This window comes from Klebsiella sp. GW_Kp182 (genome assembly GCF_040062275.1).
Classification (GTDB): Bacteria; Pseudomonadota; Gammaproteobacteria; order Enterobacterales; family Enterobacteriaceae; genus Klebsiella; species Klebsiella michiganensis.
In genome coordinates this window covers 1-115,343 of record NZ_JBEAFQ010000003.1, presented here as the reverse complement: position 1 = coordinate 115,343, position 115,343 = coordinate 1, and the positions used below count along the sequence as shown (strand labels likewise).

General features: G+C 57.0%; 96 protein-coding genes, 1 tRNA gene and 2 pseudogenes (1 of these 99 running past the window's edge). 51 read left to right on the top strand and 48 right to left on the bottom strand.

The features are described from left to right. Both ABLU88_RS04940 and yfaU read left to right on the top strand, forming a co-directional pair. Window positions 1-133: the end of an MFS transporter gene (locus tag ABLU88_RS04940; RefSeq protein ID WP_004852770.1), read on the top strand. Its footprint begins 1,157 nt before the window's first position; only the last 133 of its 1,290 coding nucleotides appear in the window; its start codon lies off the left edge, out of view; it ends in the stop codon at window positions 131-133. A gap of 14 nt (window positions 134-147) precedes the next feature. Next, window positions 148-951: a 2-keto-3-deoxy-L-rhamnonate aldolase gene (yfaU, locus tag ABLU88_RS04935; protein ID WP_014839099.1), complete on the top strand. Its 804-nt coding sequence runs from the start codon at window positions 148-150 to the stop codon at window positions 949-951. A 22-nt stretch (window positions 952-973) separates the two neighbouring features. Here the strand turns inward: yfaU and glpC are convergent, their stop codons facing one another. From glpC to glpA, 3 genes are read right to left on the bottom strand one after another with little or no spacing between them, the layout of a single operon-like run. Next, the gene (gene glpC, locus ABLU88_RS04930) at window positions 974-2,152 is read right to left on the bottom strand and encodes an anaerobic glycerol-3-phosphate dehydrogenase subunit GlpC (RefSeq protein ID WP_014230225.1); all 1,179 of its coding nucleotides are present in this window, start codon (window positions 2,150-2,152) and stop codon (window positions 974-976) included. Continuing rightward, entirely contained in the window at window positions 2,149-3,408 is a 1,260-nt protein-coding gene (gene glpB / locus ABLU88_RS04925) for a glycerol-3-phosphate dehydrogenase subunit GlpB (protein ID WP_038424727.1), read from the bottom strand. Before glpB ends, glpC begins: the two co-directional genes overlap by 4 nt. Next, window positions 3,398-5,020, bottom strand: coding sequence for an anaerobic glycerol-3-phosphate dehydrogenase subunit A (gene glpA, locus ABLU88_RS04920; RefSeq protein WP_265810430.1), 1,623 nt, complete (start codon window positions 5,018-5,020; stop codon window positions 3,398-3,400). Before glpA ends, glpB begins: the two co-directional genes overlap by 11 nt. 271 nt (window positions 5,021-5,291) lie before the next feature. Between glpA and glpT the strand changes: the two genes are divergently transcribed. Further along, window positions 5,292-6,638, top strand: a complete 1,347-nt coding sequence (glpT, locus tag ABLU88_RS04915; RefSeq protein ID WP_004852762.1) for a glycerol-3-phosphate transporter — start codon at window positions 5,292-5,294, stop codon at window positions 6,636-6,638. A 9-nt stretch (window positions 6,639-6,647) separates the two neighbouring features. Next, window positions 6,648-7,715, top strand: a complete 1,068-nt coding sequence (gene glpQ, locus ABLU88_RS04910) for a glycerophosphodiester phosphodiesterase (RefSeq protein ID WP_064374516.1) — start codon at window positions 6,648-6,650, stop codon at window positions 7,713-7,715. Window positions 7,716-7,746: 31 nt separating this feature from the next. Here the strand turns inward: glpQ and ABLU88_RS04905 are convergent, their stop codons facing one another. From ABLU88_RS04905 to ubiG, 6 genes are all read right to left on the bottom strand, one after another. Further along, window positions 7,747-8,676, bottom strand: a complete 930-nt coding sequence (locus ABLU88_RS04905) for a LysR substrate-binding domain-containing protein (RefSeq protein ID WP_348836192.1) — start codon at window positions 8,674-8,676, stop codon at window positions 7,747-7,749. 44 nt (window positions 8,677-8,720) lie between these two features. Further along, a complete protein-coding gene (locus ABLU88_RS04900) occupies window positions 8,721-10,265 on the bottom strand; it encodes a GMC family oxidoreductase N-terminal domain-containing protein (RefSeq protein WP_025106704.1) in 1,545 nt (514 codons plus the stop codon). A gap of 192 nt (window positions 10,266-10,457) precedes the next feature. Further along, on the bottom strand, window positions 10,458-10,712 hold the full coding sequence (gene yfaE / locus ABLU88_RS04895) for a class I ribonucleotide reductase maintenance protein YfaE (protein ID WP_004104002.1): 255 nt from the start codon (window positions 10,710-10,712) through the stop codon (window positions 10,458-10,460). Then, window positions 10,712-11,842: a class Ia ribonucleoside-diphosphate reductase subunit beta gene (nrdB, locus tag ABLU88_RS04890; protein WP_004852757.1), complete on the bottom strand. Its 1,131-nt coding sequence runs from the start codon at window positions 11,840-11,842 to the stop codon at window positions 10,712-10,714. Before nrdB ends, yfaE begins: the two co-directional genes overlap by 1 nt. 103 nt (window positions 11,843-11,945) lie before the next feature. After that, entirely contained in the window at window positions 11,946-14,231 is a 2,286-nt protein-coding gene (nrdA, locus tag ABLU88_RS04885; protein ID WP_004852755.1) for a class 1a ribonucleoside-diphosphate reductase subunit alpha, read from the bottom strand. A gap of 344 nt (window positions 14,232-14,575) precedes the next feature. Further along, window positions 14,576-15,304 (bottom strand): bifunctional 2-polyprenyl-6-hydroxyphenol methylase/3-demethylubiquinol 3-O-methyltransferase UbiG, encoded by a 729-nt coding sequence (gene ubiG, locus ABLU88_RS04880; protein ID WP_014230217.1) that lies wholly within the window; start codon window positions 15,302-15,304, stop codon window positions 14,576-14,578. 185 nt (window positions 15,305-15,489) lie between these two features. Between ubiG and gyrA the strand changes: the two genes are divergently transcribed. Together gyrA and rcsC are read left to right on the top strand one after the other, a co-directional pair. Continuing rightward, entirely contained in the window at window positions 15,490-18,123 is a 2,634-nt protein-coding gene (gene gyrA / locus ABLU88_RS04875) for a DNA topoisomerase (ATP-hydrolyzing) subunit A (protein WP_004852752.1), read from the top strand. Window positions 18,124-18,253: 130 nt separating this feature from the next. Continuing rightward, a complete protein-coding gene (gene rcsC / locus ABLU88_RS04870; protein ID WP_064374518.1) occupies window positions 18,254-21,100 on the top strand; it encodes a two-component system sensor histidine kinase RcsC in 2,847 nt (948 codons plus the stop codon). Between the two features lie 44 nt (window positions 21,101-21,144). Here rcsC and rcsB read toward each other — a convergent pair whose 3' ends face one another. Both rcsB and rcsD read right to left on the bottom strand, forming a co-directional pair. Further along, the gene (gene rcsB, locus ABLU88_RS04865; RefSeq protein ID WP_004103995.1) at window positions 21,145-21,795 is read right to left on the bottom strand and encodes a response regulator transcription factor RcsB; all 651 of its coding nucleotides are present in this window, start codon (window positions 21,793-21,795) and stop codon (window positions 21,145-21,147) included. Window positions 21,796-21,811: 16 nt separating this feature from the next. Continuing rightward, window positions 21,812-24,472 carry a phosphotransferase RcsD gene (gene rcsD / locus ABLU88_RS04860; RefSeq protein ID WP_348836191.1) on the bottom strand — a complete coding sequence of 887 codons (2,661 nt, stop codon included), beginning with the start codon at window positions 24,470-24,472 and terminating at the stop codon, window positions 21,812-21,814. 771 nt (window positions 24,473-25,243) lie between these two features. Here rcsD and ABLU88_RS04855 point away from each other — a divergent pair. From ABLU88_RS04855 to mgtE, 6 genes are all read left to right on the top strand, one after another. Then, window positions 25,244-26,344 carry a porin OmpC gene (locus ABLU88_RS04855; protein ID WP_025106708.1) on the top strand — a complete coding sequence of 367 codons (1,101 nt, stop codon included), beginning with the start codon at window positions 25,244-25,246 and terminating at the stop codon, window positions 26,342-26,344. Between the two features lie 102 nt (window positions 26,345-26,446). Beyond that, window positions 26,447-27,499 carry an FAD:protein FMN transferase ApbE gene (gene apbE / locus ABLU88_RS04850; protein ID WP_025106709.1) on the top strand — a complete coding sequence of 351 codons (1,053 nt, stop codon included), beginning with the start codon at window positions 26,447-26,449 and terminating at the stop codon, window positions 27,497-27,499. 72 nt (window positions 27,500-27,571) lie between these two features. Continuing rightward, entirely contained in the window at window positions 27,572-28,636 is a 1,065-nt protein-coding gene (ada, locus tag ABLU88_RS04845) for a bifunctional DNA-binding transcriptional regulator/O6-methylguanine-DNA methyltransferase Ada (RefSeq protein WP_032750686.1), read from the top strand. Next, window positions 28,636-29,286 carry a DNA oxidative demethylase AlkB gene (alkB, locus tag ABLU88_RS04840; RefSeq protein WP_200914083.1) on the top strand — a complete coding sequence of 217 codons (651 nt, stop codon included), beginning with the start codon at window positions 28,636-28,638 and terminating at the stop codon, window positions 29,284-29,286. Before ada ends, alkB begins: the two co-directional genes overlap by 1 nt. A gap of 76 nt (window positions 29,287-29,362) precedes the next feature. Then, the gene (locus ABLU88_RS04835; protein ID WP_025106712.1) at window positions 29,363-31,006 is read left to right on the top strand and encodes a multidrug ABC transporter permease/ATP-binding protein; all 1,644 of its coding nucleotides are present in this window, start codon (window positions 29,363-29,365) and stop codon (window positions 31,004-31,006) included. 168 nt (window positions 31,007-31,174) lie between these two features. After that, complete coding sequence (mgtE, locus tag ABLU88_RS04830) at window positions 31,175-32,611, top strand: magnesium transporter (protein ID WP_014230209.1); 1,437 nt, start codon at window positions 31,175-31,177, stop codon at window positions 32,609-32,611. On the opposite strand, the gene ABLU88_RS04825 is transcribed toward mgtE, so the two are convergent. Next, window positions 32,574-33,821, bottom strand: coding sequence for a SulP family inorganic anion transporter (locus ABLU88_RS04825; protein WP_348836190.1), 1,248 nt, complete (start codon window positions 33,819-33,821; stop codon window positions 32,574-32,576). The two genes, mgtE and ABLU88_RS04825, sit on opposite strands and share 38 nt — an antisense overlap. 279 nt (window positions 33,822-34,100) lie before the next feature. Here ABLU88_RS04825 and mqo point away from each other — a divergent pair, with 279 nt between their 5' ends. After that, entirely contained in the window at window positions 34,101-35,735 is a 1,635-nt protein-coding gene (mqo, locus tag ABLU88_RS04820) for a malate dehydrogenase (quinone) (RefSeq protein ID WP_025106713.1), read from the top strand. Between the two features lie 44 nt (window positions 35,736-35,779). Here mqo and eco read toward each other — a convergent pair whose 3' ends face one another. From eco to ABLU88_RS04795, 5 genes are all read right to left on the bottom strand, one after another. Next, entirely contained in the window at window positions 35,780-36,271 is a 492-nt protein-coding gene (gene eco, locus ABLU88_RS04815; protein WP_049082187.1) for a serine protease inhibitor ecotin, read from the bottom strand. Window positions 36,272-36,543: 272 nt separating this feature from the next. Further along, window positions 36,544-37,650 (bottom strand): AI-2E family transporter, encoded by a 1,107-nt coding sequence (locus tag ABLU88_RS04810; protein ID WP_348836189.1) that lies wholly within the window; start codon window positions 37,648-37,650, stop codon window positions 36,544-36,546. A gap of 178 nt (window positions 37,651-37,828) precedes the next feature. Beyond that, window positions 37,829-37,905: transfer RNA gene (locus ABLU88_RS04805), tRNA-Pro, on the bottom strand. A gap of 77 nt (window positions 37,906-37,982) precedes the next feature. Continuing rightward, complete coding sequence (yejM, locus tag ABLU88_RS04800) at window positions 37,983-39,743, bottom strand: LPS biosynthesis-modulating metalloenzyme YejM (protein WP_014230182.1); 1,761 nt, start codon at window positions 39,741-39,743, stop codon at window positions 37,983-37,985. A gap of 19 nt (window positions 39,744-39,762) precedes the next feature. After that, entirely contained in the window at window positions 39,763-39,990 is a 228-nt protein-coding gene (locus ABLU88_RS04795; RefSeq protein ID WP_004133900.1) for a YejL family protein, read from the bottom strand. Between the two features lie 178 nt (window positions 39,991-40,168). On the opposite strand from ABLU88_RS04795, the gene yejK reads away from it, so the two are divergent. Then, window positions 40,169-41,176: a nucleoid-associated protein YejK gene (yejK, locus tag ABLU88_RS04790; RefSeq protein WP_004122954.1), complete on the top strand. Its 1,008-nt coding sequence runs from the start codon at window positions 40,169-40,171 to the stop codon at window positions 41,174-41,176. Window positions 41,177-41,225: 49 nt separating this feature from the next. Here yejK and ABLU88_RS04785 read toward each other — a convergent pair whose 3' ends face one another. Beyond that, window positions 41,226-41,984, bottom strand: coding sequence for a DeoR/GlpR family DNA-binding transcription regulator (locus ABLU88_RS04785; RefSeq protein ID WP_009653992.1), 759 nt, complete (start codon window positions 41,982-41,984; stop codon window positions 41,226-41,228). A gap of 80 nt (window positions 41,985-42,064) precedes the next feature. Here ABLU88_RS04785 and ABLU88_RS04780 point away from each other — a divergent pair, with 80 nt between their 5' ends. Then, on the top strand, window positions 42,065-42,658 hold the full coding sequence (locus tag ABLU88_RS04780; RefSeq protein ID WP_348836188.1) for an NUDIX domain-containing protein: 594 nt from the start codon (window positions 42,065-42,067) through the stop codon (window positions 42,656-42,658). 61 nt (window positions 42,659-42,719) lie between these two features. On the opposite strand, the gene rplY is transcribed toward ABLU88_RS04780, so the two are convergent. Continuing rightward, window positions 42,720-43,004 (bottom strand): 50S ribosomal protein L25, encoded by a 285-nt coding sequence (gene rplY / locus ABLU88_RS04775; RefSeq protein ID WP_004103955.1) that lies wholly within the window; start codon window positions 43,002-43,004, stop codon window positions 42,720-42,722. 137 nt (window positions 43,005-43,141) lie between these two features. Further along, a complete protein-coding gene (locus tag ABLU88_RS04770; RefSeq protein WP_348836187.1) occupies window positions 43,142-44,899 on the bottom strand; it encodes a DEAD/DEAH box helicase in 1,758 nt (585 codons plus the stop codon). A 148-nt stretch (window positions 44,900-45,047) separates the two neighbouring features. Here ABLU88_RS04770 and rsuA point away from each other — a divergent pair, with 148 nt between their 5' ends. The 3 genes from rsuA to ABLU88_RS04755 all read left to right on the top strand — a co-directional run bounded on the left by rsuA (window position 45,048) and on the right by ABLU88_RS04755 (window position 47,635). Continuing rightward, window positions 45,048-45,767 (top strand): 16S rRNA pseudouridine(516) synthase RsuA, encoded by a 720-nt coding sequence (rsuA, locus tag ABLU88_RS04765; RefSeq protein ID WP_014230178.1) that lies wholly within the window; start codon window positions 45,048-45,050, stop codon window positions 45,765-45,767. Next, window positions 45,764-46,960, top strand: coding sequence for a Bcr/CflA family multidrug efflux MFS transporter (locus ABLU88_RS04760; RefSeq protein ID WP_014230177.1), 1,197 nt, complete (start codon window positions 45,764-45,766; stop codon window positions 46,958-46,960). Before rsuA ends, ABLU88_RS04760 begins: the two co-directional genes overlap by 4 nt. Before the next feature lie 330 nt (window positions 46,961-47,290). Next, window positions 47,291-47,635, top strand: coding sequence for a YejG family protein (locus ABLU88_RS04755; RefSeq protein WP_004122937.1), 345 nt, complete (start codon window positions 47,291-47,293; stop codon window positions 47,633-47,635). Window positions 47,636-47,638: 3 nt separating this feature from the next. Here ABLU88_RS04755 and yejF read toward each other — a convergent pair whose 3' ends face one another. From yejF to yeiP, 10 genes are all read right to left on the bottom strand, one after another. Continuing rightward, window positions 47,639-49,228 carry a microcin C ABC transporter ATP-binding protein YejF gene (yejF, locus tag ABLU88_RS04750; RefSeq protein ID WP_049083596.1) on the bottom strand — a complete coding sequence of 530 codons (1,590 nt, stop codon included), beginning with the start codon at window positions 49,226-49,228 and terminating at the stop codon, window positions 47,639-47,641. Window position 49,229: 1 nt separating this feature from the next. Beyond that, window positions 49,230-50,255, bottom strand: a complete 1,026-nt coding sequence (locus ABLU88_RS04745) for an ABC transporter permease (protein WP_004852714.1) — start codon at window positions 50,253-50,255, stop codon at window positions 49,230-49,232. Next, window positions 50,255-51,349 (bottom strand): microcin C ABC transporter permease YejB, encoded by a 1,095-nt coding sequence (locus ABLU88_RS04740; protein ID WP_004122930.1) that lies wholly within the window; start codon window positions 51,347-51,349, stop codon window positions 50,255-50,257. Before ABLU88_RS04740 ends, ABLU88_RS04745 begins: the two co-directional genes overlap by 1 nt. A gap of 9 nt (window positions 51,350-51,358) precedes the next feature. Continuing rightward, window positions 51,359-53,164 (bottom strand): extracellular solute-binding protein, encoded by a 1,806-nt coding sequence (locus tag ABLU88_RS04735; RefSeq protein ID WP_025106741.1) that lies wholly within the window; start codon window positions 53,162-53,164, stop codon window positions 51,359-51,361. A gap of 70 nt (window positions 53,165-53,234) precedes the next feature. Continuing rightward, window positions 53,235-54,797: a cyclic di-GMP phosphodiesterase gene (locus tag ABLU88_RS04730; protein WP_064404469.1), complete on the bottom strand. Its 1,563-nt coding sequence runs from the start codon at window positions 54,795-54,797 to the stop codon at window positions 53,235-53,237. A gap of 189 nt (window positions 54,798-54,986) precedes the next feature. Further along, window positions 54,987-55,556 (bottom strand): bifunctional murein DD-endopeptidase/murein LD-carboxypeptidase, encoded by a 570-nt coding sequence (mepS, locus tag ABLU88_RS04725; RefSeq protein WP_004122922.1) that lies wholly within the window; start codon window positions 55,554-55,556, stop codon window positions 54,987-54,989. Window positions 55,557-55,982: 426 nt separating this feature from the next. Further along, entirely contained in the window at window positions 55,983-56,696 is a 714-nt protein-coding gene (locus ABLU88_RS04720) for a phosphatase PAP2 family protein (protein ID WP_025106743.1), read from the bottom strand. Window positions 56,697-56,731: 35 nt separating this feature from the next. Next, a complete protein-coding gene (locus tag ABLU88_RS04715) occupies window positions 56,732-57,709 on the bottom strand; it encodes a GTP-binding protein (protein WP_182242833.1) in 978 nt (325 codons plus the stop codon). 118 nt (window positions 57,710-57,827) lie between these two features. Beyond that, window positions 57,828-59,294 (bottom strand): fructuronate reductase, encoded by a 1,467-nt coding sequence (locus ABLU88_RS04710; RefSeq protein WP_032750635.1) that lies wholly within the window; start codon window positions 59,292-59,294, stop codon window positions 57,828-57,830. Window positions 59,295-59,576: 282 nt separating this feature from the next. Next, window positions 59,577-60,149 (bottom strand): elongation factor P-like protein YeiP, encoded by a 573-nt coding sequence (yeiP, locus tag ABLU88_RS04705; RefSeq protein ID WP_004122911.1) that lies wholly within the window; start codon window positions 60,147-60,149, stop codon window positions 59,577-59,579. 148 nt (window positions 60,150-60,297) lie between these two features. On the opposite strand from yeiP, the gene ABLU88_RS04700 reads away from it, so the two are divergent. Next, window positions 60,298-60,549 carry a YkgJ family cysteine cluster protein gene (locus tag ABLU88_RS04700; protein ID WP_014230170.1) on the top strand — a complete coding sequence of 84 codons (252 nt, stop codon included), beginning with the start codon at window positions 60,298-60,300 and terminating at the stop codon, window positions 60,547-60,549. Between the two features lie 25 nt (window positions 60,550-60,574). Here the strand turns inward: ABLU88_RS04700 and setB are convergent, their stop codons facing one another. Further along, window positions 60,575-61,756 carry a sugar efflux transporter SetB gene (gene setB, locus ABLU88_RS04695; RefSeq protein ID WP_224225900.1) on the bottom strand — a complete coding sequence of 394 codons (1,182 nt, stop codon included), beginning with the start codon at window positions 61,754-61,756 and terminating at the stop codon, window positions 60,575-60,577. 331 nt (window positions 61,757-62,087) lie between these two features. On the opposite strand from setB, the gene fruB reads away from it, so the two are divergent. From fruB to ABLU88_RS04665, 6 genes are all read left to right on the top strand, one after another. Continuing rightward, on the top strand, window positions 62,088-63,218 hold the full coding sequence (gene fruB / locus ABLU88_RS04690; protein ID WP_004852698.1) for a fused PTS fructose transporter subunit IIA/HPr protein: 1,131 nt from the start codon (window positions 62,088-62,090) through the stop codon (window positions 63,216-63,218). Then, window positions 63,219-64,157: a 1-phosphofructokinase gene (gene fruK / locus ABLU88_RS04685; protein WP_004103928.1), complete on the top strand. Its 939-nt coding sequence runs from the start codon at window positions 63,219-63,221 to the stop codon at window positions 64,155-64,157. 16 nt (window positions 64,158-64,173) lie between these two features. Continuing rightward, window positions 64,174-65,862: a PTS fructose transporter subunit IIBC gene (fruA, locus tag ABLU88_RS04680; RefSeq protein ID WP_014230167.1), complete on the top strand. Its 1,689-nt coding sequence runs from the start codon at window positions 64,174-64,176 to the stop codon at window positions 65,860-65,862. 325 nt (window positions 65,863-66,187) lie between these two features. Then, window positions 66,188-67,123 (top strand): pseudouridine kinase, encoded by a 936-nt coding sequence (locus tag ABLU88_RS04675; protein WP_254539906.1) that lies wholly within the window; start codon window positions 66,188-66,190, stop codon window positions 67,121-67,123. Beyond that, on the top strand, window positions 67,116-68,051 hold the full coding sequence (locus ABLU88_RS04670) for a pseudouridine-5'-phosphate glycosidase (protein ID WP_004852691.1): 936 nt from the start codon (window positions 67,116-67,118) through the stop codon (window positions 68,049-68,051). The genes ABLU88_RS04675 and ABLU88_RS04670 overlap by 8 nt, the downstream gene beginning before the upstream one ends. Before the next feature lie 95 nt (window positions 68,052-68,146). Further along, the gene (locus tag ABLU88_RS04665; RefSeq protein WP_014230164.1) at window positions 68,147-69,397 is read left to right on the top strand and encodes a NupC/NupG family nucleoside CNT transporter; all 1,251 of its coding nucleotides are present in this window, start codon (window positions 68,147-68,149) and stop codon (window positions 69,395-69,397) included. A 31-nt stretch (window positions 69,398-69,428) separates the two neighbouring features. Here ABLU88_RS04665 and ABLU88_RS04660 read toward each other — a convergent pair whose 3' ends face one another. The 3 genes from ABLU88_RS04660 to ABLU88_RS04650 form a co-directional block, all read right to left on the bottom strand. Next, window positions 69,429-70,520 (bottom strand): sugar kinase, encoded by a 1,092-nt coding sequence (locus ABLU88_RS04660; RefSeq protein WP_014839060.1) that lies wholly within the window; start codon window positions 70,518-70,520, stop codon window positions 69,429-69,431. A 1-nt stretch (window position 70,521) separates the two neighbouring features. Continuing rightward, on the bottom strand, window positions 70,522-71,379 hold the full coding sequence (nfo, locus tag ABLU88_RS04655) for a deoxyribonuclease IV (RefSeq protein WP_014230162.1): 858 nt from the start codon (window positions 71,377-71,379) through the stop codon (window positions 70,522-70,524). Window positions 71,380-71,475: 96 nt separating this feature from the next. Next, window positions 71,476-72,525 (bottom strand): YeiH family protein, encoded by a 1,050-nt coding sequence (locus ABLU88_RS04650; protein ID WP_014230161.1) that lies wholly within the window; start codon window positions 72,523-72,525, stop codon window positions 71,476-71,478. A gap of 173 nt (window positions 72,526-72,698) precedes the next feature. Between ABLU88_RS04650 and yieE the strand changes: the two genes are divergently transcribed. From yieE to cirA, 3 genes are all read left to right on the top strand, one after another. Then, a complete protein-coding gene (gene yieE / locus ABLU88_RS04645; RefSeq protein ID WP_014839059.1) occupies window positions 72,699-73,565 on the top strand; it encodes a DNA-binding transcriptional regulator YeiE in 867 nt (288 codons plus the stop codon). 159 nt (window positions 73,566-73,724) lie between these two features. Further along, entirely contained in the window at window positions 73,725-75,194 is a 1,470-nt protein-coding gene (locus ABLU88_RS04640; RefSeq protein WP_004852681.1) for an amino acid permease, read from the top strand. A gap of 303 nt (window positions 75,195-75,497) precedes the next feature. Then, window positions 75,498-77,471 (top strand): catecholate siderophore receptor CirA, encoded by a 1,974-nt coding sequence (gene cirA / locus ABLU88_RS04635; protein ID WP_014230158.1) that lies wholly within the window; start codon window positions 75,498-75,500, stop codon window positions 77,469-77,471. 110 nt (window positions 77,472-77,581) lie between these two features. Here the strand turns inward: cirA and ABLU88_RS04630 are convergent, their stop codons facing one another. The 3 genes and pseudogenes from ABLU88_RS04630 to fghA all read right to left on the bottom strand — a co-directional run bounded on the left by ABLU88_RS04630 (window position 77,582) and on the right by fghA (window position 78,867). Next, a complete protein-coding gene (locus ABLU88_RS04630) occupies window positions 77,582-77,692 on the bottom strand; it encodes a DUF5431 family protein (RefSeq protein ID WP_305955786.1) in 111 nt (36 codons plus the stop codon). Continuing rightward, window positions 77,641-77,793: pseudogene (locus ABLU88_RS04625) on the bottom strand (Hok/Gef family protein); the annotation flags it as partial. The gene ABLU88_RS04630 and the pseudogene ABLU88_RS04625, both read right to left, overlap by 52 nt. A gap of 237 nt (window positions 77,794-78,030) precedes the next feature. Further along, window positions 78,031-78,867, bottom strand: coding sequence for an S-formylglutathione hydrolase (gene fghA, locus ABLU88_RS04620; protein ID WP_032719903.1), 837 nt, complete (start codon window positions 78,865-78,867; stop codon window positions 78,031-78,033). Between the two features lie 368 nt (window positions 78,868-79,235). Here fghA and folE point away from each other — a divergent pair, with 368 nt between their 5' ends. The 6 genes from folE (at window position 79,236) to mglC (ending at window position 86,209) form a co-directional block, all read left to right on the top strand. Continuing rightward, window positions 79,236-79,904, top strand: a complete 669-nt coding sequence (gene folE / locus ABLU88_RS04615) for a GTP cyclohydrolase I FolE (protein WP_004103895.1) — start codon at window positions 79,236-79,238, stop codon at window positions 79,902-79,904. 15 nt (window positions 79,905-79,919) lie between these two features. After that, window positions 79,920-81,077, top strand: a complete 1,158-nt coding sequence (yeiB, locus tag ABLU88_RS04610; RefSeq protein WP_032719902.1) for a DUF418 domain-containing protein YeiB — start codon at window positions 79,920-79,922, stop codon at window positions 81,075-81,077. Between the two features lie 155 nt (window positions 81,078-81,232). Next, window positions 81,233-82,255 carry an HTH-type transcriptional regulator GalS gene (galS, locus tag ABLU88_RS04605; RefSeq protein WP_014230155.1) on the top strand — a complete coding sequence of 341 codons (1,023 nt, stop codon included), beginning with the start codon at window positions 81,233-81,235 and terminating at the stop codon, window positions 82,253-82,255. A 289-nt stretch (window positions 82,256-82,544) separates the two neighbouring features. After that, window positions 82,545-83,543 (top strand): galactose/glucose ABC transporter substrate-binding protein MglB, encoded by a 999-nt coding sequence (mglB, locus tag ABLU88_RS04600; protein WP_014230154.1) that lies wholly within the window; start codon window positions 82,545-82,547, stop codon window positions 83,541-83,543. A gap of 119 nt (window positions 83,544-83,662) precedes the next feature. Further along, the gene (mglA, locus tag ABLU88_RS04595; protein WP_014230153.1) at window positions 83,663-85,183 is read left to right on the top strand and encodes a galactose/methyl galactoside ABC transporter ATP-binding protein MglA; all 1,521 of its coding nucleotides are present in this window, start codon (window positions 83,663-83,665) and stop codon (window positions 85,181-85,183) included. A gap of 15 nt (window positions 85,184-85,198) precedes the next feature. Next, complete coding sequence (gene mglC / locus ABLU88_RS04590; RefSeq protein ID WP_004122861.1) at window positions 85,199-86,209, top strand: galactose/methyl galactoside ABC transporter permease MglC; 1,011 nt, start codon at window positions 85,199-85,201, stop codon at window positions 86,207-86,209. A 191-nt stretch (window positions 86,210-86,400) separates the two neighbouring features. Here the strand turns inward: mglC and sanA are convergent, their stop codons facing one another. From sanA to ABLU88_RS04565, 5 genes are all read right to left on the bottom strand, one after another. After that, on the bottom strand, window positions 86,401-87,117 hold the full coding sequence (gene sanA, locus ABLU88_RS04585) for an outer membrane permeability protein SanA (protein ID WP_004852661.1): 717 nt from the start codon (window positions 87,115-87,117) through the stop codon (window positions 86,401-86,403). Between the two features lie 124 nt (window positions 87,118-87,241). Beyond that, the gene (gene cdd, locus ABLU88_RS04580; RefSeq protein WP_014839055.1) at window positions 87,242-88,126 is read right to left on the bottom strand and encodes a cytidine deaminase; all 885 of its coding nucleotides are present in this window, start codon (window positions 88,124-88,126) and stop codon (window positions 87,242-87,244) included. 127 nt (window positions 88,127-88,253) lie between these two features. Next, window positions 88,254-88,949 carry a CidB/LrgB family autolysis modulator gene (locus ABLU88_RS04575; RefSeq protein ID WP_025106754.1) on the bottom strand — a complete coding sequence of 232 codons (696 nt, stop codon included), beginning with the start codon at window positions 88,947-88,949 and terminating at the stop codon, window positions 88,254-88,256. Next, complete coding sequence (locus ABLU88_RS04570; protein WP_049102837.1) at window positions 88,946-89,344, bottom strand: CidA/LrgA family protein; 399 nt, start codon at window positions 89,342-89,344, stop codon at window positions 88,946-88,948. The genes ABLU88_RS04575 and ABLU88_RS04570 overlap by 4 nt, the downstream gene beginning before the upstream one ends. Window positions 89,345-89,465: 121 nt before the next feature. Further along, entirely contained in the window at window positions 89,466-90,383 is a 918-nt protein-coding gene (locus ABLU88_RS04565) for a LysR family transcriptional regulator (protein ID WP_049085467.1), read from the bottom strand. Between the two features lie 126 nt (window positions 90,384-90,509). Between ABLU88_RS04565 and ABLU88_RS04560 the strand changes: the two genes are divergently transcribed. The 9 genes and pseudogenes from ABLU88_RS04560 (at window position 90,510) to ascB (ending at window position 101,029) form a co-directional block, all read left to right on the top strand. Beyond that, window positions 90,510-91,868, top strand: coding sequence for an aromatic acid/H+ symport family MFS transporter (locus tag ABLU88_RS04560; protein WP_004852652.1), 1,359 nt, complete (start codon window positions 90,510-90,512; stop codon window positions 91,866-91,868). An 11-nt stretch (window positions 91,869-91,879) separates the two neighbouring features. Beyond that, complete coding sequence (gene gtdA, locus ABLU88_RS04555; protein ID WP_014230149.1) at window positions 91,880-92,917, top strand: gentisate 1,2-dioxygenase; 1,038 nt, start codon at window positions 91,880-91,882, stop codon at window positions 92,915-92,917. Window positions 92,918-92,940: 23 nt separating this feature from the next. After that, window positions 92,941-93,639: a fumarylacetoacetate hydrolase family protein gene (locus tag ABLU88_RS04550; RefSeq protein ID WP_014230148.1), complete on the top strand. Its 699-nt coding sequence runs from the start codon at window positions 92,941-92,943 to the stop codon at window positions 93,637-93,639. Window positions 93,640-93,647: 8 nt separating this feature from the next. Beyond that, the gene (gene maiA / locus ABLU88_RS04545; protein WP_046877139.1) at window positions 93,648-94,292 is read left to right on the top strand and encodes a maleylacetoacetate isomerase; all 645 of its coding nucleotides are present in this window, start codon (window positions 93,648-93,650) and stop codon (window positions 94,290-94,292) included. Window positions 94,293-94,300: 8 nt separating this feature from the next. Next, on the top strand, window positions 94,301-95,494 hold the full coding sequence (locus tag ABLU88_RS04540) for a 3-hydroxybenzoate 6-monooxygenase (RefSeq protein ID WP_348836186.1): 1,194 nt from the start codon (window positions 94,301-94,303) through the stop codon (window positions 95,492-95,494). Between the two features lie 173 nt (window positions 95,495-95,667). After that, window positions 95,668-96,606, top strand: coding sequence for a tRNA dihydrouridine(16) synthase DusC (gene dusC, locus ABLU88_RS04535; RefSeq protein WP_014230145.1), 939 nt, complete (start codon window positions 95,668-95,670; stop codon window positions 96,604-96,606). Window positions 96,607-96,758: 152 nt separating this feature from the next. Continuing rightward, window positions 96,759-97,592 (top strand): transcriptional antiterminator BglG, encoded by an 834-nt coding sequence (bglG, locus tag ABLU88_RS04530; protein WP_014230144.1) that lies wholly within the window; start codon window positions 96,759-96,761, stop codon window positions 97,590-97,592. A gap of 53 nt (window positions 97,593-97,645) precedes the next feature. Further along, window positions 97,646-99,617, top strand: a pseudogene (bglF, locus tag ABLU88_RS04525) (PTS beta-glucoside transporter subunit IIABC). A 17-nt stretch (window positions 99,618-99,634) separates the two neighbouring features. After that, window positions 99,635-101,029, top strand: coding sequence for a 6-phospho-beta-glucosidase (gene ascB / locus ABLU88_RS04520; RefSeq protein ID WP_014230142.1), 1,395 nt, complete (start codon window positions 99,635-99,637; stop codon window positions 101,027-101,029). 63 nt (window positions 101,030-101,092) lie between these two features. On the opposite strand, the gene ABLU88_RS04515 is transcribed toward ascB, so the two are convergent. Further along, on the bottom strand, window positions 101,093-101,827 hold the full coding sequence (locus ABLU88_RS04515; protein WP_348836185.1) for a class I SAM-dependent methyltransferase: 735 nt from the start codon (window positions 101,825-101,827) through the stop codon (window positions 101,093-101,095). A gap of 119 nt (window positions 101,828-101,946) precedes the next feature. Between ABLU88_RS04515 and mdtQ the strand changes: the two genes are divergently transcribed. After that, window positions 101,947-103,386 (top strand): multidrug resistance outer membrane protein MdtQ, encoded by a 1,440-nt coding sequence (gene mdtQ, locus ABLU88_RS04510; RefSeq protein WP_032750600.1) that lies wholly within the window; start codon window positions 101,947-101,949, stop codon window positions 103,384-103,386. Window positions 103,387-103,492: 106 nt separating this feature from the next. Here the strand turns inward: mdtQ and ABLU88_RS04505 are convergent, their stop codons facing one another. Continuing rightward, window positions 103,493-104,062: a DedA family protein gene (locus tag ABLU88_RS04505; RefSeq protein WP_014230139.1), complete on the bottom strand. Its 570-nt coding sequence runs from the start codon at window positions 104,060-104,062 to the stop codon at window positions 103,493-103,495. Between the two features lie 155 nt (window positions 104,063-104,217). On the opposite strand from ABLU88_RS04505, the gene ABLU88_RS04500 reads away from it, so the two are divergent. Then, window positions 104,218-104,805, top strand: a complete 588-nt coding sequence (locus ABLU88_RS04500; RefSeq protein WP_004122818.1) for a Yip1 family protein — start codon at window positions 104,218-104,220, stop codon at window positions 104,803-104,805. Window positions 104,806-104,981: 176 nt separating this feature from the next. Beyond that, entirely contained in the window at window positions 104,982-105,929 is a 948-nt protein-coding gene (pbpG, locus tag ABLU88_RS04495; RefSeq protein WP_064374531.1) for a D-alanyl-D-alanine endopeptidase, read from the top strand. Between the two features lie 94 nt (window positions 105,930-106,023). On the opposite strand, the gene ABLU88_RS04490 is transcribed toward pbpG, so the two are convergent. Then, a complete protein-coding gene (locus ABLU88_RS04490; RefSeq protein ID WP_014230137.1) occupies window positions 106,024-106,578 on the bottom strand; it encodes a GNAT family N-acetyltransferase in 555 nt (184 codons plus the stop codon). Between the two features lie 97 nt (window positions 106,579-106,675). Then, window positions 106,676-108,418, bottom strand: a complete 1,743-nt coding sequence (gene dld / locus ABLU88_RS04485; protein WP_064374532.1) for a D-lactate dehydrogenase — start codon at window positions 108,416-108,418, stop codon at window positions 106,676-106,678. Window positions 108,419-108,612: 194 nt separating this feature from the next. Here dld and bglX point away from each other — a divergent pair, with 194 nt between their 5' ends. From bglX to ABLU88_RS04460, 5 genes are all read left to right on the top strand, one after another. After that, window positions 108,613-110,910, top strand: coding sequence for a beta-glucosidase BglX (bglX, locus tag ABLU88_RS04480; RefSeq protein WP_071846086.1), 2,298 nt, complete (start codon window positions 108,613-108,615; stop codon window positions 110,908-110,910). A gap of 166 nt (window positions 110,911-111,076) precedes the next feature. Then, window positions 111,077-111,994 carry an ABC transporter substrate-binding protein gene (locus ABLU88_RS04475; protein ID WP_032693700.1) on the top strand — a complete coding sequence of 306 codons (918 nt, stop codon included), beginning with the start codon at window positions 111,077-111,079 and terminating at the stop codon, window positions 111,992-111,994. Between the two features lie 7 nt (window positions 111,995-112,001). Then, window positions 112,002-113,159, top strand: coding sequence for an ABC transporter permease (locus tag ABLU88_RS04470; RefSeq protein ID WP_049082271.1), 1,158 nt, complete (start codon window positions 112,002-112,004; stop codon window positions 113,157-113,159). Then, window positions 113,152-114,099 carry an ABC transporter ATP-binding protein gene (locus ABLU88_RS04465; RefSeq protein WP_049082270.1) on the top strand — a complete coding sequence of 316 codons (948 nt, stop codon included), beginning with the start codon at window positions 113,152-113,154 and terminating at the stop codon, window positions 114,097-114,099. The genes ABLU88_RS04470 and ABLU88_RS04465 overlap by 8 nt, the downstream gene beginning before the upstream one ends. Further along, the gene (locus ABLU88_RS04460; protein ID WP_046877134.1) at window positions 114,083-114,820 is read left to right on the top strand and encodes an ABC transporter permease; all 738 of its coding nucleotides are present in this window, start codon (window positions 114,083-114,085) and stop codon (window positions 114,818-114,820) included. The genes ABLU88_RS04465 and ABLU88_RS04460 overlap by 17 nt, the downstream gene beginning before the upstream one ends. Here ABLU88_RS04460 and ABLU88_RS04455 read toward each other — a convergent pair. Both ABLU88_RS04455 and ABLU88_RS04450 read right to left on the bottom strand, forming a co-directional pair. Continuing rightward, entirely contained in the window at window positions 114,795-114,908 is a 114-nt protein-coding gene (locus tag ABLU88_RS04455) for a protein YohO (protein WP_004103838.1), read from the bottom strand. The genes ABLU88_RS04460 and ABLU88_RS04455 overlap by 26 nt on opposite strands. A 236-nt stretch (window positions 114,909-115,144) precedes the next feature. Beyond that, window positions 115,145-115,343, bottom strand: a 199-nt coding sequence (locus ABLU88_RS04450) for a hypothetical protein (RefSeq protein WP_348836184.1), incomplete at its 5' end; no start/stop codon positions are given.

The following is a 115,343-nucleotide window of genomic DNA, read 5'->3' as shown; positions in this document are numbered from 1 at the left end:
GGCTGAAACCATGTTCGCCAGTGATTCTGCCGGATTAGTGACGCTCGCCTGCGTGGCGATTGTCGGGGTGGTTATTATCTTTTCACTGCGCGTGAACCGCGCCGTGCCGCAGGCTGGCAGCGTACAGCATTAATGTAAGGGAGAACTATGAACGCAATTTTATCGAACCCATTTAAAGCGGGATTATTACAAGGGGAAGCGCAAATTGGCCTGTGGCTGAGCTCGACCTCTTCTTATATGGCTGAGATTGCCGCCACCTCGGGTTACGACTGGCTGCTGATTGACGGCGAACATGCGCCCAATACCATCCAGGATCTTTATCATCAGCTGCAGGCCATTGCGCCCTACGCCAGCCAGCCGGTCATTCGCCCGGTAGAGGGCAATCGCAGCCTGATTAAACAGGTGCTGGATATCGGCGCCAGAACGCTGCTGATTCCCATGGTCGATACCGCCGAACAGGCGCGGGAGATTGTCTCGGCTACCCGCTACCCGCCGCTGGGTACCCGCGGGGTGGGGGCCGGAGTGGCCCGCGCCGCGCGCTGGGGACGGGTCGAAAACTATATGGCGCAGGCCAACGATGAGCTGTGCCTGTTGATTCAGGTAGAGAGTAAAACGGCTCTCGATAATCTGGATGCGATCCTTGAAGTGGAGGGCATTGACGGCGTGTTTATCGGCCCGGCGGACCTGTCAGCCTCGCTGGGCTACCCGGATAACGCCGGTCATCCTGAAGTGCAGCGGGTTATTGAACAGAGCATCCGCCGCATTCGTGCGGCGGGTAAGGCGGCCGGATTCCTTGCCGTCGATCCGGAGATGGCGCACAAAGCGCTGGCGTGGGGGGCGAATTTTGTTGCCGTTGGCGTCGATACCAACCTTTACACCAGCGCGCTGGATAAACGGCTGGCGATGTTCAAACCGGTAGCCGAACAGGCGGAGGGAAAGGGGAGCTACTAGCCCCCCGGTGCAGGCGCTGGCGTCAGGCCAGCGCCTGTGCCAGCAGGGTGATGGGATGTTCGCAGCGTTTGCTGGTGGACATCTCTATCTGCCATTTGCAGGTTTCACAGTCGGTCACCACCAGATCCGCGCCGCTCTCCTCAATTTGCCGGAACAGCGGCGCGCCCATCGCCTGCGATGAGTCGTAGTTCTCCGCCTTGAAGCCGTATGTGCCGGCAATACCGCAGCATTGCGAGTCGAGTACCTCCAGCTGCAAGCCGGGGATCAGCCGCAATAGCTCAAGGGTATACAGCGACCAGCCCATTTTTTCCATATGGCAGGGCGTGTGATAGACCACCTTCAGCGGCAGCGTTTTTAGCTTCAGAGGCCGCCCATTATCCAGCTGGCGCCAGAGCCAGCGGGTCGCCAGCTCAATCCGGTCGCGGATATCGTGATTATCGATATCAAGGAGATGCGGATATTCATCGCGCAGCGTAAAGGTGCAGGTCGATGAAGTCGCAATAATGGGCAGACTATTTTCCCGCATCGCGATGACGTTGCTCAGCGCCTGCTTGCGCGCTTTCGCAAAAAAACCGTTGGCAATCAGCGGTACGCCGCAGCATTTCTCTTTGCTCAATAACTGCACCCCGATGCCCATGGCGTTGAACACGCGGATAAGATCTTTGCCCAGCTGCGGATTGTTGTAGTTCACATAGCAGCCGTGAAAAAACGCCACCTGCTCGGCGTACTGCCCCTGCCGGGCGGCCAGCTGACGATACGCGCGGCGAAAGGTACCAAAGCCATATTTCGGCAGCGTGCGGCGGTGATCGATTTTAAGCGCGGCATCAAGGATTTGGCGTACCGGCCTCAGCCCGGTGGCGGCGTTGACCAGCGGGGCAAACGGCGTGGAGAGGGTGCCCATCAGGTCGGTATGGCTGAGGATCGCATCGCGCAGCGTGGGCTTTTGCCGACCGTGCTCCATGCGTGCTCGCTGGATAATATCGCCAATTTTGACGTCCGAAGGGCAGGCAACTTCGCAGCGTTTACAGTTGATGCAGTATTTCAATGCCTCGTCGTAGAGCGCGCCGTCTTTCAGGCGTAGGCGTTCGCCGTCCGGCCCGGCCTGTTTTGGCCCCGGATAGCGCGGATTAACCCGGCTGACCGGGCAGGCGGTGGTGCAAACGGTGCATTTTATACAGTGTTCAAAGCGCGTGTCGTTCATGATTCACCTCCGGCAAGCTCGCCGATTAACCCAGCGGCATGCAGCGCGGTCACCGCGCAAACGCCGCCGCCGCATCCCAGCGCGATGGCGTCAAAACCACCGAGGATCGCGCCTACGGCGAACAGATTTTCCAGCGTCTGCCCCTGAAGCTGCGGGCGCAGATCCGCATCGGTTTTCAGGCCGAAACGCTGCCAGGGCTGAGAGGCAAAAAAGTCCTGCTGATACCAGCGCTCGCGCGGCAGCGTCTGCTGCAGGTCAAGGCCGAGGATCGGCTCGCGCACGCCGCTGCGCTCGGCGACCAGCCCGTTGCTGAAAAAGCTGCCGCTGGCCAGCACCGCGAAGCGCGGGCGCAGCGGGATATCGCCGTGATTGCGCGTCCAGATCGCGTTAACGCTACCGTTGCGGTGGCTGATATCGATGACTTCATCCCCGGTCAGCCAGGTCCCGCCGCTGCGGATAAATTGCCGCTGCAGCTGGGCGTGCAGGCGCATCCCCGGCACCGACGGCGGCAGCGTAGGCAGCAGGCGCAGCGGGCAGGGCAGGCGCTGCTGCAGCCACTGGTACAGGCGATCGTTGGCGAGGCCAAAGCAGGCGGGCATAATCAGTAAATTATGCCGCTGCGCCAGCGGGCGCAGCGCCGCCAGCAGGGCCGGCCAGTGCGCTTCATCGTCCAGCCGGCGGGCAATATTGGCGGCACGAAATTCGGATGGGCTATCGCGCAGCACATCGAGGAGAGGTAAATCTATCTCATGGGCTTCGGCGGTCACGCCGTGCTGGTTCAGAGAGGCGGCGGCAAGATGCGGCTGGAAGTCGCCGAATCCGCTGATGCCGACCACGCCGACGCCGCTGGCGGGCAGCGGCGCGGTGGCGATTTCCTGCGGAGATAGCCAGGCCGCGCGTAAGGTTCCCAGCGGCGTCACGCGCAGATGCGGCTGGCTGGCGTCGCCCTGCATGGCGATACCGCAGTCGGCAAACAGCGCCTGACTCTGGCGGGCGTAATCCATCACCCGTTCGGCGCCGAGCCTGGCATAGGGATGTTCGGGAAGCTGGCGGGCCAGCTGGCCGATGCCGTGAGCGACATCGGTGACGGTGTCGCCATTCGGCAGCGTGGTAAGCAAATCCAGCGAGGCGGAAGAGAAGTGCAGGGCGCTTTGGCCGCGGCTGATAATCACGCTGCGCAGGCCGCGCTGGTTGAGCGCCAGCCCGCAGAGCAGTCCGGCGAGGCCGCCGCCGATGATGGCGCAATCAAACTTCATCCTGATGCTCCTTTTGTAATCCGCACAGGCCGAGATAGACCCAGCGGGTGAACTCGCTTTCGCGCAGCGCGTCCCCCCAGGCCACCGGCTGGACGCCTTTCCAGCGTTCGTTCAAAAATTGAGACAGCTGGGTAAGGGATCGAGCGGAAGTGGTGACGTTAAAACGCGCGAGCAGCCCGGCGGCGCGGCAGGCGCACAGTTCGCCCTGACAGGTTCCCATGCCGACGCGGGTGCGGCGGCGCAGGTCGAGCAGGTTTTTCACCGCCAGGTTTTCGACCGCGTACTGAACCTCGCCGGCGGTCACCGCCTCGCATTCGCAGACCAGGCTGCGGTGCTGGCGGCTATCGCCAAGCCAGGCCGGGGTGCGATCGCCGTGGCGATAGATGGCCGACCCGCGCAGCGACGCAGGTAAAGAGATGATTTTGCGTAGCGTGGCTTCCGCCGGCTCCTGCGAGCCCGGCAGCGGCGTATCGGCGGTCGTACAGGGGACGGTATTTCCGAGCTTGCTGCAGAGCGCATCCGTGGCCCACTCCGCCATCAGACGATAGGTCATCAGCTTACCGCCGGTGATGGTGATAAAGCCTTCCAGGCCGTCGCGCCGGGCGTGGTCGAGCAGCACAATACCGCGACTGACGCTGCGCCCGCTGGGATCGTCATCGCTGGCGACCAGCGGACGTATGCCGGAGTAGGCGCGCAGTACCCGCGTCCGCCCCATGATCGGCGCCAGCTTTTCCCCTTCGCGCAGCAGCGTTTCGACCTCCTCGGCCGTTACCCGGTTGTCGTCAATTTCGTCATAGGGAATATGCATCGAAGTAGTGCCAATCAGCGAAATAGTATCGCCGGGCACCAGGATATCGGCGTCAGCCGGTTTGCGGCAGCGGTTGATAACCTGACGGTTAATGCGGTGGTCGAGGATTAACAGCGATCCTTTTGCCGGAAACATCGAGATGCGCAGGTCGGCATACTCTGCGATGCGCTGCCCCCAGATCCCGGCGGCGTTGACCACCACCTGCGCGCGCAGCGTGCGCGATTCACGGAGCTGATGGTTGTAGATCGTGACGCCATGGACGCGATCGCCCTGACGCAGCAGGCCGGTGACTTCGCAGCCGGTGAGGATAGCGGCGCCATGTTCGCGGGCATCGAGCATATTTGCGGCGGTGAGGCGGAAAGGATCGACGGTGCCGTCGGGGACCTGCACCGCGCCGAGCAGCGCCGGGTTAACCGCAGGCTCAATGCGCAGCGCCTCGGCGGGCGTCAGAGGCTGGGCCTCAATACCCGCCTGCTGGCAGGCGGTGATAAAGGTGTGCTGATACGCCGGATCGTCTTCCGGCAAGGTAATAAACAGGCCGCTGGTGGGCTCAATGCAGTGCCGGGCGATGCGGCGTAAGATGCGGTTTTCGCTGATACACTCCCGCGCCGATTCGCTATCGGTTACCGCATAGCGCGCGCCGCTGTGCAGCAGGCCGTGGTTACGGCCGGTCGCCCCGGTGGCGATATCGTAGCGCTCAACCAGCGCCGCCTTCAGCCCGCGCAGCGCGCAGTCGCGCGCGATCCCGGCGCCGGTGGCGCCGCCGCCAATAATAATGACGTCATATTCACGACTATCGGCCATCTCCCTGTCCTCTGTGTTCGTTTTACATCATTTAGCCATATCGACCGCGTTTAATGTTTGATTTCGAGCATATTTGCGCGTAATTCGAGCGTTTGTTGTGACTTTATGCGCATATTGGAAAGTTCTGTCATATTTCTGTAACAAAGTGTGCGACATTTCACAGTATTAGATTTACGCTTTGCCTACTATCGCGACCAAATCAGAAGTCAGTGAATAAATTACGTTTTTTTGCGACGACGTCAGAAGAACAGCAATGGCCACGGAGGCTGATATGTTAAGTATATTTAAACCCGCAGCGCATAAAGCGCGTTTGCCAACGGCGGAAATCGATCCGCTATATCGTCGATTACGCTGGCAGATCTTTATCGGTATCTTCTTCGGATATGCCGCTTACTATTTGGTTCGTAAGAACTTTGCTTTGGCGATGCCCTATCTTATCGAGCAGGGGTTCTCCCGCGGCGATCTCGGCTTTGCGCTTTCCGGTATCTCTATCGCCTACGGATTTTCGAAATTCATCATGGGCTCGGTTTCTGACCGTTCGAATCCGCGCATTTTTTTACCGGCAGGCCTGATCCTTGCCGCGCTGGTGATGCTGGTGATGGGCTTCGTCCCCTGGGCGACCTCCAGCATTATGGTGATGTTCGTCCTGCTGTTCCTGTGCGGCTGGTTCCAGGGAATGGGCTGGCCGCCGTGCGGACGTACGATGGTGCACTGGTGGTCGCAGAAAGAGCGCGGCGGTATTGTTTCGGTATGGAACTGCGCGCACAACGTCGGCGGCGGGATCCCGCCGCTGCTGTTTCTGCTGGGTATGGCGTGGTTTAACGACTGGCACGCGGCGCTGTATATGCCGGCTTTCGGCGCGATCCTGCTGGCGATTTTCGCCTTCGCGATGATGCGCGATACTCCGCAGTCCTGCGGCCTGCCGCCGATCGAAGAGTACAAAAACGATTATCCTGACGACTACAGCGAGAAGCACGAAGAAGAGCTGACCGCAAAGCAGATCTTTATGCAGTACATCCTGCCGAACAAGCTGCTGTGGTACATCGCCGTCGCCAACGTGTTTGTTTATCTGCTGCGCTACGGCATTCTTGACTGGTCGCCGACCTACCTGAAAGAGGTTAAGCACTTCGCGCTGGATAAATCGTCCTGGGCCTACTTTCTTTATGAATACGCGGGGATCCCGGGCACCCTGCTGTGCGGCTGGATGTCGGATAAAGTGTTTAAAGGCAACCGCGGCGCGACCGGCGTCTTCTTTATGACCCTGGTCACCATCGCCACCGTCGTCTACTGGCTGAACCCGCCGGGTAACCCGGGCGTGGATATGGCCTGTATGATCATCATCGGCTTCCTGATTTACGGTCCGGTGATGCTGATTGGCCTGCATGCGCTGGAGCTGGCGCCGAAAAAAGCCGCCGGCACCGCCGCGGGCTTCACCGGCCTGTTTGGCTATCTCGGCGGCTCCGTGGCCGCGAGCGCCATCGTTGGCTATACCGTCGATTTCTTCGGCTGGGACGGCGGCTTTATGGTGATGATCGGCGGCAGCGTGCTGGCGGTTCTGCTGCTGATTATCGTGATGCTGGGTGAACGACGCCATCACCAACAGATGAAACAAGCTTAAGGAGCGGCGATGAAAAGCACATTAACCACCCTGATGAGCGGAATGCTGCTGGCCGCGACGGCGCTCTCTTTCAGCGCCGTCGCGGGGGATAAAATCGTTATCGCCCACCGCGGCGCCAGCGGCTATCTGCCGGAACATACCCTGCCGGCGAAAGCGATGGCCTACGCGCAGGGGGCGGACTACCTCGAGCAAGACCTGGTGATGACGAAAGACGACCGGCTGGTGGTGCTGCATGACCACTATCTGGATCGGGTGACCGACGTGGCCCAGCGCTTCCCGCAGCGGGCGCGTCAAGATGGCCGCTTCTACGCCATCGACTTTACCCTCGCCGAGATAAAGTCGCTGAAGTTTACCGAAGGGTTTGAGCCGAAAGATGGCAAGAACGTGCAAACTTATCCGGGCCGTTTCCCGATGGGTAAATCTGATTTCCGTATTCATACCTTTGAAGAGGAGATTGAGTTTGTGCAGGGGCTGAACCATTCGACCGGCAAAAACATCGGCATCTATCCGGAGATCAAAGCGCCGTGGTTCCACCATCAGGAAGGCAAGGATATTGCCGCCAGCACGCTGAACGTGCTGAAGAAATATGGCTATACCGGCAAGCAGGATAAGGTTTATCTGCAGTGCTTTGACGCCAACGAGCTCAAGCGCATCAAGCAGGAGCTGGAGCCGAAAATGGGGATGGATCTCAATCTGGTGCAGCTTATCGCCTATACCGACTGGAATGAGACCCAGCAGAGGCAGGCCGACGGCAAGTGGGTGAACTACAGCTATGACTGGATGTTCAAACCGGGGGCGATGGCGCAGATCGCGCAGTATGCTGACGGCATTGGCCCGGACTACCATATGCTGGTGGCGGAAGGCTCGACGCCGGGTCACGTGAAGCTGACGGCGATGGTGAAAGAAGCCCATGCCAGCGGCATGCAGGTACATCCGTATACGGTCCGCGCGGATCAGCTGCCTGCGTATGCAGCGGACGTGAATCAGCTTTACGACGTTCTGTATAACCAGGCGGACGTGGACGGGTTGTTTACGGATTTCCCGGATAAGGCGGTGAAGTTCCTCAATAAAAACTAAGCCATTAATCAGGGGCGCTTGCGCCCCTGATTCAGAGGGGCAGCAGCCCGGCCAGTCGTAACTGTTTTTCCCACTCTGGCTCTGGCCCCAGCTTTTCCGCTACCTCGTTGACCAGCGCCTGAATCACTGGCGAAGCGCGACGCGTCTGGCGATACAGCGCCACAATGTTGCCACCCTCCGGCTGCCAGTCGGGTAAAACAATTTTTAGCTCTCCCCGCATTATCGCTTCAGCGCCTAAAAATAGCGGCATGACCACAATCCCAAGCCCCATTCTGGCGGCCTCCAGCAGGCTGAAGGCGTTATCCGAACGCAGACGATTTTTGACCCGCCAGGTCTGACGCTGCCCGTTATGCAGCAACTGCCAGCAGCCGCCCGGCGCGCGATGGGTATATAGCAGCCCGTCGTGCTGCTCCAGTTCAACAGGATGCAAAGGAGTGCCCCGTTGCGACAGATAGTTCGGGCTGGCGCAGAGCCAGGTCAGGTTGCGCGCCAGCGTTCGGGCGATGAGCGTTGAGTCCGGGACGAGACCGAGGCGGATGGCGATATCAAAGTCGGGCTGGTGCATATTGATCTGCCGATCCTCCGTCGCGATATCGAGAGACAACCCCGGATGGTCGCGGATAAAACCGGCCAGAATCGTCGATAAATGAGTGGTCATAAACGTATGCGAGGTGGCAATCCGCAGCCCGCCCCGAAGCTCGCTGCGTGACGGGGCCACCGCCTCTTCTGCCAGCGTGACTTCGTCAAGCAGCCGCACGCACTCCTGATAAAATAGCAGGCCCGCCTCCGTGAGGCTAAGCCGTGGCCCGCGCTCCAGTAAGCTGGCGCCAAGCCGTTTCTCCAGCATCTTGACGCGCTGGCTGACTACCGATTTTGATGTCCCCAATTTTGCCGCCGCGCCGACAAAGCTCAGAGACTCAACAACCGAAACAAACGTGCTCATCTCCACGAACTTGTTCACACAGGCGCTCCTTTTTCGGGTCTTGCGGTTGACTATGCCTCGTTCTATGCGCCAGAAAAACGGCTGGCGAGATATTCTGCCGCCATGATCGCATCCGGATTGGTCGCCTGAGAGGGAACGTCCGGGAACAGCGAGGCATCGACGACAAACAGCCCGGCAATACCGAAAACTTTCCCGCAGGCGTCCACGACGGCGATGGGATCGCTTTCGTTCCCCATCGGCGCGGTCGCGCTGAGGTGCAGGTTACTTTTCACCGTCTTACGCTGTTCTTCTGCTATCTGCTGGTCAGTTTCTGCCAGTGTACCGCCTTTTACCATCGGGACTTCGCCAATCACCAGCGCCTGTAGCGGACCTTCCTGCACCAGCGCCCGGGATAATTTCACCGCTTCGACCATTCGCGTGACGTCGCGCTCGTCGCCCAGTAAATTGAGATCGATACGGGGGCCGAGCAGCGGGTTGCGGCTCGCCAAAGTCAGACGCCCGCGGGCAAAGGGGCGCGCCACGGTGAAAAAGAGCTGGAAACCCGCACCATGTGGAAATAGTTCAGGATCTACGAAGTGGTTATTGCTGATATAGAGATCCAGTTCGTTGGCTGCCGCCAGCGAAGATTGCGTCCAGAGCGTTGTGCCTATAGGGGGATAACTGGCATGCTCAGCGGACGTTGCCAGCATGATCCCGTTCACGGGTTGTTCCTGCAAGTTGCGCCCAACGGGGAGATCCTGTTTCACCGTGATCTCGAGATGGCGTAAATCGTCCGCAGGGCCAATGCCGGAGCGCAACAGAATCGCTGGCGTACCGGCCGCGCCGGCGCACAGGAATACGTTGTCGGTAGCGATCTGTGTTCCGTCCGCCAGCTGTACGCCGTTCACGCGCGAACCTTCAATCAACGCTTTATCCACGACCGTCATGCCGACAATCGACAGATTCTTGCGCGCGCGAACGTCTGCCGTCAGGTAGACCATGGCGGTATTTTGCCGGATGCCGTTGACAACATTGACCGGGTAGACCGCGACGCCGTGCTGCTGCGCGCCGTTGATATCGTCAACGGCGGCGAAGCCGTGAGCGCGGCAAGCATGATAAAACGCCTGGCTTGCCGGGCTGAGCGTTTCCAGCGCCGGTAACCGCACCGGAACCGGGCCGTGGCGACCATGCCAGCGATCGTCGCCATAGTCGGCGTTTTCAAGTCGTTTGAACCAGGGTAAGACCTTATCGAACGACCAGTCGCTCAGGCCGCGCTTGACCCAACGGTCAAAATCAGATTTGGGGGCGCGAACAAACGCGCCGGCATTGATCGTTGACCCGCCGCCAAGTACTTTTGCCCGCAGGTGACCGGCCGTGTGATCGGTTCCCGTTGCTACCCCGCGCTCCCAGACGTAATCGCCGCCACCAACAGAGTGGCTTTGCGCCAGCTCGTCCGGCCAGGCATCAGGGGCAAAAACGGGGCCGCCTTCCAGCAGCGCTACCTGGCAATCGGGGTTCTCGCTCAGACGTGCGGCGAGTACTGCACCCGCAGAACCCCCGCCGACCACGATGACGTCGTATGCTTTTTTCAGTCCGTTGGCGCAGTTTTCCTGTTTGACGGAAGCCATTTTTTCTCTCCTCATGAATGTCGTGACGCAGAGCATCAGTCAGCGTTGCTGCGACCATTGCTGATGGCCTTATCCGGTGGCTTATACAGGTAGAGTAGGCGGAGTGGGGGGAGGTGAACAGGGAAAGGAAGACGAACCCAGGGTTCGTAAAAAACGAACCCTGTAAAGAATGGGAATGCGTTTCAGACTGGCTTACATCTCAATTTCGATATCGCCTTTTGCCCGGCAGCAGCAGGGCAGAATCTCTCCCGGCTGGACAAACGCCAGCGGTTCGGTGAGCCAGTCAACCTGGCCCGAAACCAGCCGTAGACGGCAGGAACCGCAGTAGCCTTCGCGGCACTGATACTCCACGTCGATATTGTGCGATTCCAGAGCCGCCAGCAGGGAGGGATGTTCATCCTGACACTCAAGGCGAGTGTCAGAAATCTTCAAAAAAATGCGTTTCATCAGAGCTGGAAGTTGCTCAGATCGTCGGCGTCGACTTCGGAATCGATCTGTCCGACGAGGTAAGAACTGACTTCCACTTCCTGCGGCGCGACCTGCACGTTATCGGACACCAGCCAGGTGTTGATCCACGGGATCGGGTTGGAGCGGGTCTGGAACGGCAGATCGAGACCTACCGCCTGCATGCGGATGTTGGTAATGTACTCAACGTACTGGCAGAGAATATCTTTGTTCAGGCCGATCATCGAACCGTCGCGGAACAGATAATCCGCCCACTCTTTTTCCTGCTGCGCCGCCTGCACGAACAGGTCGTAGCACGCCTGTTTGCACTCTTCGGCGATTGAAGCCATCTCCGGATCGTCGACGCCGGAACGCAGCAGGTTCAGCATGTGCTGAGTGCCGGTCAGGTGCAGCGCTTCGTCGCGAGCGATCAGACGGATAATCTTGGCGTTACCTTCCATCAGCTTGCGCTCGGCAAAGGCGAAAGAGCAGGCGAAGCTGACGTAAAAACGGATGGCTTCCAGCGCGTTCACGCTCATCAGGCACAGGTAGAGTTTCTTTTTCAGCTCGCGCAGGTTCACGGTAATGGTTTTACCGTTCACGCTGTGGGTGCCTTCGCCCAGCAGATGCCAGTAGCTGGTCAGCTCAATCAATTCATCGTAATAGCTGGAAATGCCTTCCGCGCGTTTCTGAATCTGCTCGTTGGTGACGATATCGTCAAACACCATCGCCGGATCGTTAACGATATTGCGGATGATATGGGTGTAGGAGCGCGAATGGATGGTCTCCGAGAACGCCCAGGTTTCCACCCAGGTTTCCAGCTCCGGAATTGAAATCAGCGGCAGCAGGGCGACGTTCGGGCTGCGGCCCTGGATGGAGTCCAGCAGCGTCTGATATTTCAGGTTGCTGATAAAAATGTGTTTTTCGTGTTCCGGCAGCGCCTGATAGTCGATACGGTCGCGGGAAACGTCAACTTCTTCCGGACGCCAGAAGAAGGAGAGCTGTTTTTCAATCAGCTTTTCGAAGATGTCATATTTTTGCTGATCGTAGCGGGCGACGTTCACCGGCTGACCGAAGAACATCGGCTCTTTGAGCTGGTCATTTTTCGTCTGTGAAAAGGTGGTGTATGCCATGAGTGGGGATCCTGTCCTGGAATTATACGCCGGGCGGCGCTTCGCTAGCCCGACCTACATTAGACCGTAGGCCCGGCAGGCAACGCGCCGCCGGGCAATATTATCAAATCTTACATGCGCCGCTTTCGCAGCCGTCGTCCTGGATGGACGGCGCCAGGTCATCCTGGGCATCTTCCGCGCCATCGCGCGTGTTGTGATAGTACAGCGTTTTAACGCCGAACTTATAGGCATTGAGCAAGTCTTTCAGCAGCTGCTGCATCGGCACTTTGCCAGACGGGAAGCGCGTCGGATCGTAGTTGGTGTTAGCGGAAATCGACTGGTCGATAAACTTCTGCATAATACCGACCAACTGCAAGTAACCGTCGTTGTTCGGCATTTCCCACAGCAGCTCGTAGCCGTTCTGCAGTTTTTCGTAATCCGGCACCACCTGGCGCAGGATACCGTCTTTTGACGCTTTGATGCTGACGTGACCGCGCGGCGGCTCAATGCCGTTGGTGGCGTTGGAGATCTGCGAAGAGGTCTCGGACGGCATCAGCGCGGAGAGCGTGGAGTTACGCAGACCGTGCGTTTTGATCGACTCGCGAAGCTGCTCCCAGTCGTAATGCAGGGATTCGCTGACGATAGCGTCCAGGTCTTTTTTGTAGGTATCGATCGGCAGAATGCCTTTCGCATAGGTGGTTTCGTTAAACCACGGGCACGCGCCTTGCTCGATAGCCAGCTCATTAGAGGCTTTCAGCAGGTAGTACTGAATCGCTTCGAACGTTTTATGCGTCAGGTTGTTAGCGCTGCCGTCAGAGTAGCGTTTACCGTGCTTCGCCAGATAGTAGGCAAAGTTAATCACCCCAATACCCAGCGTACGACGGCCCATCGCGCCGCGTTTGGCCGCCGGGATCGGGTAGTCCTGGTAATCCAGCAGGGCATCCAGCGCGCGAACGGCCAGCACCGCCAGCTCTTCCAGCTCATCAAGGCTATCGATAACGCCGAGGTTGAAAGCGGACAGGGTACACAGCGCAATTTCACCGTTTTCGTCGTTTACATCTTCCAGCGGCTTGGTCGGCAGGGCGATTTCCAGGCACAGGTTGGACTGGCGCACCGGCGCGACAACCGGGTCAAACGGGCTGTGGGTGTTGCAGTGGTCCACGTTCTGGATGTAGATACGGCCGGTGGAGGCGCGCTCCTGCATCATCAGCGAGAACAGTTCTACCGCTTTAATGCGCTGCTTGCGGATGCTGTCGTCCTGCTCGTATTGGGTGTACAGGCGCTCAAACTCGTCCTGGTCGGCGAAGAACGCATCGTACAGGCCCGGGACGTCGGACGGGCTGAACAGGGTGATATCGCCGCCTTTCAGCAGACGGGTGTACATCAGCTTGTTGATCTGTACGCCGTAGTCCATGTGACGAACGCGGTTGGCGTCGGTACCGCGGTTGTTTTTCAGCACCAGCAGGCTTTCGACTTCCAGATGCCACATCGGGTAGAAGAGGGTCGCCGCACCGCCGCGGACGCCGCCCTGGGAGCAGGATTTCACCGCCGTCTGGAAGTGCTTATAGAACGGGATACAGCCGGTATGGAAAGCTTCACCGCCGCGAATCGGGCTACCCAGCGCGCGGATGCGGCCGGCGTTGATGCCGATACCGGCGCGCTGAGAGACGTATTTCACAATCGCGCTGGAGGTGGCGTTAATAGAGTCCAGGCTGTCGCCGCACTCGATCAGCACGCAGGAGCTGAACTGACGGGTCGGGGTACGCACGCCGGACATAATCGGCGTCGGCAGCGAGATTTTGAACGTCGACACCGCGTCATAGAAACGCTTGATGTAGTCCAGACGCGTCTCGCGCGGGTAGTTGGAGAACAGGCAGGCGGCAACCAGAATGTACAGGAACTGGGCGCTTTCATAGATCTCACCGGTGACGCGGTTCTGCACCAGATATTTGCCTTCGAGCTGCTTAACCGCAGCGTAGGAGAAGGTCATATCGCGATCGTGCTCGATGAACGAGTCCATCTGCTTGAACTCTTCTTCCGTGTAGTCTTCCAGCAGATGAGTATCGTATTTGCCGTTTTTCACCATTTTCGACACGTGGTCGAACAGCGCTGGCGGCTCAAACTGGCCGTAGGCTTTTTTACGCAGGTGGAAAATCGCCAGACGGGCGGCGAGATACTGGTAATCCGGCGCCTCGCGGGAGATAAGGTCCGCGGCGGCTTTGATAATGGTTTCGTGAATGTCGGCGGTTTTGATGCCGTCATAGAACTGAATGTGGGAACGCAGTTCTACCTGGGAGATGGATACGTTATTCAGCCCTTCTGCCGCCCAATCCAGCACGCGGTGGATTTTATCGAGATTGATGCGCTCGGTGCTACCGTCACGCTTTGTCACCAGCAGACTCTGATTCATGTGGATTATACCTGTCCGTGAAAGAAAATATCCCCCACTTATCCACAGAACGCCGTTGTGACTAACTCTGTGGATAAATACTATATGTAGGGGGTGGTCGATAAAAGAAACGCTATATGGTGAGTATTCTAGTAAGGATTCTTTTGAGTACAAGAGTTGATTTTGACGTTAAATTGAGGTTGCGGAAGGGTAATAATAGCCAAGTCCACGCCACATAAGGCCTGGAGAAGATGTCAATAAATCAGAAAAAAAAATGAAAATTTGATCGAGTGCTGATTTCTTCATCGGAAGAAAAAATCACGCGGCTTGATGCCGCGCAATCATCATAGGAAATACAGCTGACGTTATGCTTTTTTCGCCGTTGTATGCAACATATAGTTAACATCCACCCCTGGCGCCAGCTTGAAGGTATTGGTCAACGGATTGTAATGAAGACCGGTAATATGCTGCTCTTTCAGAATTGTCTCATCTACCCAGCCGATCAGCTCCGCGGGCTTGATGAATTTCTTCACGTCGTGGGTTCCCTTCGGCACCATTTTCATGATGTATTCGGCGCCGACGACCGCCATCAGCCACGCTTTACCGTTGCGGTTAATGGTTGAGAAGAACACCTGACCGCCAGGTTTGACCAGCCGCGCGCAGGCGTGGACGACCGACTGCGGATCCGGGACGTGCTCCAGCATCTCCATGCAGGTAACGACGTCGTACTCTCCGGCATGCTTCGCCGCGTGCTCTTCAACGGTTTCCTGGACATATTCGACCTGAATCCCGCTCTCCAGGGCGTGCAGTTTCGCCACCTGTAGCGGTTCGAAGCCCATATCCAGACCGGTCACCGCTGCACCTTCCCGGGCCATGCTTTCCGCCAGGATGCCGCCGCCGCAGCCGACATCAAGTACTTTTTTGCCAAACAGGCCGCCGGAGCGCTCCGCGATATAGCCGAGGCGTAGAGGATTGATGCGATGTAACGGCTTGAATTCGCCCTCTAAATCCCACCAGCGCGAGGCGACGGCTTCAAATTTAGCGATTTCATTATGATCAACATTGTGGGCCACCGACGGTTTTTCGGCATTCATGGGCGCTTTTACTCCTGTTCAGTTCAGACCCGCGAGTATATCAGGCCTCAGGGATGAATAAACCGTCTATCCCTGTCGCCTTTCGCCGCGCGAAAATCATTGGGTATAGGTTTACCCGTATCACCGCGGCTGTGTTATAATTTGCGACCTTTGAATCCGGGATACAGTAGAGGGATAGCGGTTAGATGAGCGACCTTGCGAGAGAAATTACACCGGTCAACATTGAGGAAGAGCTGAAGAGCTCCTATCTGGATTATGCGATGTCGGTCATTGTTGGCCGTGCGCTGCCGGATGTCCGAGATGGCCTGAAGCCGGTACACCGTCGCGTACTATACGCCATGAACGTATTGGGCAATGACTGGAACAAAGCCTATAAAAAATCTGCCCGTGTCGTTGGTGACGTAATCGGTAAATACCACCCTCATGGTGATACTGCCGTGTACGACACCATTGTACGTATGGCGCAGCCATTCTCCCTGCGCTATATGCTGGTAGATGGCCAGGGTAACTTTGGTTCGGTCGACGGCGACTCCGCCGCAGCGATGCGTTATACGGAAATCCGTATGTCGAAGATCGCCCATGAGCTGATGGCCGACCTCGAAAAAGAGACGGTGGATTTCGTCGATAACTATGACGGCACGGAAAAGATCCCTGACGTTATGCCGACCAAAATCCCGAACCTGTTAGTCAACGGTTCGTCAGGTATCGCGGTAGGTATGGCGACGAATATTCCGCCGCACAACCTCACCGAAGTGATCAACGGCTGTCTGGCCTACGTTGAAAATGAAGACATCAGCATTGAAGGGCTGATGGAACACATCCCAGGTCCGGACTTCCCGACCGCCGCGATCATCAACGGTCGCCGCGGCATTGAAGAGGCCTATCGTACCGGTCGCGGTAAAGTGTACATTCGCGCCCGCGCGGAAGTGGAAGCTGACGCGAAAACCGGCCGCGAAACCATCATCGTGCATGAAATTCCGTATCAGGTGAACAAAGCGCGCCTGATTGAGAAAATCGCCGAGCTGGTCAAAGACAAACGCGTCGAAGGCATCAGCGCGCTGCGCGACGAGTCCGATAAAGACGGTATGCGCATCGTGATTGAAGTGAAGCGCGATGCGGTGGGTGAGGTGGTGCTGAACAACCTCTATTCGCAGACCCAGCTCCAGGTCTCCTTCGGTATCAACATGGTTGCCCTGCACCATGGTCAGCCGAAGATCATGAACCTGAAAGAAATTATTGCCGCGTTCGTGCGCCATCGCCGCGAAGTGGTGACCCGTCGTACGATTTTTGAACTGCGTAAAGCCCGCGATCGCGCGCACATCCTCGAAGCGCTGGCGATTGCCCTGGCCAACATCGATCCGATTATCGAACTGATTCGCCGCGCGCCGACCCCGGCGGAAGCGAAGGCCGCCTTAATCGCCCGTTCATGGGATCTGGGCAACGTTTCCGCGATGCTGGAACGCGCAGGCGATGACGCCGCCCGTCCGGAATGGCTGGAGCCCGAGTTCGGCGTACGCGACGGCCAGTACTACCTGACCGAACAGCAGGCGCAGGCGATTCTGGATCTGCGTTTGCAGAAGCTGACCGGCCTTGAGCATGAAAAACTGCTCGATGAATACAAAGAGCTGCTGGAACAGATCGCGGAGCTGCTGCACATTCTGGGCAGCGCCGATCGCCTGATGGAAGTTATCCGCGAAGAGCTGGAGCTGGTCCGTGAACAGTTCGGCGACGCGCGTCGTACCGAGATCACCGCGAACAGCGCGGATATCAACATTGAAGACCTGATCAACCAGGAAGATGTTGTCGTGACCCTTTCGCATCAGGGCTACGTGAAGTATCAGCCGTTGACCGACTACGAAGCCCAGCGTCGTGGCGGTAAAGGTAAATCTGCGGCGCGTATCAAAGAAGAAGACTTTATCGACCGCCTGCTGGTGGCCAACACCCACGATACGATCCTCTGCTTCTCCAGCCGCGGTCGTCTCTACTGGATGAAGGTTTATCAGCTGCCGGAAGCGAGCCGCGGCGCGCGCGGTCGTCCGATCGTCAACCTGCTGCCGCTGGAAGCCAACGAGCGTATTACCGCGATCCTGCCGGTCCGCGAATACGAAGAGGGCGTGAACGTCTTTATGGCGACCGCCAGCGGTACCGTGAAGAAAACGGCGCTGACTGAATTCAGCCGTCCGCGTTCCGCCGGTATTATCGCGGTTAACCTCAACGAAGGCGACGAGCTGATTGGCGTCGATCTGACCTCCGGTCAGGACGAAGTCATGCTGTTCTCCGCCGCCGGTAAAGTGGTGCGCTTTAAAGAGGACGCCGTCCGCGCGATGGGCCGTACCGCCACAGGCGTGCGCGGCATCAAGCTGGCCGGCGAGGACAAAGTGGTTTCTCTGATCGTTCCGCGCGGTGAAGGCGCCATCCTGACCGTCACGCAGAATGGCTACGGTAAACGTACCGCAGCTGAAGAGTATCCCACTAAGTCGCGTGCGACCCAGGGCGTTATCTCAATCAAAGTGACCGAACGCAACGGTTCCGTTGTGGGCGCGGTGCAGGTTGATGACTGCGACCAGATTATGATGATCACCGACGCGGGCACGCTGGTACGAACCCGCGTATCTGAAGTGAGCATTGTCGGTCGTAACACTCAGGGCGTGATCCTGATTCGTACTGCGGAAGATGAAAACGTGGTCGGCCTGCAGCGCGTGGCTGAGCCGGTTGATGACGAAGAGCTGGATGCCATCGACGGCAGCGCGGCGGAAGGCGACGAAGATATCGCGCCGGAAGCGGATACTGACGATGACATCGCCGAAGACGAAGAGTAATTCTCTGCGGTAATTGTCTGAAAGGGTCGGGGCTCTCCCCGGCCCTTTTTGTTTTCCCGTTGCGGGACCGTTGTTTTATCGTTACCTTAACGCCATTCTGTTGAGCCCCTGACGGCCGAGCATCGCCACATTGAAATATCTAGCTTCTTTCCATAACACGTTAAAGGTTTCACGCTATCTGTTCAGAGCGCTGGCGATACTGCTGTGGGTGCTGGTCGCTTTTGTTTCGGTGTTTTACATCGTCAATGCGTTGCACGATCGCGAATCGGAAATTCGCCAGGAATTTAACCTCAATGCCGATCAGGCGCAGCGCTACATACAGCGTACGGCCGATGTGATCAAAGAGCTGAAATACGTTGCCGGCAACCGGCCGATGGACGGCAGCGAAGGCGGCGATACGCCGGTGCAGCGCGGCGATATTACGATCCCTAATTTTGAACCGCTCTACCCGGATTCCGACTGCGCGCTGATGAGTACGACCTGGCGTAACTCGCTGCAGTCACTGGCGTGGTTTATGCGCTACTGGCGCGACAATTTCTCAACGGCCTACGACCTCAATCGTATTTTTATGATTGGCAGCGACAATCTGTGTATGGCCAACTTCGGCCTGCGCGATATTCCGCTGGAGCGGGACCAGGCGTTAAAAGTGCTGCATCAGCGCATTGAGCAGTATCGCGACGCGCCGCAAAACGAGCGCGGTAACAATCTGTTCTGGATAAGCCAGGGCGTGCGCCCGGGCGTTGGCTATTTCTATGCGCTGACCCCAATCTATGTGGCGAACCGCCTGCAGGCCATGCTCGGCGTAGAGCAAACCATCCGCATGGAAAGCTTCTTTACCCCAGGCAGTCTGCCGATGAACGTGACGATTCTCGACGATAACGGACAGACGCTGATCTCGCTTGCCGGGTCGGACAGCAATATTAAACCGGATGCGAAGTGGATGCAGGAGCGTCTGTGGTTCGGCTATACCGCCGGTTTTCGCGAGCTGGCGATGAAAAAAAGCCTGCCGCCGTCATCGTTGAGCATTGTCTATTCGGTGCCGGTGGATCAGGTGCTGGAACGCATCCGGATGCTGATACTGAACGCCGTGGTGCTCAATCTGCTTACCGGCGGGCTCCTTTTTGCGCTTGCCCGCATGTATGAACGGCGGATTTTTATTCCGGCTGAAAATGACGCCCAGCGCCTCGAAGAGCACGAGCAGTTCAACCGAAAAATCGTTGCCTCCGCGCCGGTGGGGATCTGTATTTTACGTACGATCGACGGCACCAATATCCTGAGTAACGAGCTGGCGCATAACTATCTCAATATGCTAACCCATGAGGATCGGCAGCGGCTGACGCAAATTATCTGCGGCCAGCAGGTGAACTTTGTCGATGTGCTGACCAGCAACAATACCAATCTGCAAATCAGCTTTGTCCACTCGCGCTACCGTAACGAGAACGTGGCGATTTGCGTGCTGGTGGATGTCTCGGCGCGCGTCAAAATGGAGGAGTCGCTGCAGGAGATGGCCCAGGCCGCCGAGCAGGCCAGCCAGTCGAAATCGATGTTCCTTGCCACCGTCAGCCACGAACTGCGAACGCCGCTGTATGGGATTATCGGTAACCTCGATTTATTGCAGACCAAAGAGCTACCGAAGGGCGTCGATCGTCTGGTGACGGCGATGAACAACTCTTCCAGCCTGCTGCTGAAAATTATTAGCGACATCCTCGATTTCTCGAAAATTGAGTCCGAACAGCTCAAAATTGAGCCGCGGGAGTTTTCGCCGCGCGAGGTCATGAACCATATTTCCGCCAACTATCTGCCGCTGGTGGTGCGGAAACATCTCGGGCTGTACTGCTTTATTGAACCTGACGTACCGCAGCTGATGTCCGGCGATCCGATGCGCCTGCAGCAGGTTATTTCAAACCTGCTGAGTAACGCGATTAAGTTTACCGATACCGGCTGCATTATCCTGCACGTAGAGCGGGCGGAGGATTATCTGCGCATCAGCGTGCGCGATACCGGGGAAGGGATCCCGGCGAAAGAGGTCGTACGCCTGTTTGACCCGTTCTTCCAGGTGGGGACCGGCGTGCAGCGCAATTTCCAGGGGACCGGACTCGGTCTGGCGATTTGTGAAAAGCTTATCAGCATGATGGATGGCGATATTGCCGTTGAAACCGAGCCAGGTATGGGCAGCCGCTTCACTATTCGTATCCCGCTTTATGGCGTACAAAATATGCCGTCGCCGAATATTGATGGCCTGGCGGAAAAATGCTGCTGGCTGGCGATTGATAACAGCTCGCTGGCGCTGTTCGTCGAGCAGTTGCTGAAATACCACGGTATTCCGGTCCGTCATTTTGACGGGCAAGCGCCGGACGCGGAGGATATTCTGTTGACCGATAGCGAGACGCATGACGCCTGGGACGGCGGCGCGATGGTGATCTTCTCTCGTCGGCATATCGGTATTCCACAGGAGCGGGCGCCCGGCGAGTGGCTGCATAGCGTGGCCACGCCGCACGAGCTGCTGCCGCTGCTGGCCCGCATCTTCCATATTGCCATGGCCAGTACGGAAAACGGCCCTGCGCTATCCGCGGCGGATGCGCAAACCGCCAGCAATGATGACATGATGATCCTGGTGGTGGACGATCATCCGATTAACCGACGTCTGCTGGCCGATCAGCTGGGATCGCTGGGCTATCAGTGCGTGACGGCAAATGACGGGGTCGATGCGCTGAATGTCCTGAGCAAGCAGCATATTGATATCGTGCTCAGCGACGTCAACATGCCGAATATGGATGGTTATCGCCTGACCCAGCGCATTCGCCAGCTAGGGCTTACGCTGCCGGTTATTGGGGTGACCGCCAACGCGCTGGCGGAGGAGAAGCAGCGCTGCCTGGAGTCCGGTATGGACAGCTGCCTTTCAAAACCGGTCACTCTGGATATTATCAAGCAGACGCTGACGGTCTACGCCGCGCGGGTACGTAAGGGCAGGGAATAAAAGACGTTTCCCGGATAGCGCCGCGCTATCCGGGAAGAGAGACGTTAGTCTTTGTCCGTTGAGCTCAGGGAAACGGAAGAGAGGTAGTTGAGCAGGGCGATATCGTTTTCCACGCCGAGCTTCATCATCGCCGATTTTTTCTGGCTACTGATGGTTTTGATACTGCGGTTGAGCTTTTTGGCTATCTCGGTGACCAGGAAGCCTTCGGCGAACAGACGCAGCACTTCACTCTCTTTGGGCGACAAACGTTTGTCACCGTAACCGCCGGCGCTGATTTTTTCCAGCAGGCGCGAAACGCTTTCCGGGGTGAATTTTTTGCCTTTTTGCAGCGCGGCGAGCGCCTTAGGCAGATCGGTCGGCGCACCCTGTTTCAGGACGATCCCTTCGATGTCCAGATCCAGAACCGCGCTCAGGATCGCCGGGTTGTTGTTCATTGTCAGTACAATGATTGACAGGTCCGGGAAATGACGCTTGATGTATTTAATAAGCGTAATGCCATCGCCGTATTTATCACCGGGCATCGATAAATCGGTAATCAGGACGTGTGCGTCCAGTTTAGGCAGATTGTTGATTAATGCGGTGGAGTCTTCAAACTCGCCAACAACGTTCACCCACTCAATTTGTTCAAGTGACTTACGAATACCGAACAGTACGATCGGATGGTCATCGGCAATAATTACGTTCATATTGTTCATGTATTAGGCTACCTTGCTACAGCAAGCTCTTGACGTAAACGTCAATGTCGCTGATATATTTTTCTATGCCTTGCGCATCTTTTTCACGAATCAGATGCTCAAGCGTTTCACATAACTGCTTGCCGGGTACCAGATTTAGCATAGCAAATGCCCCTTTGAGGCGGTGGGCGGTTTGCGCCAGCGCGGCGAAATCGCCCGTCGCCAGTTCATTATACAGCCTCTTAACATCATCTGGTACCGTGTCAGCAAACAGCGTGTAATAGCCGCTGGCATGCAGTTCGGCGTTACTTTCGTTCCCGGGAGAGGATGGCTGCTCCTCTTCCTCAGCAAGCTGCTGCTCAATCAATTGCAGGATAGCTTCCTGCAGCGCAGCGCTGATATTAAAGTTTACGCGGAGCTGACCAGGACCAATCTTATGAACCCGGGCTTCATCATCGCTTAAAAGCAAGCCCGAAGCAGTAAGATTAGACGGATTATCCGTTAAAAAGAGATCATATTGTTGACTTGTGATTCTGTCATCCGGAGTGATGCAGGTGGCTCCCCAGCTCTCCAGCTGACGGGTCACGATACGGCGGACTTCATTGGCGGTCACATCAAGCATGATCACCACTTCATCAAGCAGATGTTCACCCGAATCACTCTCCTCCGCGCTGGCGGCCATTTTTAGATGCAGGGAGTAGCGGGTACCCAGCGATTCGCGCGCTTTGATATTGAGCTGTCCGCCGAGCTTGCGCGTCAGGCGATCGCAGAGCCAGAAGGTGAGGGCGTTGGCTTTGCCGTAAAGGTCTGCCTGCGTATCGTTGAGGAACGGGAAGTGCATATTGTCGATTTCGTTCGCCGAAACGCCGTTGCCGGTATCCAGAATACGGAAGGTCAGACGATCGTCCGCGGATTCATCTTTACTGACTTCCAGGGTTATTTTGCCAATAGGCGTGGTGGTCACCGAGTACTGAATCAGCAGTAAAAGGGTGCGGCGCAGGGCGTCGCGATCGCCGTAGCGCTGCTCATTGGCCGGTAGCGAGTTGTTAATCAGCAGCTGCAGACCTTTGCGTTTGATGATGGGCAGGACTTCAGGTACCACTTCATCGATCAATTCCTGAATTGAGAACAGGTCCTGAACGCTCTTCCAGCTATCGCTCTCCAGCAGATTTGCCAGCTCTATTTCATCAACCAGCTGTACCAGTTCATCGGCATGCTGGGCCAGCCTGCGGCTTTCGGCCATGCCGAGCGCCGCGGCTTCTTCCGCCAGCGTTTGCGCCGGCTGTTTCAGCGCCGTGCCGATATGCTGCATAAACGCCGTACGGCCCTGCTGGTTTTTCTCATACAGGCGCTGGGCCTGCTTGAGTTTCTTATTCACCAGCACCTCGCGGTCCTGATCGCGAATAATAAAGATTTGCGTGCGCGGCGACACCTGGCTGCGGAACTGACGGATTTCGTACAGTTCATTGTTCACCGTCGCCTGAATCACGCCCTGGTGCTGATCGGCCATGTTGATGATGTTTTGCAGATTCAGATGCGGCAGCAGATGATCGGCAATCGGATTGCTGATCACCGTCCGGTTAGCGTCCTGATCGTGCACCAGCAGCCCCAGCGGCAGCAGAGAAACAATCTCTTCATGAATGGCGCGCTGGGCGCGTAATTCACTATTGGCGGCCGAGGAAACGGCCGTCCCTACGATGCTTTTGCGGCCGCTGTAGTGACGGAAGGTGGTAAATCCGAACAGCGCCAGCGCCAGCAGGCCAATGTTCAGCAGCAGCGGCAGTAAAATACTCTGCAAGGACTCCAGAATCAGCTCGCTAAAGGGCACCATCCAGACCAGGCGCATACCGGTGGTATTAATTGTGGTGATAATTTCAATCTGCGGGCCGTTAAAGTTAATGCTGACGATGTCGGCGGTTTCTTTATCCGGATTGGCGCTGACGTTCTGCGACGGATCGGGCTCCAGGCGGAAACTCTCCAGCGACATACTGGGAGGGATGAGATCGTTAATGGGCAGATCGAAGGCCACAACGGTCGCCAGGTGGCCGGGCTGGTTAAAGGTGGTGCGTAAGGTGAAGTAGTAGCCGTTTTGCCAGGCGAGGTGGCGCAGCGACGAAAACGTCTCGCGTTCATCTAACGTGTTGGCCTGCAGCAGCATTTCTGCCCGCCGTGATTCAACGACGCTGCTGATGGTCGACTCTTTGAAGCTGGAGGAGAGATCTTTTAACGGCAGCGTTGAAACCAGAATCAGGCTGTTATCCAGGCCGTTAAGGTAATACATCGACCAGGGAATGGTCTCGGCGCCCCACAGGATATCGAGATAGTTGGAGATTTTTTGCGTCATTTCCAGCGTTGAGCTGTCATGAGAGCCAAAAATCAGCGCTTCAGTTTTGCGCCGGGGTTTCTCAAGGTAGTAAACGTCCTGCTTTAAACGCGTCTCTTGTAACCCTGTTTCTGCGGCTGAACTGGAGGAGGTCGCGGCAATGTTGTCATAGATTTGCCAGGTGGCGTAGCGCCAGGTATCAATGCGTTTATGTAAGTCGTAGCTGACATCGACAACCTGGTAGCTTTTATCTTTTAGCCAGGTGTTAACGGCGCTTTGGATCATGACCCCCATCGTCGCCAGCAGGACGATGACCATGAGAATAAAGAAGCGGGTAATGTTGCCGGGTATCAGGGAAAATTTTTTCGGGGTCATCGTGTGAGAGTACGACTCATCAGTATGTGTAAACGGACTGTTGCACCAAGTTAACCGGGGGCAGCGCAGATGCTATGAACAGTATAAAGGTTAACGCCCAAAATCCATACATCTGAATACCATACAACGACTTTTTTGCCTTGAGATTTATCCCAAACCCGCGCGGCGAGCAAAGATGTACGGCCCGAGTGATTTTGTACAATTATTTACGGATTGACTAACGGAAATAGCACTAAATAACAAGAAATTATATAAACAGCTTTGAGTTTATTCGCAAGTTGTTTGATTAATAACCGTTATTTTTTTCGCCGGTAGCATGGAATAATTAAAGATGTGTAAAGAAGGGTAAAAAAAACCGGATGCGAGGCATCCGGTTGAAATAGGGGTAAACAGACATTCAGAACTGAATGACGGTAATAAATAAAGTTAATGATGATAGCGAGGGTAATTTTAGTCGCAGACGAGAATTTTGTTTTACCATTCAGTGCTATAGATATGTAACCGTGTAACTCATTGACAGGGATTAAAAATTTTTATTTTTTGATTATTAGTGCTTATTTCGCTACCCATTTAGGGCCGAAAAAAAGTTCCCTCATATTTACAAATTGAAACATCTTGTGGGTATTTTGAAACATCTTAGAAGTTTTAGTATCATATTCTTGTTGGATTATTCCGCGTTTTGCAGCACAATGAAATAGCCGACTGATTAGAAGGGTAATCAGTAAGCAGTGGCAATAATAAAAGGCATATAACAAACAGAGGGTTAATAACATGAAAGTTAAAGTACTGTCCCTCCTGGTACCGGCACTGCTGGTAGCAGGCGCAGCGAATGCGGCTGAAGTCTATAACAAAGATGGCAACAAATTAGACCTGTACGGTAAAATCGACGGTCTGCACTATTTCTCTGACGACAAATCTTCCGATGGCGACCAGACCTACATGCGTCTGGGCATCAAAGGCGAAACTCAGATCAACGACCAGCTGACCGGTTACGGCCAGTGGGAATACAACGTTCAGGCAAACAACACCGAGAGCTCCAGCGATCAGGCGTGGACTCGTCTGGCATTTGCTGGTCTGAAATTCGGCGACGCGGGTTCTTTCGACTACGGTCGTAACTACGGCGTTGTCTACGACGTAACTTCCTGGACTGACGTTCTGCCGGAATTCGGCGGCGACACCTACGGTTCTGACAACTTCCTGCAGTCTCGCGCTAACGGCGTGGCAACCTACCGTAACTCTGACTTCTTCGGTCTGGTTGACGGCCTGAACTTTGCTCTGCAGTATCAGGGTAAAAACGGCAGCGTAAGCGGCGAAGGTACTTCCCCGACCAACAACGGTCGTGGCCCTCTGAAACAGAACGGCGACGGTTACGGCACCTCCCTGACCTATGATATCTACGACGGTATCAGCGCTGGTTTCGCGTACTCTCACTCCAAACGTAATGGCGATCAGAACAGCCAGCTGGCTCTGGGCCGCGGCGATAACGCTGAAACCTACACCGGTGGTCTGAAATATGACGCCAACAACATCTACCTGGCGACTCAGTACACCCAGACCTACAACGCAACTCGCGCCGGTTCCCTGGGCTTTGCTAACAAAGCGCAGAACTTCGAAGTGGTTGCTCAGTACCAGTTCGACTTCGGTCTGCGTCCGTCCGTGGCTTACCTGCAGTCCAAAGGTAAGGATCTGGAAGGCTACGGCGACCAGGATATCCTGAAATATGTTGATGTAGGCGCTACCTACTACTTCAACAAAAACATGTCCACCTACGTTGACTACAAAATCAACCTGCTGGACGACAACAGCTTCACTCGTAACGCCGGTGTTTCTACCGACGACATCGTTGCTCTGGGCCTGGTTTACCAGTTCTAAGCAAGCTGAAGTTTGAAAAAAGGCGCCGATGGCGCCTTTTTTTATGCCCGGTTTAACCTTGCTGGTGTACTCTTTGCGCCTTAGCCAGAGGAAGCCAATTTTATGGATATCACTTTTTTCCGCGCCGCCCTGTTCGGCGCCTGCGTATTACTTTCAGGCTGTGATTCAGCCACCACTCCCCAGACGCCAAAATCTGCCGCCACCGTGCTGGAAGGTAAAACCATGGGCACATTCTGGCGGGTTAGCGTCATCAACGTTGATGAGGCGAAGGCCGAGGCGCTGCGCCAGAAAGTTCAGGCTCAGCTGGATGCCGACGATCGTCTGCTTTCCACCTGGAAGAACGATTCAGCGTTGATGCGCTTTAACCATTCGCCGGGCACCTCGCCGTGGCCGGTCAGCGAGGCGATGGCGGATATCGTGACGATGTCGCTGCGCATTGGCGCAAAAACCCATGGCGCCATGGATATCACCGTCGGGCCGCTGGTCAATTTATGGGGCTTTGGCCCGGATAAACAGCCGGTCAAAACGCCGGATGCGCAGCAGATTGCCGCGGCGAAAGCGCGCAGCGGATTACAGCATCTGACGGTGATCAACCAGGCCGGCAAGCAGTTTCTGCAAAAAGATATTCCGGATCTGTTTGTCGATCTCTCTACCGTGGGTGAAGGCTACGCCGCCGATCATCTGGCGCGCCTGATGGAGCAGGAGGGGATCTCGCGCTACCTGGTCTCGGTGGGCGGCGCGCTGGCGAGCCGGGGGATGAATGCGGAAGGGCAGCCGTGGCGGGTGGCGATCCAGAAGCCAACCGATCGCGAAAACGCGGTACAGGCGATCGTTGATATCAACGGCCACGGCATCAGCACCTCCGGCAGCTATCGCAACTACTATGAGCTGGACGGTAAGCGCATCTCGCACGTTATCGATCCGCAAACCGGGCGGCCTATCGATCATAAACTGGTTTCGGTGACCGTTATCGCCCCGACGGCGCTGGAAGCCGACGGCTGGGATACCGGGCTGATGGTGCTGGGGCCGGAAAAAGCGCGTGACGTGGTACGCGAACAGGGGCTGGCGGTCTATATGATTATCAAAGAGGGGGACGGGTTTAAAACCTGGATGTCGCCGCAGTTCCGCACTTTCCTCGTTGGCGAGAAAAATTAAAGCGCAAGATTTCGGGTTTTTGATGACGGACTTCGGCCCACACTGAAGATACACTTACAGCAGGAGTCCGTGATGAAAACGATAATGATTGATACCGATGAGCGCCGCTGGCAGGCGGTATGCGAACGCGATGCCAGCGCCGATGGTCAGTTTGTTTTTGCCGTGCTGACCACCGGCGTCTGCTGCCGCCCCTCCTGCCGCTCGCGCCGCGCGCTGCGGGAAAATGTTCGCTTTTATCCTGATGTGGCAAGCGCGCAGGCGGAAGGCTTTCGTCCGTGCAAACGTTGCCAGCCGGAAAAAACCGATCCGCAGCAGCAGAAGGTAGAGAAAGTGGCTGCCGCGTGCCGTCTGCTGGAGCAGGAGACGCCGATAACGCTGGAAGCACTGGCACGCCAGCTTGCGGTCAGCCCCTTTCATTTTCACCGCCTCTTTAAATCCGTCACCGGAATGACCCCTAAAGCCTGGCAACAGGCGTGGCGCGCTCGCCGTTTACGCGAAGCGCTGGGGCAGGGGGAGAAAATTACCGATGCGGCGCTCTCTGCCGGTTTTCCGGATAGTAGCAGCTACTACCAGCAGGCTGACGCCGCGCTGGGAATGACCGGCCGCCAGTTTCGCCGCGGCGGGGGGGATATCGATATTACCTGGGTATGCGGCGACGGTCCGCTGGGACGCTGTCTGGTGGCTGAGAGTGAGCGGGGCGTGTGCGCCGTGCTGCCCGGAGAGGACGACGCCTTGCTCTATGCGGAATTAGCCAGCCTGTTCCCCAATGCGCGGCTGCATCCGGGCGACGAGATTTTTCGTCAGCGGGTGGCGCAGGTATTTTCCCATCTTGATGACCACCGGCAGCCGTTTTCCCTGCCGTTGGATCTGCGCGGCACGGCGTTTCAGCTTCAGGTCTGGCAGGCGCTGCGTCAGATCCCGGCGGGGGAGACCCGCAGCTATCGCCAGGTGGCGCAAAGTATTGGTCGCCCCCGCGCGGTGAGGGCGGTGGCAAGCGCCTGCGCTGCGAATAAACTGGCGCTGGTTATTCCCTGTCATCGGGTCGTTCGCGAGGATGGGGCGCTATCCGGCTATCGTTGGGGGACGGCGCGCAAGGCGCTGCTGCTGGCGCGAGAAGCGTCATCCGAGGAGAAATAATGCTCGATCTTTTTGCCGATACGCCGCCCTGGCAGGAGCCGCTGGCTCCGGGGGCGATAATTTTGCGCCGCTACGCCCGAGCGCGCGCGCCGGCGCTTTTGCAGGCAATCAGCGAGATTGCCTGCAGTTCGCCTTTTCGCCAGATGGTCACCCCCGGCGGCTATACGATGTCGGTGGCGATGACCAACTGCGGCGAGCTGGGCTGGACCACCAACCAGCACGGCTATCTTTATGCTGCCGACGATCCGCTGACGGGCAAGCGCTGGCCGCAGATGCCGCCGCTTTTCCGCGAACTGGCCGCAGAAGCGGCGGCGGCGAGCGGCTATGCGCGCTTTACCCCGGATGCGTGTCTTATCAACCGCTATCAGCCGGGAACGAAGCTGTCGCTGCATCAGGATAAAGACGAGCAAAACCTGCGAGCGCCGATTGTTTCCGTCTCTCTGGGGCTTCCGGCGATATTTCAGTTTGGCGGCCTGCGGCGTAACGATCCGCTGCAGCGGGTGCTGCTGGAGCACGGCGACGTGGTGGTCTGGGGCGGCGAATCGCGGCTGTTTTACCACGGTATTCAACCGCTGAAAGAGGGCATCCATCCGGCTACCGGCGGCTGTCGTTACAATCTCACTTTCCGCCTGGCGGGTAATAAAGAATAAAAATAAGAATTATTCTTGCTGTCATCGTCGAGCAGTTTAAACTGCTGGCTGTTTTTGCTTGCCCGGATTACGCGTTATGGAACTTCTTCTTCTTGTCTGGCGCCAGTATCGCTGGCCGTTTATCTCCGTCATTGCCCTGAGCCTGCTGAGCGCGGCGCTGGGTATTGGGCTTATCGCCTTCATTAACCTGCGCCTGATAACCCTTGTCGATACCTCCCTGACGGTCCTGCCGGAGTTTCTCGGGCTGTTATTGCTGTTGATGGCGGTCACCCTCGGCTCGCAGCTGGCGCTGACCACGCTCGGCCACCATTTCGTTTACCGCCTGCGCGGCGAATTTATTAAGCGCATTCTGGATACGCAAATCGAGAAGATCGAGAAAATCGGCAGCGCGTCGCTGCTGGCCGGGCTAACCAGCGATATCCGCAATATCACCATTGCCTTCGTACGCCTGCCGGAGCTGGTGCAGGGGATTATTCTGACCTTTGGCTCCGCCGCTTATCTGGCCTGGCTGTCAGGAAAAATGATGCTGGTTACCGCCCTGTGGCTGGCGTTGACCATCTGGGGCGGATTTATGCTGGTATCGCGGGTTTATAAGCATATGGCGTCGCTGCGCGAAAGCGAAGATAAGCTGTATCACGACTACCAGACGGTGCTCGAAGGTCGCAAAGAGCTCACTCTCAACCGCGAGCGCGCCGAATATGTGTTTAATCAGCTCTATCTGCCGGATGCGCGAGAATACCGGCACCATATTGTTCGCGCCGATACCTTTCATCTGAGCGCGGTCAACTGGTCGAATATTATGATGCTGGGCGCGATTGGCCTGGTCTTCTGGATGGCCAACAGCCTGGGCTGGGCCGATACGGCGGTGGCGGCGACCTACTCGTTGACCCTATTATTCCTGCGCACGCCGCTGCTCTCGGCGGTAGGCGCGCTGCCCACTCTGCTCAGCGCGCAGGTGGCATTCAACAAGCTGAATAAGTTTTCGCTCGCGCCGTACCGCGCTGAGTTCCCGCAGCCGCAGGCGCATCCCCACTGGCAGACGCTCGAGCTGCGCGACATCACCTTCCATTATCCTGACAACAGCTTTGCGGTCGGGCCGATCAACATGACCCTCAAGCGCGGCGAACTGGTCTTTCTGATCGGCGGTAACGGTAGCGGGAAATCGACGCTGGCTATGCTGTTGACCGGTTTGTACCAGCCCCTTTCCGGGCAGATCCTGGTCGACGGGCAGCCGATGGCGGCGGATAAGCCGGAAGATTATCGCAAGCTGTTCTCGGCGGTGTTTACCGACGTCTGGCTGTTTGACAGACTGCTGGGGCCGGAAGGGAAGGCGGCTGACCCGGCGCTGGTGGAGAAGTGGCTGGGTTATCTGCAGATGAACCATAAGCTACGGCTCGACGATGGCAAAATCCTCGACCTGAAGCTGTCAAAAGGGCAGAAAAAGCGCGTGGCGCTGCTGCTGGCGTTAGCGGAAGATAGAGATATCATCATGCTGGATGAATGGGCGGCGGATCAGGACCCCCATTTCCGCCGTGAGTTCTATCAGGTGCTGCTGCCGTTGATGAAGGAGATGGGTAAAACTCTCTTTGCTATAAGCCATGACGATCACTACTTTCAGCACGCCGACAGGCTGCTGGAAATGCGCGGCGGCCAGCTGTCTGAGCTGACCGGAAATGAGCGCGAGCTGGCGACCCGCGACGCGGTTGCCCGTACCGCCTGATCGCTTTACGCCGTCCCGGAGGCGTCAGCCGACCTCCGGGCTTCCCGCAGGCTGCTGTTTTTTCCGTCGACTGAATTCATAGCGGTTATTATTTCCGCCTCCTCGCGCTATGCTTAAGGCTTCCGGCCTGCTGGTCTGACAGATATTTTTACAAGGATTGCCTGACCGATGTCCGTTTTGCATAAAAAAAGCGCCAGATTGCGTGACGAAGAGCGCGCCCGCCTCATTTGGCTCCTGAGCACTGATAAAGCCGTCACATCCTCGCTGCTGGGTAAATTAACCCTCGCTGAACGTTACGATGACAGCACGCTTGCCGACGATCTGGCGGAAGTGGAGATGCTGGTTTCCCACCTGCCGCCTCCGGACCTTGCCGATGCGCTCGAAGCGCTGCCTTACGATGCGCGCAACGCGCTCTGGCGGCTGGTCGCTGACGATAAGCGCGGTGAAGTGCTGCTGGAGGCATCGGAAAGCGTCTGGGGCGACCTCATCGAGGAGATGAGCGATCACGACCTGCTGTTCGCGCTGCAAAATCTCGATATTGATGAACAGGTCTACCTGCTGCAGCACCTGCCGCGCGATCTGACCGGACGTTTGCTGGCCACGCTGCCCGCGGATAAACGCGCCCGTATTCGCCAGATGATGCGCTACGCCGACAATACCGTCGGCGCGATCATGGAGTTCGAGGTCATTACCGTTCGTCCGGAAGCCACTCTCGCGGCGGTACAGCGCTATCTGCGGCGACTAGGGAAAATGCCGGAGAACACCGACAAACTGTTTGTGACCACCCGCAATAAGCTGCTGCTCGGCGAACTCGAGCTGCAAACCATTCTGCTCAACGATGCGCAGAAGCGGGTGGGGGAAGTGATGGAAGGCGATCCGGTGACCTTCCAGCCGCACGAGGACGCGGAAAAAGTCGCGCGTACCTTTGAACGTGATGACTTACTCAGCGCGGCGGTGATTGATGCCGACGGCAAGCTGATGGGGCGTTTAACCATCGATGAGATCGTTGACGTGGTCTATGAGGAGACGGATAACGATCTACGCCGAATGGGCGGCCTGAGCAACGATGACGATGTGTTTGCCCCGGTGAGCAAAGCGGTGAAGACCCGCTGGGCCTGGCTGGCGGTCAATCTGTGCACCGCCTTTATCGCCTCCCGCGTTATCGATGGTTTCGAGCACACCATTTCGCAACTGGTGGCGCTGGCCTCGCTGATGCCGATTGTCGCCGGAATCGGCGGTAACACCGGCAACCAGACGATCACCATGATCGTGCGGGCGATGGCGTTACAGCATATTCAGCCGGGAAGCTTTTCGTTCCTGATCCTGCGTGAGATGGGCGTCGCGCTGATCAATGGGATCGTCTGGGGCGGGATTATGGGGGCGATCACCTGGTGGCTGTACGACGATCCGCAGCTGGGCGGCGTAATGACGCTGGCGATGATGCTCAACCTGCTGATGGCGGCGATGATGGGGGTGATTATCCCGATGGTGATGGTCAAGCTGGGACGCGACCCGGCGGTCGGCTCCAGCGTGATGATTACCGCTATTACCGACACCGGGGGATTCTTTATTTTTCTTGGGCTGGCGACGCTTTTTCTGATGTAGCCTGCGCTTGAGTGCGCAGACGGCGAGGGATCAGGGCCATTGAGAGCAGGCCTGCCAGAACGCCGATTGCCAGATTGCTGGTGCCGACGGTCGAGCCGACGGTCACCAGCATCACCAGCGTTTCCGGCCACGGATTGCGCGCCAGCTCCGCCGGACGAATGCTGTGCCAGCTAAAGGTTTTTACCGCCACTATCACCATCACGCCGGCGAGCACGGCCATCGGGATTCTCGCCATCACTTCGCTTAACGCGGTTACCAGCAATAGCAGTACCAGGCCTGCGGCAACGGTCGAGACGCGGCTGCGCGCTTTGCCCATTTCAACGTTAACGATGGTCTGACCGATCATCGCACACCCGGCGATGCCGCCGTAAAACCCGGCGAGAATGTTGGCGACGCCCAGACCGGCGCTCTCGCGCGCCTTACTGGAAGGGGTATGGGTCAAATCATCGACCAGCTTCGCCGTCAAAAGCGACTCCATCAGGCCGACAAAAGCGATGCTCAGCGCGCAGGGCCAGATGATGCGCAGCGTGGTTAAGTCGAGGGGCACCATCAGGCTGGTTAACCCCGGCAGTCCGCCGCTCATGGAGCCCTCATCGCCGACGATCGGCAGCAGCTGGCCGCTGAAAACGGTAAACAGCGTCAGCAGAACGATAGCAATCAGCGGAGAAGGGACCGCTTTAATAAAGCGCGGCGCCCACAGGACAATCAGCAGCGTCAATACGAACAGGCCGATAATCAGCGGCTGCTTGCTCCAGAAATGGGGTACCTGAGCAAAAAAGATGAGAATACCCAGCGCGTTAACAAAACCAGTCATCACCGGCTGCGGGATAAAGCGCATCAGGCGCGCCATGCCGCATAGGCCAAACAAAATTTGAATAACGCCTGCCAGCACGACCGCCGGCAGAATGTAGCCGACGCCGTATTGGTGCACCATGGGCCCGATAACCAGCGCCACCGAGCCGGCAGCCGCGGTGACCATCGCCGGCCGGCCGCCGAGGACCGACATCGCCAGGCACAATACCACGGAGGCAGTCAGGCTAACTTTCGGGTCAACGCCAGCGATGACGGAGAAGGAGATGACTTCGGGGATCAGGGCCAGCGCGGTGAGCACGCCTGCCAGCGTTTCACGCGTCAGCAGCGCGGGCGAGCGCAGTATCTGGCCTAATGCGCCAGCGTGACCAGAGGTAGCGGAATCGGAAACTGGGGGCATAAAAAAAGTTCGCAGAATTTAAAAAATTTTGGCCGGGATCGGTCGCTGCTTACGTGCGGTCGGTCACAAAACCGAGGATAATAGCGCGGATGCATCGCTGACACCAGTACAAAATGTGATTTGTGATACACATTTATTAAACATTTTTATAACAGATCTCAAAACTCAACTTAAAATTTAAACAATATTTAAATTTTTTTTCTTCAGTGTTACCTTTGAAGCCGAGAATCGTTTCACCTGCGCTAAATAAAAAAGCGAGTAAAGTAAGGCTCAAATCCGATGAAGAAAAAGATGGCCGTACCCAGCTCACAGGCGGTTGGTTCCAATAACACTCGGACCAACACCCGCCATGAGCAAGAGACGGATGTATTGTTGATTGGCGGCGGCATCATGAGCGCCACGTTGGGAACCTGGCTGCAGGAACTGGAGCCGGACTGGTCTATTACCATGGTCGAGCAGATGTCCAGCGTCGCGGAAGAGAGCTCGAACGGATGGAACAACGCGGGCACCGGCCACGCGGCGCTGATGGAATTGAACTATACGCCGCAAACCGCTAACGGTATCAATATCGATAAAGCGGTTGATATCAACGAATCTTTCCAGATTTCTCGTCAGTTTTGGGCCCACCAGGTGACCCGGGGCATACTGAAAAAGCCTAAATCCTTTATTAACAGCGTGCCGCACATGAGCTTCGTGTGGGGCGAAGACAACGTTAACTTCCTGCGCGCCCGCTATGCGGCGTTACAACAAAGCGAGCTGTTCCGCGGTATCCGCTACTCTGAAGATCATCAACAAATTAAAGAGTGGGCTCCGCTGGTGATGGAAGGGCGCGATCCGCAGCAGAAGGTGGCCGCGACCCGCTCGGAAGTCGGCACCGACGTGAACTACGGTGAAATTACCCGTCAGCTGATCGCCGGATTGCAAACCCATGATAATTTCTCGCTTCAGCTGGGTACCGTGGTCCGTCGCTTTAAGCGCAACGCCGACAAAAGCTGGAGCGTAACGCTGGCGGATGCGAACAATCGCCACCAGAAACGGGTTATCAGGGCTAAATTTATCTTTATTGGCGCCGGCGGCGCCGCGCTGACCCTGCTGCAGGAAACCGGTATTCCGCAGGCGAAGGAGTACGCGGGCTTTCCGGTCGGCGGTCAGTTCCTGGTTTGTGAGAACCCGGAAGTGGTGACTCACCATCTGGCTAAAGTCTACGGCCAGGCGGAAGTGGGCGCGCCGCCGATGTCGGTTCCGCACATCGACACCCGTATTATCGACGGCAAACGCGTGGTGCTGTTTGGGCCGTTCGCGACCTTCTCAACCCGCTTCCTGAAAAACGGTTCGCTTTGGGATCTGCTGGCCTCCACCAATACGTCGAATATCATGCCGATGCTCAACGTCGGGCTGGATAACTTCGATCTGGTAAAATACCTGATTAGCCAGGTGCTGCAAAAGGACAAAGATCGTCACGCGGCGCTGTGCGAGTACTATCCGGAAGCGCGCAAAGAAGACTGGCGCTTATGGCAGGCCGGCCAGCGCGTGCAGATTATCAAGCGCGACGCGAAGAAGGGCGGCGTTCTGCGCCTGGGAACCGAAGTTGTCAGCGATGATGAAGGCACGGTAGCCGCGCTGTTGGGCGCCTCGCCGGGTGCTTCCACCGCGGCGCCAATCATGCTGCAGCTGATGGAGAAAGTGTTCAAAGAGAAGATCAACTCAGCGGAGTGGCAGGCGAAACTGAAAGCGATTATCCCGAGCTACGGTACGCGTCTGGATGGCAACGCAGCGGAAATTGAAAAGGCGCTGGCGTGGACCAGCGAAGTGCTGGAACTGCGCTATGAGCCGCTTACTGAGGCTGATAACGTTCCGCAGGCGACGCTAAAGCCGCTGCCGGAAGGGAAACCTATCGCTGACATCGCGCTGTAAGCGCTTCTCCGGCGGCGCAGGCCGCCGGATTCACTCTTCAGGCATTAACGCTCAACGGCTACGCCGATGGTTTCGTCCGCTCTCCAGATACGATATTTCACGTCGATATTCGCCGGGGTATAAACCACGATCGGCAGCTTGCTGTTATAGAGCAGCATGCCCGCATCGCCCAGGCCAGCCATCACAAACTGCTTCTCTTTTTTACCATCCGGGCAGGCCATCATGGTTGAGACGGGTGACGTCACTTTATCAAATACGTAGTAGTCGTAGCCCCAGCCTTCCAGGGTTTTGCTTTCCAGCTGGCCGCCAAGGCGGTGGCGGTTGCAGTCAACTTCCAGCGTCTGGCCAATCATCAGCTCGACTTTCAATGCGGATTCATCCTGCTGCTGCGGCAGCTGAATCACCTGACGCTTCATCCCTTGTTCCGCCTTTGGAAACGGGGCGATCTTCTCCAGCGGCTGCTCAGCTGCAGCGGCGCTGGTGGACATGCAGGCAACGGCCAGCAGGGAGGCAGCAAACGTAGTGATTTTTTTCACGTGGGTAATCCTTTGTTATCAATCATAAACAGCATAATGTTAGCATTTGTTACGTTGATGGGCAGTGGCGTTTACCAAAATTTTCACAGATACCAGTTATAAATTCTGCTTATTGGTGCAGGAGTAGGGGATTTCATCGCGGTTGAGCAAGGGGTATCCCCCCTGACCTCGCTGCCCCCGCGATGTTTTACTAATTACAGAGCCGCTAAGGTGCCGGTCATTGCCTGACAGGAATGCCGCTCTATGCCTGTAAAGTTGTGCAATACCGGCCGCTACTCCTCGTGATTTTTACCCTCTTCTAAGAAATCCTCATCAAGTTCATCGATGTTTCCGGCGTGATCGCGTCCGGACAGCAGGTTCCAGCAGGCGATAAACAGGGCGGCGATCAGCGGGCCGATAACAAAGCCGTTGATGCCGTAGATTTCCATTCCGCCGATCGTGGTGATCAGGATCAGGTAGTCCGGCATTTTGGTATCTTTACCCACCAGTAAAGGTCGCAGGATGTTATCAACCAGGCCTACGATGATCACAAAGAAACCGACGACAAACGCGCCCTGCCAGAGCTGACCGGTCGCGAAGAGATAGATCGCCGCAGGCACCCAGATAATCGCCGAGCCCACCGCCGGGATCAGCGACAGAAACGCCATCAGCGCGCCCCACAGGATGCTGCCATCAATGCCCACGATCCAGAACGCCAGCCCACCAAGCGCGCCCTGGGCGAGCGCGACCGCCACGGTGCCTTTGACCGTCGCCCTGGCGACGGCGGCAAATTTGGCGAAAAGATGCTGCTTCACGTGATTTGATAGCGGCAGGGATTCCAGAATCAGCCTGACCAGGTATGGACCATCTTTTAGCAGGAAAAACAGCAGATAAAGCATGATGCCGAAGCTGATGGTAAAACCGAACGTGCCTTTACCAATCAGGAATGCGCTACCGGCAAGGTACTGGCCTCCTTTAAGCGCAACGTCCGAAAGCTGCCGCTGAATCTGTTCCGCGCTATCAAGATTATGCTCTGAGAGGAAGCTCCTTGCCCATTCCGGCAGGTGAGCAAACAGGCTGGCTACCACGGTCGGGAACTGGGTATCGTTATGCTGCAGTTTGGTGTAAACCACGTTGAGCTCGAAGGCCAGCGACGAGAGGATGATCGCCAGCGGGGTAAACACGATCAGACAGATAATCACTATCGTCAGAAACGCCGCCAGGCCGTTACGCTCGCCGATCCGATCGCGCAGTTTGTTCTTCACCGGGTGGAAGATCACCGCCAGAATGGCCGCCCATAAAATGGCTGAATAATAGGGGGAGAGAACGTCGAAAAAAGCAAGGGTGACGATCAGCACGATCAGGATGAAAAATCCTTTCGTAAGTCCATTAACTCTCATGTAAATCCTTCAGAAAAATGACGTGTACAGTCAAATAATAGAAGTTTTTCCGGGATTTACAATCAGAGTCGCGGTAGCGTTTCGCTTAGAACAGGGTGGAAATATGACATTAAAAAACCCGCAAACTCTGTGAGAGTGCGGGTTCTTAAGGGGTTACCGATTTAATCGGTGAATAATTTGGTCGGCACGAGAGGATTTGAACCTCCGACCCCCGACACCCCATGACGGTGCGCTACCAGGCTGCGCTACGTGCCGATTCGTGGGGAACAATATTACCCGTTCCCCAAGCGAATGCAAGCCGGGAAATGACTGATTGATTTATAAATAATCAATCAGTTAGCGATAAAGCGTTTTTCATCGGTCAGCACCTGCAGCAGCAAGCTGAGCTGCGGTTTTTGATCGTTAATTTTCTCGCCGTCGCTGTTCCACGTTCTGTAAGTGCCGTTGTGATTAAGCACAACCGTGAATTTCGGCGTGGTAATGGCCAGCGTATCGCTATTGGCCGCGGTGACCCAGGCACGACGGCGGGCGGCGCTAAACAGATCCTCACCTTGCGAATACTCGTTGGCCGGGGTAGAGACGTGGAGCAAACGCTGCATCAGCGTCGTCATCACGTCTTTATTATCGGTCAGCGTCGCGATCTCCTGAGCCGGCGTGCCCGGCCAATGGATCACTAAGGGAACCTGCAGCTGCTCGCGCGACCAGCCAAACTGCTCATGCTGCGGGTTCAGCGGCATTCCACGGCCCGCGGTCACGATAACCACCGTATTGTCCAGCTTGCCCGCTTCCCGCAGCGCGTTCAGCACGCGGCCAATTTGCGTATCGACCGCGCCCGCGGCGTTACCGTAGCGGCGGACGAAGTTTTGCTGCTGCCCGTCGTCAAAGGTAGTGCCGTTGAGAGAAACCCACGAGAACCAGCGGTTTTCATCCTGGGCGTAGCGGTCCAGCCAGTTAATCCACTGGTTTGCCGTCTGCTCGTCGCTTTGCGCTTTCGCGACGGGCAGTGAGAAATCTGACAGCAGCGCCTGACGGTAGAGCGGGCTGCTAAAGCCATCTGATGAGAACAGGCCCAGCTGATAACCCTGCTGATTTAGCGACGTAATCAGCGCCGCGGGGATACGCGCAGACAGAACGCCGTCCATATAGCTCGGGGAAATACCGTAGAACAGGCCAAACATGCCGCTGTCAGCGGTGTTGCCGGAGCTCATATGCTGGGTAAAGTTCACGTTGTCTTTCGCGAACCCGGCCAGCGCCGGCATGTTTTTCTCAAAGCGCGAATAATTAAGGTTATCAACGGTAATCAGCAGCACGTTATAACCGGTACCGAGATCGCGATAACGCAGATCGCTCAGCGGATATTGCACCGAGACGGCTTCTGGCGCGCCTTGTTCCACCAGACGGCGCTGGTAGTCCTGCGCGTCGAGCAGGCCATGTTTTTCCAGGAAACGGCGCGCCGTCATCGGATAGGAGAGCGGCAGGTTGGCCCGCTGCATGGTGATCGGACGATAGAAGTTGGCATCCGCCCAGATATAGACCAGATGGCTACTGATAAAGGAGATAAAGAAGAACCAGGCAACGGGTCGGGCGTAGTGGCGGCGACGCGTCAGGCTGCGCAGCTTCTGCCAGCTCCAGGTCGCGAAGAGCATTTCCAGCAGGAAAATGATCGGTACGCTGATAAACATCAGCTGCCAGTCGCGCGCCATCTCGTTCTGGTCGGGGTTGATAACCAGTTCCCAGACAAAGGGATTAAGATGCAGGTGGAAACGGGTGAAAACCTCGCTGTCGATTAGCAGCAGCGTCATGCCCACGGTCGCCAGAATAACCGAGATAAAGCGCATTAAGCGCTGAGAGACGACGATAAAAGTCAGCGGGAAAAGAATCAGCACGTAGCTGGTAAAGACCAGGAAGCTGAAGTGACCAACGAGGCTGACGTACGAAAAGAGGCGTCCGGCAAGCGTCGTTGGCCAGTCGGCGACAAACAGATAGCGACTGCCGAGCACCATAGCCAACAACATGTTGAAAAGGGCGAACCAGTGCCCCCAGCTGACCATCTGGGAGACTTTTTCTCGGTAGGGCTGACGAAGAGTCACCATATACTGTTGTTCGTTATCCTTAGTGCGCTGGATCGTCGTTGATAGATGACTGCAGCGCCTGGGCAAAAGAACGGGCGATGGCCTGACGCTGCGCCGGCGCGACGCTACTGTTGATCAGGTTAGTCACCATATTGCCCAGAACCATCAGTGAAAGGTCAACGGGCGCTTTATGTGTTTCCAGAACGCTCGTCAGCTCGCTGAGCAGCTGTTCGACGTGTTCATCGCTATAGCGGGATAATTGCGGCATAAACTCAAAATCTGTTTGTTCGTGAAAGGGCAACATATTACCGTAGCAGCAGCTTTTTTTCCGCATTTTTTCGCCACGACGCAAAAGCGCGCGGCTTCGCTCGCAAAGAGTCACGCGGCGGTTGCGTCGTTGCCCCCGCGGTGGTTGAATACCGCCCGGTCTAAAAGGAGAGTTTAACATGAGTCTGGATATCGACCAGATTGCCCTGCATCAGTTAATCAAACGTGATGAACAAAATCTGGAGCTGGTGCTGCGCGAATCGTTGCTGGAGCCGACGGCGACGGTTGTCGAGATGATGGCCGAACTGCATCGTGTCTATAGCGCAAAAAATAAAGCCTACGGCCTGTTTAATGAAGAGAGCGAACTGGCGCAGGCGCTGCGCGGGCAGCGTAAGGGCGAAGAAGCGTTCCTGCCGTTTAGCCGCGCCGCTACCGGGCGCCTGCGCGACGAACTGGCAAAATATCCCTTTGCAGAAGGCGGTATTGTGCTGTTTTGCCAGTATCGTTATCTGGCGGTGGAATATCTGATGGTGGCGGTGCTGAACAACCTAAGCAGCATGCGCGTCAACGAAGAGCTGGATATCAGCTCCACCCATTATCTGGACATCAATCACGCGGATATCGTCGCGCGTATTGATTTAACCGAGTGGGAAACCAACCCGGAGTCAACGCGCTATCTGACCTTCCTGAAGGGGCGGGTAGGGCGCAAGGTGGCGGATTTCTTTATGGATTTCCTCGGCGCCAGCGAAGGGCTGAACGCCAAAGCGCAGAACCGCGGCCTGCTGCAGGCGCTGGATGATTTCGCCGCCGATGCGCAGCTGGATAAATCTGAACGTCAAAACGTGCGCCAGCAGGTATACAGCTACTGCAACGAGCAGCTGCAGGCCGGTGAGGAAATCGAGCTGGAGTCGCTGTCGAAAGAGCTGGCGGGCGTCAGCGAGAAGACCTTTCAGGAATTTACCGCCGAACAAGGCTACGAGCTGGAAGAGAGCTTCCCGGCGGATCGCAGCACGCTGCGTCAGTTAACCAAGTTTGCCGGCAGCGGCGGCGGGTTAACCATTAATTTTGACGCTATGCTGCTGGGCGAGCGGGTGTTCTGGGATCCGGCTACGGATACCTTAACCATTAAAGGCACGCCGCCGAACCTGCGCGATCAGCTACAGCGCCGTACTTCTGGCGGAAATTAATGCGCAAAATCCCGACGTCGAGTCGGGATTTTTTTTGCCTGAACCCGTATTACAGGGCGTAGAGGATTTCTACCCCCGCCAGGGTTAGCTGCTGTCGCAGCGCCTCGTCCAGGGTCGTATCCACGATCAGCGTACTGGCTGCCCCCAGCTCGCCGATGGCAAAGGCCGACGCGGAGTTAAGCTTTTCTTGTGACGCCATCACCACCGTTTCGGCAGCCCGCGCCGCCAGCGCGCGTTTAATGCCCGCTTCTTCATAGTCACCGGTGGTGAATCCCGCCCGGGGGTGAACGCCGGTGACGCCCATAAAAAACAGATCGGCGTTGATACGGGAAATACTCTCGAGGGCCGCAGACCCGACGCTGACGACGGAATGCTTAAACAACCGGCCGCCGATCAAAATCACCTCGATGAGCGGTTTTTCCACCAGCGCGACGGCAATCCCCGGGCTATGGGTGACCACGGTACACGCGAGGTTATCCGGCAGCAGGCGCATCATCTCCCCGGTGGTGGTGCCGCCGTCGACAATCACCACCTGACCGGGCTGAATGAGCTCAACCGCGCGCTGGGCAATGCTCTGCTTTGAGGCGATTTGCACGTTCTTTCTTGTTTCAATAGGCGCGATGGCTTCGGAAACCGGCAGCGCGCCGCCGTGGACGCGCTGCAGCTTGCCTTCCGCGGCCAGCTCCCGCAGATCCCGGCGAATGGAGTCTTCTGATACGCTAAAGCGCTGGCTGAGATCCCCGGACATCACCTGTTTTTCCTCGGCGAGGATCTGCAAAATCTGCTGTTTTCTCTGGCTGGCGAGCATCAAAATACCTTCATGAGTGATCTTGTTTGTGCACGATTATGCATGTTATGTTGCTCGCTGTCACCTAAAAGGGGAAAAACATGCACGCTGACGCACCGCGCGTTCGCCATATCCGCGAAACGCTTTTACCGGATAACTGGTACACGCTCAAGAAATATACTTTTGAACTATTGCGCCGGGACGGACGCTGGCAGGAGCAGAGCCGGGAAGCTTACGACCGCGGCAACGGCGCGGTGATCCTGCTCTACAATCGTGAAAAGCAAACGGTAGTGCTGGTTCGCCAGTTTCGCTTTCCGGTGTGGATTAACGGTCATGATGGCTTTTTGATCGAAGCTGCCGCCGGACTGCTGGATAACGCTTCTCCGGAGGCGCGCATCGTTGCCGAAGCCGAAGAGGAGACCGGTTTTCGCGTCACGCGCATAGAGCCGGTATTCACCGCTTACATGAGCCCCGGTTCGGTGACGGAGAAGCTTTACTTTTTCATTGCCGAATACTCTGCCGACGATCGGCGCGGCGACGGTGGCGGCCTGGCGACGGAAGGGGAAGATATCGAGGTGCTGGAGTGGCCGCTGGAAAAAGCGTTGCAGGCTATTCGCGAAGGGGAAATCGTCGATGCGAAAACAATTATGCTGTTGCAGCATCTGGCGCTGAACAGGTCAACGCTACTCGGCTGATAAACAAAACGCCCCGAACCTTGCGGAGCGGGGCGCTTGCCATACAACTTTCAGTCGGCGATTAAGCGCGAACGAAGTCGATGTGGGACAGCTTCGGCTTGAACGGGTGACGCTGAACAGCCTGAGCTTTAACTTTCTCTTCTTTGCCATCAACAACGATGGTCAGAACTTCGTTGTAGAACTCTGCATTGGTCTGCATGTTCCACACTTTGTCGTGATCCAGTTCGATTGCTACTGGCGCAGCTTCGCCGCCATAGATGATGGCCGGGAATTTGTTAGCTGCACGCAGGCGGCGGCTCGCACCCTTACCCTGCTCTTTACGTACTTCTGCGTTGATAGTAAACATTGATGTCTCTCTATATATAAATCCTGCTACAGGCGACCCAGCAGCAGGCAGATTATCTGCTTTGCGAATGCAAAAGCGGGCGGCATTATAGCCGCCATAGGTGTTTGCAGCAACCAAAACCTCAGACGTGAGGGCGATTAGCGTAGTTCGTTGGCCCGGCGGAATCGGCCCTGATAATCAAATACTTTCTCCCGCACCTGCCAGTATTGCCCCTTCATGCGCGCCACGACAAAGTCCGGATGGCGCAGAAGCGCCTGCTGGGCGAGGATATCGGCGGGCGTTATCCAGCGCAGCGGTACGCCCGGCGTTCGGGTATGCGGGCGGATAAAGAGCTGCTCAAAGGCGGTGCGCTGGGCGGGCGTATGCAGTCGGAAGCGCTCACTAACATCCGCGCCATCTTCATCGTAATAGGTGATTTTTAGCCAGGCGCCTTTATCATCCGCGCCGTGCTGCAGATCCATTCCACTACAGCGCAGCACCAGCGCATCTTTAAGCTTCAGCGCGGCTTTCAGCATGTCGTCGGGGTCGACCAGGATGGTATCGCACTCGCGGCAGCGGCGGGCGGCGATATCGTTTTCTGCGTTACACTGCGGGCAGTTTTTAAAGCGAAAACGAAAATCACACTGCTCGCGATGGCCTTCGTCATCCTCAAACCAGCCCTGACAGCGGCGGCCAAAGTGTTCAATCAGCGTGCCGTCGGCGGTGGTTTTCCCCCAGAACGTATTGGCGAAACCGCATGCCGGGCAAAAAACCTGGACCGGCACGTTGTCGCTTTTTCCCTTCGGTGTTCCCACTTCAGGCGCGTAAAGGTCGTGCGGATTACCGGCGTAATCGAGAATCAGGCAGTCCGTTTTACCCGGCGCCAGGCGCAGGCCGCGGCCGACGATCTGTTGGTAAAGGCTCACCGACTCGGTCGGGCGCAGGATGGCGATCAGATCGACATGCGGCGCATCAAAGCCGGTCGTCAGTACCGCGACGTTAACCAGATAGCGGTACTGCTGAGCTTTAAACGCGTCGATGATGCGATCGCGCTCCGGCCCCGGCGTTTCACCGGTGATTAAGGCCGCTTCGCCCTGCGGAAGCAACCCGGTCACTTCGCGGGCGTGTTCAACGGTGGCGGCGAAAATCATCGCCCCTTTGCGCGTTTGGGCGAATTCAACGATTTGGCTGACGATATGCGGCGTGACGCGCTGCTGTTTTTTCAGTTCGTGGTTTAAATCAGCCTCGCTGAACAGGCCGTTACTTTGCGCCTGCAGGCGGCTGAAGTCATATTGAACCACCGGCATATCCAGCCGCTCCGGCGGCGTCAGGTAGCCGTTCTTAATCATATAGCGCAGCGGCAGCTCGTAGATGCAGTCGCGAAACAGCGCGTTTTCATCGCCGCGCACCATGCCGTGGTAGTGGAACTGGTAAATCCACCCCTTACCGAGGCGAAAAGGCGTCGCGGTCAGCCCCAGCAGGCGCAGGTGCGGATTGACCTGCTGAAGGTGGCTGATAATCTGCTGATACTGGCTGTCATCATCGTCGCTGATGCGGTGGCACTCGTCGACGATCAGCAGCGAAAACTCGCCCTGAAACTGGTCGAGGTTGCGGGCGACCGACTGCACGCTGCCAAAGACCACTTTACCGTGGCTCTCTTTACGCTTGAGGCCCGCGGCGAAAATATCCGCTTCCAGGCCGAGCGCGCAATACTTGGCGTGGTTCTGCGCCACCAGCTCTTTAACGTGCGCCAGCACCAGCACGCGACCGCGCGCCAGGCGCGCAAGTTCGGCGATAACCAGGCTTTTACCTGCGCCTGTCGGCAGCACAATCGCAGCAGGTTCATGATGGCGGCGAAACCAGGCGAGCGTCGCGTCGACCGCCTCTTTTTGGTAGGGACGTAATGTAAATGTCATGAATTTATGGCGGTTAATTAACTCGCGAATAGTATGCCACGAATCTTTTCCCTTGAGTGGTGTTAATAGCCCGTTATACTACCCCATGAAATTCTTCTTTTTCGGGCGCGTTGCCCGCTCCAGCACTTGTACAGGCTAAAAAAATCTCATGCGACTTGATAAGTTTATCGCTCAGCAACTTGGCGTTAGCCGGGCTATTGCCGGGCGTGAAATCCGCGGCAGCCGCGTTACCGTGGACGGCGACATTGTAAAAGACTCCTCCTTCAAGCTTCTGCCGGAGCATGACGTCGAGTATGACGGCAATACGCTGGTTCAGCAGACCGGCCCGCGCTACTTTATGCTCAACAAGCCGCAGGGTTACGTTTGTTCCACCGACGATCCGGATCATCCAACGGTCCTTTATTTCCTCGACGAGCCGGTGGCGCACAAGCTGCATGCCGCGGGGCGTCTGGATATCGACACCACCGGACTGGTATTGATGACCGACGATGGCCAGTGGTCGCACCGCATTACTTCCCCGCGCCACCATTGCGAAAAAACCTATCTGGTGACGCTGGAAAATCCGCTGGATGAGTCCACCGCCGAGCAGTTTGCCAAAGGCGTTCAGCTGCATAATGAGAAAGACCTGACCAAACCGGCGGTGCTGGAAGTGGTGACGCCGACCGAAGTCCGCCTGACCATTAGCGAAGGGCGCTACCATCAGGTGAAGCGGATGTTTGCCGCGGTGGGGAATCATGTGGTTGGCCTGCATCGCGAACGTATTGGCGATATCGCGCTTGATGCGTCGCTGGCGCCGGGTGAATATCGTCCGCTGACGGCAGAAGAAATTGCCAGCGTTGGCGGCCAACATGCGCGGAGTAAAACGTGACGGCAAAGCAGAATTCTTCATTAGGGATTGTGTTTATTCTTGGCCTGCTGGCCATGTTAATGCCGCTGTCGATTGATATGTATCTTCCGGCGCTGCCGGTGATTGCGGCGCAGTTTAATGTGCCGGACGGCAGCGCGCAGATGACGCTCAGTACCTATATTCTGGGCTTTGCCCTGGGCCAGCTTTTATATGGCCCAATGGCGGACAGCATGGGGCGTAAACCGGTGATACTGGGCGGTACGTTGGTTTTTGCCGCGGCGGCGGTGGCCTGCGCGCTGTCGCAGACTATCGATATGCTGATCACCATGCGCTTTTTCCACGGCCTGGCGGCCGCGGCGGCGAGCGTGGTGATTAACGCCCTGATGCGCGATATCTATCCCAAGGAAGAGTTCTCGCGGATGATGTCGTTCGTCATGCTGGTGACCACCGTCGCGCCGCTGGTGGCGCCGATGGTCGGCGGAGCGGTGCTGGTGTGGTTTAGCTGGCATGCGATCTTCTGGATCCTCGCGGTGGCGGCGCTATTAGCCTCGGCGATGATCGCCTTCTTTATTAGCGAGACCCTGCCGCCGGAACGCCGGCAGAAATTTCATATTCGCACTACGCTCGGCAACTTCGCGACGCTGTTTCGCCACAAGCGGGTGCTGAGCTATATGCTGGCAAGCGGTTTCAGCTTCGCCGGGATGTTCTCGTTTCTGAGCGCCGGCCCGTTTGTCTATATCAATATCAACCACGTTTCACCGCAGCACTTTGGCTACTATTTTGCGCTGAACGTCGTCTTCCTGTTTGTCATGACCATGATCAACAGTCGCTTTGTGCGGCGGGTTGGGGCGCTGAATATGTTCCGCGCCGGGCTATGGATCCAGTTTGCGATGGCGGCGTGGATGGTCGTGTGCGCGCTGTTTGGCGTGGGGTTCTGGGCGCTGGTGTTTGGCGTGGCGGCGTTCATCGGCTGCGTTTCGATGGTCTCCTCTAACGCGATGGCGGTGATTCTCGATGAGTTTCCGCATATGGCCGGGACCGCTTCCTCGCTGGCAGGGACGTTCCGTTTCGGGATTGGCGCCATTGTCGGTGCGCTGCTGTCGATGGCGACGTTTACCACCGCCTGGCCAATGCTGATTTCTATCGCCTTCTGCGCCAGCAGCTCCATCCTCTTTTACCTCTACGCCAGCCGACGGCGCAAAGCCGCGCGCTAAGCGACTTTCAGGGGGCGATATCGCCCCTTTTTTTGATGCATGTCAACCAAATCTGGCTTCTCTGTTCAGCGATTTGTTTATTTTATGTAAAATCAAATCGTTCAAAAAGTCGCATGATTGCGATAAAAAAGTTGTTTTAGATCACAGAAACGGGTACATATAGCCCGAAGATGTTCCATCTGCGCAATTATAAACTTTTACATTACAAACCAATAACACGGCTATGCCACTGGTGTAAGCGTTTTCTGTGCAGGAAGAGGACTGGTTGTCAATAATGTGTTAGTATTGATGTAAAATTATTGTGAAGTATTTTGCTTCCGGGGTAAACACGTGAATACACTGCAACTCTCTATCGTACACCGTCTGCCGCAGAGCTATCGCTGGCTGGCCGGTTTTGCAGGTTCAAGAGTTGAACCGATTCCGCAAAACGGCGCCCAGAGCGAAAACAGCCTCGTGGCGTTGAAATTACTCAGCCCCGATGGCGAAAGCGCGTGGCCGGTCATGCATAAGCTCAGCCAGGCGCTTAGCGACATCGAGGTCGACAGCTCTGTCGTTGAATGCGAAGGGGAACCGTGCCTGTTTGTTAACCGTCAGGACGAATTTGCCGCAACCTGTCGCCTGAAAAATTTCGGCGTGGCGATTGCAGAACCCTTCTCCGGCAACAACCCCTTCTGACCGTCAGCTCAACGCCAGCAGCTGACGGGTATACTCCTGCTGCGGAGCGGTAAATACGCGCTCGCACTCACCCTGCTCGACGACTTCTCCCTGCCGCAGCACCATTACCTGATGACACAGCGCCCGCACGACGCGTAAATCATGGCTGATAAAAATATAGGCCAGCTGATGCTTTTGCTGTAACGCCTTCAGCAGCGCGAGGATTTGCGCCTGCACGGTTTTATCCAGCGATGAGGTGGGCTCATCCAGCACGATAAGCTGCGGTTTGACGACCAGCGCCCTGGCGATCGCGATGCGCTGACGCTGGCCGCCGGAGAAGGCGGCAGGGTAGCGATGCCGTGAGTGTGGATCGAGGCCGACCTCCTGCATCACCTGAATCACCGCCTGCTCCCGTTCGGCCGGCGTGAGCGTCGGTTGATGGACGCGCAATCCCTCTTCGATAATTTGCAGCACGTTGAGCCGCGGGTTTAGCGATGAGTTAGGATCCTGAAAGACCACCTGCATGCGACGACGCAGCGGCAGCATCTGCCGGCGATTGCGTCCCTGAAGCGCCTCACCGTCAAAGGCGATCGCGCCATCGGAATGAATCAGACGCAGAAGCGCCAGCCCGGTGGTGCTTTTGCCCGATCCGGACTCGCCGACCAGCCCCAGCGTTTCTCCCGCGCGCAAATGAAAGCTGAGGCCGTTAACGACCCGGTTATGATCGACAACTCGCCGCAGCAGACCTTTACGTATCGGGAAGGCGATAGTCAAATTTTCCGCCCGCAGCAACACCGGGGCATCGGGTGCGAGCGGGACGGGATCTCCCGACGGCTCGCTATCCAGCAGGCGGCGGGTATAAGGGTGTTCGGGGGCGGAAAACAGCGCCCGGCAGCCGTTTTGTTCCACGCAGCGGCCGTTCTGCATCACCGCGACGCGGTCGGCGAGCTGACGAACGATGCTCAGATTATGGGTGATAAACAGCAGCCCCATATTCAACTCTTGCTTCAGCTCCCGCAGCAGCGTGAGGATTTGCGCCTGCACCGACACGTCCAGCGCGGTGGTGGGTTCGTCGGCGATAAGCAGCTCCGGGCGGGTTAACAGCGCCATGGCGATCATCACCCGCTGGCGCTCGCCGCCGGAAAGCTGATGGGGATAGTCGGCCAGCCGCCGGGGCGCGTTGCGGATGCCGACGCGATCGAGGCAGTCGAGGATTTCCCCGCGCGCCGCTTCTTTGCGCATCCCGCGATGCAAAGAGAGCACTTCGTACAGCTGTTTTTCCAGAGTATGCAGTGGATTAAGCGAAACCATCGGCTCCTGAAAGATCATCGCAATGCGGTTACCGCGCACGCCGCGCAGGGTGCGTTCATCCGCGTGCAGCAGCGACTGGCCGTGAAAACGGATGTCGCCGGCAGGATAGCTGACCGGCGGCGACGGGAGTAGCCGCAGCACCGATAGCGCGGTCACGCTCTTCCCGGAGCCGGACTCGCCGACCAGCGCCAGGGTCTCGCCGACGGCAATCTGCAGCGACAGTTCGCTGACGACGGGGGTAGTCTCACCCTGCTGGCGAAAGGCGATGGAGAGGTTATCGATATCTAACAAAGGTTGCGTCATGCTACACCGCCTTGCTTGGGTCAAAGGCGTCGCGAACCGCTTCACCAATAAAAATCAATAACGTCAGCAGGACCGCCACCGACAGAAAGGCGGCGATGCCCAGCCAGGGCGCCTGCAGGTTGTTTTTACCCTGCAACAGCAGTTCGCCCAGCGAAGGGGAGCCCAGCGGCAGGCCAAAACCGAGGAAATCGAGCGAGGTCAGGGTGGTTATCGAACTGCACAGAATGAACGGCAGGAAGGTCAGGGTGGCGACCATGGCGTTAGGCAGCATATGGCGCAGAATAATGGCGCGATCGCTGACTCCAAGCGCCTGCGCGGCGCGGATATAATCATAGTTACGGGTGCGCAGGAACTCAGCCCGGACCACGCCGACCAGCGTCATCCAGCCGAACAGCACGGTAATGGCCAGCAGCCACCAGAAGTTGGCCTGTACAACGCTTGAGAGCAGGATAATCAGAAACAGCGTCGGCATTCCCGACCAGACTTCGATAAACCGCTGCCCCCAGAGGTCAATCTTCCCGCCGTAATACCCCTGAACGGCGCCGGCCATCACCCCCAGTACGCTGGAGAAGAAGGTCAGCAGCAGTCCAAAGAGAATGGAAATGCGCGTGCCGTACAGAATACGCGCCAGCACGTCCCCGCCGTTGGCATCGGTGCCCAGCCAGTTCTGTCCTGACGGCGGCGAAGGGAAGGGCGCGTCGGTGGCGAAATTAATGGTCGTCGCGCCGAAACGAACCGGCGCCCACAGGGCCCAGCCGTTATCCGCCAGCCGTTTTTGCAGCCACGGGTCCTGATAGTCGGCGGCGGTGGCAAAGCTGCCGCCGAAGGTGGTCTCACTGTAGTTTTTCAGGAGCGGAACGTAGAAGCTGCCGCGGTACTGGACCAGCAGCGGCTTATCGTTAGCAATAAGCTCTGCGCACAGGCTACAGGCGAAAAGCGCTAAAAAGAGCCATAGCGACCAGTAGCCGCGGCGGTTGTGGCGAAAACGCGCCCAGCGGGCCTGATTGACGGGACTAAAAAATGACATTAGCGGCCCTCAAAATCGATTCGCGGATCGACCAGCGTATAGCTGATATCGCTGATGATATTCAGCAGCAGGCCAATCAGGGTAAAAATATACAGCGTGCCGAACATGACCGGGTAATCGCGAGATACGGTGGCCTCATAGCCCAGCAGCCCCAGTCCGTTTAGCGAGAACATCACCTCAATCAGCAGCGAACCGGTAAAAAACATACTGATAAAGGTGGCCGGGAAACCGGCAATCACCAGCAGCATCGCGTTGCGAAACACGTGGCCCCAAAGGATCTGCTTTTCGCTGACGCCCTTGGCGCGTGCGGTAACCACGTACTGCTTGCGGATTTCATCAAGAAAGCTGTTTTTGGTCAGCATCGTGAGGGCGGCAAAACCGCCGATCACCGTTGCCAGCACCGGTAGGGTGATATGCCAGAGATAGTCGAGGATTTTTTGGTACCAGGGCAGGCTGTCGAAGTTTGCTGACACCAGCCCGCGCAGCGGAAAGAGATCGAAATAGCTGCCGCCGGCAAAGATAACGATCAGCAAAATGGCAAACAGGAACGCCGGGATGGCATAGCCGATAATAATCAGCGTACTGCTCCAGACGTCAAAATGGCTGCCGTTGCTGACCGCTTTACGGATCCCCAACGGAATCGACACCAGATAGATGATGAGCGTACTCCACAGGCCCAGGGTGATTGAGACCGGCAGGCTGTCTTTAATCAGCTGCAGTACCGATGAGCTGCGAAACAGGCTATCGCCAAAATCAAAGCGCAGATAATCACCGAGCATTTTAAAATAACGCTCGTGCAGCGGCTTATCAAAGCCGTAGCGGTGGGTTATCTCGGCAATCACCTCCGGGTCCAGCCCGCGCCCGCCGCGATAGTGCCCATCGCTGATGTTGCTGACCCCGGTACGCGCATGGCTGGCGGCCATGCCGCCATCTCCGGCGCCGGGCAAGCCGCCGCGGTCGCCGAACTCAATCGCCGCGATCGCCTGATCGACCGGACCGCCGGGCGCGATCTGCACAATAAAAAAGTTAATGGTGATAATCGCCCACAGGGTGGGGATGATGAGCAGTAGTCGGCGGAGCAGATATGCACCCATCTTAATTCCTTAGCGTCTATCCGCGGGGAGTCTGGCCGCTTTGCTTGCGTCGTACCACCAGTTTTCGAAACCGGAGGAGTAGACCGCGCGGGTCTGCGGGAAGGAGAATTTGTCCCAGTATGCGGTTCGGTCCTGCGCCATATACCACATCGGCAGCATGTAATAGTTCCAGGTCAGCACGCGGTCGAGAGCCCGGCCCAGCGGCAGCAGCTTTTCTTTATTACCCTGCCAGCGAATAATCTGCGCGATGAGCCGGTCGACGGCCGGGCTTTGTACCCCTGAGGCGTTATAGCTGGAGTTAATATATTCGGAGTCCCAGGAGACTTGCAGGTCGGTGCCGGGCCAGGGCGTGGCGCGCCAGACGTTGGGCATCATGTCGTAATCCCGGCTGCGCTTGCGGTTACTATACTGGGAGTTGTCGACCTGGCGAATATCCATGACGATGCCGAGCCGCTGGAGGTTGTGCTGGAAGGGCAGGACCCAGCGATCGCTGCTGCCGGAAGGAAGCAGCAGCTCAAAGCGTAACGGTTTGCCGCTCTTCGCATTAACCCGCCGCTGGTTTTTCACTATCCATCCCGCCTGGTTAAGGATGGCATCCGCCTTCAGCAAGTTTGCGCGTTCGAAACCATCGCCGCTGGAAACCGGGGGGCGGTATATCTGCGTGAAAACTTCGGCCGGGATCTCTTTTTTCAGCGGCGTTAACAGCGCCAGCTCGTCGGCATCCGGATAATCGCGCGCCGCGTATTCGGTATTCTGAAAGAAGCTGTTGGCGCGGCTGTAGGAGTGATAAAACAGCGCCTTATTCATCCATTCAAAATCAAAGGCGAGGGTAATGGCTTCGCGTACCCGGCGGTCGGAAAATACCGGGCGCTGAATGTTAAAGGCCAGCCACTGCGTATTCTGCGCCGAGGTGTTGGTGTATTCATCTTTAACGATATAGCCGTGGGTAAAATTGCGCCCGACGTAGCGGGTAGCCCAGTTCTTGGCAACGTTCTCTTCGCGACGGTCGACGGCGCCGGCCTTAAAGGCTTCGAAAGCGACGTTGTCGTCCAGGTAATAGTCGTAGCGCAGCGTATCGAAATTCCAGCGCCCGCGGTTGACCGGTAAGTCGGCGGCCCAGTAGTCCTTAACCCGCGAGTAGGTAATGTACTGGCCCATGCGCCAGGCGGTGATGCGATACGGGCCGCTGGCCAGCGGTGGGGCGGATAGCGGGTCGCTGAGTTTATGGTTTTTCCAGAATTTTTCCGGCATCACCGGTAGCGTCATCAGGCTAAGCATGTTCTCTTTGCCCGGTTTGGCTAAATCAATGCGTACGGTGAGCGGAGCGATGGCTTTTACGGTGGTGCCTTTATAATAGAGGCGAAACTGCGGCACCCCTTCGGTCATAAACTTCTGGAAGGTAAACGCGACATCGCTGGCGGTGACGGGGCTGCCATCGTGATAGCGGGCGCGGGGATTGAGCGCGATCTCCATCCATGAAAAATCATCGGCATAGCGCGTATGCTCGGCGATCAGCGGATAGTAGCTGCCGGGCTCATCATCAGAGGTGGTGAATAGCGTGTCGTATAAGCTTTCGGTACGGATACCGGGGTTGCCGCGCATGGCGTAGCGATTGAAATTATCAAAAGTACCGATGGCCGCGAGGGTAATCGCCCCGCCTTTAGGCGCGGCGGGGTTGGCATAATCGTAATGGTCAAAGCCCGCGGCGTATTTCGGTTCGCCGATAATAGCGAACCTGTCGCTCTCTTTAATCGTTTGCGCCTGGCTCTGCAGGCTAAATAAGGTCAGCAGGATCAGGCTGATGCGTGCAAAAATAACCAGGATGACGCCCTCCAATGTCAGACCTGAAGCGGCCTGACCTTTGATAGCAAATAATAAAGGACCCTTAGCGGCTTGTGAAATATTTCGCCGGTTCATCATGGGCGGCGATCAGCGCGTCCAGCGTCAGCGGCCGGCTTAACCAGTAGCCCTGTAAATAGTTTACCCCATGGTCGCGCAGCCATTCCGCTTGTTCCTGCGTTTCCACCCCTTCAGCGACCGTGGTGAGCTTCAGGCGGCGGCTCAGGGTGATAACGGCATCAAGCACCGGTGAGGTGACGGTCTCAGTGCCGATAGCCTGCACGAAGCCGCGGTCTATCTTCAGGTAATCAAAGTTATAGCGCTCCAGATAGATTAGCGCGCTATGGCCGGTACCAAAATCATCAATCGCAATTTCAAAGCCCTGTTCGTGCAGCCAGTCGAAGTTCCCTAAGGAGCGATTCTTATCGATCATCGCGCGCTCGGTGATCTCCAGCACCACGCTAAAATGGCCGGCCGGCATGGCGGCGGCGAAGTGCTGAAGGTCCTGCTGAAAGCTGCCTGCGTGCAGATGAAGGGGGGAGATATTTATCCCCAGCTTGCTCCCTGCGGGCAGGATCGTTTGCAGAACAGGCGCATCCTGCGCAATCAGTTTTAACAGATGGCGGGTGAGCGGAATAATGATCTGCTGGGTTTCAGCAAGGTTGATAAACACATCGGGAGGGATCTCGCCGGCCACGGGATGTCGCCAGCGCATGAGCACCTCAACGCCGCTGATGCGCAGCGTCTCTGACCTCACCACCGGTTGATAAACCACATAGAACTGATCGTTTTTGATCGCCAGCAGCAGCTCTTTGCGCGGGTCCGATTTAATCGTCAGGATGTAGTAGCTTAAAAGCCCGGCCAGCAGCCCGCACACGACGCCCAGCAGCAGAGCAAACTGCGTATTCTCCGCCAGCCAGCTGTTCGCGTAGAGATAAACCTTCAGCGGCAGGCCGTCGATTTGCGTCTGGCGAATGGGCGGCGAGAGCAGCGTCTGCGGGTCGATAAGTTGGTTGCTGAAGGTGGAAATGGCGGTGTCCTTAATGGCCAGCGCCAGGCCGCTGAAATCATTCTGTCGGGCTGAGTAGAGAATATAGGGCGTCAGGTTGGCATTAATCGAGACAAAAATACCGTCTTTCCCGCCGTGTGGGCTGCGGACCCACAGCGCCAGCGCGGCGCTTTTCGGCATCATTGGCGTCCCGGGCAGAATCGCCATATCGACCGCTTGAGTAAGATTAAGCTGCGGAATGAGCTGGGTTAAGGGCGTGTTCATAGCGCCTGTGGCGGAGGAGCAAAACGCAAGGCCATTTTTGACCAGCAGGATGGCGCGGACGTTCGGGCTGAATGCCGCATGGGCGGTTAAGCCTGAGGCAACGTTTTCACAGGGTTGATCGACCAGCGGCTGCATGCCCTGAATCGTCTGATTCAAATCGTGAAAGTAGTCCTGCAGATACGTATGAACGTTGTGAATAATGGCGTCGAAACGCTCCGCACGGTTGTGATAAATCACCATAAACTGGATGCTACCGGCCAGCAGGGCGACGGCTATTCCAACACATATGCTGGTCAGCCAGATTTTTCGCCGGGGAGCGAGATGACGGGTAGGCATAGGCTATATAGTCAGTCCGTATTGTTGATTTGCGCCAGGGGGCTGATAGAAATCGCTTTTTCTATCCCTGCTTAAAGACATCGCTTATTTTACGAAGTTTCCTGGCTGGCGAGCAAAAAAAAACACCGCCTCGGCAGTGTTTTTTTATTTCTTTCGTTGGCCAAGGGATTAACCAACGGCAGAAGACGATTACGAACGGCTCAGAACGCGTCGCGCTTCGTTATAGCGCTTTTTCCAGTACGGCTCATCCATGCTTGAAATCGTCACACCGCTGCTGGTGGAAGCATGAACAAACTGATTGTTGCCGATGTAGATCCCTACATGGCGGCCCGTGGAACCTGCACGGAACAGAACTAAATCACCGGTGCGCAGCTGCGCGCGGCTGATCGATTTTCCGGAATCCTGCTGCTCTGAAGTCGAGCGCGGCAGTTCCAGGCCAAACTGTTCACGGAAAGTCCGTTGCACAAAGGCGGAACAATCGATGCCTTTACGGGTGCTGCCGCCGAGGCGGTAACGCACGCCCTTCCAGCTGGCATATTGATCCATCAAGCGGGACTTAACGTCCAGGTTGCGGACCATCGTTTCAAATTCATCCTGAGAGGCTTGCAGTGATGATAAATCGCCACTACCCACAGCAAGCGTCTCAGAATGCATATTCCTGGCGGTACTATTTGAACTACACGCGGAAAGCAGAACCGCAACTGCAATCGCGGGGGCGACCCGCAAGATATATCTCAAAATCGGCTGAGATTTGACCATGCTGTGTGTTATCCCTTGTTGTCCTTAACGACAATGTCGTTATAAAAAATGCCAAACGTGTTAGAGCCTAATTACCTGGTCGCAATGAGACAATTCCGTAAGCATAAAACTGTGGACTGACGCACAAATTTATTCATTCTCTGAATTGATGTCGCTGACGAGGCAAAACGAGATTGAGGTTACCCGATCAACCGGGGGATGGCGAGCGGTTTTACGCATTTTCTTATAAGTATTTTTGCGACAAAAAGTGAATCATCGGCAAAGGGCAAAATAGCGACAGCAATGGGTAAAAAATACGCAATTTACTCATTTCTAACATGATTACTATGACGGGAAGATGATGCCGGATGAGAAAAAACGCGCGGACAAAAAAAGGGACCCAGAACGATCCCTTATGAATGATATTAATTAATTGTAAAGATAGATTTAATTTTTAGTTTTTCTACCCGGAAGATAACGCTCAAATAACGCAATGACATTATCACTCAGCGGGGTCATCAATACCCAGGGGGCGCCAATGAGTACCGCCGTTAATGAGCCGACGGCAATATCGGTAAACCAGTGAGCGCCAATCATTACGCGTGGAAAAGCGAACACTACGAATATGACCAGCGCGATGGCAAACGCCCGGCGACCGAAATAGCGCCACATAAATGATGCAAAAATCAGCAGCATCATACCGTGATCGCCTGGAAAGCTATCTTTAGACGCATCTTTAGTGGGGAAGGAGATCACATCGCTCACTTTGGTGATATCGGTAAAAGAGAGCGAAGGGCTGGCGCGCTTAACCGGCATCAGGTGCTGGGCAAGCTGATTGATGATGACGGCGGCCAGCAGCATCGCCAGGCCGATGATAATCACCCGGCGGCGTCCGGCGCTCTGCTCTTTAAACCAGAAGCTTAGCATCAGGCTGCCCATCGCCAGTAGCGAGCAGGCATCAAATGCGCGGTTGTTGATAATCGCCAGCAGCCAGGTGTAAGCGGTGCTCACGCCAACCAGGTGGTTAAAGAAATAGAAGATCGCCGAGTCCAGCGGATTCCAGAAACCATGGTTAACGGGAAGGTACCATGAACAAAAAAGCGCAACACCCGCCGCGTTCAGCAGCAGGATTAGGGGAATTCGATTTTTAATCATAACTATCGTGTGTTGGGTAAACGACGGCAACCATAGCCGTCTTAACTTAAACGAATCCTCAACAAGGAGGCCTGCAGTGCGTTCCAGTCCGTCTCGGTATCGGCAATCAGCTCGATACGGCTATCGGGGGGAGGAACGTTCTGCGTCTCAATATGCAGATCGCGCTGCTGGCGGTTGATGCGTACCACTCCTTCCGCGATGCGCATCACGCCTTTTACGCGCCCGACCGGCGCCAGGCGCGCCCATTCGAGCAGGGCCACGGTGTCGAAAACGGTTTCGGCGTCAAAAATCCAGCCGCAGGCGTGATAGCCCTGGCCGCTATTGAGGCTGCGACGCCAGCGCTGATGGGCAGGGAGGCTCAGTGCCGCAAGGCCCTGTTTCTGCCCGTGGCCGTGCGCGTGTTCGGGGCTGGCGGGAAGCGGCGCAAGATTGCGGCGCGGCAAATCAAGCAGTGCCGGGTCGATATTCCCCCGCGTGGCGCTGACGAACCGCCGATCGCCGGCATAGGTCTGCCACCAGGCGGCGAATGCGCGTTGGCTTTCCTCCGTTGCGCGGTCGGCTTTATTACTGATAATGACGTCAGCGGCGGCCAGCTGGTCGCGAAAGTTGTCGTTGGTCGCTATTTTTTCGTCCAGCAGCTGGCGCGGATCCAGCACGCATAAGGTGGCGCGCAGGTCGATCCACGGCTCGTATATTGCGGCGGTCAGCATATCGAGGATCTGTTTAGGATGGCCAAGCCCGGTGGGTTCTATCAGCAGGCGATCGGGTTTGCCCTGGCGCAGCAGGGTGTTGAGCCCGACCTGCATCGGCAGACCGTTCACGCAGCACATGCAGCCGCCGGGGATCTCTTTGAGCAGCGCGCCGCTTTCCGCCAGCAGCGCGCCGTCAATGCCCACTTCACCAAACTCGTTGACCAGCACGGCCCATTTTTCATCCGCGGGCTTATGGGCCAGCAGATGCAGAATCGACGTCGTCTTGCCGCTGCCGAGAAACCCCGTGATCAAATTGGTTTTGGTCACTTTTTCTCCAGGATAAATGTAATGTTGTAACAGTTACGCTATCCTGACGAAAAAAAGGGGAAAAGAGAAGTCTTACCGCGGACAGAAGGGGGATCTGTCCGCTAAATGGCAGAAATTGTTAAGCGTTCAGCGTGCCGGCAATCGCCTGACGTGCGCCAAAAGCGGCGAGCTGATGCCATGCGGCGGTGATATGCGCGACAAACTGCGGGTTCTGCGGCAGGTCGCGGCCGAAGATCTCTTCAAGCGTAAGCAGGGCCGCCACGCGCTGGTGTTCATCGCTGGCAGAAACCCGTTTCTGCATCTTATCGGCCAGCGGATCGCGAATATCAATCGCATTTCCGGCATCGTCAATACCGCTGACGTAGCGCATCCAGCCGGCCACGCCGAGCGCCAGCAGCGGCCAGCGGCTGCCCCGAGCGAGATGGACGCGAATACCCTCAAGCATACGTTGCGGCAGCTTCTGGCTACCGTCCATGGCGATTTGCCAGGTGCGATGCTTTAGCGCCGGGTTGCTGAAGCGCTCGATCAGGCTGTCAGCGTACGCCGTCAGGTCAACGCCCTGAATGGATAAGGTCGGCGCCTGTTCGTCAAGCATCAGGCGGTAGGCGGCGCTGCGGAAAATCGGATCCTGCATGCAGTCGCTAATGTGCGCATGGCCAGCCAGATAGCCAAGCCAGGCGAGAAACGAGTGGCTACCGTTGAGCATCCGTAGCTTCATTTGTTCCCACGGTAAAACGTCATCGGTCATCTGGACGCCCGCGGTTTCCCAGTCCGGGCGACCGGCAACAAAGTTATCTTCAATGACCCACTGGATAAAGGGTTCGCAGCTGATTGCGCAGGGGTCTTCCACGCCTAGCGTCGCGCTAATTTCTGCCAGCGACTCATCGGTGGCGGCGGGCACGATGCGGTCAACCATGGTACCGGGAAAGCTGACGTGTTCGGCGATCCACTGCGCCAGTTCGGGGTCCCGTTTTTCGGCCATTCCCAGCACGGCGTTTTTTACCACATGTCCATTATCGGGAATATTATCGCAGGAGAGGACGGTAAACGGCGGTAGCCCCCGCTGTCGGCGGCGCGCCAGCGCTTCCACCAGAATGCCGGGAACCGATTGCGGCAGCGTCGGATTTTGCAGATCGTGAATAATGCGCGGCTGCGTCATATCCAGCTGGCCGCTGGCCGGATCGATGCAGTAGCCCTTCTCGGTGATGGTCAGAGAGACAATGGCGACCTGCGGTTCGCAAAATTTCTCAATAATGGCGGCCAGCGAATCCAGTTTCGCATTCAGACACTCATGAACGGCGCCGACAATAATCGGCTGATTGCCCTCGGCGCCTTTTTCCAGCACGGTAAACAGGTGGTCCTGCTGGCGAAGCTGGCTCATCAGCCGATCGCCGCTGAACAGGCTAATCTCACAAATCCCCCAGTCTCCGCCGCTGGCGTTGAGCACCCGATCGGTGAGAAGGGCCTGGTGCGCGCGATGAAACGCGCCAAAACCGAAATGCACAATACGCGAACGCAGCTGACTGCGATCGTATCGAGGAAGCTGTACGCCTTCCGGCAGCGTGGCTGTCGCAATGGTTGTCATTCTTAACACACCTGATTAACCAATAATTAACATGGCCAGTGTAAAGATATATGACAACAAATTAAATTGGTGAGCCTTTTTTATCCGCTTAATGTGAGCTTGATCATGCAATTCTGTCGCGGTAAACGGTCAGGCTGCAAAGTATGCGGAGATAACCGGTGAGATTAGCGGTAATTTCGCTATTTTTGGTATAACAGCTTTTGGCGGAGGGGAGATTGCGGATAAGGGGCTAATAAAAAGGACAGCCGCTGGCTGCCCTCCTGGATGTTGCAAACGCGGAGTTTAGTCCGCGCGGCCCATGTAGCGGCTCTCTTCGATATGGATGCGGATACGCTCTCCCGCGCTCAGGTATTCAGGCACCTGAACAACAAGGCCGGTGCTCAGCGTCGCCGGTTTGTTACGGGCGCTTGCGGATGCGCCTTTGATACCCGGCGCCGTCTCAACGATTTCGAGATCCACGGTCTGCGGCAGTTCCAGCGCCAGCAGCTGGCCGTCCCAGGTCAGAACCTGCATATCCGGCATGCCGCCTTCCGGCATAAACAGCAGCTCTTCTTCGATCTGCTCTTTGGTGAAGATATACGGGGTGTAATCTTCTTTATCCATAAAGACGTATTCGTTGCCATCGATATAGGAGAAGTCAACGAAGCGGCGGGTCAGGGTGACGGTATCGACGATGTCGTCGCCTTTGAAGCGTTCTTCCACTTTCAGGCCGGTGCGTACATCGGAGAAACGCATTTTGTACAGCGTCGCTGCGCCGCGGGCGCTGGGTGACTGAATATCAATATTTTTAACAATCAGCAGTTTGCCGTTGTAATTCAGCACCATACCTTTTTTAATTTCATTCGCTCTTGGCATTGCAGTAATCCTGTCACTTAAAGGGTCGAAAATATCGCGTAAAACTACTCGCGCCGGGCCTTTCAGGCAAGTGGAATTCGTCGGTTTTGCTATCTTCAGGTAAAACGTTTAGGCTGGGCTGCTAAAAGCGTTATCGGAAGAGTCGATTATGGAATGCCGCCCTGAATGCGGAGCTTGCTGTATCGCTCCTTCTATCTCCAGCCCTATCCCGGGCATGCCGCAAGGCAAGCCGGCAAACACCCGCTGCGTGCAGCTATCGCAAAATAATCTCTGCGCTATTTTTGGCTCGCCGTTAAGGCCGAAAGTGTGCGCCAGCCTGAAGCCGGAAGCGGAAATGTGCGCCACCAATCGCGAAGACGCCATGACCTGGCTGCTTCATCTTGAGCTGAGCACTTCGTGACGGTGCAAGCCCGCGCGGGATACCCTTAAACGTCTTTAATACGCCACAGGCAGGCCTGAGTGATGACCCCCATCACCAGCGCAATCCAGAATACGGCGTGATAGCTCCAGACTTCCGCAACGACCCCCGCCAGCGAACCGGCGATAATCCAGCCAACGCGCGTGGTATTGGTATAAAGCGTGGTGGCCGCACCCGCCTGTCCGGGCATCAGGTCCTGGAAATAGAGCATGCCGATACCGGCCAGGATACCGATAAAAATGGCGTTCAGCGCCTGCAGGGCCAGCAGCAGTCCGGGGGTATGGACGGTTAGCATGCCAACGTAAAACAGCACGCCGGCCACCGCTGAGATGCGCATCAGGAAACGTTTGCCGAAGCGTTTGGCGTAGTAGCCCGCAATCAGCATGGTCGGGATTTCCAGCCCGGCGGCGGTGCCCATCATGACCCCGGCCAGCTTCTCCGGTAAATGCAGTTCATTGATGATAAACAGCGGCATATTAATGATGTACAGGCTGTTGATTCCCCACATCAGCGTACAGATGATAAACAGCAGCAGCGCGTCGCGGCGGTTGGTGCGCGGCGCTTCAAGATGGCCCGTAGCGAGCTTTGGCTCTTTACGCATGCTGGGAAGAAAAAACCAGACCATCGCGCCGCAGACCACAAAGGCAACTGCCGCGCTGAGATACATCACCGTAAAGCCAAAACCCATGGCCAGCGCGTAGGCCAGCGGCGGTCCGATAACCCATGCCAGCGACACCTGAGCGCGCAGAATCGAACTAAACATGACCGCCTCGCGGCCCGTTTTGTCCGCATGCTCGCGGGCGAGGGCAAACATCTGCGGGTTGGCGGTGGAGCCGAAGCTGCTGAGAAATACCCCGATGAACAGCAAAATAAAGTAGTTACGGTTCCAGGCGAAGAGCACGCAGGCCAGCACGCCCATCAGGCAGCAGAAGACGATCAGCCGCTTGCGGTCGCCTTTGCGATCCGAACGCCCGGCGAGGAACTGGCTCACCAGAATGCCGATCACCGCGCTACCGGTAAAAAAGAAGCCGACCATCGCCGGTCGTACGTGAACCTCGTTCGTCAGAAACAGGCTCAGCGTTGGTGTCTGGAGTGCCCCGGCGATACCCGTCAGGAAGGCGACGATCAGAAAGGCGGAAGAGGTGAAATCAAACCCGCGTCGTGGCAGGGCGGCGCTACTGTTTTGCATGTCGGCGTTCATCGGTTTTCAGGAGTCGCGGAGTTTACGCCGTCACTCAGAAAATGAACAGTACCAGGGCACGAATAAATCAAAAAGACGTTTCAAAATCAAACTTCAGCAGAAAGCTGAAGTTTTCCCGGCCTCGACGCTCCCGCTTCAGCAAAAGTGTGCTGTATCTCTAACTTCTGTTATCAGAAAACGAACTTTTCTTGCCTGGCGGCTAATAAAGGTACAGACTTCTTGAAACGTTTCAGCGTCATCGGGAGATTCTCCGGCAGGTAGATGACGCATTTTTTCTCAAAGTAGCTGAAACGATTCAATTCAGCAGGAGAGGAGAACCATGTTCCAGTTATCTGTGCAGGATATTCATCCCGGTCAGCAGGCCGGTAATAAAGAAGAGGCTATTCGTCAGGTTGCCTCCGCGCTGGTCAGCGCGGGCAACGTGGCAGACGGCTACATCAACGGGATGCTGGCTCGCGAGCAGCAAACCTCCACTTTCCTTGGCAACGGTATTGCGATTCCGCACGGTACCACCGACACCCGCGATCAGGTACTGAAAACCGGCGTTCAGGTGTATCAGTTTCCGCAGGGCGTGACCTGGGGCGAAGGGCAAACCGCCTACGTCGCCATCGGTATTGCCGCCAGCTCGGATGAACACCTGGGGCTGCTGCGTCAGCTGACCCACGTGCTGAGCGACGACTCCGTTGCTGAACAACTTAAGTCCGCGACGACCGCTGAAGAGCTGCGCGCCCTGTTGATGGGTGAAAAGCAGAGCGAAGCGCTGAAGCTGGATAACGAGACGCTGACCCTGGACGTTGTCGCCAGCGACCTGCTGACCCTGCAGGCGCTGAATGCCGCTCGGCTGAAAGAAGCCGGCGCGGTCGATGCTTCCTTTGTTAGCCGTACGATTAATGATAAACCGCTGAACCTCGGTCAGGGCATCTGGCTGAACGACAGCACCGAAGGCAACCTGCGCAGCGCCGTTGCCGTCAGCCGCGCGGCCAGCGCCTTTACCAGCGATGAGCAGCCGGTTTCTCTGCTGATCACCGTCGCGATGGCCGATGACCAGCCAACTGCGGTGCTTAATCGCCTGAGCAATTTGCTGCTCGACAAAAAAGCTGACCGTTTGCTGAAGGCTGATGGTGCCACGCTGCTGGCGCTGCTGACCAGCGACGACGCGATTGCGGAAGATGTTCTCAGCGCGGAATACGTTATCCGCAACGAGCACGGGCTGCACGCGCGTCCCGGCACGATGCTGGTTAATACCATTAAACAATTCTCCAGCGACATTACCGTCACCAACCTTGATGGTTCGGGCAAACCGGCCAACGGCCGCAGCCTGATGAAAGTCGTGGCGCTGGGCGTGAAAAAAGGTCACCGCTTGCGCTTTACCGCGCAGGGTGAAGATGCGCAGCAGGCGCTGGATGCGATTGGCGAAGCGATCGCCGCAGGCCTTGGGGAGGGCGCATAAATGAGCAGACGTGTCGCAACGATTACTTTAAACCCGGCCTATGACCTGGTGGGTTTTACCCCGGAAATTGAACGCGGTGAGGTTAACCTTGTTCGCACTACCGGTTTGCACGCCGCAGGGAAGGGGATCAACGTTGCAAAAGTGCTGAAAGATCTCGGTATCGACGTCACCGTTGGCGGTTTCCTCGGTAAAGACAATCAGGATGGTTTTCAGCAGCTGTTCAGCGAGCTGGGCATTGCTAACCGTTTTCAGGTTGTTCAGGGCCGTACCCGTATCAACGTCAAGCTGACGGAGAAAGACGGCGAAGTCACCGATTTCAACTTCTCCGGCTTTGAAGTCACGCCGGGCGACTGGGAGCGTTTTGTTAACGATTCCCTGAGCTGGCTGGGCCAGTTCGATATGGTTTGCGTGAGCGGTAGCCTGCCGTCTGGCGTCAGCCCGGAAGCGTTCACTGACTGGATGACCCGTCTGCGCAGCCAGTGCCCGTGCATCATTTTTGACAGCAGCCGCGAAGCGCTGGTTGCCGGTCTGAAAGCGGCGCCGTGGCTGGTTAAACCTAACCGCCGCGAGCTGGAAATCTGGGCGGGCCGCAAGCTGCCTGAAATGAAAGATGTGATTGAAGCCGCTCATGCGCTGCGTGAGCAGGGAATTGCCCACGTGGTTATCTCCCTTGGCGAAGAAGGCGCTCTGTGGGTTAACGCATCCGGAGAGTGGATTGCCAAGCCGCCTTCCGTTGAAGTGGTAAGCACCGTTGGCGCCGGTGACTCCATGGTTGGCGGCCTGATTTATGGCCTGCTGATGCGTGAGTCCAGCGAACATACGCTGCGCCTGGCAACGGCAGTTGCCGCGCTGGCGGTGAGTCAGAGCAATGTCGGTATTACCGATCGTACCCAGTTGGCCGCAATGATGGCGCGCGTCGACTTACAACCCTTTAATTAACAGCAGGAGAGGCATAATGAAAACGCTGCTGATTATTGATGCCGGGCTTGGACAGGCTCGCGCCTATATGGCGAAGACCCTGTTAAGCACTGCGGCGCAAAAAGCGCAACTCGAACTGATTGATAACCCGAACGACGCTGAGCTGGCGATTGTGCTGGGCACGGCGCTGCCGGCCGACAGCGCGCTGAACGGCAAAAAGGTCTATCTCGGCGATATTAACCGCGCCGTAGCGCACCCGGAGCTCTTCCTCGGTGAGGCCAAAAGCCATGCAACGCCTTACAGCGCCCCGGCCGCTGCCGCTGTACCCGCAGCGACCAACGGTCCGAAACGCATCGTAGCGGTCACCGCCTGTCCGACCGGGGTGGCGCACACCTTTATGGCGGCGGAAGCGATTGAAACCGAAGCCAAAAAACGCGGCTGGTGGGTGAAAGTTGAAACGCGCGGCTCCGTGGGCGCGGGCAATGCAATCACCCCGGAAGAAGTTGAACAGGCGGATCTGGTGGTGGTGGCTGCCGATATCGAAGTGGATCTGGCGAAATTCGCCGGTAAGCCGATGTATCGCACCACCACCGGTCTGGCGCTGAAGAAAACCGCTCAGGAGCTGGATAAAGCCGTTGTTGAAGCGAAACCGTATCAGCCTGCGGGTAAATCCCAGGCCGCGGCGGAAGGCAAAAAAGAGTCCGCTGGCGCCTATCGCCACCTGCTGACCGGCGTGTCGTACATGCTGCCGATGGTGGTGGCGGGCGGTCTGTGTATCGCGCTCTCCTTCGCTTTTGGTATTAAAGCCTTTGAAGTGAAAGACACCCTGGCCGCCGCGCTGATGCAAATCGGTGGGGGCTCAGCCTTCGCGCTGATGGTGCCGGTACTGGCGGGCTTTATCGCCTTCTCCATCGCTGACCGTCCGGGCCTGACGCCGGGTCTTATCGGCGGTATGCTGGCGGTAAGCACCGGGTCCGGCTTTATCGGCGGTATCATCGCTGGTTTCCTTGCCGGTTACGTGGCGAAAGCGATCAGTACGAAGCTGAAACTGCCGCAAAGTATGGAGGCGCTGAAGCCAATCCTGATCATTCCACTGGTTTCCAGCCTGATCGTAGGTCTGGCGATGATTTACCTGATTGGTAAGCCCGTTGCCGGGATCCTCGAAGCGTTGACCCACTGGCTGCAAACCATGGGCACGGCGAACGCGGTTCTGCTCGGTGCAATCCTCGGCGGTATGATGTGTACCGACATGGGCGGCCCGGTGAACAAAGCGGCCTACGCCTTTGGTGTTGGCTTGCTGTCCACCCAAACTTATGCGCCAATGGCGGCCATTATGGCGGCGGGTATGGTTCCACCGCTGGCGCTGGGTCTGGCGACGCTGGTTGCGCGTAACAAGTTCGACAAAGCGCAGCAGGAAGGCGGCAAAGCCGCTCTGGTTCTCGGCCTGTGCTTTATCACCGAAGGCGCGATTCCGTTCGCTGCTCGCGACCCGATGCGCGTCCTGCCCTGCTGTATCGTTGGCGGCGCGGTCACCGGCGCGATGTCCATGGCGGTCGGTGCTAAGCTGATGGCGCCGCACGGCGGTCTGTTCGTCCTGCTGATTCCTGGCGCGATTACGCCGGTACTCGGTTATCTGATGGCGATTGTCGTCGGTACGCTGGTCGCAGGGCTCTCCTACGCGGTGCTGAAACGTCCTGAAGTTCAGGTAGTCGAAAAAGCAGCCTGATCGACCTATTAAATCGTTCTCAAGGGCAGAGTCTTCTCTGCCCTTTTTTTATGCCTCATCTCCTCCCGCTCATCCTGCCGTATGTGCTCTCCTTCGCATTTTTAAACTGTTTAAAAACCATACGGGTCATTTTTTGTGATTTTGTTCATGTTCATATGAAATCCCTCTTGCTGACCTCTTTACTTTAAAAACATTGCGCTTAACATAAACACATGTTCACATTCAAACATGTGTTTGTTGGGGGGGTAATGAATGGGAGTATGCTTATTTATTGATATTCAATAATTCCACTGCCATAGCATTTTTTATGCTGGAGGGTATTTTTATGCCTGAAAATGATTACGTTGTAATTATTGGATCGGCAAATATGGATGTTGCTGGTTATTCCAATGTATCGTTGAACTATGCGGATTCTAACCCCGGGAAAATAAAATATACTCCCGGCGGCGTAGGGCGAAACATTGCGCAAAACATTGCCTTGTTAAATAAAAAAGCGTGGCTATTATCGGTTGTCGGTGACGATTTTTATGGCCACTCTCTATTAAAACAAACGGCCCAGTCCGGGGTTCACGTCGATAAATGTCAGGTTATCCATGGGGAAGGTACTTCAAGCTATTTATCGCTGCTTGATAATACCGGTGAAATGCTGGTGGCGATTAATGATATGAGCATCACAGAACATATTACGCCAGCGTTTTTAAGACAGCATCAAGATTTTATCCGCAACGCTGCGGTGATTGTCGTTGATTGCAATATCAGCGAGGCCGCTCTCGCCTGGCTGATGGAAAATAGCGGCGCAACGCCCGTTTTTGTCGATCCGGTTTCAGCCTGGAAGTGCGTGAAAATCAGCCAGCATCTGGGGCGTATTCACACCCTGAAACCGAACCGAATTGAAGCTGAAACGCTGAGCGGCATCGCGCTGTCCGGCACGGATGACGTCGCGCGCGTTGCCGACTGGTTTCATCAGCGTGGCCTGAAGCGCCTGGTGCTGAGCATGGGCGGCGACGGGGTTTACTACAGTGAGAAAGAGGGCGAACGCGGCTGGTCAGCGCCGCTGAAAACTCAGGTCGTTAACGTCACCGGCGCCGGTGACGCCATGATGGCCGGCCTTGCCTGCTGCTGGCTCGACGGCTGTTCATTTTCGCAAGCGGTGAAGTTTGCTCAGGGATGCTCTTCTCTGGCGCTCTCATCGGAATTCACCAATAACCCTGAATTATCTTACGCCAACGTAAAAAAGGTAGTGGAGAAAGAATATGTCTGAATTAAATATTTCCTCTGAATTATTACAGGTTTCTGCGGAAGTCCAGCAGGCGTTGAAAAATAATCAGCCAGTAGTGGCGCTGGAATCGACCATTATTTCTCACGGCATGCCATTTCCGGAAAATGCGCAAACGGCGCTGGAAGTAGAAGAAACCATTCGTCGCCAGGGGGCGGTGCCGGCAACCATTGCGATTATTCATGGCGTCATGAAAGTTGGCTTAAGCCGTGAAGAAATTGAACTGCTGGGTCGCGAAGGGCATAACGTCGCCAAAGTTAGTCGTCGTGATTTACCCTTTGTTGTCGCCGCGGGATTAAATGGCGCGACCACCGTGGCGTCCACCATGATTATTGCCGCAATGGCCGGGATTAAAGTCTTCGCTACCGGCGGTATTGGCGGTGTACATCGCGGAGCCGAGCACACGTTTGATATTTCCGCCGATTTGCAGGAGCTGGCAAATACCAACGTCACCGTCGTCTGCGCCGGTGCAAAATCTATTCTCGATCTCGGTTTAACGACCGAATATTTAGAAACGTTTGGCGTTCCGCTTATTGGTTATCAAACCTCTGCGCTGCCGGCATTCTTCTGCCGAACCAGCCCGTTTGACGTCAGCATTCGCCTCAATAGCGCCAAAGAGATCGCCAAAGCGATGGCGGTGAAATGGCAGTCGGGTCTGAATGGCGGCATGGTGGTGGCGAACCCCATTCCTGAAGCGTTCGCGATGCCGGAAGAGAAAATCAACGCCGCCATCAACCGGGCGGTGAAGGAGGCGGAAGAGCAGGGCGTGGTGGGGAAAGCGAGTACGCCGTTCCTGCTGGCCCGCGTAGCGGAGCTGACCGGCGGAGACAGCCTGAAATCCAATATTCAGCTGGTCTTCAACAACGCCATTCTGGCCTGCGAGATTGCCAAAGAGTATCAGCAGGTAGCCTGACGACAGTTGCGGGCCGTTTGCGGTTGCCCGCCCCGATATCAACGATACCGAAAGCCTGGCCCACGCCGGGTTTTCCACCAGGTAAGGATATCATTATGGACATCATGAGAAGTCTTCTGGGGATGGTGGTGTTGCTGGCCATTGCCTTTGCGCTGTCAGTCAATAAAAAACGCATCAGCGTCAGAACGGTAGGGGCGGCGCTGCTGCTGCAAATCGTCATTGGCGGGGTGATGCTCTACTTTCCGCCGGGCAAGTGGCTGGTCGAGCAGGCCGCGCTTGGGGTACATAAAGTCATGTCCTATAGCGACGCCGGAAGCGCGTTTATTTTTGGTTCACTGGTCGGCCCGAAGATGGACGTGCTGTTTGACGGCGCCGGCTTTATCTTCGCCTTCCGCGTGCTGCCCGCCATCATTTTTGTCACCGCGCTGATAAGCCTGCTTTACTACCTCGGCGTGATGGGGCTGCTGATCCGGATTCTCGGCGGCATCTTCCAGAAGGCGCTGAATATCAGCAAAATTGAGTCTTTTGTCGCCGTGACCACCATTTTTCTTGGGCAAAATGAGATCCCGGCGATCGTCAAACCGTTTATCAACAAGCTCAACCGCAATGAGCTTTTTACCGCGATTTGCAGCGGGATGGCGTCGATCGCCGGGTCGATGATGATCGGCTATGCCGGTATGGGCGTGCCGATTGATTATCTGCTGGCCGCTTCGCTTATGGCTATCCCCGGCGGGATTCTGTTTGCCCGTATGCTGAGTCCGGCAACCGAAGCATCCCAGGTCACTTTCGACAATCTCTCCTTCACCGAGACGCCGCCGAAAAGCGTTATCGAGGCGGCGGCGTCAGGGGCGATGACCGGCCTGAAAATTGCCGCCGGGGTGGCAACGGTAGTGATGGCGTTTGTGGCGATTATTGCTCTGCTGAACGGTATTATCGGCGGCATTGGCGGCTGGTTTGGCTACGGTCACGCCACGCTGGAGGGAATTTTCGGCTTCCTGCTCGCGCCGCTGGCATGGATTATGGGCGTTGACTGGAGCGATGCGACGCTGGCGGGCAGCCTGATTGGCCAAAAGCTGGCGATAAACGAATTCGTCGCCTACCTCAACTTTTCACCCTATCTGCAAGCTGGCGGCAATCTGGACGTGAAAACCGTTGCGATCATCTCGTTCGCGCTGTGCGGTTTCGCCAACTTTGGGTCGATCGGCGTGGTTGTCGGGGCGTTTTCGGCCATTTCACCGCAGCGCGCGCCGGAGATTGCCCAGCTTGGGCTGCGCGCCCTGGCGGCGGCCACGCTCTCTAACCTGATGAGCGCCACCATTGCCGGGTTCTTTATTGGCCTGGCATAACAGGCTGCGCGCACCGCGCCTGCGGTGCGCGCTACGCCACGCCGGGAAGTAAATTGAGCGCGTTATCAACGGACAACGAGGGGTTGTTGATACCGTCGCTGGCGCGGGTGATGGCGGTGCAGGCCATGGCGAAAGCGACGCTTTCTTTAAAGTCGCTACCGTCGAGATAGCTATAAAGTAGCCCTGCCATTAGCGCATCGTCGGCGCCGAAGCTGTCTATCGTCGTATGGTCCGGCAGACTCATCCGGAAGCGTTCACCCCCTGCTTCGCTACAGAAAACAGCGTCGTCTTCCGAGCAAATCACCACCCGCTGAGTTCCCCTTTCGTGCAGCCATGCTAGCGCCCGATCGCGATCCGCGTCGTTTTCGATAGCCTGTCCCCATAGGATCTGGAGTTCGCGCAGCGTGGGCTTGAGGGTGTGGATCTTCCCCAGCCATGGGCGAATGCGGTGCGCTTTAAACTCGGACACGGTATCAACAAATACCGGGATGCCGTTAGCCAGGGTAAATACCCACTCCAGCGACTGCTCCGTCAAATTACAATCGACCAGAACGACGCCGGCATGCGTCAGCAGATCCCGGTACTGATTCAGCAGCTGGGGCGTGAGCGACTGTAAAATATGCGTATCGTTAATCGCCAGCACCGTCTCTTCCTGCGGGTTAGCGATGGAGAGGTAGGTGGCGGTGTTATGGCCGTGCAGGCGGATACAGCTTTGCACGTTAACGCCCGCCTGGCGGGTTTGCTCCAGCAGCGTTTCGCCGTAAAAGTCGCTGCCGACGGCGGAAATCAAATGCACATCGCGGCCCAGCAGCGCCAGGTTATGCGCGATGTTCCGCGCCACGCCGCCGGCAGAGCACTGGATATTCCCCGGGTTGGAGACCGGTTGAGGATAATGAATATCGGCAATTCCGCGGATATCCATATTCACCGCGCCCAGCGAGACGCAGTACTCCTGCTCGGTAAGGATGTAGCCTTTGCCCTTGATGGCCCCCTTACGCGTGAGGTCCATAATATGCGCGGCCACGCGGGAGCGGCTAATCTGCAGAATATCGGCAATCTCATGCTGCTGAATTAGCGGATTGCGCCGCAAAATTTTGAGGATCTGCTTTTCCCTGTCGTTCATATCAGACCGTGGCCTCTTCCGTTTGCTGCGCCCGCAGCCAGGCGATCTCTTCCGCCCAGATATCAGGATTGATCGTTTCCAGAATCAGCGGGATACCGTCAAAGCGGCGGTCCTGCATAATCCAGCGGAAAGCATCATGGCCAATATTGCCTTCACCCAGGCTGTGGTGACGGTCAACGCGGCTGGCGAACGCGCTTTTCGCATCGTTCAGGTGCATACCGCGCAGATACTGGAAACCCACAATTCGGTCGAAATCAGCGAAGGTTTTTTCGCACTCTTCGGCGCTGCGCAGGTCGTAGCCGGCGGCGAAGGCGTGACAGGTATCAATGCACACGCCGACGCGTGATTTATCTTCCACTCCGTCGATGATGGCCGCCAGATGCTCAAACTTAAAGCCCAGGTTACTGCCCTGGCCGGCGGTGTTTTCAATGACCGCCGTGACGCCTTCGGTTTTTGCCAGCGCGATATTGATCGATTCGGCGATACGCGCCAGACATTCGTCTTCCGGTATTTGCTGCAGATGGCTACCCGGATGGAAATTCAGCAGCGTCAGGCCGAGCTGCTGGCAGCGGGAGAGTTCATCAATAAAGGCATCGCGGGATTTTTCCAGCGCGTCCTCAACCGGATGACCGAGGTTTATCAGATAGCTGTCGTGCGGCAGAATTTGCCCCGGGCCGAACTGGTACTTTTCGCAGGCGGCTTTAAATTCAGCAATGGTTTCGTCGCTCAGAGGGGCGGCGCGCCACTGGCGCTGGTTTTTGGTAAAGAGGGCAAATGCGGTCGCGCCGATTTCGGCTGCGCGAATGGCGGCGTTGGCTACACCGCCGGAGGCGCTGACGTGCGCTCCAATATATTTCATAAAAAAACTCCAGTTAAGCCGCTGGGGGGAGGGTAATGATAGCGGCTTAGCCGGAGAGTTACATCATCCTTAATACAACCTGAGTAGCGAGGGGCTTCAGGCCATCAGGCTATGAATGGCCAGGTTAATCGCGCCGCCGCCGACAATCAGCCAGACGAAGAGCATCAGCGCCATCAGCAGCGGTTTGGCGCCGGCTTTTTTCAGCGCGCTGACGTGGGTGGTCAGGCCGAGGGCGGCCATCGCCATCGCCAGCAGTACGGTATCCAGCGTGACCAGCATATCGACAACCGCTTTCGGCAGCAGGTGGAAGGAGTTAAACACCGCCACCAGAATAAACAGGATCGCAAACCACGGAATGGTGATTTTACTTTTCTCACCGCCGTTTGCCGGGGCTAATTGCTTCACGCGCGCGGCGAGGAACAGCAGGAACGGAGCCAGCATCATCACGCGCAGCATTTTTGCAATCACCGCCGCGTTTTCCGCATCCGGACCCACCGCGTGGCCTGCCGCGACAACCTGAGCAACCTCATGCATCGTCGAACCCATATAAATGCCGTAGGCTTCCGGCGTGAACCAGTGCGCCAGGAAGGGATAAATCGCCGGGTACAGGAAGATGGCAATGGTACCGAAAATCACCACCGTGGCGACGGCGACCGTGACTTTGCTGGCCTCCGCTTTGACGACCGGTTCCGTCGCCAGTACCGCTGCCGCGCCGCAGATGCTGCTGCCGGCGCCAATCAGCCAGCTGGTATGTTTATCGAGGCCGAAAACCTTTTGCCCAAGAAAACAGGCGATCAAAAAGGTGCTGGAAAGCGTCAGAACGTCAATCACGATACCGCCGACGCCGACGTCGGCAATCTGGGCGAACGTCAGGCGAAAGCCGTATAAGATGATGCCGAGGCGCAGCAGGTGCTGCTTGGCAAAAATCACGCCGCCGTCGCAGGGCTGCCAGATTTTCGGGTAAACCGTGTTACCGATGACCATGCCGAATAAAATGGCCAGCGTGAGGGCGCTGAAGCCCGCGCCGGCGATAGCCGGAAAGCTACCGGCCCACAGCGCTGCGCCGGTGAGCAGGGCGGTGAGCGCCAGTCCAGGTGCAAAGTGCCGCAATGGGCGATGTTTAGTCGGTAAAGTGAGTGCTGTCATAACCTTCTCCTTTGTCTGGGAAAAGCATACGACTCGCTGGTTTAAATATAAAATTGATTATATATTTATAATTAATCGAAATAAGTGGTAAAAACGCGGTTTCGCGGTTTGAGAACGATGGGCCTCAGCCTCACGCCGCGGATCGCGAGTCGTCTATAAAGGCAGGAAAAAATATGCATATCACGCTACGTCAGCTGGAAGTTTTTGCTGAAGTTTTAAAAAGCGGATCGACCACTCAGGCGTCGCAAATGCTGGCGCTTTCCCAGTCGGCGGTTAGCGCGGCGCTGACCGAACTGGAAGGGCAGCTGGGGGTGCAGCTCTTTGACCGCGTAGGGAAAAGGCTGGTGGTCAACGAGCACGGCAGGCTGCTTTATCCGCGGGCGCTGGCGCTGCTGGAGCGGGCGCTGGAGATAGAGCAGCTGTTTCGCGGCGACAACGGCGCGATCCGCGTCTACGCCAGCAGCACCATCGGCAACTATATTCTGCCGGAAATCATTGCGCGCTATCGACGCGATCTGCCGGATTTACCCCTGGAGCTGAGCGTGGGCAATAGCCAGGACGTGATCAATGCGGTGGCCGATCTGCGCGTGGATATCGGGCTGATTGAAGGTCCCTGTCACGCCGCGGATATTATCGCCGAACCCTGGCTGGAAGATGAGCTGGTGGTCTTTGCCGCGCCGGATTCGCCGCTGCTGGCAGGGGAGGTGACGCTGCAACGGCTGGCGGAAGCGCCGTGGATTTTACGCGAGCACGGCTCCGGGACCCGGGAAATCGTCGACTATTTATTACTCTCGCATTTACCGGCGTTTCATCTTGGGATGGAGCTGGGCAACTCGGAAGCCATCAAGCACGCGGTACGCCACGGTCTGGGCATTAGCTGCCTGTCGCGACGCGTGGTGGCGGAGCAGCTTGAAGTCGGATCGCTGGTGGAGCTGACGATTCCGCTGCCGCGCTTAACCCGCACCTTGTGGCGCATTCATCACCGGCAGAAGCATATTTCCAAGGCATTACAGCGGTTTCTGCATTATTGCGACGTGTAAAAGCGGACGCCACGCGCGCTGGCGTTTTCGGGATTTCATGCTTTACTAATAATCCATGCTCGATCATGAAGCTCTCTTATAACTTTGCAATTGTATCGGATGGATCACAGACACTCTGCTACAATCTCGCCTCGTTTTTTGGATGGATAGCATTTTCACATGGTTTCGGATACTAAAACCACAGAAGCGCCCGGTTTACGTCGTGAACTGAAGGCGCGCCACTTGACCATGATCGCGATTGGCGGTTCCATAGGTACAGGTCTTTTTGTTGCCTCTGGCGCAACGATTTCTCAGGCGGGCCCGGGTGGGGCGCTGCTCTCTTATATTCTCATCGGCCTGATGGTTTATTTCCTGATGACCAGCCTCGGCGAGCTGGCGGCGTTTATGCCGGTGTCCGGCTCTTTTGCCACCTACGGGCAGAATTACGTTGAGGAAGGCTTTGGCTTCGCACTGGGCTGGAACTACTGGTACAACTGGGCGGTGACCATCGCCGTTGACCTCGTTGCCGCTCAGCTGGTGATGACCTACTGGTTCCCCGATGCACCCGGCTGGGTCTGGAGCGCGCTGTTCCTCGGCATCATGTTCCTGCTGAACTGGATCTCGGTAAAAGGCTTTGGTGAAGCGGAATACTGGTTCTCGCTGATCAAAGTGGCCACCGTCATCATCTTTATTATTGTCGGCGTGATGATGATCTTTGGCATCTTTAAAGGCGCACAGCCTGCGGGCTGGAGCAACTGGGTTGTCGACGATGCGCCGTTTGCCGGCGGCTTTGCGGCGATGATTGGCGTGGCGATGATTGTCGGCTTCTCGTTCCAGGGAACCGAGCTTATCGGCATCGCGGCCGGCGAGTCGGAAAACCCGGAGAAGAACATTCCGCGCGCCGTGCGGCAGGTGTTCTGGCGTATCCTGCTGTTCTATGTGTTCGCCATCCTGATTATCAGCCTGATTATTCCGTATACCGACCCGAGCCTGCTGCGTAACGACGTGAAAGATATTTCCGTCAGCCCGTTCACGCTGGTCTTCCAGCACGCGGGGCTGCTGTCGGCGGCGGCGATTATGAACGCGGTTATTCTGACGGCGGTACTGTCGGCGGGTAACTCCGGGATGTACGCGTCCACCCGCATGCTCTACACCCTGGCCTGCGATGGCAAAGCGCCGCGTATTTTCTCTAAGCTGTCTAAAGGCGGCGTGCCGCGTAATGCGCTGTATGCCACCACGGTGATTGCAGGGCTGTGCTTCCTGAGCTCGATGTTCGGTAATCAGACCGTTTACCTGTGGCTGCTGAATACCTCCGGCATGACCGGCTTTATCGCCTGGCTGGGGATTGCCATTAGCCACTATCGCTTCCGTCGCGGCTACGTGCTGCAGGGGAACGATCTCAACGATCTGCCGTATCGTTCCGGCTTTTTCCCGTTGGGGCCGATCTTCGCTTTCGTGCTGTGCCTGATCATTACCCTGGGCCAGAATTACGAAGCGTTCCTCAAAGATACCATCGACTGGGGCGGCGTGGCGGCAACCTATATCGGCATTCCGCTGTTCCTGGTGATCTGGTTCGGTTACAAGCTGGCGAAAGGAACGCGTTTTGTGCGCTACAGCGAAATGAAGTTCCCGGAGCGTTTTAAAAGCTAAGGTCAGCTGACGCCGTAAGATAAAACCCTCTCATCGAGAGGGTTTTTTTATGTCTGCGATTCTTACATGTTGATACAGTTATTCATAATTTTATTGATAATTGTAATCATTATCTTTATCATTTCCACCAAATTCAGGATGAAGCCAATCCCCGTATCTTGCAGAGGGTCAGACTGACAAGGGGCGACCAGCCACATCTACTGTAAAAAATTGCGCGCATACGCCGTTAGAGCGCTATGCCGACAGTACCTGTGAGCAGGACCTTTTTTGTTTGTTTTGTTGTACACCTCATGGAGATATGGAATGTTCAGGCTAAACCCTTTTGTCCGGGCCGGATTATGCGCGTCCGTCGTATCCCTGGCGTTTCCGGCGCTCGCCGACGTTAACGAAGAAACGCTGGTCGTCACCGCTGCGGCAACTGAACAGAGCGTCAAAGATGCGCCCGCCAGTATTAGCGTTATCACCCAACAGGATCTGCAGCGTAGACCGGTACAAAACCTGAAGGATGTACTGCGGGAAGTGCCGGGCGTGCAGCTCACCAACGAAGGGGATAATCGCAAAGGGGTGAGCATTCGCGGCCTCAGCAGCGGCTATACGCTGATCCTCGTTGACGGCAAACGCGTTAACTCGCGCAACGCCGTTTTCCGCCACAACGATTTTGACCTCAACTGGATCCCGGTTGATGCCATTGAGCGTATCGAAGTGGTGCGCGGGCCGATGTCTTCCCTCTATGGTTCCGACGCCCTCGGCGGCGTGGTCAATATCATTACCAAAAAAGTCGGTCAGCAGTGGACGGGCACCCTCAGCGCGGATACCACCATTCAGGAACACCGCGATCGCGGCGATACGTACAATGGTCAGTTCTTTACCAGCGGCCCGCTGATTGACGGCGTGCTGGGGATGAAAGCCTACGGCAGCCTGGCAAAGCGTGCCAAGGACGATCAGCAGGCTTCCAGCAACGCAGCTGGCGAAACGCCGCGTATTGAAGGCTTCACCAGCCGCGACGGCAACGTCGAATTCGCCTGGACGCCCACTGATAATCAGGACATCACCGCTGGCTACGGGTTCGATCGCCAGGATCGGGATTCCGACTCTCTTGACCGCAACCGCCTTGAGCGCCAGAACTACTCCCTGAGCCACAACGGCCGCTGGGATGTCGGCAATAGCGAGCTGAAATTCTACGGCGAGAAAGTGGATAATAAAAATCCGGGCCAGGCCGGAACGATCACATCTGAGAGTAACTCGGTGGACGGCAAATACGTTCTGCCGCTGGGCATGATCAACCAGCTGCTGACCTTCGGTGGCGAATGGCGTCACGATAAGCTGAAAGATCCGGTCAACCTGAGCAGCGGCGGTAAATCTACTTCCGCCAGCCAGTACGCGCTGTTCCTCGAAGATGAATGGCGGATAATCGAACCTCTGGCCTTAACCACCGGCATCCGTATGGACGATCACCAGACCTATGGCGATCACTGGAGCCCGCGTGCTTATCTGGTGTATAACGCCACCGATACCGTGACCGTGAAGGGCGGCTGGGCGACGGCATTTAAAGCGCCATCCCTGCTGCAGCTGAACCCGGACTGGACCACCAACTCCTGCCGCGGCTCGTGCAGCATTATCGGTAACCCGGATCTGAAACCGGAAACCAGCGAAAGCTTCGAACTGGGTCTTTACTATCGCGGCGAAGAGGGCTGGCTTGAAGGCGTGGAAGGAAGCGTCACCACCTTCCAGAATAACGTTGACGATATGATCGATATCCTGCGTACTTCCAGCGCCAGCGAAGCGCCGGGCTACCCGAATTTTGTCGGCTGGAAAACGGTGAACGGTAAGCGCGTGCCGGTATTCCGCTACTTCAACGTCAATAAGGCGCGTATCAAAGGGGTAGAAACTGAATTGAAGGTGCCGTTCGGCGACGAATGGAAGCTGACGGTAAACTACACCTACAACGATGGTCGCGACCTGAGTAACGGCGGCGATAAACCGCTGCAAACGCTGCCGTTCCATACCGCTAACGGTACCCTCGACTGGAAACCGCTGGACGACTGGTCCTTCTACGTCACCGCCAACTATACCGGCGAACAGCGTTCGGTCAGCGCGACGGGCAAAACGCCCGGCGGCTACACTATGTTTGATATCGGCGCGGCCTGGAACGTCACCAAAAACGTCAAGCTGCGCTCCGGGGTACTCAACGTGGGCGATAAGGATCTGAGCCGCGACGACTATAGCTATACGGAAGAAGGCCGCCGCTACTTTATGGCCGTCGATTACCGCTTCTGACCGGGCGATAAAAGAGGGCTGGCAGATTTCCCTGCCAGCCCTCGCTAAAGGCGCTCAGGGTGAAGCCAGACGGAAAAGCGGTGGGCGAACCCACCGCTCCAGGTGGCTACTTACCGGATTCGTAAGCCATAAAAGCAGCTACCTCCCTGTTCGTATCGCGGTAGCGAATTTCGCAAAGCGATTTTCTTACCATCAGGGTGAACGCTAATAGCGTGATACACACGATGAGCAGACACCAGATCGGGACGTTGGGCGGTACCTTCATGGTTTGTTCTCCTTGCCTTACGGCGGGTAAGAGACTAACCTGATGTTGTCTAGGCATCGGGACAGCCTCGTGGGTGATTACATTACCTTCGGGGCTTTCTTCTTTCTGCCTCAGCACAACGGTAAAACTCAATCCTGCTCTGAGGCGAAAGCCTCAAGCGCCGCCAAAAATCATACCCCCCGACGACGGAAAATACACTATCTCTCTGTATATATTAGTTTTTATGACTATTGGATGATGAGGCATTTTGCGTATCAATGCGCCGGGAAGGTGCTTCACGACGCATTGAAAGGATCAGGAGAAGAGGTGCCGGGCATGGAAACGCAGGTGGTCCTCAATAAATGAGGCGATAAAGTAGTAGCTGTGATCGTAACCGGGCTGAATACGCAGGGTTAACGGCCAGCTTTTCTGACGCGCGGTTTCCGCCAGCACCGCCGGCTGCAGCTGTTCGGCGAGGAATGTATCGCTGTCACCCTGGTCAATCAGGGTTGGAATCGCATCTGACTCGCTGCTGGCCTGCATTAACGCGCAGCTGTCCCAGGCCTGCCAGGCCGCTTCATCCGCTCCCAGATAGGCGGTAAACGCTTTTTTGCCCCAGGGAACCTGGGTCGGGTTAACGATAGGCGCGAACGCGGAAACGCTGACGAAGCGGCCCGGATTCTTCAGCGCCATCACCAGCGCGCCGTGGCCGCCCATGGAATGCCCGCTGATGGCGCAGCGGCCGCTGAGATTAAACTCGCGGGCAATCAGCTGCGGCAGCTCGTCGCGAAGGTAATCGTACATGCGGAAATGCGTGGACCACGGCGCCTGGGTGGCATTGAGATAAAAGCCAGCGCCTTTCCCCAGATCGTAAGCGCTATCGTCGGCAACGTTATCACCGCGCGGACTGGTGTCCGGCATCACCAGCGCAATGCCCAGTTCGGCGGCGACGCGCTGAGCGCCCGCTTTGGTGGTGAAGTTTTCATCGTTGCAGGTCAGGCCGGAGAGCCAGTAGAGAACCGGCGGCGGCGCGTCAGCGGCGGCGGGAGGTAAAAAGATGCTGAAGGTCATTGCGCAGTTCAGCGTTGCGGAGTCGTGCCGCCAGCGTTGCTGCCGACCTTCAAAACAGCGGTGCTCTTCGAGCAGTTCCATGCAGGGCTCCTTAAGTGTCTCAGGCGTAATTTTCCATAATACAGATATTTCATGCCCTCGTGAGTAACTTTCACTTCCTCCTTTTCGGAACGTATTGCATCATTAATGCAACTTTTAACCAACATGCTGACCTTGCCGCAGCGGCAGGCGTCGCGCTATGGGTCGGCGATTGGCTTGGTTGCGGCAAGGTGAGCAGGGCGTTGCGTGACGCATCGTAGTGCGCTGGTCTGGCGGCGTGGAACGAGAGGTGACGCCAATTTCAACAATTATCGATGCGGCTACTGGATTCTGTGCGTCACCTCACGCACAATGAATACAAACTTTGCCCTCAGAAGAGCAAAGAGCGCCACACCTGCAGGAGAACAAAAATGTCATCACTGAGTAAAGAAGCCATACTCGTTCATGAAGCGCTGGTCGCTCGTGGGCTGGAGACGCCGCTGCGTCCGCCAGTACAAGAAATTGATAATGAAACTCGCAAGCGTCTGATCGCCGGACACATGACCGAGATTATGCAGCTGTTAAACCTTGATCTAAGTGATGACAGCCTGATGGAGACCCCGCATCGCATCGCCAAAATGTACGTCGATGAGATCTTCTCCGGACTGGACTACGCCCGGTTCCCCAAAATCACCGTCATCGAAAATAAGATGCAGGTTGATGAAATGGTGACCGTGCGCGATATCACCCTGACCAGCACCTGTGAACACCATTTTGTGACCATTGACGGCAAAGCCACGGTGGCCTATATCCCGAAAGATTCGGTGATTGGCCTGTCGAAAATTAACCGTATCGTGCAGTTCTTCTCCCAGCGTCCGCAGGTGCAGGAGCGGCTGACGCAGCAGATCCTCACCGCGCTGCAAACGCTGCTGGGGACCAGCAACGTCGCGGTTTCCATCGATGCGGTGCACTACTGCGTGAAAGCGCGCGGCATTCGCGATGCGACCAGCGCCACCACCACCACGTCGCTGGGCGGCCTGTTTAAATCCAGCCAGAATACCCGCCAGGAGTTCCTGCGCGCCGTACGTCACCACAACTAAAACGGAGCAGGGTACATGGAGAGAAATGTCACGCTGGACTTTGTCCGCGGCGTCGCCATCCTCGGTATCCTGCTACTGAATATCAGCGCCTTCGGTTTACCGAAGGCCGCTTACCTCAACCCGGCGTGGTCCGGGAACATTTCCGCCAGCGACGCCTGGACCTGGGCGATTCTCGATCTGCTGGCGCAGGTCAAATTCCTGACCCTCTTCGCCCTGCTGTTTGGCGCCGGACTTCAGCTTCTGCTGCCGCGCGGGAAGCGCTGGATCCAGTCGCGCCTGACGCTGCTGGCGCTGCTTGGCTTTATTCACGGACTGTTTTTCTGGGACGGCGATATTCTGCTGGCCTATGCGCTGGTCGGGCTGGTGGGCTGGCGGATGGTGCGCGACGCGCACGATGTCAAATCGCTGTTTAATACCGGCGTGGTGCTGTACGTTATCGGCGTGGCGGTACTGCTATTGCTGGGATTGATTTCCGGCAATACGCCCAATCGTTCGTGGCTGCCGGACGCGGCAAATTTGCAGTACGAGCAGTACTGGAAGCTAAAAGGCGGCTTTGAAGCGGTGAGCAATCGTGCGGATATGCTGTCGGATAACCTGCTGGCGCTGGGCGCGCAGTACGGCTGGCAGCTGGCCGGTATGATGCTGATGGGCGCCGCGCTGATGCGCAGCGGCTGGCTCAAAGGGCAGTTCAGCCTTCGCCACTATCGGCGTACCGGCGGGCTGCTGATTGCGGCCGGAATGGCGGTCAACTTGCCCTCGATTATTGCCCAGTGGCATCTTGGCTGGGACTACCGCTGGTGCGCATTTTTGCTACAGGCGCCGCGGGAGCTGGGCGCGCCGCTGCAAACCATCGGCTACGCGGCGCTGGCCTGGGGCTTCTGGCCGCAGCTGTGTCAGAGTCGTCTGGTGGGGGCGATTGCCTGCGTCGGGCGCATGGCGCTAACCAACTATCTGCTGCAGACCCTGATTTGCACTACCCTGTTCTACCGCTTCGGCCTGTTTATGAAGTATGACCGCTTACAGCTGTTAGCCTTCGTACCGGCCGTATGGGCGGTTAATCTTCTCTTCTCGTGGTTTTGGCTACGTCATTTCCGCCAGGGGCCCGTTGAGTGGCTATGGCGTCAATTCACCCTGCGTGCGTCGGGGACATCATTAAAAGATACATCCAGATAACGATCTGGATCACAATCATTAACAAAATGGATGTAACCGTTTCCATCCCTGTGACTTCACTCACGTAGCGTACGGCACGTCGCTGCCAGAATAGCCTCCTTGCTGAACACAGGAGGTGAGTGTGACGTACTGCAATGCTCTACAGGTCGGTGAGTATGATCACCATTCGTGATGTCGCCCGCCAGGCGGGTGTTTCCGTCGCGACGGTTTCGCGCGTGCTGAATAACAGCGCGCTGGTGAGCCCGGATACGCGAGAAGCGGTAATGAAGGCGGTAACGCTGTTGGGCTATCGGCCGAACGCCAACGCGCAGGCGCTGGCGACGCAGGTCAGCGATACCATCGGCGTGGTCGTGATGGACGTGTCGGACGCCTTTTTTGGCGCGCTGGTCAAAGCGGTTGATACCGTCGCCCAGCAGCATCAGAAATATGTGCTTATCGGCAACAGCTATCATGAAGCGGAAAAAGAGCGTAACGCCATTGAGGTGCTGATTCGCCAGCGCTGTTCAGCGCTGATCGTCCACTCTAAAGCGCTGAGCGACGCGGAGCTGGGGGATTTTATGGAGCATATGCCGGGAATGGTGCTGATTAACCGCATCGTGCCGGGATATGCCCACCGCTGCGTTGGGCTGGATAACGTCAGCGGCGCGCTGATGGCGACCCGCATGCTGCTCAATCATGGTCACCAGCGCATCGGCTACCTCTCTTCCAATCACGGCATTGAAGATGATGATTTACGGCGAGAAGGGTGGTTAAGGGCGTTACATGAACACGGCATTGTCGCTCCCGAAAGCTGGGTGGGATCCGGGTCGCCGGATATGCAGGGCGGTGAGGCGGCGATGGTCGAACTGCTGGGGCGCAACCTCGGTCTGAGCGCGGTTTTCGCCTACAACGACAGTATGGCGGCCGGCGCGCTCACGACGCTTAAAGATAACGGCATTGCCGTACCGCAGCATCTTTCGCTGATCGGTTTTGATGATATCCCCATTTCCCGTTACACCGACCCGCAGCTGACGACGGTCCGTTATCCGATTATGTCGATGGCGAAACTGGCGACAGAGCTGGCGCTACAGGGCGCGGCGGGAAAGCTGGATCGTGACGCCAGCCACTGCTTTATGCCGACGCTGGTGCGCCGACATTCGGTGGCGCAGAGGCAAATTGTGGGGCCGATCACTAACTAATTATCTGCCTGATGTAACCGCTTTCAATATGTGAGTGATTTCACAGTTTGTTAACATTAAGCTGACTATGATTGCTGCGTTTACAAGTCTGAACATACTATGTCACGGTGATTAATCACTTTTACAGCAGTAATCGGCGGTTAAACGATTAATAAAGCCGTTTTTCAGGAGCGTTACCCTACACGGAAGACAGAATTACAGTCGTGAATGTCGCTGTGCAGTAACATAAATGTAACGCTCGCCAGCCATTTTCACACCAAAGACCCTGCATAATAAAACCGGAGATTCCATGAATAAGAAGGTGTTAACCCTGTCTGCTGTAATGGCTAGCATGTTATTTGGCGCCGCGGCTCACGCAGCAGATACCCGTATCGGCGTGACGATTTATAAATACGACGACAACTTTATGTCGGTGGTACGTAAGGCAATTGAAAAAGATGGCAAATCAGCGCCGGATGTTCAGCTGCTGATGAATGACTCGCAAAACGACCAGTCCAAGCAGAACGATCAGATTGACGTCCTGCTGGCAAAAGGGGTGAAGGCGCTGGCGATTAACCTGGTTGACCCGGCGGCGGCGGGGACGGTCATCGATAAAGCGCGTGGCCAGAACGTGCCGGTGGTGTTCTTTAACAAAGAACCTTCCCGCAAGGCGCTGGATAGCTACGATAAAGCGTACTACGTCGGTACCGACTCAAAAGAGTCCGGCGTGATTCAGGGTGACCTGATTGCCAAGCACTGGAAAGCGAACCCGAACTGGGATCTGAATAAAGACGGCCAGATTCAGTTTGTCCTGCTGAAGGGCGAGCCGGGCCATCCGGATGCGGAAGCGCGTACCACCTACGTTATTAAAGAGCTGAACGATAAAGGCTTCAAAACTCAGCAACTGGCGTTAGATACCGCCATGTGGGATACCGCTCAGGCGAAAGATAAGATGGATGCCTGGCTGTCTGGCCCGAATGCCAACAAAATTGAAGTCGTCATCGCTAACAACGATGCGATGGCCATGGGCGCGGTAGAAGCGCTGAAAGCGCACAATAAGAGCAGCATTCCGGTATTCGGCGTCGATGCGCTGCCTGAAGCGCTGGCGCTGGTGAAATCCGGCGCCATGGCGGGTACCGTACTGAACGATGCCAACAATCAGGCGAAAGCCACCTTCGATCTGGCGAAAAACCTGGCCGATGGTAAAGAACCGGCTGCCGGTACTCAATGGAAAATTGATAATAAGATTGTCCGCGTACCGTACGTTGGCGTTGATAAAGATAATCTGAGCGAATTTATCGGTAAGTAATCGCTTAATAAGCTGCGGGCGTACGCGCTTGTACGCCCGATTATTCCTGATACAGAACCCGTCCCGGCTCGTCGTTAATGCGTCGGCTGGGGTATGCACGCACGCAGCCAGGTATAACTATGGTCAGCAATAATAGCGAACGGTCAGGCGAATATTTGTTGGAAATGAGTAACATCAACAAATCGTTTCCTGGCGTCAAGGCTCTCGATAATGTGAACCTCAAGGTTCGTCCCCACTCTATTCACGCGTTAATGGGGGAGAACGGCGCGGGCAAATCTACATTATTAAAATGCCTATTTGGAATCTATCAAAAAGATTCCGGCAGTATTCTTTTTCAGGGACAAGAGATCGATTTCCATTCGGCAAAAGAAGCCCTGGAGAACGGTATTTCAATGGTTCATCAGGAATTAAACCTGGTATTGCAACGTTCGGTAATGGACAACATGTGGCTGGGGCGTTATCCCACCAAAGGCATGTTTGTCGATCAGGACAAAATGTATCGTGATACCAAAGCGATTTTCGATGAGCTGGATATTGATATCGACCCGCGCGCTCGCGTCGGAACGCTATCGGTATCGCAAATGCAGATGATTGAAATTGCGAAGGCATTTTCCTATAACGCCAAAATTGTGATTATGGATGAGCCGACTTCTTCGTTAACCGAAAAAGAGGTCAACCATCTGTTTAAAATTATCCGCAAGCTGAAAGAGCGCGGCTGCGGCATAGTCTATATTTCCCACAAAATGGAAGAGATCTTCCAGCTGTGCGATGAAATTACCATCCTGCGCGACGGCCAGTGGATTGCCACCCAGCCGCTGGAAGGGCTGGATATGGATAAGATCATCGCGATGATGGTGGGCCGCTCCCTCAATCAGCGCTTCCCGAACAAGGAGAATAAGCCGGGTGAGGTAATTCTTGAGGTGCGCAATTTAACCTCACTGCGCCAGCCATCGATTCGCGATGTCTCTTTCGATCTGCACAAAGGCGAAATCCTGGGGATTGCCGGACTGGTTGGCGCGAAACGTACCGATATCGTGGAGACGTTATTTGGTATTCGCGAGAAGGCCGGCGGGACGATCAAGCTGCACGGTAAGAAGATTAATAACCATAATGCCAATGAAGCCATCAACCATGGCTTTGCGCTGGTGACCGAAGAGCGCCGTTCGACGGGAATTTATGCCTACCTGGATATCGGTTTTAACTCGCTGATCTCCAATATTAAGAAATACAAGAATAAGGTCGGATTGCTGGATAATTCACGCATGAAAAGCGATACCCAATGGGTGATTGATTCGATGCGCGTGAAAACCCCGGGGCAGCACACGCAAATTGGTTCGCTGTCCGGTGGTAACCAACAAAAAGTGATTATCGGTCGCTGGTTATTGACCCAGCCGGAAATTCTGATGCTCGATGAACCCACGCGCGGCATTGACGTTGGGGCGAAGTTCGAAATTTACCAGCTGATCGCCGAGCTGGCAAAAAAAGACAAAGGAATCATTATTATTTCCTCCGAGATGCCGGAGCTGCTGGGTATTACTGACCGTATTCTGGTAATGAGCAATGGTCTTGTTGCCGGAATTGTTGAGACTAAAACCACCACGCAAAACGAAATTCTCCGTCTTGCGTCGTTGCACCTTTAAGATCAGGGGCTCCTCATGAGTGCGTTAAATAAAAAGAGTTTTCTCACCTATTTGAAAGAAGGTGGGATTTACGTGGTTCTTTTAGTATTGCTGGCCATTATTATTTTCCAGGATCCGACTTTCTTAAGTTTGCTGAACTTAAGTAATATTCTGACCCAGTCTTCGGTGCGTATTATTATCGCTCTCGGCGTGGCCGGACTTATTGTCACCCAGGGAACCGACCTTTCAGCCGGACGCCAGGTCGGCCTGGCGGCGGTTATCGCCGCCACGATGCTGCAGGCGGTGGACAATGCCAATAAGGTGTTCCCGGAGATGGCCACGATGCCGATCCCGCTGGTTATCCTGCTGGTGTGCGCGATCGGCGCGGTCATTGGTCTTATCAACGGTATTATCATCGCTTACCTGAACGTGACGCCGTTTATCACCACCCTCGGCACGATGATCATCGTTTACGGTATCAACTCCCTGTATTACGACTTTGTTGGCGCGTCGCCGATTTCCGGCTTCGATAGCCACTTCTCGCAGTTTGCCCAGGGGTTTGTGGCGCTGGGCTCATTCCGCCTGTCGTATATCACCTTCTATGCGCTGATTGCCGTGTTCTTCGTATGGATCCTGTGGAACAAGACCCGCTTTGGTAAAAACATTTTTGCTATCGGCGGTAACCCGGAAGCGGCGAAGGTCTCCGGCGTCAACGTCGCCCTGAACCTGCTGATGATTTATGCGCTCTCCGGCGTGTTCTACGCGTTCGGCGGGCTGCTGGAAGCCGGACGTATCGGTTCGGCGACCAACAACCTTGGCTTTATGTATGAACTGGATGCGATTGCCGCCTGCGTGGTCGGCGGCGTATCGTTCAGCGGCGGCGTCGGTACCGTATTTGGCGTGGTGACCGGGGTGATAATCTTCACCGTCATCAACTACGGTCTGACCTATATCGGCGTGAACCCGTACTGGCAGTACATTATCAAAGGGGCGATTATCATCTTCGCCGTGGCGCTGGATTCGCTTAAGTATGCGCGGAAGAAGTAACGAGTAGTGAATGAAGGCAGGCGTCAGTTCAGGCGTCTGCCTTTTGCATTTTCTGGATGATAATTTGCCGCCTTCCTGCCACTCGAATTATTCAGGGTATCTATCCTCAGTATCCCGATACTCACTCGCGTAATCAGAAAAGTATTCCCGCTCGATAAGACGCCAGTTATCACGCTCACTTTATGGAGGCTTTACTTCTCTTTTTTCTGCAGCTCCAGCAGCTGCTGCGGCGTGACCGCCGGATAGGACTGCGCGCCGTCGGGAACTTCCTGCAGCGCGGGAATCGGGATCAGCGGGCCTAAAAAGCGCGGTTCGCGTTTAAAAATATAGAGATCCGCCAGCGCGCCGAAGCGGGCGCCGAACTCGCGCAGGCGAACGCTCCACATGTCCTTCGGCGACGGCACCGCGTAGCACTGCGCCTGAATCCCCATATGCAGGGCAATAAACAGCGCGCGCTCGCAGTGGAAGCGTTGGGTAATAATAATAAAGTCGTTAGTATCGAAGACTTTACGGGTGCGGACAATCGAATCGAGCGTACGGAAACCCGCATAGTCCAGCACAATATCCGCCGGATCGACGCCGGCTTTAATTAAATCGCGGCGCATGGTCATCGGCTCGTTATAGCTTTGCAGTGCGTTATCGCCGCTGAGCAGCAGGTAGTTCACCTTGCCGCTATTGTAGGCGTTCAGCGCGCCCTGAATCCGGTAACGATAATATTGGTTGATAACCCCGGTACGGTAGTACTTGGCGGTACCGAGCACGACGCCGACCTGGCGGTAGGGCAGGTCCTGTAGCTCATCGTAAATATAGGGAGAGGTTTTCCAGCTCATCCAGCGGTCGAGTCCCAACACGGTTAACAGCAGCAAGCCGAACAGGACTAACAGGCTGTATAACACACGCTTTAACATGGACCTGGCTCAATAGTGGACGAAGGAAGCTTCAGGCTACTTTACCCGTCGGGCAAGCGCAAGAAACCGTCGTTTAATTGCGGGGATTTTCAACAGCGCGGGCCGTTTGGCCCGCAGAATGTGACTAACCTAACAGTACGCGATCGATATTATGGCAGCCCAGCGCCTTCAGCGTCGCCGCGGTGGCATCCCACTGGATAAGCGCCGCATCGGCCTTCTCGGCCAGGATCGCGCGCTGGATATCCGGGTAATCGTATCCGTTGAGGCTCAGCAGATTCAGCGCACCCTGCAGCGGGGGCAGCGTCGGGTTAAAGGCGGCGTTTTCGGCATAGCTACCGGTGAAAAGAGTACCGTCTTTCAGCTCCAGCGCAACGCCGGATGGTGAGTTGCTGTAAGGCATATGGCAACGGTTGGCCGCCTGAATCGCCGCCTGAGCCAGCGCGTCGCCGCTGAGCGGGAAGCCGTGGTCCTGCTCATCCATCAGCAGGGTTTTTATGTCCAGATCTTTCGGGCCGAAAGCGTCCGGCAAATAGTGCTGCAGCGAATGCGCTTCGCGCCCGGGAAGGTGGATGCGCAGCGACAGGCCGCTGTTCAGTTCGTTCATAAACTGACGACAGTGGCCGCAGGGGGTATAGTTCACGGTAATCGCCCGCAGGGATTTTTCGCCGCGCAGCCAGGCGTGGCTGATGGCGCTTTGTTCGGCGTGCACGGTTTGCTGCATGGTGGCGCCGAGAAATTCCATATTGCCGCCGAAGTACCAGGTACCGCTGATGCCGCGGGCAATCGCGCCGACGTTAAAATGCGACAGATCGGCCCGCGCGCAGGCCGCCGCCAGCGGCAGCAAAGCAAAGGCCAGCGCGTCTTCATCCAGCCCCGTCGCGCTTTGCAGCGCTGCCACCTGGTCTGCATTCAGCAGGGCCGGGAAATGCGGGTCGGCCAGCATCGGGGCGATGGCCGCTTGCAGGTCCGCCGCCAGTTGGGGAAGAACAGCTTGAAAACGTGGGTGCATGGCGTTGCCTCATAACAATGTAATGGAAATCTAGTGTACGGGTGGTTACAACCTGTATATGTGATAAACATCTCATTGTCATTGCAACTAATTCGTGTTGCATTTAAAAATGTGACTTAAATCACATTTACCCAACCACTGCTAAAATGAGCGGAAACAAAAACGGCGCGACCAGCGAGGTAATAATCCCGCAAAGCACCAGCGCCAGCGAGCTGAACGCCCCTTCCTGATAGTCGAGCTCAGCGCAGCGGGCGGTCCCCAGGGCGTGGGATGCGGTACCCATCGACAGCCCGCGCGAGGCCTTGGTGCGGATGCGCATCACATTCAGCAGGGTGTGGCCAAAGACCGCGCCGAGAATGCCGACGAAAATAACGCAGACCGCGCTGATCGCCGGGATCCCGCCAATGCTGCTGCTCACCGCCATGGCAATCGGCGTCGTCACCGATTTCGGCAAAATAGAGGCGGCAATCTGCGGGGTTGCGCCCATCATCAGGGCAACGGTAGTGCCGGTGACCATCGCCACCACGCTGCCGATAAAGCAGATGGTGATGATTGACTTCCAGCGGGCGCGGATTTGGTGCAGCTGCTCATACAAAGGAAAGGCCAACGCCACCACCGCCGGCTGCAGCAGGTCGTTAAGAATTTTGCTGCCCTGGAAATAGCGCTCGTAGGAGATGCCGGTAATCAGCAGAAAAGGTATCAGCACCACCATCGCGACCAGCAGCGGGTTGAGAAGCGGAAATTTAAACCGCGCCGCCAGCCTGCGGGCAAGGAAAAAGACGGCCAGGGTTAACGGCAGCGACCACCAGATTTCATGGATCATTTTTCACTTCCTTTTTGCCCAACCACTTTGCGCTCACCGTGAACCAGGTGTGAACTCCAGCTGACCACTAAAAAGACCACCAGCGTGCTTATCGCGCAGGAGACCACCACCGGGCCAAACTGCGCGCGCAGTAAATCCCAGTACTGCATGACGCCGACGCCGATAGGCACAAATAGCAGCGCCATATAGCGAATCAGAATGTTGCAGCCGGGGTTGACCCACTGTGGCGGCATGATCTGCAGCGCCAGCAGAAAAAACAGAATCAGCATGCCAATAATGCTGCCGGGAATAGCGATCGGCAGTAGCGAAGAGAGAAAAATGCCCGCATACAGGCAGGCGTAGATGAGCACGAAAGCGCGCAGATACTGCCAGACAATAATCAGTGATTTACTCATGGTAATAACCCTTGATGAACCGCATTCATCATACAATTAAAGCCAAAAATGTGCTACCGATCACATCATGAATTCTACGCATACCTGCAATAGAGACGGGGAACAGCAAAACGGACGGCTATCAGAGTGTAGATTGCAGCGACAGGCAGTGCAGAAACCGGCTCAGCGCCAACGACGGTGTTTCACTTTTTCGCCAGAACACCCCAACGCTACCTTTTTGTTCAATGCGCGGCAAATTAAGAATCGCCAGCTGGTGCTGGGCCGCGTAGCGCTGCGCCAGGCGCAATGAGAGAATCGAGACCATATCGCTGCTCTGCAGCAGATTGCTGGTGACGTTCATCGAGGCGGACTCAATGGTGTTTTCCGGCAGCATCACGCCGTTATCCACCAGCGCGTTGTCGATGCTCAGGCGAATTGGCGTGCCGGTGGGCCAGACGATCCAGCGCCACGGAGAGAGGTCGGCCCAGCTTAATCGCGATTTCTGGGCCAGCGGGTGATCGGGACGAGCGACAAAGCAGACCGGTTCGGTGTAGAGCACCCGGTAGCTCAGCGGCAGCTCCAGCGCCCGCCCGCCGACGCGCCCGACGACGACATCCACCACCCCGGCGAGCAGGTCGTTAAGCAGCGGCGTCATCACTTTCTCTTCGATATTCAGGTGCAGGGTCGGCATCTCTTTCAGCAGTTCGAGGATCGCCTGTGAGACGCAGTCGGTCGCCACCGGCGAACAGCCGATCATCAGGCTGCCCACCTGTCCGCCCTGTTTAAAACGCTCGATTTCATACTGCGAACGCGACATATCGTTAATCAGCCGCTGGGCGTGCTGAAGCAGCAGCTTTCCGCCTTCGGTCGGGCGCAGACCTTTGCTGTGGCGTTCGAACAAAACCATGCCGACTTCGTCTTCAAACTGGCTGAGCCATTTGGAGAGCGCGGGCTGAGTAATGTTCATCATTTTCGCCACCTGCGTGAGATTGCCTTGCTCCCCCAGCGCCACCAGCATCTGTAAATGGTGCAGCTTCAGTTTCTGCGTCCAGTCTGCCATCAGCGATAACCTCCAGGTTATGTCTATGCCCGAAATACCATTGTACATTTCATTGCCAGGGTTACAAACTCGCAACATAAAAGAAATAAATACAACATCTACCCCTACCTGCTCTGAGGCATAATCATGACTCAACGACTTGAACTACAAAAACTACTCAACGCTGCGCCGGTCGGCGCCCGGCAGTGGCGCGTGATTATCTGCTGTTTCCTGGTGGTGATGCTTGATGGCTTCGATACCGCCGCGATTGGTTTTATTGCGCCGGATATCCGCAGCCACTGGCAATTAACCGCCGGTGACCTCGCGCCGCTATTTGGCGCAGGCTTGCTGGGCCTGACCGCCGGGGCGCTGCTCTGCGGTCCGCTCTCCGACCGCTTTGGCCGCAAACGGGTGATTGAGTTCTGCGTCGCGCTGTTCGGCCTGTTCAGCCTGCTTTCCGCGTTTGCCCCCGATCTACAGATGCTGGTGTTCCTGCGTTTTCTGACCGGTCTCGGCCTCGGTGGCGCGATGCCTAATACCATTACCATGACCTCGGAATATCTGCCCGCCCGGCGGCGCGGGGCGCTGGTGACCCTGATGTTTTGTGGATTCACCCTCGGCTCGGCCTTCGGCGGCGTGGTCAGCGCGCAGCTGGTCCCGCTGATTGGCTGGCACGGTATTCTGGTGCTGGGCGGCGTTTTGCCGCTGCTGCTGGCGGTGGCGCTGATACCGCTGCTTCCCGAATCTCCGCGCTGGCAGATCCGTCGCCAGCTCCCGCAGGCGGTGATTGCCAAAAACGTTAGTGCAATAACCGGCGAACGCTATACCGATACCCATTTCTGGCTTGATGAGCCTGCCGCAGGGGCGAAGGGCAGCATCAGCCAGCTGTTCGCCGGTCGCCAGCTGGCCATCACCTTAATGCTATGGGTGGTGTTCTTTATGAGCCTGCTGATTATCTATCTGCTCTCCAGCTGGATGCCGACGCTGCTTAACCACCGCGGGATTGATTTACAGCACGCTTCGTGGGTCACCGCCGCCTTCCAGATTGGCGGCACCTTTGGCGCGCTGCTGCTCGGCGCGCTGATGGATCGCTACAACCCGTATCGGGTGCTGGCGCTGAGCTACGGCCTGGGGGCGGTCTGTATCGTCATGATTGGCCTGAGCGAGAACGGCCTGTGGCTGATGGCGCTGGCGATTTTCGGCACCGGGATTGGCATCAGCGGCTCGCAGGTGGGGCTGAATGCGCTAACCGCTACGCTGTATCCCACCCAAAGCCGCGCGACCGGGGTGAGCTGGTCAAACGCGGTCGGCCGCTGCGGCGCCATCGTCGGCTCGCTCTCCGGCGGCGTGATGATGGCGATGAATTTCTCTTTTGACACCCTGTTTTTTGTTATCGCAGTACCGGCCGTCGTTAGCGCCGTGATGCTTGTCCTGCTGACGCTTGCCGTCCGCAACCCAACATCTGTACCTGCCGCGTTGCCTTCTGCTGGCATCGTGAATAAATAAGGAGAACGCTCATGACTCAATCTTCAATGGAAATCAATAAAGACCGTCAGCAGTACTATCAGCATATTTCCGGCCAAAACCTGACGCCGCTTTGGGAATCCCTGCACCACCTGGTGCCGAAAACGCCGAACGCCACCTGCGCCCCGGCCTACTGGAACTATCAGGAGATTCGTCCGCTGCTGATGAAAAGCGGCGAGCTGATTGGCGCGAAAGAGGCGATACGCCGCGTGCTGGTGCTGGAGAACCCGGCGCTGCGCGGACAGTCATCGATTACCTCCTCGCTGTACGCCGGATTACAGCTGATCATGCCCGGCGAGGTGGCGCCAAGCCATCGTCATAACCAGTCTGCTCTGCGCTTTGTGGTTGAAGGTGAAGGGGCATTTACCGCCGTCGATGGCGAACGCACCGCCATGCGCGCCGGTGACTTTATTCTGACGCCGCAGTGGCGCTGGCACGATCACGGCAATCCCGGCAATGAGCCGGTGGTCTGGCTCGACGGCCTCGACCTGCCGCTGGTGAACTATCTGGGCTGCGGCTTCGCTGAGGATTACCCGGAAGATCAGCAGCCGGTGACCCGCAAAGAGGGAGACTACCTGCCGCGCTACGCCGCCAATATGCTGCCGCTGCGCCATCAGGTCGGTAACTCTTCGCCCATCTTTAACTATCGCTACGACCGCAGCCGCGAAGCGCTGCACGACCTGACGCGTATGGGCGATGCCGACGAGTGGGACGGCTATAAAATGCGCTACGTTAACCCGGTTACCGGCGGCTACCCGATGCCGTCGATGGGCGCCTTCCTGCAGCTGTTACCGAAAGGGTTTACCTCACGCGCGGCGAAAACCACCGACAGCACTATCTATCACGTGGTGGAAGGTAGCGGCCAGGTCACCATTGGCGAACAGACCTTCGCCTTCCAGGCAAAAGATATCTTCGTGGTGCCGACCTGGCACGCCGTCTCTTTTAACTCTGCCGAAGATACCGTGTTATTCAGCTTTTCGGACCGTCCCGTGCAGGAAGCGCTCGGCCTGTTCCGCGAAGCGCGTTATTAAAAATGAAGAATAAGGAATCCATCATGACTCAATACGTTTTTGCACCCCAGGCCCCGATTAGCGTTCCGGTTGTCGGCAGCGATGAGCAGTTCCCGGTGCGCCGCGTTTACTGCGTGGGCCGCAACTACGCCGCTCACGCGCGTGAAATGGGCTTTGACCCGGATCGCGAACCGCCGTTTTTCTTCTGTAAGCCAGCCGATGCGGTGGTGCCCGTCGCTGCGGGAGAGACGCTGGAGTTACCGTATCCGACGCAAACCGACAACTATCACTACGAAATTGAACTGGTGGTGGCGATTGGCAAGCGGGGAAGCGATATCCCGCTGGAGCAGGCCCATGAGTATATCTGGGGCTATGCCACGGGGCTGGATATGACCCGCCGCGATCGCCAGATGGAGATGCGCCAGATGGGCCGTCCGTGGGAGATTGGCAAAGCTTTTGACCTTTCCGCGCCGATTGCGCCGCTGCATAAAGCGGATACGGCGGACGTGAACCAGGCCGGAATTTGGCTGCAGGTAAACGGGGAAGATCATCAGCGCAGCGATATTCGTCACCTGATCTGGTCGGTCAATGAAACCATCAGCTATCTTTCCGGCTTCTTTGAGCTGCAGCCCGGCGATCTGATTTTCACCGGCACGCCGGAAGGCGTCGGCGCGGTGGTGAAAGGCGATGTCATCACCGGCAACGTAGATGGACTGACGCCAATCGCCGTGCGCGTGGTGTGAGGTGAATGATGAAGCTGTACAGTTTTTTCAATAGCTCAGCCTCCTACCGCGTGCGCATCGCGCTGGCGCTGAAAGGCATCGACTACCAGAGCGTGGGCGTCAATATCCGCATCGGTCAGCAGAACGCGCTGGAGTACCGGCGGCTGAATCCGGTTGGCCTGGTGCCAACGTTGATTACTGATGATGGTGAATCTCTCGGCCAGTCGCTGGCGATTGCCGACTGGCTGGATCGGCACTATCCGCAGCCGCTGCTGCTGCCCCAGGAGGACAGCGCGCGGATGCGGGTCCTGGAGATCGTTTACGCCATCGCCTGCGATATTCATCCAATAAACAACATGCGCGTTTTACGCTACCTCAGCGACGAACTGAAGGTAAGCGAAGAGGAGAAAAAGCGCTGGTATGCGCACTGGATCCAGCAGGGATTCAGCGCCGTCGAGCAGCTATTGCGCCACGCGAAATCCGGCGTTTTTTGCGTGGGCGATGCGCCCACCCTGGCAGACTGCTGTCTGGTACCGCAGTGGGCCAACGCGCTGAGAATGGGCTGCGATCTCAGCCACTATCCGCGCTGCCAGGCGGTCTATGACGCCTGCACCCGGCTACCGGCGTTTATCGCCGCCGCGCCGGAAAACCAACAAGATAAGATCCCGGCTTAGGAGGCAACATGGCAAAAGTGATGCGAGCAATTATTGTCGGCGGTGGTATTGGCGGAGCGGCCACGGCGCTCTCTCTGGCGCGCCAGGGCATCAAAGTGATGCTGCTGGAAAAGGCGCATGAAATCGGCGAAATCGGCGCGGGGATCCAGCTTGGCCCAAATGCGTTCTCGGCGCTGGACAGCCTCGGCGTCGGCGAAGTCGCCCGCCAGCGGGCGGTATTTACCGACCATATCACCATGATGGATGCGGTAAACGGCGAAGAGGTGGTGCATATTGAAACCGGACAGGCGTTCCGCGACCATTTTGGCGGGCCGTATGCGGTGATCCACCGGGTAGACATCCACGCCACCGTCTGGGAAGCGGCGCTGACCCATCCGGCCGTGGAGTATCGCACCTCGACCCAGGTGGTGGATATCCGCCAGACCACCGATGACGTGACGGTTTTCGATGACAAAGGCAACAGCTGGACGGCGGATATTCTGATCGGCTGCGACGGCGGTAAGTCGGTGGTACGCCAGAGCCTGCTGGGGGATTCGCCGCGGGTGACCGGCCATGTAGTCTATCGCGCGGTGGTCGACGCCGCCGATATGCCGGAAGATTTGCGCATTAACGCGCCGGTGCTGTGGGCGGGTCCGCACTGCCACCTGGTGCATTATCCGCTGCGCGGCGGCAAGCAGTACAATCTGGTGGTGACCTTCCACAGCCGGGAGAAAGAAGAGTGGGGCGTGCGCGACGGCAGTAAAGAAGAGGTGCTCTACTACTTTAAAGGCATTCACCCGCGTCCCCGGCAGATGCTGGATAAGCCGACCTCCTGGCGGCGCTGGTCCACCGCCGACCGCGAGCCGGTAGAGAAATGGGGCAACGACCGCATCACGCTGGTTGGCGATGCCGCTCACCCGGTGGCGCAGTATATGGCCCAGGGGGCCTGTATGGCGCTGGAAGACGCGGTGACGCTGGGTAAAGCCCTGGCGCAGTGCGACGGCGACGCCGCCCGCGCTTTTGCGCTGTATGAGTCGGTACGTATTCCGCGTACCGCGCGGATCGTCTGGTCGACGCGTGAAATGGGGCGGGTCTATCACGCCGCCGGCGTTGAGCGCCAGGTACGCAACCTGCTGTGGAAAGGCAAGACCCAGAGCGAGTTTTATCGCGGCATCGAGTGGCTGTACGGCTGGAAAGAGGATAACTGCCTGGAACCACGTTAAGCGGTTGTGCATTTCCCGGGGCGCAGACAGAGGTGACCTTGTAGCCCGGCTAAGCGCAGCGCAAGCCGGGAAGCAGCAGCGCCGCCGCCGGGAAAACCGATCTTGGCCCCTTTCAACCCGCATCCAGAGGCGCTAACATAGCGCCTCTTTTTTCCGGGCAATGAAAAAACAATATGCGTGTATTACTGGCGCCGATGGAAGGCGTGCTCGATTCGCTGGTGCGCGAGCTGCTGACCGAAGTAAATGATTACGATCTCTGCATCACCGAATTCTTGCGCGTGGTGGATCAGCTCCTGCCGGTAAAATCGTTCTACAGACTGTGTCCGGAACTGCATAACAACAGCCTGACGCCGTCCGGCACCCGCGTGCGCGTACAGCTGCTCGGGCAGTATCCGCAGTGGCTGGCGGAAAACGCCGCTCGCGCGGTCGAACTCGGTTCCTGGGGCGTTGACCTTAACTGCGGCTGCCCGTCAAAACTGGTGAACGGCAGCGGCGGCGGGGCGACTCTGCTCAAAGATCCCGAGCTTATCTATCGCGGCGCCAAAGCGATGCGCGAGGCGGTTCCCGGCCATCTGCCGGTCACGGTAAAAGTTCGGCTTGGCTGGGACAGCGGCGAGCGGCGGTTTGAAATTGCCGATGCGGTCCAGCAGGCGGGCGCCAGCGAGCTGGTGGTTCACGGCCGCACCAAAGAGGATGGCTATAAAGCGGAACGCATTGACTGGCAGGCTATCGGCGAAATCCGTCAGCGCCTGACTATCCCGGTGGTGGCCAACGGTGAAATCTGGGACTGGCAAAGCGCCCAGGATTGCCTGGCCGCGACCGGCTGCGATGCGGTGATGATTGGCCGCGGCGCGCTGAACGTTCCAAACCTGAGTCGGGTGATAAAATATAACGAACCGCGTATGCCCTGGCCGCAGGTGGTCGAACTGCTGCAAAAATACACCCGTCTGGAAAAGCAGGGCGACACCGGCCTTTATCACGTCGCGCGGATAAAACAGTGGCTGAGCTATTTGCGTAAAGAGTATCTGGAAGCGGCTGACCTGTTCAGCGCGGTACGCACCCTACAGGATTCAACCAGCATAGCGCGCACGATTAACGACTGGCGTAGCTAAACTATCTGACCGGCATCACATTTTTTAGCTTGTCCCATTGAGATTACCCGGCGGACAGTGAAATACTCACTACCGATTGTTACTGCTCCGGCAGGCAAAACCTGATTTCCTGGCATCCGTCGGGGTCAGGTTTTTTTGTTTTTGGGGTTCATATGCAAATCGCCAAAGTACTTAATAATAATGTAGTGGTGGTTGTTGATGAGCAGCAGCGCGAACAGGTGGTCATGGGCCGAGGACTTGCCTTTCAGAAACGCGTTGGTGACTCTCTTGATGAAAGTAAAATTGAAAAGGTCTTCGCGCTGCAGAGCGATGAACTGGTTGGCCGTTTAGGTGAATTACTCAGTCAGATACCATTAGAAGTGATGACGACCTGCGATCGGATCATCGATCTGGCGCGCGGTCGTCTCGGTAAGTTACAGGATAGTTTGTACATTACCCTGACCGACCACTGCCACTTTGCGATTGAGCGGCAGAAGAAGGGCATCGCTATTCGTAATGTGCTGCTGTGGGAAATAAAGCGGCTGTATCCGAAGGAATTTGAGTTAGGGCAGGAAGCGCGGGCGATTATCGCCAAACGGCTCGGGGTTGAACTGGCCGAAGATGAAGCGGGTTTTATCGCCCTGCATCTGGTCACGGCGCAGCTCAACAGCGAAATGCCGGAAGTGATGCACGTCACCCGGGTCATGCAGGAGATCCTGCAGCTGGTGAAGTATCAGCTGACGCTGAACTACGACGAAGAGTCGCTGAGCTACCAGCGCTTTGTCACCCATCTCAAGTTTTTCGCCCAGCGTATGCTGACGCGAACGGTGGTCGAAGATGATGATGTGACGCTGCACAGCGCGGTAAAGGATAACTACCCTAAAGCGTGGAAGTGTGCGGAAACCGTCGCGCGGCACCTGCAAAAGAGCTACCAGCGGCCGCTGACGACGGAAGAAATTATGTTTCTCGCCATTCATATTGAGCGGGTGAGAAAAGAGGGACGCTAAGCGCCGATCGGGCCTGGCGCATAGCTCCCGCGCTACAACTGGATTGTTACTGCATTACGCAGGCAAAACCTGAGCGCAACGCCTACACGGCGTTGTTCTCGGGTTTTTTTATTTTTAATACTCAGTTAACGATGCCTGCGGGCAGCGGAAGTAAGGAAAAACAGCATGGAATATAAAGCACTCGCGCAGGATATTCTCAGCCGGGTTGGTGGCAAAGAGAATATTGTGAGTCTGGTTCACTGCGCAACGCGGCTGCGTTTTAAGCTCAAAGATAGCAAGAAGGCGGATGCCGAAGGACTGAAGGCGAATCCTGGCGTCATCATGGTGGTGGAAAGCGGCGGCCAGTTTCAGGTGGTCATCGGTAACCACGTGCACGATGTCTGGCTGGCGGTGCGCAGCGAAGCCGGACTGACGGATGACAGCGAGCCGGTGGCGGTGAAAGGCGAAAAAGTGTCGATTATCGGCCAGCTTATCGACGTGGTTTCCGGTATTTTCACCCCGTTTATCGGTGTCCTGGCGGCCTCGGGGATCCTCAAAGGGCTGCTGGCGCTGGCGGTGGTTTGCGGCTGGTTAACGACGCAGCAGGCAACCTACAAAATCTGGTTTGCCGCCAGCGATGCGCTGTTCTTCTTTTTCCCGCTGTTTCTCGGCTATACCGCCGGTAAGAAATTTGGCGGCAACGCCTTTATTACCATGGTGATCGGCGGCGCGTTAACCCACCCGCTGATGATTCAATCTTTTGAAGCCAGTATGGTGCCTGACGCCGCGACGGAGTATTTCCTTGGGATTCCGGTGACCTTTATCAATTACAGTTCATCGGTCATCCCGATTATCCTCGCCTCATGGGTGAGCTGCTGGATTGAGCGGCGCAGCAACGCGATACTGCCCTCGTCGATGAAGAACTTCTTTACCCCGGCGATTTGCCTGGCCGTGGTCGTCCCGCTCACGTTTCTGATTATCGGCCCGGTTGCGACCTGGCTGAGCCAGCAGCTGGCCAACGGCTATCAGCTTATCTATCAGGTTGCGCCCTGGCTTGCCGGCGCGGCGATGGGGGCGCTGTGGCAGGTGTGCGTCATCTTTGGGCTGCACTGGGGCCTGATACCGTTAATGATTAACAACCTTGCCGTGCTTGGCCATGATTCGATGATGCCGATGCTGCTGCCGGCGGTGATGGGGCAGGTTGGCGCCGCGCTGGGGATTTTCCTGCGCACCCGCGATGCGCGGCAAAAAGTGCTGGCGGGCTCGGCGGTATCCGCGGGGATCTTCGGCGTGACCGAGCCGGCGATTTATGGGCTGAATCTGCCGCTCCGCCGTCCGTTTATCTTCGGCTGCGTCGCTGGCGCCATCGGCGGCGCGATTGTCGGCTTTAGCGACAGCCACGTCTATTCTTTCGGTTTCGGTAATATTTTCACCCTGGCGCAGATGATCCCGCCGCAGGGCATTGACGCCACGGTGTGGGGCGGCGCGCTGGGGACGGTTGCCGCTTTAATTATCGCCTGCGCGCTCACGTTAGTCGCCGGGCTGCCGCGCAGCACCGCTGAACAGGCGGCCGTTGTGGTGGCTCCGGCCTCGGAAAACGACATCCTGGCGCCGATGACCGGCAGCGTACTGGCGTTGGATCAGGTTCCCGATAGTACCTTCGCCAGCGGTTTACTTGGCCAGGGCGTGGCGATTATCCCCTCAGTGGGCAAAGTTATTGCGCCGTTCTCGGGCGAGGTCGCCTCGATTTTTCAGACGAAACATGCCATCGGTCTGCTGAGCGATAGCGGAATCGAGCTGCTCATCCACGTGGGCATCGACACCGTCAAGCTCGATGGCGCACCGTTCACCGCCCACGTTAAAGAGGGCGACAAAATCAAAGCGGGCGATCTGCTGCTGGAGTTTGACCGTCAGGCGATTCTGAACGCCGGTTACGATCTGGCGACGCCCATTATTATCAGCAACAGCGACGATTTTCGTGCTCTCGACATCGTATCCGCCAGCGCGGTGGATGCCGGTCAGCCGCTGTTGTCCGTAAGCCGTTAATCACAGGAGAGAGATGAATGAAGACATTCCCACAGGCGTTTTTATGGGGCGGCGCGACCGCGGCAAACCAGGTTGAAGGCGCTTATCTGGAAGACGGGAAGGGATTAACCACTTCTGACGTCCAGCCGCGCGGCGTATTTGGCGACGTCGTAGAACGCGTGCCTGGCGATAGCGGTATAAAAGATGTTGCTATCGATTTTTACCATCGTTATCCGGAGGATATCAGCCTCTTTGCCGAGATGGGCTTTAACTGCCTGCGCGTATCCATTGCCTGGGCGCGTATTTTCCCTGAGGGCGATGAGGCGCAGCCAAACGAAGCCGGGCTGGCCTTTTACGATAAGCTGTTTGATGAAATGGCGAAGCACAATATTACTCCGCTGGTGACCCTGTCCCACTATGAGATGCCGTGGGCGCTGGTGAAAAACTACGGCGGCTGGGGCAATCGCAAAGTCATTGGCTTCTTCGAACGCTACGCCCGTACGGTGTTTGCGCGCTACCAGGCGAAGGTCAAACTGTGGCTGACCTTTAATGAAATCAATATGTCCCTGCACGCGCCGATGACCGGCGTCGGTCTGCCGGCCGACAGCAGCAAAGCTGAAGTCTACCAGGCCATTCATCATCAGCTGGTGGCGAGCGCGCTGGCGGCTAAGGCCTGCCATGACATCGTGCCTGAGGGCAAAATCGGCAACATGCTGCTCGGCGGCCTGATGTATCCGCTGAGCTGCAAACCGGACGATATTTTTGAAACCCTGCAGCAGAACCGCAGCTGGCAGTTCTTTGGCGATGTCCAGTGCCGCGGCGCTTACCCGGGCTATATGCTGCGCTATTTCCGCGACAACGGCATTAGCCTTGAGATCGCCGATGCCGATCGCGAAGCCCTGAAAGAGACCGTCGATTTTATCTCCTTCAGCTACTATATGACCGGCTGCGTGACCGCCGACGAAGAGCTGAACAAAAAATCGCGCGGCAATATTCTCAGCATGGTGCCGAACCCGCACCTGGCAAGCTCGGAGTGGGGCTGGCAGATTGACCCCCTTGGCCTGCGCACGCTGCTGAACGTGCTGTGGGATCGCTATCAGAAGCCGCTGTTTATCGTGGAAAACGGCCTGGGCGCAAAGGATAAGGTGGAAGCCGACGGCAGCATCAACGACGATTACCGGATCAGCTACCTTAACGACCATCTGGTGCAGGCTCGTGAGGCAATAGAGGACGGCGTTGAGCTGATGGGCTACACCAGCTGGGGGCCTATCGACCTGGTGAGCGCGTCGAAGGCGGAGATGTCCAAACGCTATGGCTTTATCTACGTCGATCGCGACGATGAAGGCAACGGCACCCTGGCGCGCAGCCGCAAGAAGAGCTTCTGGTGGTATAAAGAGGTAATCGCCACCAACGGCGGCAGCTTAAAAGAGTAATGCCCTGAGCACGAAGCTAACATCAGCCTTATGGCCCGGATAACTTCCGGGCCTTTTTGCCTATTACGCCGGCTTGCGCGCGCGCAGGAGAAAAATCATCGGCCGCTCTTTTTCTTCATCCAGCGCCGGCTGAGCGGCAATCTGCTCCGCCGTCGGTCCCCACTCATCCAGATGATCGATGATAAAACCGGCGGCGATCAGCTGGTTTATCCAGCTGGACAGCTTGCGATGCTGCTTTTTCACCCCGTCGGCAAACCAGTTGCTGATGCGCTCGCCCTCCTGCTGGTAGTGGCTCACCGGCCAACTTTTCTGCCCGTTCTCATCCACCTGCCAGCCCTGACGCGGCGGGGCGGTATAGATGGGATGCTCGGCGGAGAACAGCAGCGTGCCGCCGGGCGTCAGCGCCCGGTAAACGGTGGTGAACAGCGGCGCCACGTCGGGCAGATAGTGCAGCGCCAGCGAGCTATAGACCAGCTCGCAGCTATCGGCGGGCAGGGTAAGCGTCTGAAGATCTTCGCAGCGATAGCGGATACCTTCGCCCTCCGTCATTTCGCGGGCGCGCTCCAGCATTCGGCTGGAGAGATCCAGCCCGTCCACCTGCGCGGCGCCCTGGTCGCGGGCCCAGCGGCAAAACCAGCCGTAGCCGCAGCCAAGATCGACGACGCGTAAACCGGATAACGGCGGAAGCATTTGCTGAAGGGTCGGCCACTCGGGCGCGCCTTCCAGCCCTTTGACTGAACGGTCGAGGGTGGCGTATCCGGCAAAAAAAGCGGGATCGTCATAGATGTTCTGACTCATTGTCACTCCATGAGAAGTTTATTTTTAGTCTGCTAATAGTTACGGCACACGCTTTACTAAACGGCAAGGATGCAAGTAGCTTAATATACCCGACCTTATTTAATCATCTGACCGATTTCATGAACCTGACTTTGAGCAAACGCGCGTTGGCTGGCCTGCCACTGGTTATCGCGCTGGCGGGCTGCGCGCCATCGCACGATACTGGCAAGCCGCTCCAGCAGCAAACCCCGGCATCCCACGTCGCAACGGAACTGCCCGCCGCCGTGAAAAACGGCTGGCCGCAGAGCAACTGGTGGCAGGATTACCATGACCCTCAGCTCAATAGCCTGATTCAGCGTGCCTTAGCCAATGCGCCGGACATGCAGATTGCCGAACAGCGCATCAGGCTGGCGGAAGCGCAGGCACGGATGTCGCAATCCAGCCTGGGACCGAACCTGGATTTTTCCGCCGATATTGAACGGCAGAAAATGTCCTCCGAGGGGCTGATGGGGCCGTTTGCCACCGATACCGACGGCAATACCGGGCCGTGGTACACCAACGGCACCTTCGGACTGACCGCCGGATGGGATCTGGACCTGTGGGGTAAAAACCGCGCGCTGCTTAAAGCGCGCATCGGTGAAGTCAAAGCTCAGGTTGCCGAAGAAGCCCAGACCCGCGAACTGCTGGCCGGCAGCGTCGCCCGCCTTTACTGGCAGTGGCAGACCGAAGCGGCCATTAAAAACGTGCTGACGCAGGTGAAGCGTGAACAGAATAATGTCGTTACCGTGGATACTGCGCTGTATCAACGCGGGATCACCAACTCGGCCGAAGGGGCCGAGAACGATATTAACGTCAGTAAAACCGATCAGCAGCTCGCCGACGTGGCGGGCAATATGAAGGAGATTGAAGCGCGGCTGATGGCGCTGACCAACAGCCAGAGCCAGGCGCTGAATCTTCATCCAGCGGATTTACCCGCCGTCAGCGCGCAAATACCTAACCAGCTGGGCTATGAGCTGCTGGCGCGACGCCCGGACCTGCAGGTCGCGCACTGGTATATCGAGGCTTCATTAAGCGAAGTTGATGCCGCGAAAGCCGCGTTTTATCCGGATATCAACCTGATGGCCTTCCTGCAGCAGGATGCCCTGCATCTCAGCGATCTGTTCCGCCACTCTGCCCAGCAGATGGGCGTCACCGCCGGGCTGACCCTGCCGATCTTTGATAGCGGCCGCCTGAACGCGAATCTGGATATCGCCAGCGCGCAAAATGGCCTGTCGATAGCGAAGTACAACAAAGCGGTGGTCGATGCGGTTAATCAGGTGGCGAAAACTGCCAGCCAGATGGAAACGCTGATGGCGAAAAATCAGCAGCAGCAGCAGGTTGAAAAAGATGCTCAGCGGATGGTCGCGCTGGCGCAGGCGCGGATGAACGCCGGGATTATTTCCGGCTCGCGCGTCAGCCTGGCGAAGCTGCCGGCGCTGCAGGAGCGCGTCACCGCGCTGCGCCTGCACGGCCAGTGGCTTGATGCCAGCATCCAGCTGACCTCCGCGCTGGGCGGCGGGTATCATCAGGCGACGAAGTAGTTCTGTTTCCCCGGCTCGCGCTGCGCTTAGCCGGGCTACAGGCCCATGCGGTCCGTGGAGTCTGTAGCCCGGATAAGGCGTTTACGCCGCCATCCGGGAACTCTCGTCACTCTTTCTTCTTTGCCTCGCGGCGCTTTAGCCACCAGTGCGCCGCAACCACCAGCACCACCGCCAGAATCAGCCAGATCCAGTGCTTCAGATGCGCATCCAGATGATGCAGCCACGGGCCAATCGCTTCCCCGCCGAGATAGCCGAGCGTGGTAAAAATTAACGCCCAGATAATCGCGCCGACAATATTCAGCGGCAGAAACACCTTCGGCGGCAGGCGGCTGGCGCCAATCAGCAGCGGGCCGATAACCCGAAAGCCGTACATAAAGCGGGTGCCGATGACAAACAGGTAGGGGCGACGCTGGATCATCCGCTGGGCCTTTTGGATCCGCTTTTTCTGGCGTGCGAATCGCCGCAGAATCCGTCCGCCAAAGCGCCTGCCGAGTAAATAAAGCAGCTGATCGCCAATCATCCCCCCTAGGGCGACCGAGATAACCACCAGCCAGAACTTCAATAATCCCTGATGTGCCGCCACGCCGCCGAGCAGCGTGATGGTTTCGCCTTCCGCCACGCTGCCAATGACCAGCGCCGCGTAGCCGTACTGGGAAATCAGGTTATTGATATCCATATAAAGATTAACTCCATAAAACGTCAGTCCCTTAATCATACACCCTGATGATAAAAATGCGGGGGAAGCGCATTTTTCTCGCTGTACACAAAATAATCTACAAGGTGAATTATACTTGGATCAGTGCTGTACCACGCCGTGACAAGGGGGACGCTATGAACCATGTCTGGGGGCTCTTCTCTCATCCTAATCAAGAGATGAGCGTTATTAAAAGCGAAAACGAAACCGTTTCGCATCACTATACGCACCATGTGCTGGTCATGGCGGCGGTTCCGGTTATCTGCGCCTTTATCGGCACCACGCAGCTGGGCTGGAACTTCGGCGACGGCACGGTGGTAAAACTGTCGCTGATGACCGGGCTGGCCCTGGCGGTGCTGTTTTACGCCGTGATGCTCGCCGGGGTTGCGGTGATGGGGCGGGTTATCTGGTGGATGGCGCGAAGCTATCCGCAGCGGCCTTCCCTTAAGCGCTGTATGGTTTTCGCCGGCTATGTCGCCACGCCGCTTTTCCTCAGCGGGCTCGTGGCGCTCTATCCGCTGGTGTGGCTGTGCGCGCTGGTCGGGACCGTCGCGCTGCTTTACACCGGCTATCTGCTGTATCTCGGTATTCCCACGTTCCTGGGGATTAACAAAGAAGAGGGGTTGAGCTTCGCCAGCTCGACTCTGGCGATAGGGGTGCTGGTGCTGGAAGTGCTGCTGGCGATCACCGTTATTCTCTGGGGATACGGATATCGGCTCTTCTGATTTAACTCATTGCCGGCATAAATAGATTTTTATGTCGGCAATGCAGCATTTGTTCACGATTCTTATTAGCCAGCTCGCGTTCTGACAAGGTATGATGATTTTTGCCAGCGGCGTCATCACCCCAGCGCCGCGGCGTACGTTCATAACGTGCAAAAATACTTTTCAGAATGTTCACGATGACCAAATTTCGAGTTTCTTTGCTCAGCCTGACGTTGCTGCTGGCTGTGCCTTTTGCGCCCCAGGCGTTGGCTAAAACCTCCACGGCGGTGTCCGCCTCCCAGCCGGATATCGCTTCCGGCAGTGCGATGATCGTCGACCTTGCCAGCAAAAAAATCATCTATGCCAGCCAACCGGACCTGGTTCGCCCGATGGCGTCGATCACCAAGGTGATGACCGCGATGGTGGTGCTTGATGCCCATCTGCCGCTGGATGAGATGCTGACCGTTGATATCAGCCAGACGCCTGAAATGAAAGGGATCTATTCACGGGTGCGCCTGAACAGCCAAATCAGCCGCCGCAATATGCTGCTGCTGGCGCTGATGTCGTCGGAAAACCGCGCCGCCGCCAGCCTGGCGCACCATTATCCGGGCGGCTATGACGCCTTTATCCGCGCGATGAACGCCAAGGCGCAGGCGCTGGGGATGACCCGCACCCGCTACGTTGAGCCCACCGGTCTGTCGATTCATAACGTCTCTACCGCCCGCGATCTGACTAAGCTGCTGATCGCCAGCGAGCAGTATCCGCTGATTGGCCAGCTGAGCACCACCAAAGAAGATATGGCGACATTCGCCCATCCGGCGTATACGCTGCCGTTCCGCAATACCAACCATCTGGTCTACCGCGATAACTGGAATATTCAGCTGACCAAAACCGGCTTTACTAACGCGGCGGGCCACTGCCTGATTATGCGTACGGTGATTAATCAGCGCCCGGTGGCGCTGGTGGTGATGGATGCGTTTGGCAAATATACCCACTTCGCCGACGCCAGCCGCCTGAGAACGTGGATTGAAACGGGAAAAGTGATGCCGGTTCCGGCTTCCGCGCTCAGCTATAAAAAGCAGCGTGAAGCGCAGATGGCCGATGCGATGCTGAAAGGCGGCGCGCAGACCGCGCAGAACGATTAACCCCCATTTCCCCGGATTACGGCGTAAACGCCTTATCCGGGCTACCGAACCGCGCTGTACCGTAGCCCGGCTAAGCGCAGCGCGAGCCGGGGGGTTACTCCGGCAGCGTCCAGTCGCCATCGCCGAGCGGGCGCTGCATAATCAAGGTATCCCGCCAGTCGCCCATCTTATAGCCGACGCTGCGCAGCTGACCCGCCACGCTAAAACCGAACTTTTTATGAATCGCAATCGACCCGGCGTTACTGTGGCCGTCGCCGATAATCGCCAGCATTTGTCGCCACGGTCCCTGTTCGCATTTCTCAATTAACCGGGAGAGCAGGGCGCTGCCGATACCGCGTCCCCCCATTCCCGCCTCAACGTAAATCGACTCTTCCAGGGTGTAGCGGTAGGCCGGACGCGGGCGGTAAAAGGTGGCGTAGCAGTAGCCGACGATGGTGCCGCGCCACAGGGCAACCAGCCACGGCAGCCCGCTATCGCGCACGGTTTTGATTCGCTTGCGCATCTCATCCACGGTTGGCGGGATCTCTTCAAAAGAGGCGCGTCCATTGAGCACGTGCCAGACGTACAGCGCGGCGATAGCGTGGGCGTCATCGGGCAGCGCTTCGCGGATCTCTAAGTCAGCGTCGTATAGCTTATCCACTGCGGACATGATGGGTTAATTCCTTAAACGGGTTTGCCGGAGAGGAAATTTCTCCGGCGTGCAGCGTAATACAGAAGCCCCGCGGCTGAACAGTCCCCCGTGCGGATTATTGCGGTTCGGTCGCGCTCGTCGGTTTATCCTGCACTTCGCCCCAGTATTTTTGCTTACTGGTTTTGCCAATCCCCGGGTTCATGCTGTTGGTGGGATCGTTTTCGCGATAGAAGCGTTTTAAGCTTTCCGGCGCTTCATACAGATGGCCGACGTTATGCTCGGCCGGATATTGGGCGCCCCGCTCCTTCAGCAGCGCCAGCATTTTCTCTTTCAGTTCGTGGGCATCGATGCCTTTTTTCACGATGTAATCCTGATGGAAAACGTGGCACATAAAGTGGCCGTAATAGAGCTTATGCACCAGCTGGCTATCGATATCGGCGGGAAGATGCTCAAACCATTCGGTGTCGTTACGGCGCAGGGCGATGTCCAGCGCCAGAATATCTTCCACCTCATCGGCGTGAACCGCCTGGTAGCGGATCGCCGCACCCGCGGCGGCAAAGCGGTGCAGGAAGGCTTTGCTGCCTTCTTCTGCGGTGCAGACGAAGAAATCCCCTTCGGCATTCTGGAAATATTCCCCGAGCCAGGCCTGAGCCTCTTCGATGCCGTCGCCCGCCATTTTCAGCAGCAGATGGTGTTCGTATTTATCGCGCCAGGTTTTCATTCGCTCCGGCAGATGCGACGGGAAGACGTGACCCAGCTTTTGCATAAAGCGGTCGGTGAAGTGCGGCTTAAACAGCGACACTTTCTCCAGCATCGCGTCGGTGCGGCCCTTCATGGTAAAGAAGAACGGCATTTTATCGGTGCCGAGCTTGTCGATCATCAGGAAGGTGTCTTTCCCGTACTGCTCGGCGATGTCGTAAATATCGCGGTGCATATACTCGCCCGCCACCGGCAGATGGTTGAACTCGGCGAGAATATGGCGGCGAATTTCGGTCAGCACGTCCGGGCGGTTGGTGCCGATGTAGAACACCTGCTGGCGTTTTTCCGCCGGGAAGGTATCGAGGCGCACGGCGAACACCGCCAGCTTGCCGGCGCAGCCCGAGGATTCAAACAGGCGGTCCGGGTCGGCGTTGTAGCGCGCCGGGGTATCGGCATTCACGTCGCGCACGCGGGTGACGTAATCATGATCGTGGGCGTGGCGGCCATCGTGGCGCACATCTTCATCTTTAACCCGTTCGTCGTCGAGGCGGCTGAGGATTTGCTCCGGCGTGGTGCCGAGGTCAATGCCGAGGTGGTTCACCAGCGTCAGCTTGCCGTTTTCATCAATTTGCGCGTACAGCGACATTTCGGTATACGCCGGGCCGCGCTGTACCAGCGAGCCGCCGGAGTTGTTGCAGATCCCGCCGACCACCGATGCCCCGATGCAGGATGAACCAATGACCGAGTGCGGTTCGCGACCCAGCGGCTTCAGCGCTTTTTCCAGCGAATAGAGTGTCGTGCCGGGATAAGCCAGCACCTGCTCGCCTTTATCCAGCAGATGCAGTTTATCCAGGCGCAGGGTGCTGATAATGACGATATCGCGGTCATAATCGTTACCGTTCGGCGTTGAGCCTTCGGTCAGGCCGGTGTTGGCCGCCTGCATCAGAATGATTTTATCGGCGTTGACGCAGGCGTTCAGCACGCGCCACAGCTCCAGCAGGGTACCGGGAAAGACCACCGCCAGCGCGTCGCCCTGGCCGGAGCGAAAGCCTTTACGGTAGCGCTGGGTTTTAGCCGGGTCGGTGAGCAGATGGGACGAGCCGACCAGACGGGCGAGTTCAGCCAGAAAAGCGTTGTTATAGGTTGTTGCAGATGACATGTTCCACTCCTTGTGGTGGTACAAAATTATCAAAAATAAGAATAGCGCTTTGTATGACAATTTGATGCATCAATGTTTCTAAAAATCAGAGAACAACGCGCGCTTTATTCAGGCGTCTCGTTTATGTTTATGGCAGACTTCGATTTTTGCTATCTTTTCGCCGATCTGGTCGACTGGAACAATGAGGGATAAAAATGAAATGGCTTTGTACTGTAGGCGTCGCTGTGAGCCTGGCGCTGCAACCGGCGCTGGCGGATGAATTGTTCGGCAATCATCCCCTAACGCCGCAGGCGCGGGATGCGTTTGTGACGGAACTGCTGACGAAAATGACGGTGGATGAAAAAATCGGTCAGCTGCGCTTAATTAGCGTCGGCCCGGATAACCCGAAAGAGGCCATCCGCGAGATGATCAAAGAAGGCCAGGTGGGGGCGATTTTTAACACCGTGACCCGCCATGATATACGCATTATGCAGGATCAGGTGATGGAACTCAGCCGCCTGAAAATCCCGCTCTTTTTCGCCTATGACGTGCTCCACGGCCAGCGTACCGTCTTTCCGATTAGCCTTGGCCTGGCCTCCTCTTTTAACCTCGACGCGGTGAACACCGTCGGGCGGGTGTCGGCTTACGAAGCGGCCGATGATGGCCTGAACATGACCTGGGCGCCGATGGTCGACGTCTCCCGCGACCCGCGCTGGGGCCGCGCTTCGGAAGGGTTCGGGGAAGATACCTACCTGACCACCGAGATGGGCAGGGCGATGGTGGAGTCGATGCAGGGGAAAAGCCCGGCGGATCGCTACTCGGTGATGACCAGCGTCAAGCACTTTGCCGCCTACGGCGCGGTCGAAGGCGGCAAAGAGTACAACACCGTTGATATGAGCCCGCAGCGCCTGTTCAACGACTATATGCCGCCCTACAAAGCGGGGCTGGATGCGGGCAGCGGCGCGGTTATGGTGGCGCTCAACTCGCTCAACGGTACCCCGGCGACCTCCGACGCCTGGCTGCTTAAGGACGTGCTGCGCGACCAGTGGGGCTTTAAAGGCATCACCGTCTCCGACCATGGCGCTATCAAAGAGCTGATCAAACACGGCGTAGCGTCGGACCCGGAAGACGCGGTACGCGTGGCGCTGAAGTCCGGCATCAATATGAGCATGAGCGACGAGTACTACAGCAAGTATCTGCCGGGACTGGTGAAGTCCGGTAAGGTGACGATGGCGGAGCTGGATGACGCGACCCGCCACGTGCTGAACGTGAAATATGATATGGGCCTGTTTAACGACCCGTATAGCCACCTGGGGCCGAAAGATTCCGATCCGCAGGATACCAACGCCGAAAGCCGCCTGCATCGCAAAGAAGCGCGCGAAGTGGCGCGCGAAAGCCTGGTGCTGCTGAAAAACCGCCTCGATACGCTGCCGTTGAAAAAATCGGGCACTATCGCGGTAATCGGCGCGCTGGCCGACAGCAAGCGCGACATGATGGGCAGCTGGTCGGCGGCGGGCGTGGCCGATCAGTCGGTCACCGTGCTGACCGGTTTGCAGAATGCGCTGGGCGACAAAGGTAAGATTATCTATGCCAAAGGCGCCAACGTCACTGACGATAAAGGCATCGTCGACTTCCTCAATCTGTACGAGAAAGCGGTGCAGGTTGACTCGCGCTCGCCGCAGGAGATGATTGACGAAGCCGTGGCGGCGGCGAAGCAGTCCGACGTGGTGGTTGCCGTGGTGGGCGAGGCGCAGGGCATGGCCCACGAAGCCTCCAGCCGCACCGACATCACCCTGCCGCCGAGCCAGCGCGCTCTGATTAGCGCGCTGAAAGCGACCGGTAAACCGCTGGTGCTGGTGCTAATGAATGGTCGTCCGCTGGCGCTGGTGAAAGAGGATCAGCAGGCTGATGCGATCCTCGAAACCTGGTTTGCCGGTACCGAAGGCGGCAACGCCATTGCCGATGTGCTGTTCGGCGACTACAACCCGTCTGGCAAGCTGCCCATGTCCTTCCCGCGCTCGGTCGGGCAGATCCCGACCTACTACAGCCATCTCAACACCGGTCGCCCGTACAATGCGGATAAGCCAAACAAGTACACCTCGCGCTACTTTGATGAAGCCAACGGCCCGCTCTATCCGTTTGGCTACGGCCTGAGCTACACCACCTTTAGCGTTTCCGACGTGAAAATGTCGGCGCCGACCCTGCAGCGCGACGGCAGCGTGACCGCCAGCGTGCAGGTAACCAATACCGGCAAGCGCGAAGGGGCGACGGTGATTCAGCTTTATCTGCAGGACGTTACCGCCTCCATGAGCCGTCCGGTGAAAATGCTGCGCGGCTTTAAAAAGGTGACCCTCAAGCCGGGCGAGACGCAAACCGTCAGCTTCCCGATTGACGTTGAAGCGCTGAAGTTCTGGAACCAGCAGATGAAGTACGACGCCGAGCCGGGTAAATTCAACGTCTTTATCGGCGTCGACTCCGCCCGCGTGAAGCAGAGCGAGTTTGAACTGCTGTAATGGTGATTTGTCGCCCGGGTAAGGCTGCGGCCGCCATCCGGGAACACGCATTCCTTACCCCAAAGGCCGATTTATCGGCCTTTTCTTTTTCCGCTCCGCCCCAAATGAACTACGCTTTTTGCTTAAGCTCCTGTTAATGGAGCGCAAATTAAAGAGGGACGCGAGGATGATTAAGGCAAGTATGTGGTCCGGCACGCTGGCGCTGGCGGCCCTGATAAGCCTGCCGCTGCAGGCGGCGGAGCCGGTTAAGGTCGGCTCAAAAATTGACACCGAAGGGGCGCTGCTCGGCAATATTATTTTGCAGGTTCTGGAAAGCCACGGGGTGAAAACCGTCAATAAAATCCAGCTCGGCACCACCCCGGTGGTGCGCGGGGCGATAACCGCCGGTGAGCTGGACATTTACCCGGAATATACCGGCAACGGCGCGTTCTTCTTCAAAGAGGAGAACGACCCTGCGTGGAAAAACGCGCAGCAGGGATACGAAAAAGTTAAAAAGCTGGATGCGGAAAAGAATAAGCTCGTCTGGCTTACCCCGGCTCCGGCCAACAACACCTGGACTATCGCCGTCCGTCAGGATCTGGCGGAGAAAAACCACCTCGCCTCATTAAGCGACCTTGCCGGCTATCTGAAAAAGGGCGGTGACTTTAAGCTGGCCGCCTCGGCGGAATTTATTGAACGGCCGGACGCGCTGCCGGCGTTTGAAAAAGCCTACGACTTCACGCTCAAGCAAAATCAGCTGCTGTCGCTGGCGGGCGGCGATACGGCGGTCACCATCAAAGCGGCGGCGCAGCAAACCTCCGGCGTGAATGCGGCGATGGCCTACGGTACCGATGGCCCGGTCGCCGCGCTGGGTTTGCAAACCCTGAGCGACCCGAAGGGCGTGCAGCCGATTTATGCGCCCACGCCGGTCGTACGTGAAGCGGTGTTAAAAGCGTATCCGCAGATAGCCGACTGGCTACAGCCGGTCTTCGCCAGCCTGGATGAAAAGACGCTGCAAAAGCTGAACGCCAGTATTGCGGTTGAAGGCCTGGATGCGAAGAAAGTCGCCGCCGACTATCTGCAACAGAAAGGGCTGCTGAAGTAGGGCGCGCGTGACCACTCGTTGCTGTAACCGGGTTGCGCTGCTGCTGGCATTCCTCCTGCTGCTGGCGATGGCGCTGCCGTTTATCAACTATGCGCCTAACCGGCTGTTATCCGGCGAGGGGCGCTGGCTATGGCAGGTCTGGCCGTGGCTGGCGGGCGTACTGGGGGCGGCAGGGCTGCTGATAGCGCTGCTGAGCTGGCGTCCCGGGCGTCTCCCACTGCTGGTTATCTTCCTGCTGGCGGATCTGCTGCTGCCTTTATTGCTATGGGGAGCCGGCAGTGCGGCGGTACAGCTGGCTCAGAGCGGTTCTCCGCTGGCCCGCACCTCGCCGGGAAGCGGCCTGTGGCTGGCGCTGGCCCTGTGCCTGCTTATCGCCAGCGATGCCGTTCGTCGCCTGACGACCCGAGCCCTGTGGCGCTGGCTGCTGAACGCGCAGGTCTGGCTGCTGCCCGCGCTGCTGCTGGGGCTCGGCGCGCTCGATGGCCTCTCTTTGCTGAAAGAGTATTTCAATCGCCGCGAGGTGTTTGACGATGCGCTGTCCCAGCATGTGACGCTGCTGTTGGGGACCCTGCTGCCGGGGCTGCTGATTGGCTTGCCCGTTGGCGTCTGGCTCTGGCGCTACCCCCGCTGGCAATCGCCGGTTTTTGCCGTTCTCAACGTGATTCAGACCGTTCCCTCCGTCGCGCTTTTTGGCCTGCTTATCGCGCCGCTGGCCGGACTGGCGCGCCAGTTTCCGTCGCTGGCGCAGCTCGGCGTTTCCGGCACCGGCATCACGCCGGCGCTGATTGCGCTGGTGCTGTATGCGCTATTGCCGCTGGTGCGCGGGGTGACGATCGGCCTTCAGCAGGTGCCGCGCGAAGCGCTGGAGAGCGCGACGGCGATGGGGATGAGCGGCGTGCAGCGCTTTCGTCAGGTACAGCTACCGCTGGCGTTGCCGGTGTTGTTGCGCAGCCTGCGGGTGGTCAGCGTACAAACCGTGGGTATGGCGGTGGTGGCGGCCCTGATTGGCGCGGGCGGCTTCGGCGCGCTGGTTTTCCAGGGGCTGCTCAGCAGCGCGCTGGATCTGGTGCTGCTGGGGGTTATCCCGACCATCGCGCTGGCGGTGGTGGTGGATGCGTTATTCGCGCTGTGGGGCGCATTACTGAAAGGAGAGGCCCGTGATTGAGTTCGACGGCGTCAATAAAGCCTTTGGCGGAGAGCCTGCGGTGAAAAACCTCAATCTGCATCTGCGCGAGGGGGCATTTTCGGTGCTGATTGGCACCTCCGGCTCGGGGAAGTCGACCACGCTGAAGATGATTAATCGCCTGGTGGAGCACGACAGCGGGACGATCCGTTTCGCCGGGCAGGATATTCGCCAGCAGCCGGTGCTCGAACTGCGCCGCAGAATGGGCTACGCCATCCAGTCCATCGGCCTGTTCCCCCACTGGACGGTGGCGCAGAACATTGCCACCGTCCCGCAGTTGCAAAAGTGGTCGCGGCAGAAGACCCAGGCGCGGGTCGATGAGCTGATGGCCTTGCTGGGGCTGGAGCCGGGCCTGCGCGAACGCTACCCGCATCAGCTTTCCGGCGGCCAGCAGCAGCGCGTCGGCGTGGCGCGCGCGCTGGCCGCCAACCCGGAAGTGCTGCTGATGGATGAACCCTTCGGCGCGCTCGATCCGGTGACGCGCGAAGCCTTGCAGCAGGAGATGATCCGCATTCATCGCCTGCTGGGACGCACTATTGTGCTGGTGACTCACGATATCGATGAGGCGCTGCGGCTGGCGGACCATCTGGTGTTGATGGACGGCGGCGAAGTGGTACAGCAGGGTGAGCCGATGCAGATGCTGCTGGAGCCAAAAAATGCGTTTGTGGAGACGTTCTTTGGCCGTAGCGAACTGGGCGTGCGCCTGCTGTCGCTACGCGGCGTGAGTGATTATCTGCGCCGCGATGAGCGCCTGGCGGGGGACGCGTTGAACGTGACGATGACCCTGCGCGAGGCGCTGTCGCAGTTCGTTGCTCATCGCCGCGAGGTGCTGCCGGTGGTCGATGAGCAGGGAGAGGCCTGCGGGACGCTGCATTTTGCCGACCTGCTGCGCGAGGAGGCCCGGCGTGAAGGTGCTGCGTGATCCGCTGCTGTGGCTCAGCGCCATGTTTATCGCGCTGCTGCTGGCGTTGCCCTACAGCGCGCCGCTGTTCAGCGCGCTGTTTCCCGAACTACCGCGTCCGGTTTATCAGCAGGAGAGTTTTGTTTCTCTTACCCTGGCGCACTTTTGGCTGGTGGCGCTCTCCAGCCTCGCGGCTACGGTGGTGGGCGTCGTCGCCGGGATTGCGGTCACCCGTCCGGCGGGGCATGAGTTTCGCCCGCTGGTGGAGACGATTGCCGCAATGGGGCAGACGTTTCCGCCGGTCGCGGTGCTGGCGATTGCGGTTCCGGTGATGGGGTTTGGCTGGCAGCCCGCGCTTATTGCGCTGGTGCTGTACGGCATCTTACCGGTTTTACAGGGCACGCTGGCCGGGATTGGGGCGGTACCGTCCGGTGTGTTAGCTATCGCTCAGGGAATGGGGATGACCGGCTGGCAGAGGCTGATAAAAGTTGAGCTGCCGCTGGCGGCGCCGGTGATGCTGGCCGGGATTCGTACCTCGACCATCGTCAATATCGGTACGGCGACCATTGCTTCAACCGTCGGCGCGAATACGCTCGGCACGCCGATTGTTATCGGCCTCAGCGGATTTAATACCGCTTATGTGATTCAGGGGGCGCTGCTGGTGGCGCTGGCGGCGATTATCGTCGACCGGGGGTTTGAACGGCTGAACCAGCGAATCAGCCGACACCACCGCGAACAATAAATGAATAACCGGCCAGCATCACGCCGCCGATGCCGCTGATGGCCATAAATAAGAACAGGGTAATCACCGCAATTTTCGCTGGCTTCATAATAGGCTCCTGATGTTAACGCAGGGATTATACGGTGAAGCGCAGGTGTTAATAAAACATTAATTGCTTTTTAGCTACGACAACCCCCCCGGCTTGCGCTGCGCTTAGCCGGGCTACGGTTCATCACCGTCTGCGGGCCGGTAGCCCGGGTAAGGCGTTTACGCCGCAACCCGGGGAATGTGCCGCGATGTGGCATTGCTGCGGTTTCTACCCGGCTTGCGCTGCGCTTAGCCGGGCTACAGGTTCATCACCGTCTGCGGGCCGGTAGCCCGGGTAAGGCGTTTACGCTGCAACCCGGGGAATGTGCCGCGACGTGGCATTGCTGCGGTTTCTACCCGGCTTGCGCTGCGCTTAGCCGGGCTACGGTTCATCACCGTCTGCGGGCCGGTAGCCCGGGTAAGGCGTTTACGCCGCAACCCGGGGAATGTGCCGCGA

Coding starts and splice junctions, on each gene's coding strand:
- yfaU (WP_014839099.1), top strand. CDS start 148: ATGAACGCAATTTTATCGAACCCATTTAAAGCGGGATTATTACAAGGG.
- glpC (WP_014230225.1), bottom strand. CDS start 2,152: ATGAACGACACGCGCTTTGAACACTGTATAAAATGCACCGTTTGCACC.
- glpB (WP_038424727.1), bottom strand. CDS start 3,408: ATGAAGTTTGATTGCGCCATCATCGGCGGCGGCCTCGCCGGACTGCTC.
- glpA (WP_265810430.1), bottom strand. CDS start 5,020: ATGGCCGATAGTCGTGAATATGACGTCATTATTATTGGCGGCGGCGCC.
- glpT (WP_004852762.1), top strand. CDS start 5,292: ATGTTAAGTATATTTAAACCCGCAGCGCATAAAGCGCGTTTGCCAACG.
- glpQ (WP_064374516.1), top strand. CDS start 6,648: ATGAAAAGCACATTAACCACCCTGATGAGCGGAATGCTGCTGGCCGCG.
- ABLU88_RS04900 (WP_025106704.1), bottom strand. CDS start 10,265: ATGGCTTCCGTCAAACAGGAAAACTGCGCCAACGGACTGAAAAAAGCA.
- yfaE (WP_004104002.1), bottom strand. CDS start 10,712: ATGAAACGCATTTTTTTGAAGATTTCTGACACTCGCCTTGAGTGTCAG.
- nrdB (WP_004852757.1), bottom strand. CDS start 11,842: ATGGCATACACCACCTTTTCACAGACGAAAAATGACCAGCTCAAAGAG.
- nrdA (WP_004852755.1), bottom strand. CDS start 14,231: ATGAATCAGAGTCTGCTGGTGACAAAGCGTGACGGTAGCACCGAGCGC.
- ubiG (WP_014230217.1), bottom strand. CDS start 15,304: ATGAATGCCGAAAAACCGTCGGTGGCCCACAATGTTGATCATAATGAA.
- gyrA (WP_004852752.1), top strand. CDS start 15,490: ATGAGCGACCTTGCGAGAGAAATTACACCGGTCAACATTGAGGAAGAG.
- rcsB (WP_004103995.1), bottom strand. CDS start 21,795: ATGAACAATATGAACGTAATTATTGCCGATGACCATCCGATCGTACTG.
- rcsD (WP_348836191.1), bottom strand. CDS start 24,472: ATGACCCCGAAAAAATTTTCCCTGATACCCGGCAACATTACCCGCTTC.
- ABLU88_RS04855 (WP_025106708.1), top strand. CDS start 25,244: ATGAAAGTTAAAGTACTGTCCCTCCTGGTACCGGCACTGCTGGTAGCA.
- apbE (WP_025106709.1), top strand. CDS start 26,447: ATGGATATCACTTTTTTCCGCGCCGCCCTGTTCGGCGCCTGCGTATTA.
- ada (WP_032750686.1), top strand. CDS start 27,572: ATGAAAACGATAATGATTGATACCGATGAGCGCCGCTGGCAGGCGGTA.
- alkB (WP_200914083.1), top strand. CDS start 28,636: ATGCTCGATCTTTTTGCCGATACGCCGCCCTGGCAGGAGCCGCTGGCT.
- ABLU88_RS04835 (WP_025106712.1), top strand. CDS start 29,363: ATGGAACTTCTTCTTCTTGTCTGGCGCCAGTATCGCTGGCCGTTTATC.
- mgtE (WP_014230209.1), top strand. CDS start 31,175: ATGTCCGTTTTGCATAAAAAAAGCGCCAGATTGCGTGACGAAGAGCGC.
- ABLU88_RS04825 (WP_348836190.1), bottom strand. CDS start 33,821: ATGCCCCCAGTTTCCGATTCCGCTACCTCTGGTCACGCTGGCGCATTA.
- mqo (WP_025106713.1), top strand. CDS start 34,101: ATGAAGAAAAAGATGGCCGTACCCAGCTCACAGGCGGTTGGTTCCAAT.
- ABLU88_RS04810 (WP_348836189.1), bottom strand. CDS start 37,650: ATGAGAGTTAATGGACTTACGAAAGGATTTTTCATCCTGATCGTGCTG.
- yejM (WP_014230182.1), bottom strand. CDS start 39,743: ATGGTGACTCTTCGTCAGCCCTACCGAGAAAAAGTCTCCCAGATGGTC.
- ABLU88_RS04795 (WP_004133900.1), bottom strand. CDS start 39,990: ATGCCGCAATTATCCCGCTATAGCGATGAACACGTCGAACAGCTGCTC.
- yejK (WP_004122954.1), top strand. CDS start 40,169: ATGAGTCTGGATATCGACCAGATTGCCCTGCATCAGTTAATCAAACGT.
- ABLU88_RS04785 (WP_009653992.1), bottom strand. CDS start 41,984: ATGCTCGCCAGCCAGAGAAAACAGCAGATTTTGCAGATCCTCGCCGAG.
- ABLU88_RS04780 (WP_348836188.1), top strand. CDS start 42,065: ATGCACGCTGACGCACCGCGCGTTCGCCATATCCGCGAAACGCTTTTA.
- rplY (WP_004103955.1), bottom strand. CDS start 43,004: ATGTTTACTATCAACGCAGAAGTACGTAAAGAGCAGGGTAAGGGTGCG.
- ABLU88_RS04770 (WP_348836187.1), bottom strand. CDS start 44,899: ATGACATTTACATTACGTCCCTACCAAAAAGAGGCGGTCGACGCGACG.
- rsuA (WP_014230178.1), top strand. CDS start 45,048: ATGCGACTTGATAAGTTTATCGCTCAGCAACTTGGCGTTAGCCGGGCT.
- yejF (WP_049083596.1), bottom strand. CDS start 49,228: ATGACGCAACCTTTGTTAGATATCGATAACCTCTCCATCGCCTTTCGC.
- ABLU88_RS04745 (WP_004852714.1), bottom strand. CDS start 50,255: ATGTCATTTTTTAGTCCCGTCAATCAGGCCCGCTGGGCGCGTTTTCGC.
- ABLU88_RS04740 (WP_004122930.1), bottom strand. CDS start 51,349: ATGGGTGCATATCTGCTCCGCCGACTACTGCTCATCATCCCCACCCTG.
- ABLU88_RS04730 (WP_064404469.1), bottom strand. CDS start 54,797: ATGCCTACCCGTCATCTCGCTCCCCGGCGAAAAATCTGGCTGACCAGC.
- mepS (WP_004122922.1), bottom strand. CDS start 55,556: ATGGTCAAATCTCAGCCGATTTTGAGATATATCTTGCGGGTCGCCCCC.
- ABLU88_RS04710 (WP_032750635.1), bottom strand. CDS start 59,294: ATGACAACCATTGCGACAGCCACGCTGCCGGAAGGCGTACAGCTTCCT.
- yeiP (WP_004122911.1), bottom strand. CDS start 60,149: ATGCCAAGAGCGAATGAAATTAAAAAAGGTATGGTGCTGAATTACAAC.
- ABLU88_RS04700 (WP_014230170.1), top strand. CDS start 60,298: ATGGAATGCCGCCCTGAATGCGGAGCTTGCTGTATCGCTCCTTCTATC.
- setB (WP_224225900.1), bottom strand. CDS start 61,756: ATGCAAAACAGTAGCGCCGCCCTGCCACGACGCGGGTTTGATTTCACC.
- fruB (WP_004852698.1), top strand. CDS start 62,088: ATGTTCCAGTTATCTGTGCAGGATATTCATCCCGGTCAGCAGGCCGGT.
- fruK (WP_004103928.1), top strand. CDS start 63,219: ATGAGCAGACGTGTCGCAACGATTACTTTAAACCCGGCCTATGACCTG.
- fruA (WP_014230167.1), top strand. CDS start 64,174: ATGAAAACGCTGCTGATTATTGATGCCGGGCTTGGACAGGCTCGCGCC.
- ABLU88_RS04675 (WP_254539906.1), top strand. CDS start 66,188: ATGCCTGAAAATGATTACGTTGTAATTATTGGATCGGCAAATATGGAT.
- ABLU88_RS04670 (WP_004852691.1), top strand. CDS start 67,116: ATGTCTGAATTAAATATTTCCTCTGAATTATTACAGGTTTCTGCGGAA.
- ABLU88_RS04665 (WP_014230164.1), top strand. CDS start 68,147: ATGGACATCATGAGAAGTCTTCTGGGGATGGTGGTGTTGCTGGCCATT.
- ABLU88_RS04660 (WP_014839060.1), bottom strand. CDS start 70,520: ATGAACGACAGGGAAAAGCAGATCCTCAAAATTTTGCGGCGCAATCCG.
- nfo (WP_014230162.1), bottom strand. CDS start 71,379: ATGAAATATATTGGAGCGCACGTCAGCGCCTCCGGCGGTGTAGCCAAC.
- ABLU88_RS04650 (WP_014230161.1), bottom strand. CDS start 72,525: ATGACAGCACTCACTTTACCGACTAAACATCGCCCATTGCGGCACTTT.
- yieE (WP_014839059.1), top strand. CDS start 72,699: ATGCATATCACGCTACGTCAGCTGGAAGTTTTTGCTGAAGTTTTAAAA.
- ABLU88_RS04640 (WP_004852681.1), top strand. CDS start 73,725: ATGGTTTCGGATACTAAAACCACAGAAGCGCCCGGTTTACGTCGTGAA.
- cirA (WP_014230158.1), top strand. CDS start 75,498: ATGTTCAGGCTAAACCCTTTTGTCCGGGCCGGATTATGCGCGTCCGTC.
- fghA (WP_032719903.1), bottom strand. CDS start 78,867: ATGGAACTGCTCGAAGAGCACCGCTGTTTTGAAGGTCGGCAGCAACGC.
- folE (WP_004103895.1), top strand. CDS start 79,236: ATGTCATCACTGAGTAAAGAAGCCATACTCGTTCATGAAGCGCTGGTC.
- yeiB (WP_032719902.1), top strand. CDS start 79,920: ATGGAGAGAAATGTCACGCTGGACTTTGTCCGCGGCGTCGCCATCCTC.
- galS (WP_014230155.1), top strand. CDS start 81,233: ATGATCACCATTCGTGATGTCGCCCGCCAGGCGGGTGTTTCCGTCGCG.
- mglB (WP_014230154.1), top strand. CDS start 82,545: ATGAATAAGAAGGTGTTAACCCTGTCTGCTGTAATGGCTAGCATGTTA.
- mglA (WP_014230153.1), top strand. CDS start 83,663: ATGGTCAGCAATAATAGCGAACGGTCAGGCGAATATTTGTTGGAAATG.
- mglC (WP_004122861.1), top strand. CDS start 85,199: ATGAGTGCGTTAAATAAAAAGAGTTTTCTCACCTATTTGAAAGAAGGT.
- sanA (WP_004852661.1), bottom strand. CDS start 87,117: ATGTTAAAGCGTGTGTTATACAGCCTGTTAGTCCTGTTCGGCTTGCTG.
- cdd (WP_014839055.1), bottom strand. CDS start 88,126: ATGCACCCACGTTTTCAAGCTGTTCTTCCCCAACTGGCGGCGGACCTG.
- ABLU88_RS04575 (WP_025106754.1), bottom strand. CDS start 88,949: ATGATCCATGAAATCTGGTGGTCGCTGCCGTTAACCCTGGCCGTCTTT.
- ABLU88_RS04570 (WP_049102837.1), bottom strand. CDS start 89,344: ATGAGTAAATCACTGATTATTGTCTGGCAGTATCTGCGCGCTTTCGTG.
- ABLU88_RS04565 (WP_049085467.1), bottom strand. CDS start 90,383: ATGGCAGACTGGACGCAGAAACTGAAGCTGCACCATTTACAGATGCTG.
- ABLU88_RS04560 (WP_004852652.1), top strand. CDS start 90,510: ATGACTCAACGACTTGAACTACAAAAACTACTCAACGCTGCGCCGGTC.
- gtdA (WP_014230149.1), top strand. CDS start 91,880: ATGACTCAATCTTCAATGGAAATCAATAAAGACCGTCAGCAGTACTAT.
- ABLU88_RS04550 (WP_014230148.1), top strand. CDS start 92,941: ATGACTCAATACGTTTTTGCACCCCAGGCCCCGATTAGCGTTCCGGTT.
- maiA (WP_046877139.1), top strand. CDS start 93,648: ATGAAGCTGTACAGTTTTTTCAATAGCTCAGCCTCCTACCGCGTGCGC.
- ABLU88_RS04540 (WP_348836186.1), top strand. CDS start 94,301: ATGGCAAAAGTGATGCGAGCAATTATTGTCGGCGGTGGTATTGGCGGA.
- dusC (WP_014230145.1), top strand. CDS start 95,668: ATGCGTGTATTACTGGCGCCGATGGAAGGCGTGCTCGATTCGCTGGTG.
- bglG (WP_014230144.1), top strand. CDS start 96,759: ATGCAAATCGCCAAAGTACTTAATAATAATGTAGTGGTGGTTGTTGAT.
- ascB (WP_014230142.1), top strand. CDS start 99,635: ATGAAGACATTCCCACAGGCGTTTTTATGGGGCGGCGCGACCGCGGCA.
- ABLU88_RS04515 (WP_348836185.1), bottom strand. CDS start 101,827: ATGAGTCAGAACATCTATGACGATCCCGCTTTTTTTGCCGGATACGCC.
- mdtQ (WP_032750600.1), top strand. CDS start 101,947: ATGAACCTGACTTTGAGCAAACGCGCGTTGGCTGGCCTGCCACTGGTT.
- ABLU88_RS04505 (WP_014230139.1), bottom strand. CDS start 104,062: ATGGATATCAATAACCTGATTTCCCAGTACGGCTACGCGGCGCTGGTC.
- ABLU88_RS04500 (WP_004122818.1), top strand. CDS start 104,218: ATGAACCATGTCTGGGGGCTCTTCTCTCATCCTAATCAAGAGATGAGC.
- pbpG (WP_064374531.1), top strand. CDS start 104,982: ATGACCAAATTTCGAGTTTCTTTGCTCAGCCTGACGTTGCTGCTGGCT.
- ABLU88_RS04490 (WP_014230137.1), bottom strand. CDS start 106,578: ATGTCCGCAGTGGATAAGCTATACGACGCTGACTTAGAGATCCGCGAA.
- dld (WP_064374532.1), bottom strand. CDS start 108,418: ATGTCATCTGCAACAACCTATAACAACGCTTTTCTGGCTGAACTCGCC.
- bglX (WP_071846086.1), top strand. CDS start 108,613: ATGAAATGGCTTTGTACTGTAGGCGTCGCTGTGAGCCTGGCGCTGCAA.
- ABLU88_RS04475 (WP_032693700.1), top strand. CDS start 111,077: ATGATTAAGGCAAGTATGTGGTCCGGCACGCTGGCGCTGGCGGCCCTG.
- ABLU88_RS04455 (WP_004103838.1), bottom strand. CDS start 114,908: ATGAAGCCAGCGAAAATTGCGGTGATTACCCTGTTCTTATTTATGGCC.